Source organism: Thioclava sp. NG1, assembly GCF_003122275.1.
GTDB lineage: Bacteria > Pseudomonadota > Alphaproteobacteria > Rhodobacterales > Rhodobacteraceae > Thioclava > Thioclava nitratireducens.
Genome location: NZ_QFBB01000002.1, coordinates 278840 through 389411, shown reverse-complemented (window position 1 = coordinate 389411; position 110572 = coordinate 278840). Strand labels below are relative to the sequence as shown.

At 65.0% G+C, this 110572-nt stretch carries 113 protein-coding genes, 2 tRNA genes and 1 riboswitch (2 of these 116 cut by a window edge); of the genes, 64 read left to right on the top strand and 51 right to left on the bottom strand.

Annotated elements, in window-relative coordinates:
- Together DEM26_RS04980 and DEM26_RS04975 are read right to left on the bottom strand one after the other, a co-directional pair.
- Nucleotides 1-338, bottom strand: the 5' portion of a protein-coding gene (locus DEM26_RS04980) for a DEAD/DEAH box helicase (protein WP_109171846.1). 1036 nt of this gene lie to the left of the window's left edge; only the first 338 of its 1374 coding nucleotides appear in the window; its start codon is at nt 336-338; the stop codon falls past the left edge of the window.
- A 460-nt stretch (nt 339-798) separates the two neighbouring features.
- On the bottom strand, nt 799-2178 hold the full coding sequence (locus DEM26_RS04975; RefSeq protein ID WP_088719032.1) for an L-serine ammonia-lyase: 1380 nt from the start codon (nt 2176-2178) through the stop codon (nt 799-801).
- A gap of 149 nt (nt 2179-2327) precedes the next feature.
- Here DEM26_RS04975 and DEM26_RS20795 point away from each other — a divergent pair, with 149 nt between their 5' ends.
- The 7 genes from DEM26_RS20795 to DEM26_RS04945 all read left to right on the top strand — a co-directional run bounded on the left by DEM26_RS20795 (nt 2328) and on the right by DEM26_RS04945 (nt 8809).
- Complete coding sequence (locus tag DEM26_RS20795) at nt 2328-2450, top strand: hypothetical protein (RefSeq protein ID WP_255415015.1); 123 nt, start codon at nt 2328-2330, stop codon at nt 2448-2450.
- A gap of 58 nt (nt 2451-2508) precedes the next feature.
- Nucleotides 2509-3294, top strand: a complete 786-nt coding sequence (gene rpiA, locus DEM26_RS04970) for a ribose-5-phosphate isomerase RpiA (protein WP_075776105.1) — start codon at nt 2509-2511, stop codon at nt 3292-3294.
- A gap of 139 nt (nt 3295-3433) precedes the next feature.
- Nucleotides 3434-4786: a glutathione-disulfide reductase gene (gene gor / locus DEM26_RS04965; RefSeq protein ID WP_109171845.1), complete on the top strand. Its 1353-nt coding sequence runs from the start codon at nt 3434-3436 to the stop codon at nt 4784-4786.
- A gap of 55 nt (nt 4787-4841) precedes the next feature.
- The gene (gene hflK, locus DEM26_RS04960; RefSeq protein ID WP_075776107.1) at nt 4842-6038 is read left to right on the top strand and encodes an FtsH protease activity modulator HflK; all 1197 of its coding nucleotides are present in this window, start codon (nt 4842-4844) and stop codon (nt 6036-6038) included.
- Nucleotides 6035-6970: a protease modulator HflC gene (hflC, locus tag DEM26_RS04955; RefSeq protein ID WP_199224634.1), complete on the top strand. Its 936-nt coding sequence runs from the start codon at nt 6035-6037 to the stop codon at nt 6968-6970. The genes hflK and hflC overlap by 4 nt, the downstream gene beginning before the upstream one ends.
- Nucleotides 6970-7161 carry a DUF2065 family protein gene (locus DEM26_RS04950; protein WP_075776108.1) on the top strand — a complete coding sequence of 64 codons (192 nt, stop codon included), beginning with the start codon at nt 6970-6972 and terminating at the stop codon, nt 7159-7161. The genes hflC and DEM26_RS04950 overlap by 1 nt, the downstream gene beginning before the upstream one ends.
- 175 nt (nt 7162-7336) lie before the next feature.
- Nucleotides 7337-8809, top strand: a complete 1473-nt coding sequence (locus tag DEM26_RS04945) for a DegQ family serine endoprotease (protein WP_077701157.1) — start codon at nt 7337-7339, stop codon at nt 8807-8809.
- Between the two features lie 48 nt (nt 8810-8857).
- On the opposite strand, the gene DEM26_RS04940 is transcribed toward DEM26_RS04945, so the two are convergent.
- The gene (locus tag DEM26_RS04940; RefSeq protein WP_109171843.1) at nt 8858-10093 is read right to left on the bottom strand and encodes an MFS transporter; all 1236 of its coding nucleotides are present in this window, start codon (nt 10091-10093) and stop codon (nt 8858-8860) included.
- Between the two features lie 109 nt (nt 10094-10202).
- On the bottom strand, nt 10203-10766 hold the full coding sequence (locus DEM26_RS04935; RefSeq protein ID WP_158275079.1) for a peptidoglycan-binding domain-containing protein: 564 nt from the start codon (nt 10764-10766) through the stop codon (nt 10203-10205).
- 166 nt (nt 10767-10932) lie between these two features.
- Between DEM26_RS04935 and DEM26_RS04930 the strand changes: the two genes are divergently transcribed.
- From DEM26_RS04930 to purU, 4 genes are all read left to right on the top strand, one after another.
- The gene (locus DEM26_RS04930; protein ID WP_075776110.1) at nt 10933-11256 is read left to right on the top strand and encodes a 2Fe-2S iron-sulfur cluster-binding protein; all 324 of its coding nucleotides are present in this window, start codon (nt 10933-10935) and stop codon (nt 11254-11256) included.
- The gene (locus tag DEM26_RS04925) at nt 11256-12017 is read left to right on the top strand and encodes an FG-GAP repeat domain-containing protein (RefSeq protein ID WP_109171841.1); all 762 of its coding nucleotides are present in this window, start codon (nt 11256-11258) and stop codon (nt 12015-12017) included. The genes DEM26_RS04930 and DEM26_RS04925 overlap by 1 nt, the downstream gene beginning before the upstream one ends.
- A gap of 114 nt (nt 12018-12131) precedes the next feature.
- Nucleotides 12132-13082: a cation diffusion facilitator family transporter gene (locus DEM26_RS04920; RefSeq protein WP_075776112.1), complete on the top strand. Its 951-nt coding sequence runs from the start codon at nt 12132-12134 to the stop codon at nt 13080-13082.
- 144 nt (nt 13083-13226) lie between these two features.
- Nucleotides 13227-14123, top strand: a complete 897-nt coding sequence (gene purU, locus DEM26_RS04915; RefSeq protein WP_075776113.1) for a formyltetrahydrofolate deformylase — start codon at nt 13227-13229, stop codon at nt 14121-14123.
- Here the strand turns inward: purU and DEM26_RS04910 are convergent, their stop codons facing one another.
- Both DEM26_RS04910 and mgtE read right to left on the bottom strand, forming a co-directional pair.
- Nucleotides 14124-14660 (bottom strand): 5-formyltetrahydrofolate cyclo-ligase, encoded by a 537-nt coding sequence (locus DEM26_RS04910; RefSeq protein WP_109171840.1) that lies wholly within the window; start codon nt 14658-14660, stop codon nt 14124-14126.
- Nucleotides 14657-16042 carry a magnesium transporter gene (gene mgtE, locus DEM26_RS04905; protein ID WP_075776115.1) on the bottom strand — a complete coding sequence of 462 codons (1386 nt, stop codon included), beginning with the start codon at nt 16040-16042 and terminating at the stop codon, nt 14657-14659. Before mgtE ends, DEM26_RS04910 begins: the two co-directional genes overlap by 4 nt.
- 145 nt (nt 16043-16187) lie before the next feature.
- Between mgtE and guaD the strand changes: the two genes are divergently transcribed.
- The gene (guaD, locus tag DEM26_RS04900) at nt 16188-17471 is read left to right on the top strand and encodes a guanine deaminase (protein ID WP_109171839.1); all 1284 of its coding nucleotides are present in this window, start codon (nt 16188-16190) and stop codon (nt 17469-17471) included.
- Nucleotides 17468-18199, top strand: coding sequence for a hypothetical protein (locus DEM26_RS04895; protein WP_109171838.1), 732 nt, complete (start codon nt 17468-17470; stop codon nt 18197-18199). The genes guaD and DEM26_RS04895 overlap by 4 nt, the downstream gene beginning before the upstream one ends.
- On the opposite strand, the gene DEM26_RS04890 is transcribed toward DEM26_RS04895, so the two are convergent.
- From DEM26_RS04890 to DEM26_RS04860, 7 genes are all read right to left on the bottom strand, one after another.
- Complete coding sequence (locus DEM26_RS04890; RefSeq protein WP_109171837.1) at nt 18189-19526, bottom strand: 8-oxoguanine deaminase; 1338 nt, start codon at nt 19524-19526, stop codon at nt 18189-18191. The two genes, DEM26_RS04895 and DEM26_RS04890, sit on opposite strands and share 11 nt — an antisense overlap.
- Nucleotides 19527-19604: 78 nt before the next feature.
- Entirely contained in the window at nt 19605-20171 is a 567-nt protein-coding gene (locus DEM26_RS04885) for a peroxidase-related enzyme (protein WP_109171836.1), read from the bottom strand.
- A gap of 76 nt (nt 20172-20247) precedes the next feature.
- Nucleotides 20248-21057, bottom strand: a complete 810-nt coding sequence (xth, locus tag DEM26_RS04880; RefSeq protein ID WP_109171835.1) for an exodeoxyribonuclease III — start codon at nt 21055-21057, stop codon at nt 20248-20250.
- Nucleotides 21058-21123: 66 nt separating this feature from the next.
- Nucleotides 21124-21741: an inner membrane-spanning protein YciB gene (locus tag DEM26_RS04875; protein WP_075776121.1), complete on the bottom strand. Its 618-nt coding sequence runs from the start codon at nt 21739-21741 to the stop codon at nt 21124-21126.
- A 6-nt stretch (nt 21742-21747) separates the two neighbouring features.
- Entirely contained in the window at nt 21748-22650 is a 903-nt protein-coding gene (locus DEM26_RS04870) for an EamA family transporter (protein WP_075776122.1), read from the bottom strand.
- 179 nt (nt 22651-22829) lie between these two features.
- The gene (gene ftsY, locus DEM26_RS04865; RefSeq protein ID WP_109171834.1) at nt 22830-24098 is read right to left on the bottom strand and encodes a signal recognition particle-docking protein FtsY; all 1269 of its coding nucleotides are present in this window, start codon (nt 24096-24098) and stop codon (nt 22830-22832) included.
- A 55-nt stretch (nt 24099-24153) separates the two neighbouring features.
- Nucleotides 24154-24792: a lysoplasmalogenase gene (locus tag DEM26_RS04860; protein ID WP_088721908.1), complete on the bottom strand. Its 639-nt coding sequence runs from the start codon at nt 24790-24792 to the stop codon at nt 24154-24156.
- Between the two features lie 95 nt (nt 24793-24887).
- On the opposite strand from DEM26_RS04860, the gene DEM26_RS04855 reads away from it, so the two are divergent.
- Nucleotides 24888-26108, top strand: a complete 1221-nt coding sequence (locus DEM26_RS04855) for an alkane 1-monooxygenase (RefSeq protein WP_109171833.1) — start codon at nt 24888-24890, stop codon at nt 26106-26108.
- A gap of 56 nt (nt 26109-26164) precedes the next feature.
- Nucleotides 26165-26572, top strand: a complete 408-nt coding sequence (locus DEM26_RS04850) for a hypothetical protein (RefSeq protein WP_075776124.1) — start codon at nt 26165-26167, stop codon at nt 26570-26572.
- A 3-nt stretch (nt 26573-26575) separates the two neighbouring features.
- Here the strand turns inward: DEM26_RS04850 and xseA are convergent, their stop codons facing one another.
- Nucleotides 26576-28156 carry an exodeoxyribonuclease VII large subunit gene (xseA, locus tag DEM26_RS04845; RefSeq protein ID WP_109171832.1) on the bottom strand — a complete coding sequence of 527 codons (1581 nt, stop codon included), beginning with the start codon at nt 28154-28156 and terminating at the stop codon, nt 26576-26578.
- Between the two features lie 93 nt (nt 28157-28249).
- Between xseA and purD the strand changes: the two genes are divergently transcribed.
- The 5 genes from purD to DEM26_RS04820 all read left to right on the top strand — a co-directional run bounded on the left by purD (nt 28250) and on the right by DEM26_RS04820 (nt 32042).
- Nucleotides 28250-29515 carry a phosphoribosylamine--glycine ligase gene (gene purD, locus DEM26_RS04840; protein ID WP_109171831.1) on the top strand — a complete coding sequence of 422 codons (1266 nt, stop codon included), beginning with the start codon at nt 28250-28252 and terminating at the stop codon, nt 29513-29515.
- A gap of 433 nt (nt 29516-29948) precedes the next feature.
- A tRNA-Gly gene (locus DEM26_RS04835) sits at nt 29949-30023 on the top strand.
- Between the two features lie 128 nt (nt 30024-30151).
- A complete protein-coding gene (gene hisB / locus DEM26_RS04830; RefSeq protein ID WP_109171830.1) occupies nt 30152-30739 on the top strand; it encodes an imidazoleglycerol-phosphate dehydratase HisB in 588 nt (195 codons plus the stop codon).
- Entirely contained in the window at nt 30739-31377 is a 639-nt protein-coding gene (hisH, locus tag DEM26_RS04825; protein ID WP_109171829.1) for an imidazole glycerol phosphate synthase subunit HisH, read from the top strand. The genes hisB and hisH overlap by 1 nt, the downstream gene beginning before the upstream one ends.
- Nucleotides 31377-32042, top strand: a complete 666-nt coding sequence (locus DEM26_RS04820) for an adenine nucleotide alpha hydrolase (protein WP_233243025.1) — start codon at nt 31377-31379, stop codon at nt 32040-32042. The genes hisH and DEM26_RS04820 overlap by 1 nt, the downstream gene beginning before the upstream one ends.
- 52 nt (nt 32043-32094) lie before the next feature.
- Here the strand turns inward: DEM26_RS04820 and DEM26_RS04815 are convergent, their stop codons facing one another.
- Nucleotides 32095-32481: a DUF2147 domain-containing protein gene (locus tag DEM26_RS04815; protein WP_088727003.1), complete on the bottom strand. Its 387-nt coding sequence runs from the start codon at nt 32479-32481 to the stop codon at nt 32095-32097.
- Nucleotides 32482-32624: 143 nt separating this feature from the next.
- Between DEM26_RS04815 and hisA the strand changes: the two genes are divergently transcribed.
- Nucleotides 32625-33344 (top strand): 1-(5-phosphoribosyl)-5-[(5-phosphoribosylamino)methylideneamino]imidazole-4-carboxamide isomerase, encoded by a 720-nt coding sequence (hisA, locus tag DEM26_RS04810; RefSeq protein WP_109171827.1) that lies wholly within the window; start codon nt 32625-32627, stop codon nt 33342-33344.
- A 102-nt stretch (nt 33345-33446) separates the two neighbouring features.
- Nucleotides 33447-33914: a hypothetical protein gene (locus tag DEM26_RS04805; protein ID WP_109171826.1), complete on the top strand. Its 468-nt coding sequence runs from the start codon at nt 33447-33449 to the stop codon at nt 33912-33914.
- 60 nt (nt 33915-33974) lie between these two features.
- On the opposite strand, the gene DEM26_RS04800 is transcribed toward DEM26_RS04805, so the two are convergent.
- The gene (locus DEM26_RS04800; RefSeq protein WP_088727005.1) at nt 33975-34562 is read right to left on the bottom strand and encodes a TetR/AcrR family transcriptional regulator; all 588 of its coding nucleotides are present in this window, start codon (nt 34560-34562) and stop codon (nt 33975-33977) included.
- Nucleotides 34563-34676: 114 nt separating this feature from the next.
- Here DEM26_RS04800 and DEM26_RS04795 point away from each other — a divergent pair, with 114 nt between their 5' ends.
- From DEM26_RS04795 to glpX, 3 genes are all read left to right on the top strand, one after another.
- Nucleotides 34677-34880 carry a hypothetical protein gene (locus DEM26_RS04795; RefSeq protein ID WP_109171825.1) on the top strand — a complete coding sequence of 68 codons (204 nt, stop codon included), beginning with the start codon at nt 34677-34679 and terminating at the stop codon, nt 34878-34880.
- A gap of 100 nt (nt 34881-34980) precedes the next feature.
- Nucleotides 34981-36282, top strand: coding sequence for a homoserine dehydrogenase (locus tag DEM26_RS04790; RefSeq protein ID WP_109171824.1), 1302 nt, complete (start codon nt 34981-34983; stop codon nt 36280-36282).
- Nucleotides 36283-36551: 269 nt separating this feature from the next.
- The gene (glpX, locus tag DEM26_RS04785; protein WP_109171823.1) at nt 36552-37517 is read left to right on the top strand and encodes a class II fructose-bisphosphatase; all 966 of its coding nucleotides are present in this window, start codon (nt 36552-36554) and stop codon (nt 37515-37517) included.
- 82 nt (nt 37518-37599) lie between these two features.
- Here glpX and gcvP read toward each other — a convergent pair whose 3' ends face one another.
- The 4 genes from gcvP to gltX all read right to left on the bottom strand — a co-directional run bounded on the left by gcvP (nt 37600) and on the right by gltX (nt 43671).
- Nucleotides 37600-40440, bottom strand: coding sequence for an aminomethyl-transferring glycine dehydrogenase (gene gcvP, locus DEM26_RS04780; RefSeq protein ID WP_075776137.1), 2841 nt, complete (start codon nt 40438-40440; stop codon nt 37600-37602).
- Between the two features lie 5 nt (nt 40441-40445).
- A complete protein-coding gene (gene gcvH, locus DEM26_RS04775; RefSeq protein ID WP_088719058.1) occupies nt 40446-40805 on the bottom strand; it encodes a glycine cleavage system protein GcvH in 360 nt (119 codons plus the stop codon).
- A 22-nt stretch (nt 40806-40827) separates the two neighbouring features.
- The gene (gcvT, locus tag DEM26_RS04770) at nt 40828-41931 is read right to left on the bottom strand and encodes a glycine cleavage system aminomethyltransferase GcvT (protein ID WP_088735367.1); all 1104 of its coding nucleotides are present in this window, start codon (nt 41929-41931) and stop codon (nt 40828-40830) included.
- A gap of 156 nt (nt 41932-42087) precedes the next feature.
- Nucleotides 42088-42178, bottom strand: a riboswitch (glycine riboswitch).
- 164 nt (nt 42179-42342) lie between these two features.
- Nucleotides 42343-43671, bottom strand: a complete 1329-nt coding sequence (gltX, locus tag DEM26_RS04765; protein WP_109171822.1) for a glutamate--tRNA ligase — start codon at nt 43669-43671, stop codon at nt 42343-42345.
- Between the two features lie 64 nt (nt 43672-43735).
- On the opposite strand from gltX, the gene DEM26_RS04760 reads away from it, so the two are divergent.
- The 12 genes from DEM26_RS04760 (at nt 43736) to DEM26_RS04705 (ending at nt 53965) form a co-directional block, all read left to right on the top strand.
- Nucleotides 43736-44185: a metallopeptidase family protein gene (locus DEM26_RS04760; RefSeq protein WP_369907730.1), complete on the top strand. Its 450-nt coding sequence runs from the start codon at nt 43736-43738 to the stop codon at nt 44183-44185.
- Between the two features lie 97 nt (nt 44186-44282).
- Entirely contained in the window at nt 44283-45215 is a 933-nt protein-coding gene (locus tag DEM26_RS04755) for an MBL fold metallo-hydrolase (protein ID WP_075776140.1), read from the top strand.
- Between the two features lie 130 nt (nt 45216-45345).
- Nucleotides 45346-46293: a 1-phosphofructokinase family hexose kinase gene (locus DEM26_RS04750; protein WP_109171821.1), complete on the top strand. Its 948-nt coding sequence runs from the start codon at nt 45346-45348 to the stop codon at nt 46291-46293.
- A 62-nt stretch (nt 46294-46355) separates the two neighbouring features.
- The gene (gene hisF / locus DEM26_RS04745; protein WP_078603953.1) at nt 46356-47117 is read left to right on the top strand and encodes an imidazole glycerol phosphate synthase subunit HisF; all 762 of its coding nucleotides are present in this window, start codon (nt 46356-46358) and stop codon (nt 47115-47117) included.
- Nucleotides 47114-47425, top strand: coding sequence for a phosphoribosyl-ATP diphosphatase (locus DEM26_RS04740; RefSeq protein WP_088719062.1), 312 nt, complete (start codon nt 47114-47116; stop codon nt 47423-47425). Before hisF ends, DEM26_RS04740 begins: the two co-directional genes overlap by 4 nt.
- Before the next feature lie 190 nt (nt 47426-47615).
- Entirely contained in the window at nt 47616-48647 is a 1032-nt protein-coding gene (locus DEM26_RS04735) for an NADP-dependent oxidoreductase (RefSeq protein WP_109171820.1), read from the top strand.
- Between the two features lie 72 nt (nt 48648-48719).
- A complete protein-coding gene (locus tag DEM26_RS04730) occupies nt 48720-49163 on the top strand; it encodes a TerB family tellurite resistance protein (protein WP_109171819.1) in 444 nt (147 codons plus the stop codon).
- A gap of 164 nt (nt 49164-49327) precedes the next feature.
- Nucleotides 49328-50122 (top strand): ABC transporter ATP-binding protein, encoded by a 795-nt coding sequence (locus DEM26_RS04725; RefSeq protein WP_088719064.1) that lies wholly within the window; start codon nt 49328-49330, stop codon nt 50120-50122.
- 33 nt (nt 50123-50155) lie between these two features.
- Nucleotides 50156-50878, top strand: a complete 723-nt coding sequence (locus DEM26_RS04720; RefSeq protein WP_075776147.1) for a transporter substrate-binding domain-containing protein — start codon at nt 50156-50158, stop codon at nt 50876-50878.
- A gap of 49 nt (nt 50879-50927) precedes the next feature.
- Complete coding sequence (locus DEM26_RS04715) at nt 50928-51806, top strand: ABC transporter permease (RefSeq protein WP_075776148.1); 879 nt, start codon at nt 50928-50930, stop codon at nt 51804-51806.
- Nucleotides 51803-52630: an ABC transporter permease gene (locus DEM26_RS04710; protein WP_075776149.1), complete on the top strand. Its 828-nt coding sequence runs from the start codon at nt 51803-51805 to the stop codon at nt 52628-52630. The genes DEM26_RS04715 and DEM26_RS04710 overlap by 4 nt, the downstream gene beginning before the upstream one ends.
- A 3-nt stretch (nt 52631-52633) precedes the next feature.
- Nucleotides 52634-53965 carry a glutamine synthetase family protein gene (locus DEM26_RS04705; RefSeq protein ID WP_109171818.1) on the top strand — a complete coding sequence of 444 codons (1332 nt, stop codon included), beginning with the start codon at nt 52634-52636 and terminating at the stop codon, nt 53963-53965.
- A 94-nt stretch (nt 53966-54059) separates the two neighbouring features.
- On the opposite strand, the gene DEM26_RS04700 is transcribed toward DEM26_RS04705, so the two are convergent.
- The 5 genes from DEM26_RS04700 to DEM26_RS04680 form a co-directional block, all read right to left on the bottom strand.
- A complete protein-coding gene (locus DEM26_RS04700) occupies nt 54060-55367 on the bottom strand; it encodes an MATE family efflux transporter (RefSeq protein WP_109171817.1) in 1308 nt (435 codons plus the stop codon).
- Nucleotides 55360-55884, bottom strand: a complete 525-nt coding sequence (locus DEM26_RS04695) for a PaaI family thioesterase (RefSeq protein ID WP_075776152.1) — start codon at nt 55882-55884, stop codon at nt 55360-55362. Before DEM26_RS04695 ends, DEM26_RS04700 begins: the two co-directional genes overlap by 8 nt.
- Complete coding sequence (locus tag DEM26_RS04690) at nt 55881-56339, bottom strand: PaaI family thioesterase (RefSeq protein ID WP_109171816.1); 459 nt, start codon at nt 56337-56339, stop codon at nt 55881-55883. Before DEM26_RS04690 ends, DEM26_RS04695 begins: the two co-directional genes overlap by 4 nt.
- Before the next feature lie 65 nt (nt 56340-56404).
- Nucleotides 56405-56680, bottom strand: coding sequence for a peptidase (locus DEM26_RS04685; protein WP_075776154.1), 276 nt, complete (start codon nt 56678-56680; stop codon nt 56405-56407).
- A 104-nt stretch (nt 56681-56784) separates the two neighbouring features.
- A complete protein-coding gene (locus tag DEM26_RS04680) occupies nt 56785-57234 on the bottom strand; it encodes a nucleoside deaminase (protein ID WP_088727013.1) in 450 nt (149 codons plus the stop codon).
- Nucleotides 57235-57357: 123 nt separating this feature from the next.
- Between DEM26_RS04680 and DEM26_RS04675 the strand changes: the two genes are divergently transcribed.
- From DEM26_RS04675 to DEM26_RS04650, 6 genes are all read left to right on the top strand, one after another.
- The gene (locus DEM26_RS04675; RefSeq protein WP_109171815.1) at nt 57358-58962 is read left to right on the top strand and encodes a pseudouridine synthase; all 1605 of its coding nucleotides are present in this window, start codon (nt 57358-57360) and stop codon (nt 58960-58962) included.
- A 253-nt stretch (nt 58963-59215) separates the two neighbouring features.
- Nucleotides 59216-60127 carry a 5-bromo-4-chloroindolyl phosphate hydrolysis family protein gene (locus tag DEM26_RS04670; protein WP_109171814.1) on the top strand — a complete coding sequence of 304 codons (912 nt, stop codon included), beginning with the start codon at nt 59216-59218 and terminating at the stop codon, nt 60125-60127.
- A gap of 61 nt (nt 60128-60188) precedes the next feature.
- On the top strand, nt 60189-61367 hold the full coding sequence (locus DEM26_RS04665) for a toxic anion resistance protein (RefSeq protein ID WP_088719071.1): 1179 nt from the start codon (nt 60189-60191) through the stop codon (nt 61365-61367).
- On the top strand, nt 61367-62332 hold the full coding sequence (locus DEM26_RS04660; RefSeq protein ID WP_088719404.1) for a DUF2927 domain-containing protein: 966 nt from the start codon (nt 61367-61369) through the stop codon (nt 62330-62332). Before DEM26_RS04665 ends, DEM26_RS04660 begins: the two co-directional genes overlap by 1 nt.
- Nucleotides 62333-62354: 22 nt before the next feature.
- On the top strand, nt 62355-63482 hold the full coding sequence (locus tag DEM26_RS04655) for an SPFH domain-containing protein (RefSeq protein WP_075776160.1): 1128 nt from the start codon (nt 62355-62357) through the stop codon (nt 63480-63482).
- A 4-nt stretch (nt 63483-63486) separates the two neighbouring features.
- Complete coding sequence (locus tag DEM26_RS04650) at nt 63487-64620, top strand: zinc ribbon domain-containing protein (RefSeq protein ID WP_233243023.1); 1134 nt, start codon at nt 63487-63489, stop codon at nt 64618-64620.
- A 4-nt stretch (nt 64621-64624) separates the two neighbouring features.
- Here DEM26_RS04650 and DEM26_RS20315 read toward each other — a convergent pair whose 3' ends face one another.
- Nucleotides 64625-64801 carry a hypothetical protein gene (locus DEM26_RS20315; RefSeq protein ID WP_158275078.1) on the bottom strand — a complete coding sequence of 59 codons (177 nt, stop codon included), beginning with the start codon at nt 64799-64801 and terminating at the stop codon, nt 64625-64627.
- Nucleotides 64802-64869: 68 nt separating this feature from the next.
- Here DEM26_RS20315 and DEM26_RS04645 point away from each other — a divergent pair, with 68 nt between their 5' ends.
- The 7 genes from DEM26_RS04645 (at nt 64870) to DEM26_RS04615 (ending at nt 69551) form a co-directional block, all read left to right on the top strand.
- Complete coding sequence (locus DEM26_RS04645; RefSeq protein WP_109171813.1) at nt 64870-65322, top strand: thioredoxin domain-containing protein; 453 nt, start codon at nt 64870-64872, stop codon at nt 65320-65322.
- Between the two features lie 86 nt (nt 65323-65408).
- Nucleotides 65409-65484: transfer RNA gene (locus tag DEM26_RS04640), tRNA-Ala, on the top strand.
- A 284-nt stretch (nt 65485-65768) separates the two neighbouring features.
- On the top strand, nt 65769-66272 hold the full coding sequence (locus DEM26_RS04635) for a YbjN domain-containing protein (RefSeq protein WP_075776162.1): 504 nt from the start codon (nt 65769-65771) through the stop codon (nt 66270-66272).
- 26 nt (nt 66273-66298) lie between these two features.
- On the top strand, nt 66299-67111 hold the full coding sequence (proC, locus tag DEM26_RS04630) for a pyrroline-5-carboxylate reductase (RefSeq protein ID WP_109171812.1): 813 nt from the start codon (nt 66299-66301) through the stop codon (nt 67109-67111).
- Nucleotides 67108-67443, top strand: a complete 336-nt coding sequence (locus DEM26_RS04625; protein WP_075776164.1) for a tRNA-binding protein — start codon at nt 67108-67110, stop codon at nt 67441-67443. Before proC ends, DEM26_RS04625 begins: the two co-directional genes overlap by 4 nt.
- On the top strand, nt 67443-68390 hold the full coding sequence (locus DEM26_RS04620) for a 2-hydroxyacid dehydrogenase (RefSeq protein ID WP_109171811.1): 948 nt from the start codon (nt 67443-67445) through the stop codon (nt 68388-68390). The genes DEM26_RS04625 and DEM26_RS04620 overlap by 1 nt, the downstream gene beginning before the upstream one ends.
- Before the next feature lie 42 nt (nt 68391-68432).
- Nucleotides 68433-69551 (top strand): beta-ketoacyl-ACP synthase III, encoded by a 1119-nt coding sequence (locus tag DEM26_RS04615; protein WP_109171810.1) that lies wholly within the window; start codon nt 68433-68435, stop codon nt 69549-69551.
- 3 nt (nt 69552-69554) lie between these two features.
- On the opposite strand, the gene DEM26_RS04610 is transcribed toward DEM26_RS04615, so the two are convergent.
- The 7 genes from DEM26_RS04610 to DEM26_RS04580 all read right to left on the bottom strand — a co-directional run bounded on the left by DEM26_RS04610 (nt 69555) and on the right by DEM26_RS04580 (nt 78441).
- The gene (locus DEM26_RS04610; RefSeq protein ID WP_075776167.1) at nt 69555-70136 is read right to left on the bottom strand and encodes a thymidine kinase; all 582 of its coding nucleotides are present in this window, start codon (nt 70134-70136) and stop codon (nt 69555-69557) included.
- A 51-nt stretch (nt 70137-70187) separates the two neighbouring features.
- The gene (gene dtd / locus DEM26_RS04605; protein WP_109171809.1) at nt 70188-70637 is read right to left on the bottom strand and encodes a D-aminoacyl-tRNA deacylase; all 450 of its coding nucleotides are present in this window, start codon (nt 70635-70637) and stop codon (nt 70188-70190) included.
- The gene (locus tag DEM26_RS04600) at nt 70634-71557 is read right to left on the bottom strand and encodes a carbohydrate kinase family protein (RefSeq protein WP_088721930.1); all 924 of its coding nucleotides are present in this window, start codon (nt 71555-71557) and stop codon (nt 70634-70636) included. The genes dtd and DEM26_RS04600 overlap by 4 nt, the downstream gene beginning before the upstream one ends.
- Before the next feature lie 83 nt (nt 71558-71640).
- Nucleotides 71641-73770: a hypothetical protein gene (locus tag DEM26_RS04595; RefSeq protein WP_109171808.1), complete on the bottom strand. Its 2130-nt coding sequence runs from the start codon at nt 73768-73770 to the stop codon at nt 71641-71643.
- Nucleotides 73767-76508 carry a DUF4159 domain-containing protein gene (locus DEM26_RS04590; RefSeq protein ID WP_109171807.1) on the bottom strand — a complete coding sequence of 914 codons (2742 nt, stop codon included), beginning with the start codon at nt 76506-76508 and terminating at the stop codon, nt 73767-73769. Before DEM26_RS04590 ends, DEM26_RS04595 begins: the two co-directional genes overlap by 4 nt.
- Complete coding sequence (locus DEM26_RS04585) at nt 76508-77428, bottom strand: DUF58 domain-containing protein (RefSeq protein WP_233243022.1); 921 nt, start codon at nt 77426-77428, stop codon at nt 76508-76510. The genes DEM26_RS04590 and DEM26_RS04585 overlap by 1 nt, the downstream gene beginning before the upstream one ends.
- Complete coding sequence (locus DEM26_RS04580; RefSeq protein ID WP_078519704.1) at nt 77425-78441, bottom strand: AAA family ATPase; 1017 nt, start codon at nt 78439-78441, stop codon at nt 77425-77427. Before DEM26_RS04580 ends, DEM26_RS04585 begins: the two co-directional genes overlap by 4 nt.
- A gap of 72 nt (nt 78442-78513) precedes the next feature.
- Between DEM26_RS04580 and DEM26_RS04575 the strand changes: the two genes are divergently transcribed.
- Both DEM26_RS04575 and DEM26_RS04570 read left to right on the top strand, forming a co-directional pair.
- A complete protein-coding gene (locus DEM26_RS04575) occupies nt 78514-79107 on the top strand; it encodes a DUF1285 domain-containing protein (protein WP_088721933.1) in 594 nt (197 codons plus the stop codon).
- 1 nt (nt 79108) lies between these two features.
- Nucleotides 79109-79858: a hydroxypyruvate isomerase family protein gene (locus DEM26_RS04570; RefSeq protein WP_109171806.1), complete on the top strand. Its 750-nt coding sequence runs from the start codon at nt 79109-79111 to the stop codon at nt 79856-79858.
- A 9-nt stretch (nt 79859-79867) separates the two neighbouring features.
- On the opposite strand, the gene DEM26_RS04565 is transcribed toward DEM26_RS04570, so the two are convergent.
- A complete protein-coding gene (locus DEM26_RS04565) occupies nt 79868-80830 on the bottom strand; it encodes a cation diffusion facilitator family transporter (protein WP_088727020.1) in 963 nt (320 codons plus the stop codon).
- A gap of 266 nt (nt 80831-81096) precedes the next feature.
- On the opposite strand from DEM26_RS04565, the gene DEM26_RS04560 reads away from it, so the two are divergent.
- Complete coding sequence (locus DEM26_RS04560; protein WP_075776176.1) at nt 81097-81333, top strand: DUF2798 domain-containing protein; 237 nt, start codon at nt 81097-81099, stop codon at nt 81331-81333.
- On the opposite strand, the gene polA is transcribed toward DEM26_RS04560, so the two are convergent.
- A complete protein-coding gene (gene polA, locus DEM26_RS04555) occupies nt 81327-84152 on the bottom strand; it encodes a DNA polymerase I (RefSeq protein WP_075776177.1) in 2826 nt (941 codons plus the stop codon). The genes DEM26_RS04560 and polA overlap by 7 nt on opposite strands.
- Nucleotides 84153-84466: 314 nt before the next feature.
- Between polA and DEM26_RS20555 the strand changes: the two genes are divergently transcribed.
- Complete coding sequence (locus DEM26_RS20555; RefSeq protein ID WP_166504559.1) at nt 84467-84628, top strand: hypothetical protein; 162 nt, start codon at nt 84467-84469, stop codon at nt 84626-84628.
- A gap of 31 nt (nt 84629-84659) precedes the next feature.
- Here DEM26_RS20555 and DEM26_RS04550 read toward each other — a convergent pair whose 3' ends face one another.
- Nucleotides 84660-84866, bottom strand: coding sequence for a zinc-finger domain-containing protein (locus tag DEM26_RS04550; RefSeq protein ID WP_075776178.1), 207 nt, complete (start codon nt 84864-84866; stop codon nt 84660-84662).
- An 81-nt stretch (nt 84867-84947) separates the two neighbouring features.
- Between DEM26_RS04550 and DEM26_RS04545 the strand changes: the two genes are divergently transcribed.
- Nucleotides 84948-85880 carry an ABC transporter ATP-binding protein gene (locus tag DEM26_RS04545; protein ID WP_075776179.1) on the top strand — a complete coding sequence of 311 codons (933 nt, stop codon included), beginning with the start codon at nt 84948-84950 and terminating at the stop codon, nt 85878-85880.
- Here the strand turns inward: DEM26_RS04545 and DEM26_RS04540 are convergent.
- The 11 genes from DEM26_RS04540 to DEM26_RS04495 all read right to left on the bottom strand — a co-directional run bounded on the left by DEM26_RS04540 (nt 85877) and on the right by DEM26_RS04495 (nt 93834).
- Entirely contained in the window at nt 85877-86734 is an 858-nt protein-coding gene (locus DEM26_RS04540) for an urea carboxylase-associated family protein (protein ID WP_109171805.1), read from the bottom strand. The genes DEM26_RS04545 and DEM26_RS04540 overlap by 4 nt on opposite strands.
- Nucleotides 86735-86852: 118 nt before the next feature.
- Nucleotides 86853-87029, bottom strand: coding sequence for a hypothetical protein (locus DEM26_RS20310; RefSeq protein ID WP_157771564.1), 177 nt, complete (start codon nt 87027-87029; stop codon nt 86853-86855).
- Nucleotides 87030-87219: 190 nt separating this feature from the next.
- Nucleotides 87220-87996, bottom strand: coding sequence for a succinate dehydrogenase iron-sulfur subunit (locus DEM26_RS04535; protein ID WP_075776181.1), 777 nt, complete (start codon nt 87994-87996; stop codon nt 87220-87222).
- 17 nt (nt 87997-88013) lie between these two features.
- Nucleotides 88014-88301 (bottom strand): hypothetical protein, encoded by a 288-nt coding sequence (locus DEM26_RS04530; protein WP_075776182.1) that lies wholly within the window; start codon nt 88299-88301, stop codon nt 88014-88016.
- Complete coding sequence (gene sdhA / locus DEM26_RS04525; protein WP_088719084.1) at nt 88301-90106, bottom strand: succinate dehydrogenase flavoprotein subunit; 1806 nt, start codon at nt 90104-90106, stop codon at nt 88301-88303. The genes DEM26_RS04530 and sdhA overlap by 1 nt, the downstream gene beginning before the upstream one ends.
- 15 nt (nt 90107-90121) lie before the next feature.
- The gene (locus DEM26_RS04520) at nt 90122-90514 is read right to left on the bottom strand and encodes a succinate dehydrogenase, hydrophobic membrane anchor protein (protein WP_075776184.1); all 393 of its coding nucleotides are present in this window, start codon (nt 90512-90514) and stop codon (nt 90122-90124) included.
- Nucleotides 90515-90525: 11 nt separating this feature from the next.
- A complete protein-coding gene (gene sdhC, locus DEM26_RS04515) occupies nt 90526-90915 on the bottom strand; it encodes a succinate dehydrogenase, cytochrome b556 subunit (RefSeq protein ID WP_075776227.1) in 390 nt (129 codons plus the stop codon).
- Between the two features lie 255 nt (nt 90916-91170).
- Nucleotides 91171-92205 (bottom strand): MaoC family dehydratase, encoded by a 1035-nt coding sequence (locus tag DEM26_RS04510; RefSeq protein WP_075776185.1) that lies wholly within the window; start codon nt 92203-92205, stop codon nt 91171-91173.
- Nucleotides 92205-92408 (bottom strand): DUF1737 domain-containing protein, encoded by a 204-nt coding sequence (locus tag DEM26_RS04505; protein ID WP_075776186.1) that lies wholly within the window; start codon nt 92406-92408, stop codon nt 92205-92207. The genes DEM26_RS04510 and DEM26_RS04505 overlap by 1 nt, the downstream gene beginning before the upstream one ends.
- Before the next feature lies 1 nt (nt 92409).
- Entirely contained in the window at nt 92410-92961 is a 552-nt protein-coding gene (locus DEM26_RS04500) for an NnrU family protein (protein WP_109171804.1), read from the bottom strand.
- A gap of 12 nt (nt 92962-92973) precedes the next feature.
- Complete coding sequence (locus DEM26_RS04495) at nt 92974-93834, bottom strand: HpcH/HpaI aldolase/citrate lyase family protein (RefSeq protein ID WP_369907729.1); 861 nt, start codon at nt 93832-93834, stop codon at nt 92974-92976.
- A 176-nt stretch (nt 93835-94010) separates the two neighbouring features.
- Here DEM26_RS04495 and DEM26_RS04490 point away from each other — a divergent pair, with 176 nt between their 5' ends.
- Nucleotides 94011-94343, top strand: a complete 333-nt coding sequence (locus DEM26_RS04490) for a hypothetical protein (RefSeq protein ID WP_233243021.1) — start codon at nt 94011-94013, stop codon at nt 94341-94343.
- Nucleotides 94344-94354: 11 nt separating this feature from the next.
- Here DEM26_RS04490 and DEM26_RS04485 read toward each other — a convergent pair whose 3' ends face one another.
- Nucleotides 94355-95101, bottom strand: coding sequence for a sulfite exporter TauE/SafE family protein (locus DEM26_RS04485; protein ID WP_346393643.1), 747 nt, complete (start codon nt 95099-95101; stop codon nt 94355-94357).
- Nucleotides 95102-95338: 237 nt separating this feature from the next.
- On the opposite strand from DEM26_RS04485, the gene mdh reads away from it, so the two are divergent.
- Together mdh and DEM26_RS04475 are read left to right on the top strand one after the other, a co-directional pair.
- On the top strand, nt 95339-96301 hold the full coding sequence (mdh, locus tag DEM26_RS04480) for a malate dehydrogenase (protein WP_109171802.1): 963 nt from the start codon (nt 95339-95341) through the stop codon (nt 96299-96301).
- A 69-nt stretch (nt 96302-96370) separates the two neighbouring features.
- The gene (locus DEM26_RS04475) at nt 96371-97630 is read left to right on the top strand and encodes a hypothetical protein (protein ID WP_088727025.1); all 1260 of its coding nucleotides are present in this window, start codon (nt 96371-96373) and stop codon (nt 97628-97630) included.
- Here DEM26_RS04475 and DEM26_RS04470 read toward each other — a convergent pair.
- Nucleotides 97617-98681 (bottom strand): glycosyltransferase family 2 protein, encoded by a 1065-nt coding sequence (locus DEM26_RS04470; RefSeq protein ID WP_088727026.1) that lies wholly within the window; start codon nt 98679-98681, stop codon nt 97617-97619. The genes DEM26_RS04475 and DEM26_RS04470 overlap by 14 nt on opposite strands.
- A 235-nt stretch (nt 98682-98916) precedes the next feature.
- Here DEM26_RS04470 and sucC point away from each other — a divergent pair, with 235 nt between their 5' ends.
- The 6 genes from sucC to lpdA all read left to right on the top strand — a co-directional run bounded on the left by sucC (nt 98917) and on the right by lpdA (nt 108009).
- Nucleotides 98917-100110: an ADP-forming succinate--CoA ligase subunit beta gene (sucC, locus tag DEM26_RS04465; RefSeq protein WP_075776192.1), complete on the top strand. Its 1194-nt coding sequence runs from the start codon at nt 98917-98919 to the stop codon at nt 100108-100110.
- A gap of 5 nt (nt 100111-100115) precedes the next feature.
- On the top strand, nt 100116-101003 hold the full coding sequence (gene sucD, locus DEM26_RS04460) for a succinate--CoA ligase subunit alpha (RefSeq protein ID WP_075776193.1): 888 nt from the start codon (nt 100116-100118) through the stop codon (nt 101001-101003).
- 577 nt (nt 101004-101580) lie between these two features.
- Complete coding sequence (locus DEM26_RS04455) at nt 101581-104535, top strand: 2-oxoglutarate dehydrogenase E1 component (RefSeq protein ID WP_075776194.1); 2955 nt, start codon at nt 101581-101583, stop codon at nt 104533-104535.
- A gap of 4 nt (nt 104536-104539) precedes the next feature.
- Nucleotides 104540-106072, top strand: coding sequence for a 2-oxoglutarate dehydrogenase complex dihydrolipoyllysine-residue succinyltransferase (gene odhB / locus DEM26_RS04450; RefSeq protein WP_088719089.1), 1533 nt, complete (start codon nt 104540-104542; stop codon nt 106070-106072).
- A 107-nt stretch (nt 106073-106179) separates the two neighbouring features.
- Nucleotides 106180-106572 carry an MAPEG family protein gene (locus DEM26_RS04445; protein WP_075776196.1) on the top strand — a complete coding sequence of 131 codons (393 nt, stop codon included), beginning with the start codon at nt 106180-106182 and terminating at the stop codon, nt 106570-106572.
- A 48-nt stretch (nt 106573-106620) separates the two neighbouring features.
- Entirely contained in the window at nt 106621-108009 is a 1389-nt protein-coding gene (gene lpdA / locus DEM26_RS04440) for a dihydrolipoyl dehydrogenase (RefSeq protein WP_109171801.1), read from the top strand.
- Nucleotides 108010-108102: 93 nt separating this feature from the next.
- Here lpdA and DEM26_RS04435 read toward each other — a convergent pair whose 3' ends face one another.
- On the bottom strand, nt 108103-108606 hold the full coding sequence (locus DEM26_RS04435; protein ID WP_075776198.1) for an acyl-CoA thioesterase: 504 nt from the start codon (nt 108604-108606) through the stop codon (nt 108103-108105).
- Between the two features lie 72 nt (nt 108607-108678).
- On the bottom strand, nt 108679-110572 hold the 3' portion of the coding sequence (hrpB, locus tag DEM26_RS04430) for an ATP-dependent helicase HrpB (RefSeq protein ID WP_109171800.1). The gene runs 593 nt beyond the window's last position; 1894 of the gene's 2487 nt are visible here — the last part of the coding sequence; its start codon lies off the right edge, out of view; the stop codon is at nt 108679-108681.

The window sequence follows — 110572 nt, the reverse complement described above, 5'->3', positions numbered from 1 at the left end:
TGGCCGCCGACGACGGTGGCGACATTCATCTTGGTACCCTGAACGAGCCCCGAGAGGTTGTCGGCGATCTGGTTCACCAGTTCGCGGGTCGGCGCGAGGATCAGCGCCTTGCAGGTCTTGGGCGAAGGTTTGCCCGGCTGCGCCATCAGTTTGTCGATGAGCGGCAGGCCGAATGCCAGCGTCTTGCCGGTGCCGGTCTGGGCGAGGCCCAGCACGTCATGGCCCGCAAGAACCAGCGGAATCGCCTTTTCCTGAATCGGGGTCGGCTGGGTGAATTTTGCGCGTGCGAGCGACTTGAGAATGGCCGGGGAGAGCCCCAGCGAAGAGAAATCGGACAATGCCTATCCTTTATGGCCGAGGCTCCCACGCGGGGATGCGCACGGCGATCAGCCCGGACGGGAGTGTCCGGAGCGCAGGTTGACGCAGACCTCGGGACAGGCGGGCTAGTCCCGCGTGGTCCGGTCTCGCGTGTCAGAACCCTGCGTGAATGGGAACTCGGGAGGTATCGCCGGTGCGCCTCTCTCGGGCGCGGCTTGCTCACGCGGCAGCGCGGCGATGTGGGCTAAATGCGCGTGATGGCGCTAAAAGTCAAGGGGGAGCGTGTTTTGGTGGCTTCCCTCGAAGTGATGGCCCGCCCGGGCGACCACCCCGGGCCGCGCCCGACCGCCCCCCAGGGCGCTTTCGCGCAACCTGCGCGCGCTCGGTCTTGGGGAGAAATGGCACGATTAAGTACCCGCCACCTATCGCGTGAGCGCCCACCCGCGATCGGGCGAGGCCCTCAGCACGGATAATGCATCCTCAGCAGTTCGGCACGTTCACCGCTAGCCCACCCAGGCTCGTTTCCTTGTAATGCTCGTGCATGTCGCGGCCCGTCTGGCGCATCGTTTCGATCGCCGCGTCCAGCGGCACGAAATGCGTGCCGTCCCCGCGCAGCGCCAGCGAAGCCGCCGACACCGCTTTGATCGCGCCCAGACCGTTGCGCTCGATACAGGGCACCTGCACCAGCCCCTTTACCGGATCGCAGGTCATCCCGAGGTGATGCTCCAGCGCGATTTCGGCCGCGTTCTCGATCTGCTCAGGCGTGCCTCCCAGCACGGCGGCCAGTCCCGCCGCCGCCATCGCCGCCGCCGATCCGACTTCGGCCTGACAGCCGCATTCGGCGCCCGAGATCGACGCGTTGGTCTTGATCAGCCCGCCGACCGCCGCCGCGGTCAGCAGGAAATCGGGGATTTTCGCGGAGGATGCGGAAGGCACATGATCGAGCCAGTAGCGGATCACCGAAGGCAGCACACCCGCCGCTCCGTTCGTAGGTGCAGTGACGACCTGCCCGCCGGCGGCATTTTCCTCGTTCACCGCCATCGCATAGGCCGAGATCCAGTCGTTGATCTGATGCGGCGGAGCGAGGTTCTGGCCCCAATCCGCCTTCAGGCTCTCATGGATCGCCTTGGCACGGCGCTTGACCCGCAACCCGCCTGGCAATTCGCCCTCGCTCGTCAATCCGCGCTCCATGCAATCGCGCATCGTGACCCAGATTTTCGAGAGACCCTCGTCGATCTCCTTCGGACCACGGAAGCGCGCCTCGTTGCGCCGCTTCATCTGCGCGATGCTCAGCCCGGAGGCATGGGCCATCGCCAGCATTTCCTCGGCGGTCTTGAAGGGAAACGGCACCGGGCTCGGCGCGTCGCGGGCCGCATCGTCGACCGCGGCCAGTTCGGCTTCTGTGCGCACGAAGCCACCGCCGATCGAGTAATAGACCTCGTGCATCAACACGTCGCCCTGCGCGTCGCGCGCCTCGATCACCATGCCGTTGGCGTGGCCGGGCAGCGACGTGTCGTAGTCGAAGATCAGATCGGCCTCGGGGTCGAAGGCCAAAGGCGGCAGCCCATCAGGCTTCAACAGGTGATCGCGCGCATTCGCGGCCAGCAATTTCTCGGCCAGATCGTTATCGTAGCTCTCGGGCACAACGCCCGCGAGCCCGAGGATCGCCGCGCGGTCCGTCGCATGGCCCTTGCCGGTAAAGGCGAGCGAGCCGTGCAGCCGTACCCGCACCCCATGCGCGGTGAAGGGCGAGGCCCGGAGCGCGTCGAGAAACCGCGCTCCCGCCACCATCGGCCCCATCGTATGCGACGAGGACGGCCCGACGCCGATCTTGAAGATGTCGAATACGCTCAGAAACATGCGACCTCCCTGCCCTGATTTGGGCCCAGACTGCCGGTTTCGCCCGCCGACCAACAGCCCCAAAACGACCCCGTCACGCGCAAAAGCAACATCGTTGACGCGACATTGAGGAGTTTCGCGCAACCTGACGGGCGAAAGGACGCTCGGCAATGACCACGCCTTCGCGGTTCAGGCACGGCACCGACTCCCGATCCGATGCCGCGCGGCTGATGGCGGGCGGGATGCGACAATTCCTCCTGCGCTTAGCACGGATCGACAAAGCCCTCGCCTGAACGCCCCGGATTGCCTATAAGCGTCGGCAACTCAGACTGCCCATGAATGGAGTGCCAAATGGCTGCCGACCTCTCTCCGATCGACAAGGCGAAATTCGCCGCCGCCCGCCGTGCCGTTGACTTCGTCGAAGACGGGATGCGCGTGGGCCTCGGCACCGGCTCGACCGCCGCTTGGATGGTGCGCTGCCTTGGCGAGCGTATTCGCGATGAAGGCCTGCAACTGATCGGGGTTCCGACCTCGACCCGCACCGCCGATCTCGCGCGTCAGGTCGGCATCAAGGTCGTGGCCCTCGACGAGGCGAAATGGCTCGACATCACGATCGACGGGGCAGACGAATTCGACCCCGACCTGAACCTCGTGAAGGGCGGCGGCGGCGCGCTGCTGCAGGAAAAGATCGTGGCCACCGCGTCGGACCAGATGATCGTCATCACCGACGCCTCCAAGGAAGTGAACCATCTGGGCGCCTTCCCCCTGCCCGTCGAGGTCGTCCCCTTCGGCTGGCAGGTCACCCGCGCGCTGATCGAGGAACTGCTGGACTCGATGGATGTAATGGGCCGCCAGACTTCACTGCGCCTGAACGGTCAGCAGCCCTTCGTGACCGACGAGGGCAATTATATCGTCGATCTGCATCTCAACCGCATCGGCAACCCGCGTCAGCTGGCGCTGGTGCTGAACCAGATTCCCGGCGTCGTCGAGAACGGCCTCTTCATCGACATCTGCGACAAGGTCATCATCGGCGGCACCGACGGCAAGGTCGAGATCCGCGACATCAATGAGGGCACGGTCGCCAACGAGACCATCGAGTTCGCCGAGGACGAGAATATCTTCCGCGACATGGATTGATCCGCGCGGCGCGCGCCCGGGGATGCAAAGCTGCGCCGCATCCCCGTTCCGCGCGCCTCACCCTCCCTCCCCCGCCTTGCTCCTGAGCGCATGGACCGCTAAGCCAATGCGCAAGGACCACAAGGAAGGAAGGCCTCCCATGAGCTTCGACTATGATCTCTTCGTCATCGGCGGCGGCTCGGGCGGGGTGCGAGCGGCCCGGATTTCCGCCGGTCACGGTGCGCGCGTCGCGCTGGCCGAGGAATACCGGATGGGCGGCACCTGCGTCATTCGCGGCTGCGTCCCGAAGAAACTGATGGTCTTCGCCTCCACCGCGCCGGCGGCCATCGAGGAGGCGCGCGCCTATGGCTGGAGCGCCGATGCAGGTCAATTCGACTGGCCCGGGTTCCGCGGCAAGCTGGATGCGGAGCTCGACCGGCTCGAAGCGATCTACCGCCGGGGACAGGAAAACGCGGGCGTGAAGGTCTTTGACCAGCGCGCGACGGTTTCGGGCCCGCATGAGGTCACGCTGGCCGATGGCACGAAGATCACCACCAAGCACATCCTCGTCGCGGTCGGCGGACGGCCCTTCGTACCCGAGTTCCCGGGCTGCGACCTGGTGATGACTTCGAACGACATCTTCAAGCTCGACACCTTGCCTGAGCGCATCCTGATCGTCGGCGGCGGTTATATCGCCTGCGAATTCGCCTGCATCCTCAATGGATTGGGCGTGCACGTCACGCAATACAACCGCTCGCCGTTGCTGCGCGGCTTCGACGGCGAGGCACGCGACCTGATCGTCGACCAGATGCAGGCGAGCGGCATCGAAATTCACACCCATGTCGTCATAACCGAGATCGAGAAGACCGAGAACTGCCTGAAAGTGACCTGCGGCGACGGGCGCGAGGACGAGTTCGACGCGGTGCTCTACGCGACGGGTCGCACGCCGAACACCGAGGGGCTCGGCCTCGAAGCAGCAGGCGTGGAACTGGGCGAGCGCGGCGAGGTCATGGTCGACCAATGGTCGCAGACCAACGTGCCCTCGATCTTCGCCGTGGGCGATGTGACCGACCGCATCAACCTGACCCCGGTCGCGATCCGCGAGGGCCACGCTTTCGCCGACACCGTCTTCGGCGCGAACGCCCGGCCCTCGGACCACGAACTGGTCGCCTCCGCCGTCTTCACCCAGCCCGAATTCGGCACCGTCGGCATCACCGAGGAAGAGGCCGAGGAGCGCGGCAATGCCGAGGTCTACGTCTCCAGCTTCAGGCCGATGCGCTCGAGCTTTGCGGGCTCCGACGCGCGTGTGTTGATGAAACTGATCGTGTGTCGCGAAACGCGCCGCGTGCTGGGTTGCCATATCGTCGCGCCCGAAGCGGGCGAATTGATCCAGATGGTCGGCATCGCCGTCAAGATGGGGGCGACCAAGGAACAGTTCGACGCGACCTGCGCGGTCCACCCGACGATGGGCGAAGAGCTCGTGACCATGCGGAACCCGGTAAGACATTATTGAAATCACGGAAAAGATACCCAACTGTCCGAGAAGATAACGGAAAGGTGAGGAGCATATGAGCAACGGAGGCCCCTGGGGCGGCGGAGGCGGTGGCGGCGACGACCGCGATGACGACCGCGAAGACAAACGCCCCGGTCAGCGACGTCCCGGTGAGGGCGGCCAGATCCCCGAAATCGAGGAATTCATGCGCAAGGGCTCCGAGCAGCTCCGCGTGCTGATGGGCGGCAAGGGCGGCGGCAATCGCCCCAACCGTCCCAATGGCGGTGGAGGCGGCAAGCCCCCCTTCCCGACCAAGATCGCCGTGATCATAGGCCTCGTGGCCGTGGTGGCGATTTGGCTCGGCTCCTCGCTCTACAAGGTAAACCCTGAAGAACGCTCGGTAGAGCTCATGTTCGGGCGCTACCACGCGACCAAGGGCCCCGGCCTGAATCTCGCGCCGTGGCCCTTCCTCACCTACACCAAGGTTCCGGTGACCCGCGAACAGACCGTTGATATCGGCTCCGGCCGCGCTGGCACGAACGATACCGGCCTCATGCTGACCGGCGACCAGAACATCGTCGATCTGGAGTTCCAGGTGGTCTGGAACATCAGCGATCCGGCGAAATACCTGTTCAACCTCGGCGATCCGCAGGACACGATCCGCGCGGTCTCCGAATCCGCGATGCGCGACATCATCGCGCGCTCGAACCTCGCGCCGATCCTGTCGACCGCGCGTGGCGAGATCGCGGCCGATCTGCGCACGGCGGTGCAAAAGACGCTCGACAGCTACGATGCGGGCATCAACATCGTCCGCGTGAACTTCAACCGCGCCGATCCGCCGCGCGAGGTGATCGACAGCTTCCGCGAAGTGCAGGCCGCGCAGCAGGAGCGGGACCGTCTCGAGAAAGAGGCCGACGCCTATGCCAACAAGGTGACGGCAGGTGCTCGTGGTGAGGCCGCTCAAGTCAAGGAAGAGGCCGAAGGCTACCGCGCGCAGATCGTGAACGCAGCCGAAGGTGACGCCGCGCGCTTCAATTCGATCCTGACGGAATACGAGAAAGCGCCCGAAGTTACCAAGCGCCGGATGTTCTACGAGACCATGGGCAAGCTGTTGCAAAATGTGGACAAGGTTGTCGTGGACACCAAGGACGGTGCCGGTGGGGTCGTGCCCTACCTGCCGCTCGACCAGTTGCGCAAGAACTCCAGCTCGACGTCGAACAGCTCGGCGCCCAGCACCACCAAATCGACCGCCAACAATGGAGGAAGCAACTGATGCGCGGACCTATCGCAATTGCCGTTCTCGTTGTTCTGATCTTCCTCGGGCTGAACTCGGTCTTCGTGGTGGACGAGCGTGAAAAAGCACTCGTGCTGCGCTTCGGTGAGGTGCAGCAGGTGAAGACGGAGCCGGGTCTCGGTTACAAGATCCCGATCGTGGATACGATCGTCAAATATGACGACCGCATCCTGAGCCTCACCACGCAGCCGCTCGAAGTCACACCCGAGGACGACCGCCGTCTCGTTGTCGACGCCTTCGCGCGCTGGCGCATTGTCGATGCGGTGAAATTCCGCGAAGCCGTGGGCGGGGGCGGCGAGCAGATCGCCAAGAGCCGCATCGATGGCATCCTGAACAACGCGATCCGCGAAGTTCTGGGCTCGGTCCCCTCGACGGCGGTGCTGTCGGACGACCGGACGCCGCTGATGAACCGGATCCGCGATCTGGCACGGCGCGAGGCGCTCTCGCTGGGCGTCGACGTGATCGACGTGCGTCTGACCCGCACCGACCTGCCCGAGCAGAACCTGGCCTCCACCTATGGCCGGATGCGGGCAGAGCGTGAGCGCGAGGCCGCCGACGAGCGCGCCCGCGGCGCCGAGGCCGCACAGCGCATCCGCGCAACCGCCGACCGTACCGCGGTGGAGGTCACGTCCGAGGCCAAGAAGCAGGCCGAGATCGTGCGCGGCGAAGCCGATGCGCAGGCCAACAAGGTCTATGCGGATGCGTATGGCAAGGATCGCCAGTTCTTCGCATTCGTCCGCGCGCTGCAATTCTACGCGCAGTCGATGAAGACGCAGAGTTCGTCGCTGGTGACGCAGCCCGACAGCCTCTACTTCGATTACGGGCGCTTCCTGCGCTCGATCGGGGAGAACCCGGGGCCCGAAACCGGTGCAAGCCGGGGCAACGAATCTGCGAGCCAGGTCGGCCAGTGATGGCGATGCTTTTGACCGGTCTGGGACTGGTCCTTGTGATCGAGGGGCTGGCGCTTGCGCTGGCCCCTTCACGTATCGAGCAGGCGCTGGACGCGCTGCGCGCCATGTCGGCGGGGCAGCGGCGCACGCTTGGCCTTGCGACTCTGGCAGCGGGCGTGGCGATCCTCTGGGCGCTGCGCGTCTTCGGATAACCGCTCAGTTCCCCGCATCTTAGGCGCAAGAGAGCGCCCGCTTCGCCCCCCTGCGACGCAATTTCCTGTCGTGAATTTTGGCGAATAACTTCCCTTCGTCCCTCGCTGCTCCTACATTTCAACTCAAAGAGAGCATCGCGCCGGCCTCCGGACCGGCGAAGCAAGGGAGAGCTACATGAATTTCCTCACCGGACCCGGATCGACTCTGCGCGCCGGATTCAGCGCCGCGACGCTTGCCGTCGCGCTCGCCTTCGCACCGCTGGCCGCGCCGGCCTATGCCCGCGCCGCCCCCGAAAGCTTTGCAGAACTTGTCGATCAGGTGTCCAATTCGGTGGTAAACATCACCACCTCGACCACGGTGGCCGCACCGACCGGCAACATGCCGAATTTTCCGCCCGGCTCGCCTTTCGAGGATCTGTTCCGCGATTTCGGCCTGCCGAACCCGAACGGGCCAAATGGCCCGAACGGGCGGGGCGCACCGCGCCGCTCGAACGCGCTCGGCTCGGGCTTCGTGATCTCGGAAGACGGCTACATCGTCACCAACAACCACGTCATCGAAGATGCAGACGAGATCGAGATCGAGTTCTTTTCGGGCAAGCGGCTCGATGCGAAACTCGTAGGCACCGACCCGAAAACCGACATCGCTCTGCTGAAGGTCGAGAGCGACTCCCCCCTGCCCTTCGTGGCCTTCGGCGACAGCGACGCCGTGCGGGTGGGCGACTGGGTGATGGCGATGGGCAACCCGCTGGGCCAGGGCTTCTCCGCTTCGGCCGGGATCATCTCCGCACGCAACCGCGAGCTCTCGGGCAGCTATGACGACTACCTGCAGACCGATGCGGCGATCAACCGCGGCAACTCCGGCGGCCCGCTCTTCGACATGGAAGGTGAGGTCGTCGGCGTGAACACCGCGATCCTGTCGCCCAATGGCGGCTCGATCGGGATCGGCTTTTCGATGGCGTCGAACGTGGTCCAGAAGGTTGTCGAACAGCTCAAGGAATACGGCGAGACTCGGCGCGGCTGGCTAGGCGTGAAGATCCAGGACGTCACCGCCGACATGGCCGAGGCGATGGGCCTGCCCAAGCCGGAAGGCGCGATGGTCTCGGAAGTGCCGGACGGCCCCGCCAAGGAAGCCGGTATCCAGTCGGGCGACGTGATCACCTCGTTTGATGGCGGCGAGGTCAAGAACACCCGCGATCTGGTGCGCCGCGTGGCCGATGCTCCGGTGGGCGAGAAAGTCCGCGTGACCGTGCTTCGCGATGGAGAGACCAAGACGCTTCTGGTGACGCTGGGCCGCCGTGAGGCCGCCGAGGGCGAGCAGCCCCCGAAAGCCGTTCAGGCCCCGCAGGAGGTCGAGAAAGACATGCTCGGCCTGACCGTGACGCCGCTCACCGATGACCTGCGCACCGAGATGGGCCTGACCAAAGAAGCGAACGGCCTCGTCATCAAGCAGATCGACGAGACTTCCTCGGCCTTCGAGAAGGGCCTGCGTGTCGGTGACCTGATCACCGAGGTCGGACAGAAACCTGTCTCCGCGGTCGGCGATTTCGAAGAGCGCGTGCAGGCAGCGAAAGAGGCCGGTCGCAAGTCGATCCTGCTCTTGATCCGCCGCGCCGGCGAGCCGCGTTTCGTGGCACTCCCCGTGGAGTGATCCGCACCGTTCAAGACGAATGAGAAGGCGCCCCGCAGGGCGCCTTTTTCATTGCGCTTCGCGCGCCTGCACCCGGCGGGCGGCAATGGTCAGGCTTCCGGCGGCGATCACGCACCACAGGGCCATGCCCAGCATCTGGGTCGGAAGCTCCACCCCCATATCGATCAGCACGCCGGTGATCCCGGGCCCCACTGCGGTCGAGAGCACCATCGAAGCCACGATGATCGCGCGGATGCCGCCCAGGTTTTTCACGCCGTAGACCTCGGGCCAGAGCGCGCCCATCAGCGTCCCTGTGAACCCGTTCGACATGCCCAGAAGGCCCATGAAGACATAGACGCCCCAGACCGGCGTCACGAGCGCGACCGTCAGCGAGGCCAGCGCCAGCGGCGCCAGTACAAATGGAAGCAGGCGCAGCGCGCCGAACCGGTCAATCAGCCCGCCGCAGACAAAGCCGAAGCCCACAGTGGCCGCCGACATCACCGGAAAGGCCGCGGCGAAGGCGAGCGGGGAGTAGCCGCGCAACTCCGTCAGGTAGCCCTGATGGAAGAAAATCACCGTACCGATGAAGGGCGGTGCGAGCAGCCCTGCCAACAGCATGTAGAGGACCGGATCGCGGATCACCTCGGCGCGGGTCCAGTCGCGCGCTGTGCCCGATGCGCTCGATTGCACCTCGGTGGCGTTGGGCACCCGCTCGACCTGCATCAGGCGCATCAGGAGCGGCCATGCGATCATCACCAGCAGCGCCGCCGAGAGCCACCATGCGAGGTGCCAGTTGCCGCTCGCCTGCGCGACCAACACCACGAGAACCGGCAACACCGCGGAGCCGAAGGGTTGCCCCGGAACGACCAGCGACATCGCCTTGCCGCGGCTCGCGACGAACCAGCGACCGATCTCGGTGAAAGCGATCTCGGTCATCATGCCCTGCCCGAAGAGCCGCAGCATGTAGATCGCGAGCGTCAGGAAGATCAGGTTCGGCGCGAGCGTGATCCCGACACAAGCCAGCGCGAGAAGCGGGATGGTGAAGCGCACCACCTTCCAGCCGGGCATCAGATCGAGCGTGCGCCCGAGGAAGGGCAACGTTGAGGCCGAGGCCAGCGTCGCCACCATGTAGAGCGCGCCGAAGGTGCCGCCCGACAGGCCGAATGTCGCCCGGATATCATTGCCCGACAGGCCGATGAAGAAGGTCTGCCCGAAAGACGAGAACAGCGTCAGCAGGAAACCCGCGCCGAGCCAGCGGGCGTTGTCGCGCATGAAGCGCAGGTTACTGCCGAATAACTTTCGCATGGTGCCTCCTGATCCCTTGGTCCCCGGTTAGAGACGGTTCCGCCGACCGGCACAACCCCGCCGCCTGCGCAGAGGGCTGTGCGGCGCCGCGATGGCGGCGTGAGAGGGCTCAGTCCGACCAGATATAGAGGCCGAGTTCCTGTGCTGCGCGCACCGAGAGCGTCGGGCTGTCGAGGCCGCGCGGCGCCTGATAGGCCGCGATCGCGCGGCCCGTCGCCGGGTCCAGCTTGCCGTCGGCGGGGCCGGAATAGAGCCCGCGCAGCGCCAGCGCACGCTGGGTCATCGCAACGAAAGCGGGCGTCAGATCCTCCGAGCAAACGGATTCGAAATAGCGCGGCTTGCCGCTATCGACGAGCTTCTGGCCGCTCAATTCGCGGTAGATCGCGGGCTGCGTGACCTTGCCGGTCTTCGGATCGCGCTGTTCGGGGATCACCTCTACCTGTCCAGTCATCGTCTCGACCTTGGCAGGGCCTTTGAGTTCGGTGAAGCAGCCCCGCGCATCATCAGCGGACGGACGGCTTTGCAGCACATGGGCGAGCGTCTTGGCGGGCGGGTCCTTCGGAGTAGCGTACGCCCCCTGCGTGCCGGTCTGACAGCCCGCCAGCCCCATCGCAACACCCAGCGCGACCAGCATCGCACGCGCCGTGCCGAAGTTTTCAGCGATCTGCCGCATTCTCGTCTCCGCCTGCCTCGGCGCGCAGAGTAGCCAATATCCACGCCGCGGCAATCCCTTGCCCGTGACCGCCCACCTCTGGCCAAATCGCCGAAAGCAGCTTAGATCACTTGCGACCGGCCCCGCCGGCATTCGCGTTTTGATCACGAACAAGAGGCTCCGAGCTATGGCGAAAATCACCTATGTCGAATTCAACGGCACCCGTCACGAGATCGACGTGAAGCCCGGCATGACCGTGATGGAAGGCGCGCGCGACAATGGCGTGCCCGGCATCGACGCCGATTGCGGTGGCGCCTGCGCCTGTTCCACCTGCCACGTCTATGTCGACAAGGACTGGATCGAGAAACTGCCTCCGCGCGATCCGATGGAAGAAGACATGCTTGATTTCGCGTACGAACCCGATCCCGTCACCTCGCGCCTGACCTGCCAGATCAAGGTCACAGACGAACTCGACGGCTTGATCGTCAACCTTCCCGAAAAGCAGATCTGATGCGCCGCGCGGTGACCCTCGCCTTTGCGCTGGTCACCGCTGCCGCCCTGCCCGCGCGGGCCGAAATGTCGGTCGCCGCGCGGTTCACCGAGCCCACGGATCGCTACGGTCACCGCGCACTCGGCCCCGAGCATGAATTCGCGAATCTCCAGATCGACGTGACCCGCAAGGCAGGCGACGCCAAGGGGCTGTTCTCAGGCCACAGCACGCTGACCTACGACCTGCGCCTCGATCCCGATCTCGTCTATGAGGACACGGCACCACGCCTGAGCGATCTCGACGGCGACGGGATCGACGAGGTGATCGTGGTGCAATCGCATCTCCGGCTGGGTTCGCGGCTCCTCGTGCTCACGGTAAAATCCGGCAAACCGAAGTTCCTCGCCGCGACCGATTTCGTGGGAGAGCCGAACCATTGGCTCGCGCCCATCGGCGTCGCGGATTTCGATGGCAACGGGCATCGCGACATCGCGCTGATCGACGCGCCGCATCGGCTGGGCGTCTTGCGGATTTTCGAATATCGCGACGGCGCGCTGCACCCGAGCTTCGCGGGCGAGAGATTCACCAATCACCACTTCGGCTCGGACACGATCATGGGCGGCCTGCGCGATTGCGGCGCCGGGCCGGAGATTATCGTCGCCAGTTTCGACTGGTCGGGTCTGCTGTCTCTCTCGGTCACGCCCAAGCAAACCGTGGCATGGAGACGCCTCGCTGACGACACCTCGCCTGCGAGTTTCGCGAAGGCGATCGGCTGCGGCATCTGACCTCGCACGCGGGCGGTTCGGGAACCGGCCTGCCCGCACCGTGTTGATCCAGCACGACGACACCGGCGCGAGGTCGTTCCTCCCCGTCTCGCGCCCCGATCCAGGATTCCGTTCATGGCCGAAGCCCAAGCCTCCGAAGAAAAGCCGATTGCCGTCTATGGCGCGCTCGCAGCGAACCTTCTGATCGCCATCGCGAAATTCGTGGCCGCGGCGTTCACGGGCAGTTCGTCGATGCTGGCGGAGGCGTTCCACTCGGTGGTCGATACCGGCAATGAGGGGTTGCTGCTTCTGGGCCACAAGCGCAGCCGCAAGGAGCCGGACGAGAAACATCCGTTCGGCTATGGCAAAGAGTTGTATTTCTGGTCGCTCGTTGTCGCGATGCTGCTCTTCGCGATCGGCGGCGGGCTGTCTGTCTACGAGGGCATGGTCCATATCCAGCATCCAGAGCCGATCGAGAAGCCGATCTGGAACTACGGCGTCCTGCTCGTGGCGTTCTTTGCCGAGGGCACCTCCTGGGTGATCGCGATCCGCCAGCTCCTGAAGCAACGCAAACCGGGGGAAGGCTATTTCAAGGCGTTCCGCCGCTCCAAGGATCCGTCGATCTTCGTCGTCGTCGCCGAAGACAGTGCGGCGCTTCTGGGTATCCTCGCTGCAGCGCTTGGCGTCTATCTCTCGGTGACCTTCGAGAACCCGTTCTTCGACGGCGCAGCCTCGATCGTGATCGGGCTCATCCTAATCGTGGTCGCCATCATTCTGGTTTACGAGACTCGCGCGCTGATCATGGGCGAAGCCGCCGACCGCGACGTGCGCAAATCGATCCGAGAGATCGCGACCGGTTTCGACGAAGTCGCGGAGGTCAAACGGCTTCTGACAATGCATTTCGCCCCCGAGCAGGTGTTGGTGAATATCGAACTGAAAATGCAAAAAGGCCTGTCGCCCGAGGCGATCTTCCACGCGGTCGAGGAGGTTCAGAAGAAAATCCACGAGGCCCATCCCGAGGTCTCCAGCGTTTTCCTTGAGATCGAATCCCTGCGCGGCACACAGCGCGAAAACGCTGCAGCCTGACTCCGCGCGCCTCGCCCCCGACGCGATGCCGCTTTTCACCGCAACGCCGTCGCTTTCTCCCGCGCTCCTCCCCTGACACGGGGTGATTGTGTCCCCACCCCCGGCACGCTAGGAAACCGGGCGAAAGATCAAAAGGGATGCGACATGACCCAGACTGCCGACGCCTACGTTCTCACCGTTGCCTGCCCCTCCACGCGGGGGATCGTCGCGGGGATCGCGAATGTGTTGGCCGATCAGGGCTGCAACATCACCGACTCGCATCAATATGACGACCAGAAGACCGGTCAGTTCTTCATGCGCGTGAGCTTCGTCTCGGAGCAAGGCAAGGATGCCGACGCGATCCGCGCTGCATTCGAGCCGGTCGCCAAGGAGTTCGAGATGGACTGGGCCGTGCGCGACTCGCGCGAGAAGATGAAGGTTCTGGTGATGGTGTCGAATTTCGGCCATTGCCTGAACGATCTTCTCTATCGCTGGCGCATCGGCGCGCTGCCGATCGAGATCGTGGGCGTGGTGTCCAACCACATGACCTACCAGAAGGTCGTCGTGAACCATGACCTGCCTTTCCACCACATCAAGGTGACGAAGGAGAACAAGCCCGAGGCAGAGAAGCGCCTGCTCGACGTGGTCGATGAGTCGGGTGCGGAACTTATCGTTCTGGCGCGCTACATGCAGATTCTGTCGGATGCGCTGTGCCAGAAAATGTCCGGCCGGATCATCAACATCCACCACTCCTTCCTGCCGAGCTTCAAGGGCGCGAACCCCTACAAGCAGGCCTATGAGCGTGGCGTGAAGCTGATCGGTGCGACGTCGCATTACGTGACCGCCGATCTCGACGAAGGCCCGATCATCGAGCAGGACACCGTGCGCATTACCCATGCGCAGAGCCCGTCGGATTACGTCTCGCTGGGCCGCGACGTCGAGGCGCAGGTGCTGTCGCGCGCGATCCACGCCCATGTGCAGCACCGGGTGTTCCTGAACGACAACAAGACGGTCGTCTTCCCCGCCTCGCCCGGCGCCTACGCCTCCGAGCGGATGGGCTAATCAGAAATGTAGGACGCCTGCCTCGGTCACGATCATGTCGAGAGGCTGATCCGTCGGCTCGGTGGGCACTTCCGGCACTTCCTGCGCCGCAAAAGCGAAACCGATCGCAGTGACGGGGCCGCGGGCGCGCAGCCCCTCCAGCGTGCGGTCGTAAAAGCCGCCACCATAGCCCAGCCGAAAGCCATGCGCGTCGAAAGCCAGCAGCGGGACGATCAGCACCTCGGGCGTGATCTCCTCGCCCTCCGCCGGAACATGCGCCCCGAAAGCGCCCGCGATCATCTCGGTCTCGGGTGTCCAGCGGTGAAAGACCAGGGGCTGCGCCTGCTCCACCACAACCGGCAGACAGAGCGGCCCGCCATGGGCGATCATCGCAGGGCGCGGATCGGGCTCGGTCCGGATCGGCCAATAGCCCGCCAGCACCTTGCCCGCGAAGGGCTCCAGCGCCGCCGTCAGCGCTCGCGTCGCAGCTCCTTCATCGGCCGCATGGGCGGCTTTGCGCGCCGCGAAAGCGTCCTTGCGCGCGAGATCCTTGCTCATAGCAACACGACGGAGGCGAGGCCGAGGAAGGCGAAGAAGCCCACCACATCGGTCATCGTCGTGACGAAGGTGCCCGAGGCCAGCGCCGGGTCCGCGCCGAGCTTCTCCAGCGCCAGCGGGATCAGGATGCCCGACAGCGCGGCGACAACGAGATTGATGACCATCGCCAAGCCGATCACAATGCCGAGCTGCGCGCCCGAGAACCAGAAGGCGGCAACTGCTCCCATCACCACCGCGAAGGCGAGACCGTTCAGCAGCCCGACGATGGTTTCGCGTCGCACGACGCGCCAGACGTTGCTGTCGGTCAGGTCGCGGGTCGCCAGCGCGCGCACCGCGACCGTCAGGGTCTGCGTGCCCGCATTGCCACCCATCGAAGCCACGATCGGCATCAAGACGGCCAGCGCCACAAGTTGCTGGATCGTGCCCTCGAAGATCGAGATCACCGCCGAGGCGAGGATCGCCGTCAGCAGGTTCACGAAAAGCCACGGCAGGCGCTGACGTACGGTTTCCAGAACGGTATCCGAGATCGCGGATTCGTCGCCCACACCGGCGAGGCGGAGGATGTCTTCCTCGTGTTCCTCGTCGAGAACGGACATCGCGTCGTCGATGGTAATCACGCCGACCAGCCTGTCATCCTCGTCCACGACCGGGGCCGAGATCAGGTGATACTGGTTGAACGCGTAGGCCACGTCGCCCTCGTCCTGATAGGCCGAGATCTTGCGGAATTCCTCCTCGCAGATATCGGTCAGCTTCGAGGCACGCGGGGCCGACAGGATTCGTCCCAAGGTGACATTTCCGATCGGATGGTGCCCCGGATCGACAAGGGTCACGTGATAGAACTGGTCGGGCAGCCATTTCGCTTTCCGCAGGAAGTCGATCGTCTCGCCCACTGTCCAATGCTCGGGCGCGGTCACGACCTCGCGCTGCATCAAACGACCGGCGGAATATTCGGGATAGCCCAGCGATTTCTCGACCGCGGCCCGGTCGGTCTCGTCGAGAGCGCCGAGGATCGCTTCCTGCTGCGGCTCTTCAAGGTCCTCGATCAGGTCGACGACGTCATCGGAGTCGAGCTCGCGCACCGCGTCGGCCAGGACTTCCGGCGGCAGGCTTGCGAGAACTTCCTCGCGAATGCCCTCGTCGATCTCGGTCAGGATCTCGCCGTCGATCTGGCGGCCCCAGAGCCGCAGGATTTCGCGCCGCTCGTGGCCGGAGACCTGTTCGATAAGGTCGGCGATGTCGGCGGCGTGCAGCGGCTCGAGCAGCTCGCTCAACCGCTCCGCATCTTCCTGCTCGACGGCATCGAGAATTTCCTCGACCAGCTCCCCGCTCAGCCGATAATCCTCTTCCTCGCGCTCTGTCTCTTCGGCAAGTGCTTCGGCCATATCGCCCCCGTTCGGATCGCGCGTGAAACATAGCTGTTTTCTCGCAGATGGACAGGGGGCGGAGCCGAAAAAGAAGCGCCGCCACGGCAGAGATTTACCTTCGCCCCGCCCCGCCCTAGCATGACGCGTCGGACAGGAGAGAATGATGGCTGAACTGCATCTTGGGCAGGTTCTGGAATATCGCGGCGACGCGCTCGTCGAAGGGCCTGAAGTGGTTGCACATCGCCGGCGCGGTGGCGTGCTGGTCGAGGGCGGCCTTATCGCCGCAGTAGGCGAGGCCGACGACCTGCGCGAGGATCATCCGCAGGCCGAGATCACCGATCACGGCGATCATCTGCTGTCGCCCGGCTTCGTCGACGCCCATGTGCATTATCCGCAGACTGCGATCGTCGCGAGCTGGGGCAAGCGCCTGATCGACTGGCTCAACACCTACACCTTCCCCGAGGAGATTTCCTTCGCCGATCCCGCCCATGCCGAAGAGATCGCGACACGCTATCTCGATCTGGCGCTGATGAACGGCACCACCTCGATGTGCAGCTATTGCACGATCCATCCCGCCAGCGTCGAAGCCTTCTTCGCAGCCGCGAAGGCGCGCGGGATGCGGGCGGCGGCGGGCAAGACCTGCATGGACCGCAACGCGCCGGAGGCTTTGCGCGACACGCCGCAATCGGCCTATGACGACAGCCGAGTCCTCTTGCAGAAATGGCATGGCGTGGACCGGCTGAGCTATGTCATCACGCCGCGCTTCTCGCCCACCTCGTCGGCCGATCAGCTGGCCGCGCTGGGGGCGCTCTGGGCGGAACATCCCGATTGCCTGATGCAAACCCATCTGAGCGAGCAGGTGGACGAGATCGCATGGGTCCGCGAGCTATATCCCACCGCGCGCGATTACCTCGACACCTACGAGACCTATGATCTACTGGGCGAGAACGCGCTTTATGGTCACGCGATCCATCTGGAGCCGCGCGAAGCCGACCGGATCAAGGAGGTCGGCGCGGCGCTGATCCATTGCCCGACCTCTAACACCTTCATCGGCTCGGGGCTGTTCGACTGGCCGACACGTCTTGCCGAGGGGCAGCGGATCGGGCTGGCCACCGATACCGGCGGCGGGTCGAGCTTCTCGATGCTGCGCACCATGGCCGCAGCTTACGAGATCGGCCAGCTGACGCATCAGCCGCTGCACCCCGCGCAGCTTTGGTGGCTGGCGACGCAAGGCTCCGCCAAGTCGATGCGGATGAGCGACAAGATCGGCGCGCTGGCGCCGGGAATGGAGGCGGATTTCATCGCGGTCGACCTCGCCTCGAGGCCTGCCATCTCGCAGCGTGCCGACCGTGCGAACGACGTCTGGGAGGCGATCTTCCCGACGATCATGATGGGCGACGACCGCGCCATCGCGGGAACTTGGGTCGCAGGCAAGCGGCTGCATTGACCGATCCTGCCTTCGAGAGGATCTACGCCCGCGCGCCTTTCACGGTCGATTTTCTTGACGGTGGCGGCGACGATCTGGTCATCTCTTTCGCCTCGATCGGACACGATCCCAGCCGCCCGCCCGCACCGGAATTCGTCGCCACCGCCACGGGGCGCGGCACGCCGGGCTTCCCACGCCGGGCGCTGTTCATCAGCGACGACAGCCGAAGCTGGACGAACGATCCTGGCTTCGCCCCTGCCCTGCGTGCAGCCTTGGCAGAGGTGCGGCGCCGCCGCCCCGTGACCCGGATCGCTGCCATTGGGCTGTCGATGGGTGCGGTCTCGGCGCTGGTCGCAGCGGAGGTGCTCCCGGTTGACGTGGTGCTGGCCTTGTCTCCGCAATTCTCGGTAAAACCGGGCGTCGTGCCGGGGGAGGCTCGATGGAGCGAGTGGACGAGACAGATCGCGACCTTCGCGCGCGAGACGACTCCGCTTCCGCCCGCGACCTGCTGGGCGATCCTGTGTCACGGCGCGCAGGACGATCTGGCGCAGGCGATGCCCTTCCCGCACCCATCAAATGTCGATCACCTGATCTTCCCCGATCTCGGCCATTCCGACCTCGCACCGCATCTGAAGGCGCGCGGAGGCCTCTCGGGGTTGATGGAGTCTGCCCTTGCAGGCGACCGTCGCCGCTTGCTGCGGATCGCCAGCGCCGCCGGGGCCGTGCGGCGCGAGAAATTCAGCCCATAAGTGCTGATGCGAGGCGGTTCTGCGTCTCGATCACGCGCGGCAGGTCGATCGTCACAACCTGCCCGTCGCGCACCACCTGGCGGCCCTCGACGAAAAGGTGTTTCACCTTGGGCGGCCCGCAGAGTACCAGCGCCGCGACCGGATCCCACGCGCCTGCCGCCGCCAGCCCCGAGACATCCCAGATTGCCACATCTGCCCGCTTGCCCGGCGCGAGTACCCCGCAATCGGGACGGCCCAGAACCTGCGCGCCACCTAGCGTCGCGATCTCCAGCGCCTCGCGCGCGGCCATCGCGTCGGCGCCGTTTTGCACCCGCTGCAGCAGCATCGCCATGCGCGCCTCGCCGATGAGGCTCCCTGCATCGTTCGAGGCCGAGCCATCGACGCCAAGCGCCACCTTAACCCCCGCGTCGCGCATCTGGCGCACCGGCGCGATGCCCGAGCCCAGACGGCAATTCGAGCACGGACAATGCGCAACGCCGGTCTGTGTGCGCGCGAACAGGTCGATCTCGCCCGCATCCAGCTTCACGCAATGCGCGTGCCAGACATCCTCGCCGGTCCAACCGAGATCTTCGGCATATTGCCCCGGCCGGCAGCCAAACTGCTCCAAGCTGTAGGAAATATCCTCGTCATTCTCGGCAAGATGGGTGTGCAGCATCACGCCCTTGTCGCGCGCGAGCAGCGCCGCGTCGCGCATCAGCTCGCGCGAGACGGAAAACGGCGAACAGGGCGCGATCCCCACCCGGCACATCGAACCTTCGTTGGGATCGTGGAACGCGTCGACGACCCGGATGCAGTCGTTCAGGATCGCTTCTTCGCGCTCGACCAGGCTATCGGGTGGCAGGCCGCCCTCGCTCTCGCCGATGCTCATCGCGCCGCGCGTGGGATGGAAGCGCAACCCCAGTTCCGCCGCCGCGTGGATCGTGTCCTCCAGCCGCGCGCCATTCGGATACATGTAGAGGTGATCGGAACTGGTGGTGCAGCCGGTCAGCGCCAGTTCCGCCAGTCCGACCTGCGCCGAGACTCGGATCTCCTCGGGGCCCATCTTCGCCCAGATCGGGTAGAGCGTCTGCAGCCAGCCAAAGAGCAGCGCATCCTGCCCGCCCGGCACCGCACGGGTCAGCGTCTGATAGAGGTGATGATGGGTGTTCACGAGCCCCGGCGTGACGACGCAGCCCTTGGCCTCGACCACCTCGCCCATGCTTTCCAGCCCCGGCCCGACAGCTGCAATCTGGCCGTCGCGCAGCAGCAGATCCGAGCCCTTCAACTCGCGCCGGGCGCCGTCCATCGTGACGACCACCTCGGCGCTCCGGATCAAGATCTCGCCCATCGCGCGTTCCTCCTAGCTGGCCCTCTGTCTGATCTTGCCAGACCCTAGACCGCGCGGATGGGCGAAGACCAGAGGCGCTCAGCGCCCCATCGCATAGAACTCGGGGTTCGGCGGGATCGAAGCCATGTTCACCAGCCGGTTCGACAGGCCGAAGAACGCCGTTATCCCGCCGATATCCCAGATATCGTCATCGGTGAAACCATGGGCGCGCAGCGCTTCGTAGTCAGCCTCCTCGACCTCCTGCGCCCGCAGACTAACCTTCATCGCGAAATCGAGCATCGCCCGCTGGCGCGGCGTGATGTCGGACTTGCGGTAATTCACCGCGACCTGATCGGCGATCAGCGGGTTCTTGGCGCGGATGCGCAGGATCGCCCCATGTGCAATCACGCAATACTGGCACTCATTTGCCGCCGAAGTCGCCACGACGATCATCTCGCGCTCGGCGATCGTCAGGTTGCCAGGCCGCTCCATCAGCGCGTCGTGATAGGCGAAGAAGGCGCGGAACTCGTCGGGGCGATGCGCCAGGGCGAGGAAGATGTTCGGGATGAACCCGGCCTTCTCGTAAACCGCCTCGATCCGCGCGCGGATATCCTCTGGCATGTCGGCGAGTTGCGGCACCGGGTGCCGGCTGATCTGGTCTTGCATCTGGGGTCTCCTCTCTTTCGCCGCCACTATGCACAGTCGCGGCGAGGCCGAGGAAATGACGTTGCGGCAATCGCGATCAGACGTCGAGCGTGATCCAGACCGGAACGTGATCAGAGGGCTTGTCGCGGCCGCGGATTTCCTTGTCGATGCCGACATCGCGCAACAGGTCCGCCGCCTGCGGGGACAGCAGCAGATGGTCGATCCGGATGCCATTGTTCTTCTGCCAGGCGCCTGCCTGATAGTCCCAGAACGAGTAGTGCCCCGGCCCCTGCACCCGGGCACGGAAGGCTTCGGTGAAGCCAAGATTGAGGATACGGCGGAACGCCTCGCGGCTTTGCGGAAGCGCCAGCGCATCGCCGCGCCACGCTTCGGGCTTCGCGGCATCCTCGTCCTGCGGGATGATGTTGTAATCGCCCGCCATCACGAAGGGTTCTTCCAGCGCCAGCAGCGCCTCGGCCTGCGCCTGCATCCGCTCCATCCACGCGAGCTTGTAGGCGTATTTGCCGCCCGCGACAGGTCGCCCCGCATCGTCGAGTTCCACCGGGTTGCCGTTGGGCAGATAGAGGCCACAGAGCCGCACCGCGCCCTTCTCGCCGACGACGGTCGCCTCGATCCAGCGCGCCTGCTCATCACCCTCATCGCCGGGCAGCCCCCGCGTCACATCCTCCAGCGGCAGTTTCGAGAGGATCGCAACGCCGTTGAAACCTTTCTGCCCATGTGTCTCGACGGAATAGCCCAGATCCTCGAACAGCTCGCACGGGAAACCCTCGTCGACCGACTTGATCTCCTGCAGCAGGACCACGTCCGGCTCGGCCTCCTTCAGCCAATCGACCAGCGCCTGATGGCGCGCCTTGATGCCGTTGATGTTGAAGGTGGCGATTTTCATGAGAGGCTCCGGCTTTGGCAGTCGCGACAGGTGTAACGGATCGCGGCGGGCGCGGACAGGGCGGAGTTACTTCTCCGCCTCGTCCCCCTCTTCCTTTTCGATGCCGTGGCGCTCGAAAAGCTTGGTCTGCGACATGATGAAGACGATCAGGATGATCGGCAGGCCGAAAGTCTTGAAATCGACCCAGATCTCGTCCGACATCGTGCGCCAGACGATCTCGTTGGCCACCGCGAGCGCGAGGAACAGCCCCACGAAGCGCTTGGTCAGGATCATCCAGCCCTCATGCGCCATCGGGATCGCCTCGTTCATCACCAGCTGCAACCACGCCTTGCCGCGGATCAGCCCCGCCCCGAGAATACCCGCGAAGAGCAGATAGATGATGGTCGGCTTCATCTTGAAGAAGGTCGGATCGTTCAGCCAGACCGATAGCCCGCCGAAAATCAGCACCAGAACCAGCGTCGCGATCTGCATCGCCGAGATCTTGCGCGTCAAGGCCCACAGGATCAGCGTCGAGGCGGCGATCAACGGGATGAACAGCGCGGTGGCCACGACGAAGCCCGAATAGTCGGTGCCGAGGATCGCGTAGGTGCCGTCCTTGAGCCGGTTGAAGGCGACGAAGAAGACGATGAGCGGCCCCCAGTCGAGCGCCGCTTTCACCCACGGGGAAATCTTTTTCTCTGCCATCTGCCTTTACCTGCCTGCTATCTCAACGATCACGGCCCCCGCCGCGATCAGCGCCATCAGGGCCGTACGCCGCGGCCCAACTTTCTCGCCCAGCACGAGCCAGCCGATGAGGGCTGCGAATACCGTCGAGGTCTCGCGCAGCACCGCCGCCTCGCCCACCTTGTCGAGCCGTGTCGCCAACATGATCGAGCCAAAGGAGAAATAAGCAACAATCGCGCCGATAACACCCCTCTTGATGAGCGGCACCATTTCCGAACTCGGCAGCTTCGTCCAGCGCCGCGCGGTGAAGATCGGCATGAACCAGCCGTCGATGAAGAAGAACCACGCCAGGAAGGTGAAGGGATCGGCGGTCGCCCGGATGCCATAGGCGTCATAGGTGGTGTAGAGCGCGACGAAGGCACCGGTCGCCACGGCGAGCATCAGCGCCGGCACCATCGTCTCTCGATCGACCGTCACATTGCGCAGGTTGTAGATCGCAAGACCGTAGATCCCGGCAAGAAGCGTGGCCACCCCGGCCCATTGGCCGATCGTGAAATGCTCTCCGAAGATAATCCCCGCCCCGATCACCGCGAAAAGCGGCCCGGTACCACGCACGACCGGGTAGACCACCGTATAGGCCCCACGCTGGTAGCAGGCCGCCTGCAGCAGCTTGTAGCCGACATGGATGAAGAACACGCCCACGAAGATCGGCCACATGTAGGGCTCGGGCCACGGCACCACGAAGAGCGCGAAAGGGGCCGCGATGATCCCGTAGCTCGCATCGATCGCGGCGCGGCTGAGCCACGGGTCGTGCCGCCCCTTCTGCAACGCACCGAACAGCGCGTGCAGAAAGGCCGCGAGCAGCGCGAGGCCCAGCGCGAGGTGCTTGCCGGTCTCGGTGCCCGAGACAGAGATGATCCAGTCGCTCAAGGGGAAGTCCTTCGTGATCTCGGGCGCTAGGGGGCGCTGCCCCCTCTGGCCTCAGGGCCATTCACCCCCGGGATATTTCGACCAAGGGGAAGAGGAAAGGCGCAGGGCTCTCTTCGGGCTTGCACAAATATCCCGGGGGGCGCGCGCAAGCGCGGGGGGCGGCGCCCCCAATCGCGGGTTCAGTCTTCGAGGCCCACGAGGGCCTGCGCGAACTCTTCCGGATCGAAGGGCGCCAGATCGTCGAGCTGCTCTCCCACCCCGATCGCGTGGATCGGCAGGCCGAACTTGTCGGCCAGCGCGACCAGCACGCCGCCTTTCGCAGTGCCGTCGAGCTTGGTCATCACCAGCCCCGACACGTTCGAGATCTTGCGGAAGACATCGACCTGCTGCAGCGCGTTCTGCCCCGTCGTCGCATCGAGCACGAGAAGCGTGTTATGCGGCGCGGTTTCGTCGACCTTGCGGATCACGCGGACGATTTTCGCCAGCTCCTCCATCAGATCGGCGCGGTTCTGCAACCGGCCAGCCGTGTCGATCATCAGAAGGTCCGCCCCCTCGGCCTCGGCCTTCTTCATCGCGTCATAGGCAAGCGAAGCCGGGTCGGAACCTTCGGGCGCGGTCAGGACCGGCACGCCGGCGCGATCGCCCCAGACCTGCAGCTGTTCGACGGCGGCTGCGCGGAACGTGTCGCCCGCCGCGATCACGACCTGCTTGCCGGCTGCGCGGAATTGTGAGGCGAGCTTGCCGATCGTCGTGGTCTTGCCCGACCCGTTGACGCCCACCACCAGCACGACCTGCGGCTTCTTGGGGTAAAGCGGCAGAGGTTTCGCGACCGGCTCCATGATCCGGGCGACCTCTTGGGCCAGAAGCCCCTTGATCTCGGAAACCGAGAGCTTGCGACCCATCCGCCCCTCGGCAAGGTTTGCCGACACGCGCAGCGCGGTGTCGACGCCCATGTCTGAGGCGATGAGCAGCTCTTCGAGGCTTTCCAGCATCTCGTCATCGAGGACACGGCGCGGCTCGGCGGGTTTCGCCTCTCCGCCGCCGAAGATGCGGCCCAGAAGGCTCGGCTTCTTCGACTCGGGGTTTGGACGCTCGGGCGCGGGCTCGACGTCGAGCGGGTCCTTTGCGATCTGCGCGTGTTCCTCTTCGACCGGTTCGGTGACCGGGGCGGGCACGTAGCCGGGTGCGGGCGGCGTCGGATCGGGGAGGTTGATCGTCTCATCATGCCGGGGCTCGGGTTCGGGTTCGGGCTCCGGCCCCGGTTCGGCACGGCTACGCGGCGCGGCCTCGGGGGAGGTCTCTGCGGGCGTCGCGGGCGCCGAAGGTTCCGGCGTCTCGGCGACCTCGTCTTCACTGGAGGCATTCTCGGCGACGATATCCTCGAGCCCCTGCTCGAGCTTTGAGGAAGAACGCGTCAGACGCGATTTGAGCTTTTTGAAAAACGACATGGATCAGGCCTTTCCTTACGCTCCACCTAGTTCATCGCAGTCCCGGATGGAAGGCTTATCCCCCGGCGAAACCCGATCCCGCGCCCCAGCCGATCAGCGCCTGACCGCCCCAGTAGAGCACCCAGAGCGCGCGCGCCGCGATCCGCTTACGTCCGGCGTCGTGCAGCACGAACATCTCCAGCGCGAGGATCAGGTCGGAAAGCACGAAGGCGAGGCTACCCAGGATCACCAGCAGATAGCCCGCGGGCAGGCCCATCGCCACCGCCGCCATCGCGACGATGATCCAGATGTAGGCCCGCACCGGCCAGCACAGCCCGCCCGTCCGCGGCAGCAGCCAGAACTCCGCCGAGAGCCCCAGGGCGATGAGAGGGATGGTCCATGCCGAGGGCTGCGCGCCCATCTCGAGAAAGCCGATCAGATAGGCCAGATGCCCCGCCGCAAAGGCTGCCATGCCGATCAGGAAGGCGCGCTGGCCAGAGCGCGACAGGGCGAAGTCGCCCGCTGCACCAAGGGCGAGCCCCGCGAGGATCGCAAGCGGCGCGCCCAGGGCGGCCGCCATCGGGATCAGCGCTACGACGGAGGCGGTCTTCACGAGGGTTTTCGCGCTGCTTTCCCCCGCCCCCGCATGGCGTACGAGGTAGATTGCCGCGAAGACGGCGGCGATAACGAGGCTGATCGGAGCTGCGGACATCATCGCCACATCTGGCGCAGAAAAGCCCCGCCCCCGCAAGCTGAGTCACAAAATGGTCGAAATCGCCGAAAGAATGGCGCAAAACGATGGAACTTTCCATGTCGAGCGAACCGGACCCGCAGCACGTGACCCAAGGCAATGACCCGACGCGCAAGCGCCGCCTTCGCGGTGCGTTTGCAAATTTGCTGCGGCTCTCTCGCGAGATCCCGGGCGTCGACAGCTTCGCGGTCGTGACGCTTCTGCCGGTGCCGCTTTTGCTGGTGGCGGGCGTCTTCGGCGGGCTCGCGGCCTGGGCGGCGCTGGTCTGGATCGCGCTGTGCATGTTCCTCCTCGACGAGGCACTGAAGCATCCCTCTCCAGATGCGCCGGAGGGCTCGGAATTCCCGGCGGCCGATGCGCTGTCGACGACGCTGGCGGTGGTGCATTTCGTGCTGCTCGTGCTCGGCGTGGCGGCGATGTCAGGGCATACGATGCTGGAGGGCCCGAGCTGGATCGCGGTCTGGCTGGCCTTCGGGCTGTTCTTCGGACAGGTGTCGAATTCCAACGCGCACGAGCTGATCCACCGGCCGGACAAACGGCTGTTTCTGCTGGGCAAATGGGTCTATATCTCGCTGCTCTTCGGCCATCACACCTCGGCGCATCGGCTGGTCCATCACCGTTTCGTCGCGACGCCGGACGATCCGAACTCGGCACAGCTTGGCGAGGGCTTCTGGTCCTTTGCGCCCCGCGCCTGGATCGGCAGCTTCGTCGGCGGCTACGAGATGGAGCGCAACCGCTTCGCCCGCCTGCCCGCGATCGACCCGAAAGCGCCGCTGAGCGCGCGGATCAAGGCGAGGATCGCGCGGCTCGGTCCCTACCCGTCCTATCTGCTGGGCGGGCTGTGGTTCGCGGTGCTGTTCGGGATGCTCTTCGGGGCCGAGGGCGTGGTGGCTTACCTGATGCTCTGCGCCTATGCGCAGGTGCAGATCCTGCTCGCCGATTACGTCCAGCATTACGGCCTATCTCGGAGGCGGCGTGGCGATGGCAGCTTCGATCCGGTCGATGCGCATCACAGCTGGGATGCGCCCGCGCCGATCACCTCGCTGTGGATGCTCAACGCGCCGCGCCATTCGGATCACCACGCGCATCCGGCGCGGGAATATCCCGCCCTTCGGCTTGGCGATCTGACCGAGCCGCAACGGCCCGTCCTGCCGCGCAGCCTACCCGCGATGGCGGCGCTGGCGCTGTTCCCGCCGCTCTGGCGCCGCGTCATGGACAAGCGCGTGAAGGCGCTGCAGCAGGACAAGCCACGCGGCGCCGAAGGGGCGAGCGCGCGCTAGGCAAGCGGGCCGCGATCTGGCAGGTTGGGTCAATGCAACAGCCGGAGCCTCCCTCGATGCGGCCGATACTGATCCTGATGCTGGCCCTCGCGCCGAACCTGTCAGCTGCGGCCGACCCGCTCGGTCCGCCTCTCAATGCAGAGCAGTTCGATCAGCGCACCGTCGGGCGCACCATCACCTATTCGGTCTTCGGCCAGCCCTACGGGTCCGAGCAATACAAGCCCGGCCACAAGGTGATCTGGGCCTTCACCGAAAGCGAATGCAAGGAAGGTGACTGGTATCAGGACGGGCAGTATATCTGCTTCGATTACGGCGAATACGCGCCGCTGCAATGCTGGACCTTCTATGACACGGCGAAGGGGCTGGTCGCGCAGTTCAAGGGAGATCCCTCGCAGGAACCACTGGTGAGCCTGTCGGAAAGCCACGACCCGCTGATCTGTCAGGGGCCGGACGTCGGCGTATAGGTTTCAGAACAGGCTACCCTGAGACGGTCCCGGATCGGGCTTTTTCTTCTTCGGCTTCGGCGGCGTCGCACTGCCGCCACCGCCCGGAATGACCGCGAGCTTGCCATCGGCGAACTCGATCTCGAGACCGGACTGTTTCTCCGCCACCACCTGCGACGTCACCACGCCGTCGGGCCCGCGCACCACCGCATAACCACGCTTGAGCGTCTCTCGATAGCCCAGCGTCTGGCGCATCCGGTCGAGCCGCTCGAGCCGTTCGCGCTGCGCTTCGATCCGTGCGGGCAGGCAGCGCTCCAGCCGGGTTTCCAGTCCCGTCAGCCGCTCCGCCCCTTCGCGGTTGCGCCGTTGCGCATCGCCGATCATCCGCACCCGCGCCGCATCCAACCGCCGCGCAAGCTGCGTGTGATCTTGCTTGGCGCGCCGCATCCGCGCCGCAGGTGCCGGAGCGAGCCGCGCCGACAGTCCGTCGATCTCCCGCGACCGATCCCGGATGAAGCGCCGAAGCAGGTTCGGCGAGATTTGCGCAGCCAGCGGCGCGAAACGGGTATTCTTGCGCAGAACCAGCGTGCGCAGCGCAGGCCCAAGCCGCTCGGCCCAGAGATCGAAGCTTTGCCTCGCCGGTTGCGTCAGCGCCTCGGGACGGCCCAGACCACGGGCCAGATCGCGCAGTCGCTGGCCCCGCTGATCGAGCCGCCCACGCGCCCCCCGCATCATCCGCGTCTGCGCCTCCGACAGCCACGCGGCCAGTTCGGCGCGCACCGGCACCGCCATCTCAGCTGCGGCGGTGGGCGTGGGCGCGCGCCGGTCGGCGGCGTGATCCACAAGCGTCGTATCGGTCTCGTGGCCCACCGCCGAAATCACCGGGATGTCGCTTTCGGCCACGGCGCGGACCACGGCCTCTTCGTTGAAGCCCCAGAGGTCTTCGATCGAGCCGCCGCCGCGCGCGACGATGATCAGATCGGGGCGCGGGATTTTCCCGCCCGGCGCCAGCGCGTTGAAGCCCCGCACCGCGCGCGCCACTTCCGGAGCGCAAGCCTGCCCCTGAACCGCCACCGGCCAGATCAGCACATGGCGCGGGAAGCGGTCAGCGAGGCGGTGCAGGATGTCGCGGATCACCGCCCCCGAGGGCGAGGTCACCACCCCGATCACCCGCGGCAGCCACGGGATCGGCTTCTTGCGGCCCGCATCGAACAGCCCCTCGGCGGCCAGCGCCTTGCGCCGCGCCTCCAGCATCGCCATCAGCGCGCCTGCGCCCGCCGGCTCGACATTGTCGACGATCAGCTGGTATTTGGATTGGCCCGCGAAGGTCGTCATCCGGCCCGTGGCGATGACCTCCATCCCCTCCTCTGGGCGGACCTGCATTTTCGCCACCTGCCCCTTCCAACTGACGGCAGCGATCACCGAGCGGTCGTCCTTTAGGTCGAAATACATATGGCCCGAGCGCGGCGTCGAGACACGGCCTACTTCGCCGCGCACCCGGACGCGGCCGAATTCCCCCTCGATCACCCGCTTCACCGCCCCCGAGATCTCGGAGACCGTGTAGTCATGCGCGTTCGAGCCGTTTTCGTCGTCGAGAAGGTCCATCTGCCCGCCTTGTTTCGCGTTGGTCCGGGGCGCCTTGCCTCGGGGTTTCGCGCAGCTTAGAAGGCAGCAAAGCGAAGGCCAAGGGGGCGAGCGATGAACATTCTGGTTCTGGGCGGCGGCGGGCGCGAACATGCACTTGCTTGGGCGATCAAGCAAAATCCGAAATGCGACCGGCTGATTGTGGCCCCGGGCAATGCCGGGATCGCGCAGATCGCCGATTGCGCGGCGATCGACCCGAGCGATGTGGCGGCGGTGCTCGAACTTTGCGAAGCGAATGCGATCGATTTCGTGGTGATCGGGCCGGAAGCGCCGCTCGCCGCGGGTGTGGCCGATGCGCTGCGCGATCAGGGCATCCTGACCTTCGGCCCCTCGGCGGAGGCCGCGAAGCTGGAAGCCTCGAAAGCGTTCACCAAAGAGATTTGCGACGCCTGCAACGCGCCCACCGCAGCCTATGCCCGCTTCACCAGCGCGGAAGGCGCGAAGGGCTATGTCCGGGAACAGGGTGCGCCTATCGTGGTCAAGGCAGACGGCCTTGCCGCTGGCAAGGGCGTGATCGTCGCGATGACGCTCGATGAGGCCTTCAACGGCATCGACGAGATTTTCGGCGGCGCCTTCGGAAGCGCTGGCGCGGAAGTCGTGATCGAGGAATTCATGGAGGGTGAGGAAGCCTCTCTCTTCGTGCTTTGTGACGGCGAGAACGTGCTGGCCGTCGGCGGCGCGCAGGATCACAAACGTGTCGGCGAAGGCGATACCGGCCCGAATACCGGCGGTATGGGCGCCTATTCCCCCGCCCCGATCCTGAGCCCCGAGATCGAGGCGAAGGCGATGGACGAGATCGTCCGCCCCACCGTCGCCGAGATGGCCAAGCGCGGCACCCCTTTTCAGGGCGTCCTTTATGCCGGTCTGATGATCGAGAACGGCCAGCCGCGTCTCGTGGAATACAACGTACGCTTCGGCGATCCCGAATGTCAGGTGCTGATGCTGCGGCTCGGCGCACAGGCGCTCGACCTGCTGCTGGCCTGCGCGGAAGGGCGGCTGAACGAAGTGCAGGCGCAATGGGCGCCCGATCATGCGATGACGGTGGTTATGGCGGCACAGGGCTATCCCGGCGCCTATGAGAAAGGCTCGGTGATCGGCGGCCTCGACGCGCTGCCCGAGGACGGCTCGCACATGGTCTTCCACGCTGGCACCTCCGAGAAAGACGGCAAGATCGTCGCGAGCGGCGGCCGGGTTCTCAACGTGACAGCCCGCGGCGCGAACCTGCAGGAAGCGCGCGACCGCGCCTACGCGATGGTCGATGCGATCGACTGGCCCCAAGGCTTCTGCCGCCGCGATATCGGCTGGCGGGCGCTGAACTGACCTGATGCATGGAGGGGGCTCTGCCCCCGCTCGCGTTCCGCGCGCCCCCCGGGATATTTCCACCAAGCCGAAGGCGCGCAACGAAGTCTTAACGACAGCTGCGTTAACAAAGAATCGCGGAACAGGCGGGGACGCCGATGACCGCCCAAGACGAAAGTGCCCGGCTCGCCCGCCCTTCTGCGGATCGAGTCGGGCATTTTTCGTTTTCGGCTTGGTCAAATATCCCGGGGGGCTGGCGCAGCCAGCGCGGGCAGAGCCCCCTCGCTTGGCGCATCCTGAGCCCGCCGGCTTGCGGTCCTCTTACCTCGCGAGGCGCTTCCAACGCACCTCACTGCCGCCTGCCGAAACGTCAGGCAGAAATTTTCCCCTTCGCGCAAAATTTCCTCTTGCAGCCTACGCCGCTATCCCCTAAATCCGCCTCCACCGAACCGGCGCGGGCGTAGCTCAGGGGTAGAGCATAACCTTGCCAAGGTTAGGGTCGGGCGTTCGAATCGCCTCGCCCGCTCCAATACAAAAAAGCCTCCCTTCGGGGAGGCTTTTGTTTTTCCGCCGCACCGATCCTGCAATCGACAGCAGCCTGCTTGAGCGCGCCCCCTGCCCCGGCCTATAAGGCAATGAGTTTCAAGGAGGCGCCCAATGCGCAAGGCCACGATCAGCCGCAACACCGCCGAGACCGAGATCAGCGTCGAGATCGATCTCGATGGCACCGGTCAGTATGACAACAAAACGGGCGTGGGCTTTTTCGACCACATGCTCGATCAGCTCGCACGGCATTCGCTGATCGACATGACCGTGCGGGCGAAGGGCGACCTGCATATCGACGATCACCACACGGTCGAGGATACCGGGATCGCGCTGGGTCAGGCCCTGGTGCAGGCGCTTGGCGACAAGCGCGGCATCCGGCGCTACGGCCATTTCGCTCTGGCGATGGACGACACGCAGGTCTCCTGCGCGCTCGATCTGTCCGCGCGGCCTTTCTTCGTGTGGAATTGCGACATGCCCTCCCCGAAGATCGGCACCTTCGACACCGAGCTGGTACGCGAGTTCTTCCAGGCGCTCGCAACCCATGGCGGGATTACGCTGCATATCGACCGCGTGCATGGCTTCAACAGCCACCACATCGCCGAAGCCGCGTTCAAATCGGTCGCCCGCGCCCTGCGCATGGCGGTCGAGCCCGATCCGCGCATGGGCGGCGTGCTGCCTTCGACCAAAGGGGCGCTTTGATGCTCACGGCACTGGTCGATTACGATTCGGGCAACCTTCACTCGGCAGAGAAGGCGTTTCAGCGCATGGCGAACGAGACGGGTCACGGCACGATCGTCGTGACCTCGGAGCCCGACGTCGTCGCGCGCGCCGACCGGATCGTGCTGCCGGGCGACGGGGCGTTTCCGTCCTGCAGCGCGGCGCTCTATCGCTTCGAGGGGCTGGCGCAGGCGATCGAGGAGGCGGTGACCGTGAAGGGCCGCCCCTTCCTCGGGATCTGCATCGGCATGCAGATGCTCGCGACGCGCGGGTTGGAATTCCGCGAGACCGAGGGCTTCGGCTGGATCCCCGGCGAAGTGGTGAAGATCGAACCCTCCGATCCGTCGATGAAAGTCCCGCATATGGGCTGGAACGATCTGGTGGTCGGCTACAATCACCCGGTTCTGAGCGGCATCAACACCGGCGATCACGCCTATTTCGTGCATAGCTACCACTTCCAGGTGGCTGAGCCTGAGCACCGTCTGGCCTATGCCGAATATGGTGCGGAGATCACCGCGATCGTGGGCCGTGACAATATCGTGGGCACCCAATTCCACCCCGAGAAGTCGCAGGCGACCGGGTTGCGGCTGATCGCGAATTTCCTCGGCTGGAAGCCCTGATGGCCCCCAAAGCGGTTCTGTCGTGGTCGTCGGGCAAGGATTGCGCGATGGCGCTGCATGCTTGCCGGACCGAAGGCCACGCGGATGTCGTGGCGCTGCTGTCCACGACCAACGAGGCTTTCGACCGGGTCGCGATGCACGGCACCCGCAATGAGCTGCTGCGCCGTCAGGCGAAGGCCACGGATCTGCCGCTGATCGAGGTGCCGCTGCCCTGGCCCTGCTCGAACGAGGATTACGAGGCGCGGATGGCCTCTGCCATGGATCAGGTGAAGGCGCTAGGCGTCGAGACGATGGTCTTCGGCGATCTTTTCCTCGAAGACGTGCGCGATTACCGGATCGCGAAGCTGAAGCCGCTCGGCGTCGAGGCGCTGTTTCCGCTCTGGCAGCGCCCTACGGATCAGCTGGCGCGTGAGATGATCGCGGCGGGGTTCGTCACGCATCTGGTGACGGTGGACCCGAGCAAGCTCGACCGAGGCTTCGCGGGGCGGCGTTTCGATGAAAGCCTGCTGGCCGATCTACCTGAAGGCGTCGATCCCTGCGGCGAGAATGGCGAGTTTCACACTGCCGTCAGTGCGGGCCCGATCTTCGACGCGGCGATCCCGGTGCGGGTGGGCGAAACCGTTATGCGCGACGGCTTCGCCTATGCCGATCTGATCCCGGAGTAACTCCGGCGAGAAATCCCGGCCCGCCGCATCCGCGCAAGGCCGGGGAGAAAAGTCACTTCACGCGCTGCCAGTCCTGCGATTTGCAGAAGAGGCCGCCGGCCACGCAACCCGCCAGCGCCATCGCGTTGCCCTGAACGGTAATCTTGCCGAGGTAGATCTTGTTGTTCGACGGACGCCAGACCTTGCCCTTGTACTTGTTGTCGCCCTGGGGCTCCATTCCGATCACGAGTTGCTTGCCGAGATTCTCCGACTTGTACTCGCTGCCGCCCTTGAAGGTGCGCACGATGGTACCGCAGAATTTCGCACCGCAGGGCGCGATGTCCACATAGGCATAGGCGCCGTCATCGGGCTGCGTCTTCCAGGTGCCCTCGATCGGGTCGGCCAGCGCCGCGCCTGCGCCCAGTGCCAGAGTCGCTGCTGCGATCATCAATGTCTTCATGGCAAATCTCCTCCCTTTTGCCTGCTGGCCGCATCAGGCCATGCAAGACCGATTCCCGGCAAGACTGACGTGACGTCCGCGTCAGGCTTGGAAAATCCGCGAACCCGTGGCAAGAGGCGACGCGACAAATCAGGAGAGCCCCGATGATCCTCTACCCCGCGATCGACCTCAAGGATGGCCAATGCGTGCGCTTGCTGCATGGTGAGATGGACAAGGCCACGGTCTTCGGCGACGACCCCGCGGCGCAGGCGGCCAAATTCGAGGCGGCGGGCTGCGAATGGGTGCATCTGGTGGACCTCAACGGCGCCTTCGCGGGCGAGCCGGTGAACGCCGCCGCCGTCGAGGCGATCCTGTCGCGCATCAAGGTGCCCGCACAGCTGGGCGGCGGTATCCGCGACATGGCGACGATCGAGCGCTGGCTGGATAAAGGGCTTGCGCGGGTGATCCTCGGCACCGTCGCAGTCGAGAACCCCGATCTGGTGCGCGACGCGGCGAAAGCCTTCCCCGGCCAGGTGGCCGTCGGAATCGACGCGCGCAACGGCAAAGTGGCGACCAAGGGCTGGGCGGAAGAGACCGATGTGATGGTCACCGATCTGGCGAAATCGTTTGAGGACGCGGGCGTCGCCGCGATCATCTACACCGACATCATGCGCGATGGCGCTATGGGTGGACCGAACATCGCCGCGACCGAGGCGCTGGCGCGCGCGGTCGAGATCCCGGTGATCGCGAGCGGTGGGGTCTCCTCCCTGCCCGACCTGATCGCACTGCGCGACACCGGCGTGATCGCGGGCGCGATCTCGGGGCGCGCGATCTATGACGGAGCACTCGATCTGACCGAGGCACTGGCTGCGTTGCGCGCCTGACGCAGCGCAGAGGAAATCCCGCAAAAGTGACACAAATCATTGCGTGGTGTGATTTTCCGCGTGAGGCTGGAGCCAGCGTTAACACCAAGTGTGGAGTGTGCCATGAAACGCATGATGACGATTGCCGCGGTGACTGCTTGCCTCGCAAGCGCCGCAGTGGCGAATGATACAAAGGGGTTTGTGGGTCTGAACTGGACCTTCGGCCCGGGCGCGAGCGGCCTCGAAGGGGTGTTCGGCGCGATGAATTACGACCTCGATCCGGATGGCGACATCAACGGGGCAAAGCTGTCACTGCATCTCGGCATGGGGCCGGGACCGGTGCAGGGCAAGATCAAGCTGACGGGAGTCGCCGGTCAGGACAACGCCATGGCGGAGCTGGGCATGGGCTATGGCAGCCGTGGCTGGTTCGGCACGGGCGGGCTGATGGGCAAACATTGGACCGTTGGCGGCGATCTGTTCTTCAACGGCGGTTGGGAAGGCTTCGGCGGTATTCACAGCCTGAAATTCGATCCTCCGAAGGCTCCGGCACCGTCGCAGACCGGAGAGCAGCTGCCGCAGACGCCCGGCTAAGTTCCATCACGCGACAGACCACATAAAGACAGGGCGGCTTCGGCCGCCCTTTCACATGGCTCAGGCGCCCACGGACTTGCGCACCATATCCCAGTAGATATCGGCGACCATGGCGCGGCTCAGGCGTCCGCCTTCGCGGAACCATGTATTCACGCCGGTCAGCATCGCGATGATCGCCATCGTCGCGAGTTTCGTGTCGGGGATCAGGAAAACGCCTTCGTCCTGTCCCGCCTTCAGGATCTCTTCCAGCTCGGTCTCGTAGGTCTTGCGCAGCCCCTCGATCACCGCGAAATTCTCCGGGCTCAGGTTGCGCAGTTCCATGTAGCTGAGGAACACAGCCTCGGCCCGCTCGAGGTTGAAGCGGATGTGAAAGCGCACAAAACGCTCCAGCCGCGCATGGGCGTCGCCCCCGGCAGGCTCGGCGCGCCATGCGGCGATCAACTCGTCCATATGGGTCTTGAGCAGATCGAAAAGCAGCGCTTCCTTGTCGGGCGTATAGAGGTAGAGAGCCCCCGCCTGCACCCCCACCGCGCCCGCGATCTGGCGCATCGAAACGGCGGCAAAACCGTACCGCGCAAAGAGCCTTTGCGCCTCGGCGCGGATCTTCGGGCCGGTAATCTCGGAATGGGAGCCTGTCTTGCGTGCCATGATACCGACGCTAACTGAACAAGCGTTCAATATCAAACCCGATTTGCGGCCCAATCGGCACTGGCAATGGGGCCGCGCGCGCAATAGTTTGGCAGCGTCCCGAGAGGAGAGACCATGCGCGCCCTTGCCCTGATCGCCCTGTTTGCCCTGCTGGCCTCGCTGACCGCCTGTTCGAAGCGGTCGACGGAGGGCTATCCGGCGCTGCTGCCGATGGACGAGATCCTGACCGATCAACCTCTCACCCCCGATCCGGCCCCCGAGCTGGAGGCGCGCGCCGATGCGTTGCGCGCCCGCGCAGACACGATGCGCAACCAATAAAATCTCGCCACGGCGCGGTTGAAGCCGCACGCCGCGTTGCCCTGCCTGCGCTTTCCCGCTAACAGGGCGCAAACCACCAAGTTTCGCTCATGAGGTCCCTATGTCCGCCGTCTCCGATACCGCACCCTTGCGTCTTGGCATCGCGGGTCTCGGCACCGTGGGCATCGGTGTGGTGAAGATCGTGCAGCGCCATGCCGATCTGCTGGAAGCCCGCGCGGGCCGCCCGATCGAAATCACCGCCGTCTCGGCGCGCGACCGCACCAAGAACCGCGATGCGGACCTGTCGAGCTATGCATGGGAAGACGATGCGGTGACGCTCGCGCAGCGCGACGATATTGACGTCTTTGTCGAACTGATGGGCGGCCATGAAGGCCCCGCGAAGAACGCCACCGAAGCCGCGCTGAAAGCGGGCAAGGACGTGGTCACCGCGAACAAGGCGCTGCTCGCGCATCACGGTCAGGCGCTGGCGGAACTCGCCGAAAGCCTCGGCCGCACGATCCGCTACGAGGCCGCCGTCGCAGGCGGCATCCCGGTCATCAAGACGCTGACCGAAGGGCTTGCGGGCAACGGCATCCGACGCGTGATGGGCGTGATGAACGGCACCTGCAACTACATCCTGACACGGATGGAAGATGCTGGCCTGCCTTATGACACAGTGTTCGAGGAGGCGCGCGCGCTTGGCTATCTCGAGGCCGATCCGAACCTCGATGTGGGCGGCATCGACGCGGGCCACAAGCTTGCCATCCTCGCCGCCATCGCCTTTGGCACGCAGGTCGCCTTCGACGACGTGACGCTGGAAGGGATCGGGCGCATCTCGATCGACGATATCCGCCGCGCGGGCGATATGGGCTACAAGATCAAGCTGCTGGGCGTCGCGCAGATGACCGGCCGCGGGCTGGAGCAGCGCATGACGCCCTGCCTCGTGCCCGCCACCTCGCCACTAGGACAGCTGACCGGCGGCACCAACATGACCGTGCTGGAAGGCGACTCGGTCGGTCAGATCGTGCTGCGTGGCGCAGGCGCGGGCGAAGGCCCCACCGCGAGCGCCGTTATGGCCGACGTGATGGACCTCGCGCGCGGGTTGCGGCTGCCGGTCTTCGGCCAGCCCGCCGACAAGCTCGAGGCCCCCACCCCCGCCGTGACCGCGATTGCGGCACCCTATTACCTGCGCCTGCAGCTGTCGGACAAACCCGGCGCGCTGGCGAAAGTCGCGACCGTTCTGGGCGAGGCGGGCGTCTCGATCAGCCGGATGCGCCAATACGGCCATGCCGACACCTCGGCTCCGGTGCTGATTGTCACCCACAAGACGACGCGCGACGCGATCGACGCGGCGATCAACGCGCTGCCCGCGACCCGCGTCGTCGAGGGTGAGCCGGTCGCAATCCGCATCGAAGAAGTCTGAGCATCGCGCGGCGAGAGCCATTTCGCCGCGCACCGCATTCCTGCTGATCTGACGCCGGGCGGCACCATAAGGCGCGCCCTATCCTCTCACGCCGGTTACATCGCCGTATCTTTTCACACCGCAAACGGCATAAGACCCCGGCTTGCGCGCCATTTTTCGCCGCGACAGGGGCTCGCCCCGCATGTTAGCGCTCCCGGGGTTGCCCTTCGGTCTCCCACAGGCTTTACCTGTCCGCAGCCCGTAACGCCCAGGCAGACAGGAAGACCTAAATGACCCCTCCGATTGATTTCAACGACCGCATGCTTTCGCTGGGCCTCGCCCGCGTGTCGGAAGCGGCGGCTCATGCATCAGCCGACCTGATCGGTCGCGGCGACGAGAAGGCCGCCGATCAGGCGGCGGTGAACGCGATGCGCGATCAGCTCAACAAGCTGGAAATCCGGGGCACCGTGGTCATCGGGGAAGGCGAGCGCGACGAGGCGCCGATGCTCTATATCGGCGAGGAAGTCGGCCAGGGCGTCGGCCCCGAGGTGGATATCGCGCTCGACCCGCTGGAAGGCACGACGCTTACTGCGAAGGACATGCCCAACGCGCTCACCGTGATCGCGATGGCGCCGCGCGGCACGATGCTGCACGCGCCCGACGTCTACATGGACAAGCTCGCGATCGGCCCGGGCTACGAGAAGGACGTGGTCTCGCTCGAGATGACCCCGACCGAGCGCGTTCAGGCGCTCGCCAAGGCGCAAGGTGTCGAAACCAAGGACATCGCCGTCTGCATCCTCGACCGTCCGCGCCATGAGGACATGATCGCCGAGGTCCGCGAGACCGGCGCAAAGATCCGCCTCATCACCGATGGCGACGTGGCGGGTGTCATTCACTGCGCCGAGCCCGATTTCACTGGCATCGACATGTATATGGGTTCGGGCGGCGCGCCCGAGGGCGTGTTGGCAGCCTCGGCGCTGAAATGCATGGGCGGCCAGATGTGGGGCAAGCTGTTGTTCCGCAACGACGACGAGCGGGGCCGCGCGAAGAAGGCGGGCATCACCGACCTCGACAAGGTCTATGCGCGCGACGACATGGTGCGCTCGGACGTGATCTTCGCCGCGACCGGCGTGACCGACGGGTCCATCGTGAAGGGCGTGAAGCGCGAGCCGACCTATATCGAATCCGAGACGATGCTGATGCGGTCGAAGACCGGCTCGCTGCGCCGCGTGATCTACCGCAACCCTGTGAAGTAACCGGCGCGCCTAGATATTTTTATCGAGAAGAAGAGAAAGGCCGGAGCGCGATGCTCCGGCCTTTCGTCATTTTGGCTGGCGGTTACTCTGCCGCGTCGGCGTAGCTCTCGACCGGCGGGCAGGTGCAGATCAGGTTGCGGTCGCCGAAGACGTTGTCGACCCGGCCCACGGGCGGCCAGTATTTGTCGACGCGGAAGGCGCCTGCCGGGAAGCACCCCTGCTCGCGGGTGTATTTCCGGTCCCAATCGGCCACGAGGTCTTCGACCGTGTGCGGCGCATGGCGCAGCGGGCTGTCCTCGGGGGTGATCTCGCCCGCCTCGATGTCGCGGATCTCGTCACGGATCGAGAGCATCGCGGTGATGAAGCGGTCGATCTCGGCCTTGGTCTCGGATTCGGTAGGCTCCACCATCAGCGTGCCAGCGACCGGCCAGCTCATCGTGGGGGCGTGGAAGCCGTTATCCATCAGGCGCTTGGCGATGTCGTCCACCGTCACGCCCACTTCCGCGAAGGGCCGCGTGTCGATGATGCATTCATGCGCGACACGTCCGCGATTGCCCATGAAGAGGATCGGGTAACCCTCTTTCAGCTTCGCAGCGATGTAATTGGCAGCGAGGATCGCCACGCGGGTCGCCTGCGTCAGGCCCGGCCCGCCCATCATCAGGATATAGGCCCAGGAGATCAGCAGGATCGAGGCGGAGCCATAGGGCGCGGCACTCACCGGTCCCTCTTCGCCGCCGGTCTCGGGGTGGCCGGGCAGGTAGGGTGCGAGGTGCGATTTCACCCCGATCGGCCCCATGCCCGGGCCACCACCGCCATGCGGGATCGCGAAGGTCTTGTGCAGGTTGAGGTGGCTCACATCCGAGCCGATCTCGCCCGGTTTCACCAGCCCCACCAGCGCGTTGAGGTTCGCGCCATCGAGATAGACCTGACCGCCATATTCGTGCGTGATGTCGCAGATGCGCTTTACCGTCTCCTCGAACACGCCATGGGTCGAGGGATAGGTGATCATGCAGGCCGCGAGCTTGTCGCCCGCCTCTGCAGCCTTCGCTTCGAAGTCTTCGAGATCGACGTCGCCGTTGGGCGCCGATTTCACGACGACGACCTTCATCCCCGCCATATGCGCCGAGGCCGGGTTCGTGCCATGCGCCGACATCGGGATCAGGCAGACATCGCGCTGATCGTCGCCATTGGCGCGGTGATAGGCGGCGATGGTGAGAAGCCCTGCATATTCGCCCTGTGCGCCCGAATTGGGCTGCATCGAGAAGGCATCGTAACCGGTGATCTCGCACAGTTTCGCGGTCAGATCGTCGATCATCTCCGCATAACCCTGCGCCTGATCGAGCGGCACGAACGGATGCAACGTGCCGAATTCCGGCCATGTGAGCGGCATCATCTCTGCCGCTGCATTCAGCTTCATCGTGCACGAGCCCAGCGGGATCATTGCGCGGTCGAGCGCGAGGTCGCGATCCGAGAGCCTGCGCATGTAGCGCATCATCTCGGATTCGGCGCGGTTCATGTGGAAGACCGGATGGGTGAGGTAGTCGCTCTCGCGCAGCAGCGCATCGGGTACCGCCGGCTGCGTCGCCTTCGGCGCGGGATCGGTGATCCCGAAGGCGTCGAGCACCTTGGCGACGACGCCCGGATCGCTGGTCTCGTCGAGCGAGATACCGACCCGATCGCGGCCCACCTTGCGCAGGTTGATCCCGCGATGGCGGGCGGCCGCGAGGATGCCCTGCTGGCCCACGCCCACCTCGACGGTGATCGTGTCGAAGAAATTCGAGGGCTCTACCACAGCGCCTGCGGCTTTCAGCGCCTCGGCCAGTTGCACCGTCAGCAGGTGCACACGTTCGGAGATCGCGCGCAGACCGACGGGACCGTGGAACACGGCGTAGAAGCTCGCCATCACGGCGAGGAGCGCCTGCGCGGTGCAGACATTCGAGGTCGCCTTCTCGCGGCGGATATGCTGCTCGCGAGTCTGAAGGCTCAGGCGGTAGGCGCGGTTGCCTCGGCTGTCGATGGAAACGCCGACGATCCGCCCGGGCATCGCGCGTTTCATCGCGTCGGTGGAGGACATGAAGGCTGCATGGGGGCCGCCATAGCCCATCGGCACACCGAAGCGCTGCGCGGAGCCTACGGCGATATCGGCGCCCATCGCGCCCGGCTCTTTCAGCAGGCACAGCGCGAGCAGATCGGTCGCGACCACGGCGACGGCCTTCGCGGCATGAAGCGCCTCGCATTCGGCGGTGAAGTCGCGGACATGGCCATAGGTGCCCGGATATTGGAAGATCGCGCCGAAGACCTTCTCGGCTTCGAGCGTTTCGGGCGCGCCCACGATCACCTCGATCCCCAGCGGCTCCGCGCGGGTCCGGATCACGCCGATGGTCTGCGGGTGGCAATTCTCATCGACGAAGAAGGCAGTGGCCTTCGATTTCGACACGCGCTGCGCCATCGCCATGGCTTCCGCCGCCGCCGTCGCCTCATCGAGCAACGAAGCATTGGCGACCGGCAGCCCGGTCAGATCCGACACCATCGTCTGGAAGTTCAGAAGCGCCTCGAGACGCCCCTGCGCGATCTCGGGCTGATAGGGCGTATAGGCCGTGTACCAAGCCGGGTTTTCCAGAATGTTGCGCTGGATCGCGGGCGGCGTGACGGTGCCATAATAGCCCTGCCCGATCAGGCTGGTCATCACGCGGTTCTTCTTCGCGACGCCTTCCATCTTCTGCAGCAGCCCGTATTCGGTCAGCGGCGCCCAGCCCAGCGGCTCGGCCTGACGGATGCTTTTCGGCACCGTCTCGGCGATCAGCGCGTCGAGGTCCGGCGCCCCCACGGCCTTGAGCATCTCCTCCATCTCGGCCGGTGACGGGCCGATATGGCGGCGATTGGCGAAATCGTAACTGTCGTAAGTCGTGGGGGTGAAGGTCATGGATATTACCCGATGAAGTCTTTGTAAGCGGCCTCGTCCATAAAGCCGTCGAGCGCGGAAGCGTCGGTGAGTTTCATCTTGAAGAACCACGCCTTGCCCAGCGGGTCTTCGTTCACGAGCGCCGGGTTGTCGGCCAGATCCTCGTTGATCGCGACGATCTCGCCGTCGAGCGGCGCGAGGATGTCGGAGGCGGCCTTGACCGACTCGATCACGCAGATCTCGTCGCCCTTCTCGACCGTGTCACCCACATCGGGCAGGTCGACGAATACGACATCGCCCAGCTGCTCGGAGGCGTGCTCGGTGATGCCCACGATCACGACGTCGCCTTCGGTCTTGAGCCACTCGTGGTCTTCGGTGAATTTCATGGAATGTCTCCCGGTTGGTTGTTCAGCGTTTGTAGGTTGCAGGGCGGAAAGGCATCGCCACGACCCTGGCGGGCAGACGCTTGCCGCGCACCTCGCCATAGACGGTGGCGCCTTCCTTCGTGTCTGCGGGCAGATAGGCCATCGCCATCGGTGCCTCGATCGAGGGGCCGAAACCGCCCGAGGTCACACGCCCGATAGGCTGACCGCCCTCGGGTCCGGCGAAGATTTCCACGCCTTCGCGCATCGGCGCGCGACCCTCAGGGCGAAGCCCCATACGGAGGCGGCTCGGGCCGTTTTCCAGTTCGCTCAGGATGCGATCCGCCCCAGGGAAGCCGCCTTCGCGCTCCCCACCCTTGCGGCGCACCTTCTGGATCGCCCAGGCGATGTTGCCCTCGACCGGAGTCGTCGTGGTGTCGATGTCATGGCCGTAGAGGCAAAGCCCAGCTTCCAGTCGCAGGCTGTCGCGCGCGCCGAGCCCGATCGGCTCGACCGCCTCATCGGCGAGCAGTTTGCGGGCAAATTCCACCGCGCGGTCCGCGGGCACGGAAATCTCGTAGCCGTCTTCACCGGTATAGCCCGAGCGCGAGATCCAAAGCTCCGTCCCGTTCCAGTGATAGACGCCCACATCCATGAAGCGCATCTTGGCGGTGCCGGGCACCAGAGCCTCAAGAACGCCTTCGGCGGCAGGCCCTTGCAGCGCCAGAAGCGCGCGGTCGGTGAGTTCCTCGACCGATTCCAGATGCGCCCGCATATGCGCGATGTCGTCTTCCTTGCAGGCCGCGTTCACCACGACGAAGAGATGATCGCCTCGGTTCGCCACCATCAGGTCATCGAGAATGCCGCCATTCTCATCGGTGAACATCGCATAGCGCTGGCGACCCTCTTTCAGGCCCATCAGGCTGACCGGCACCAGCGCCTCGAACGCCTCGGCAGCGCCTTCGCCCGGCACGATCACCTGCCCCATGTGGCTGACATCGAACAGCCCTGCCTTGGCGCGGGTGTGCAGGTGCTCCTTCATCACGCCCAGCGGATATTGCACGGGCATCTCGTAGCCCGCGAACGGCACCATCTTGGCGCCCAGTTCCAGATGCAGATCGTATAGCGGTGTGCGTTTCAACTCGCTCATCGCGGCCTCCCCTTCAGCCGGATGATCCGGCATCGATTCATGAGCCCTCCGGCTCGCCCGATGCCCCCTCTGTCCGTGCCTGCGATGCAGACGCCTGAGATCGTTATCCCTTCGGCGGATGCCGCGATTGCACGCAGCATCACTCTCCAGAGTCCTTCGTCGGGCACGGTCCTTTTGCCTGAGAGTTTACCGGGGCGGTTGCTCCTTCGGCACCGAGGTTACCCCCGGATTCTCCCGTATCCGACTTCTTCCGATTACCTGAGGCCCCGCGCGACTGACAAGCCCCAATCGCCAAAACCGCCGCTTTGCCGCCGAAAACGACCTCACGAGGTCGCGAATTGCCCAAACAAAAAGCGCGAGGAAAATCCCTCGCGCCTTTCGAATTGATCTCACGAGCCGGCGGCGAAGCCGTCAGCCGCGCGCAGGAACCTTGTGCAGAAGCGGCATCAGCTCGCCCATATCGGGCCCGTGCGCCACGCCGGTCACGGCCTTGCGCAGCGGCATGAACAGGCCCTTGCCCTTGCGCCCGGTCGCCTCCTTCACCTCCGAGGTCCAGTCCTTCCACGTGGTGTCGGAATAGGGCGGCGCGGGCAGCATCGTCATGGCCTGCGCGATGAAGTCGCGATCTTCCTCGTCGATCTCCGGCTCCGCGCCGTTCAGACACAGATCGGCCCAGCCCTTCAGATCGTCGAGCTTGTCGATATTCTGCGAGGCGACCTTCCAGAAGCGCTCGCGCTGCTCCTCGGGGATGCCGAGATCAGCGATACGATCCGCCACGGCCGAGAACGGCAGGTGCTGGTTGCGCGCGCGGGTCAGCGGGATCAGGTCCGCCGGGTCGAATTTCGTGGGCGCCGAGCCGAAATGGTTCAGATCGAACCCGTCGGCCAGCTCGTCGATCGACATCTTCAGCTCGATCGGCTGGCTCGAGCCCAGACGCGCCATCATCGACAGCAGCGCCTCGGGGGCGATCCCTTCGGCGCGCAGATCGCGGATCGAGAGCGCACCGAGACGCTTCGACAGTTCCTCGCCCTGCGGGCCGGTCAGTAGCGAATGGTGTGCAAAGTTCGGAACCTTGCCGCCGATCGCCACGATGATCTGGATCTGCGTCGCGGTATTGGTGACGTGATCGCCGCCGCGCACGATATGGGTGATGCCCATATCCGCGTCGTCGACCGGTGAGGCGAAGGTATAGAGCACCTGCCCCGAGGCCTTGATCAGCACCGGATCGGACACGCTTGCCGCATCAATCGACAGATCGCCAAGGATGCCGTCTTTCCACTCGATCCGCTCGAGTTCCAGTTTGAAGCGCCAATATCCTTCCTTGCCCTCGGCGCGAAGCGCGTCTCTTTCGGCATCCGACAGATGCATCGAGGCGCGGTCATAGACCGGCGGGCGACCCATGTTCAGCTGTTTCTTGCGCTTGAGATCCAGCTCGGTCGGGCTCTCGAAGCATTCATAAAGCTTACCGTCGGCCTTCAGCTGTTCTGCCACCTCGGCATAGCGGTCGAGCCGCAGCGACTGGCGCTCTTCCCGGTCCCACTCGATGCCGAGCCATTCGAGATCCTGCTTCAGTGCGTCGATGTATTCCTGCTTCGAGCGCTCCTGATCGGTGTCGTCAAGGCGCAGGATGAATTGACCGCCGGTCTTGCGGGCGATCAGGTAGTTCATCAGCGCGGTGCGCAGGTTGCCGACATGGATATAGCCGGTGGGCGACGGGGCGAAACGGGTAACGGTGGTCATCTGGGCAAACTCCTGTTGGCGCCTGCTCTTTCACAAGGCGGTGCGTTTGTCCATATGAGGGGCCATGCGAGAGGTGCAGAGCGGCTTGGAGGTGGCGATGGGCGAGGGTTACGATTGGGCGGATGTCACGGCGCCGGGCATCGAGGAGATCGAGGCGCTGGCCGAGGCCGCGCGCGCCGCCCTGCCCCCGGCTTTCGCGAAAGCTGCGGCAGAGGTCGCGATCCGGGTGGAAGAGTTCGCCTCCGAAGCGATGCTCAGCGATCTCGGCATCGAAGACCCTTTTGAGCTGACCGGGCTTTATGACGGCATCCCGTTGACCGAGAAATCCGTGATGGACCCCGGTGGCCACGCGGATGTGATCTGGCTCTTCCGACGTCCGATCCTCGACGAGTGGGTCTCGCGCGGCAACGAGCCCCTCGGTGCCCTCGTCACCCATGTTTTCGTGCACGAATTGGCGCATCACCTCGGGTGGTCCGACGGCGATATTTCTTCGATCGATCGCTGGTGGGAGTGAACCGAAGCGGCTCACGCTACGTTCACGAGTCTGTGGGAGCGGCGCGAAGCGCTCGACTTCGACATGCGAAGATCAACCATCGAGAGGGAGAGACCCGATGACCAGGACCTTCATGACCCGCCGTACAGCATTGAAAACCGCCGCTTTCCTGCCCGCCGCCCCCGCGCTTCTGACCGGGACCGGCGCCGCCGCGCAAAGCGCGAACGAAGCCCCGCCCGCGATCCCTCGCTATCGTCGGATGCAGATGGGAGATCTGACGATCACCACGCTGCTCGCCGGATCGCGCGAGCTGGAAGAGCCGCAGACGATCTTCGGCATGAACGCCAGCCCCGAGGACTTCGCCAAGCTCTCTGAGGCCAATTACATCCCTGCGGACAAGTCGCTTAACTTCTTCACCCCGACCCTGATCGAGACCGGCTCGGAGAAAATCCTCTTCGACACCGGCCTGTCGCCCGAGGGGATCACTTCGGCGCTCGCCGCCGCTGGGCATTCGCCCGAGGACATCACCCATGTCGTGATCACCCATATGCATGGCGACCATATCGGCGGGCTGATGGGCGATGGCGGCGAGACCTTCGCCAATGCTGCCTACATCACCGGCCAAAAGGAATTCGACCATTGGTCGAACGCGGGCAACGACACGTTCGAGGCCAAGGTCCGTCCGCTGGCCGAGAAGATGAGCTACCTCAAGGGTGGCGATTCGGTCGTCTCCGGCATCTCGGCGGTCGAAGCCTTCGGCCACACGCCGGGCCATATGGCTTTCATGGTGGAGTCGGGCGGCAAAGGTCTGATGCTCGCTGCCGACACGTCGAACCACTATGTCTGGTCGCTTCAGCGCCCGGAATGGGAAGTGAAATACGACATGGACAAGGAGATGGCCGCGAAGACCCGCAAGGAGCTTCTGGGCCGTGTCGCCGCCGACAAACTGGCTTTCATCGGCTACCACATGCCCTTCCCGGGTGTGGGTCATCTCGAGGCACTCGACACCGGCTTCCACTTCCACCCGATCACCTATCAGCTCAACGTCTGATCCATCGTTTCGATTGTCCGGACGGTCCTTTCGCCGTCCGGGCGCCCACTACCTCAATCCCGCACGCCCCCTTGATCGCAGATCGTTAGCTGCGATGATCCCGATACCCACCACGGCTTCGGAGCCTGCGATGACCTCGATCCTCACGATCACGCTCAACCCGACGGTCGATCTGTCGATCGAAACCCCCGAAATCGCGCCCGATCGCAAGCTGCGCTGCACGCGGCCGCTGACCGATCCGGGGGGCGGCGGGTTGAATGTCAGCCGCGCGATCGCTGCCTTGGGCGGCAATTCCACGGCCTTCGTCGCCCTTGGCGGCACCACCGGGGACCGGGTGATGCGGCTCCTCGCCGAGGCCGGGATCGCTCTCTTCCCCTACCCCGCGCCGGGCGAGACGCGGATGAGCCTGACTGCCACCGACCAGAGCACGGGCGCGCAATACCGCTTCGTGATGCCGGGGCCGGACTGGGGCGCGCGCGATGTCGCCAAGGCGCTCAGCCGGATCGCGCGCGCCGCCCCTGAAGACGGGATCGTCGTGCTGTCCGGCTCGCAACCGCCCGGCGTGCCCGAGGATTTCCCCGCGCGGCTGGCGACGAAGATGGCCCGGACCAAGGCGCGGTTTTTCCTCGACACCTCCGGCAAGGCTCTGCACCAGTTGATGGAAAGCAAGGCGCAACCCGCCGACGTGCTGCGGATGGACGAACTGGAGGCCGAGGAGTTGGCAGGCCGGAAACTGCCCGAGCGCAGCGACAGCGCCGACTTCGCGCAAAGCCTCGTGCAGCGCGGACTGGCCCATGCGGTGATCGTCGCGCGCGGCTCGGATGGCAACGTGCTCGCCACCAAGGACGCGCGCTGGTTTGCCGTGGCGCCTAAGGTCGATGTCGTCTCGAAAGTGGGCGCGGGCGACAGTTTCGTCGGGGCTTTCACACTCGCGCTCTCCCGCGGCAAACCTTTTCACGAGGCGTTGCAGCACGGCGCGGCAGGCGCGGCGGCCACCGTGACCACCCCCGCCACTGACCTGTGTTCCGCCGCGATGGTGCGCCGCCTTCTGCCGCATTGCCCCGTCGAGCCGATCTGAGCACTCTGCCCCTTTGCCTCGCGGCACCTGCGCGTTATGAAAGCGCCAAAGGAGCGCCGCCCATGCTGAAGACCCGCATTATTCCCTGTCTCGACGTCGCCGATGGCCGCGTCGTGAAAGGCGTCAATTTCGTGAACCTGATCGACGCGGGCGACCCGGTCGAGGCCGCGAAGGCCTATGACGCGGCAGGCGCAGACGAGCTGTGTTTCCTAGACATCCACGCGACCCATGAAAACCGCGGCACCATGTTCGATCTGGTGACCCGCACCGCCGAGCAATGTTTCATGCCGCTCACCGTGGGCGGCGGCGTGCGCACCCATGAAGACGTGCGCGCACTCCTGCTGGCGGGCGCCGACAAGGTCTCGTTCAACTCCGCCGCCGTGGCGGATCCGAACGTAATCACCGAGGCCGCCGACCGCTTTGGCAGTCAGTGCATCGTCTGCGCGATCGACGCAAAGACCGTGGAGCCGGGCCGCTGGGAAATCTTCACCCATGGCGGCCGCAAGCCGACCGGCATCGATGCGGTGGAATTCGCCCGCACCGTGACCGCGAAGGGCGCGGGGGAAATCCTGCTGACCTCGATGGATCGCGACGGTACCCGCGCAGGCTTCAATCTGGAGCTGACGAAGGCGATTTCGGACGCGGTGGACGTGCCGGTGATCGCTTCCGGCGGTGTCGGCAATCTCGATCACCTGGTGGAAGGCGTAACGAAAGGCGGCGCCTCGGCCGTACTCGCCGCCTCAATCTTCCACTTCGGAGAATACACGATCCGCGAAGCCAAGGAATATATGGCCGCCGCGGGCATTCCGATGAGGCTGCAATGAGCATTCTGGACCAACTCGCCGCGACCATCGAGAGCCGCAAGGGCGCCGATCCCGACACCTCCTGGACCGCGAAGCTGCTGGCCAAGGGCCCGGAGAAATGCGCCGAGAAATTCGGTGAGGAAGCGGTGGAGGCTATCATCGCCGCAGCGAAGGACGACCGCGAAAACCTGACCTACGAGGCGGCGGATGTCCTTTATCACCTCTTGGTGATGCTGGCGGCACGCGACGTGAAGCTGGCCGATGTGCTGGCGGAACTGGAGCGCCGCGAGGGCACCTCCGGCATTGCCGAGAAAGCCGCGCGCAGCTAAGGGGCGCTGCCCCTTCTTTCCTTCGGAAATTCATCCCAGGTATATTTCTGCAAGCCCGAGGACGCCCCGGAAACCTCTGGCATTCGGGCTTGTCGAAATATCCCGGGGGTGAGGGCGAAGCCCGAGGGGGCAGCGCCCCCTTTCCCCGTGCGAACCGCGTGCTAGCTGGCCTCTCAAACAGGAGGCTTTCATGGCTCAGACCCAAGACACCAACCGCAAGATCATCCTCGCCGAGCGCCCGAAAGGCACGCCGAACGAGAACACGCTGAAACTGGAAACCGAGGCCGTGCCGCAGGCGGGCGAGGGCGAGATGCTGCTGCGCACCGTCTATCTGTCGCTCGACCCCTATATGCGCGGGCGGATGTCGGATGCGAAATCCTACGCCACCCCGGTCGAGATCGGCGGCGTGATGACCGGTCAGGTCGTGGCCGAGGTCATGGAGAGCGATGTCGCGGGCTTCTCGAAGGGCGATTACGTGCTCTCGCCCTCAGGCTGGCAGGATTTCTTCGTCTCGGATGGCACGCAGGTACTCAATCTCGGGCCGGAGCCGGAGAACCCGAGCTGGGCCTTGGGGATTCTCGGGATGCCGGGCTACACGGCCTATGCGGGCCTGCTGAAGATCGGCGAGCCGAAACCCGGCGAGACTGTTGTGGTTGCCGCCGCCTCCGGGCCCGTGGGCGCAACGGTCGGCCAGATCGCCAAGATCAAGGGCTGCCGCGTCGTCGGCGTCGCGGGCGGAGCCGAGAAATGCGCCCATGTCACCGAGACGCTGGGGTTTGACGCCTGCATCGATCACCGCGCCGAGGATTTCGCCGAACAACTGGCCGCGGCCTGCCCAAACGGCATCGACGTCTATTTCGAAAATGTCGGCGGCAAGGTGCTTTACGGCGTGCTGCCGCTTCTCAACCCCTTCGCGCGAATGCCGGTCTGCGGCATGGTCGCGTGGTATAACCTGCAAGGCCTGCCCGAGGGACCCGATCACGGGCCGCAGATCCTGTCGACGATCCTGCGCATGAAGGTGAAGGTGCAGGGCTTCATCATCTTCGACAGCTTCCCGATCGAGCTTTATCAGGAATTCTCGGAGGCGATGACCGGCTGGCTGAAAGAGGGCAAAGTTCAGTACAAGGAGCAGGTGGTGGAGGGACTAGAGGCCGCGCCGCAGGCGCTTTACGATCTGCTGGAGGGCCGCAATTTCGGCAAGATGGTCGTGAAAGTCGGCTGAAGGCGAGAGATGTGCGCAGGGCTTTCGCATCCGTGACTTGCCCTGCGCCGCGCATCGCTTATCTCTACGCTTATGTTTGGACGCCTTCTCGATATGCTCAACGATCCCGCCCCCGATCCGATGGAGGGGGAAGATCGCGAATTGGCGCTAGGCGCACTTCTGGTGCGGCTCGCGCGGTCGGATGAAAACTATACCGAAGACGAGAAGATCCGGATCGACCGGGTTCTCGCGCAGCGCAACGGGCTTTCGAGCTTCGAGGCGACCGAGATGCGCAAGCGCGCCGAAGAGGTCGAGGCGGGTGCGCCCGATACCGTCCGCTTCACCCGCGCGCTGAAGGACAAGGTCGCCTACGAGGACCGCACCGGCGTGATCGAGGCGCTGTGGGACGTGGCGCTGGCCGACGGGGTGCGCGACGCCCATGAGGACGCGCTGATCCGTCTCGCGGCGAAGCTTCTCGGCGTCAACGATGTCGATTCGGCGGTGGCGCGGCAGCGCGTCGAGGCCCGCCGAAGCTGAGTTAGAGGGACAGGCCGGCGTGGAGGCGCGACCGGTTCACGCATATTTTTTCCTCAGATGCTCGTGATTTCGGCCCCTTCCCCATCGTCAACCGGGCAGACGCAGTTGCAATCATCGGCCAAATCGCGCCAGATTGCGCGGATGGACAAAGAGAAGCTGCCTGCGTGACCCGAAACGAGCCTGCGCCCCAAGACGCGCCCGTCATCGAAATCCGTGACCTTCACAAGAGCTACGGCTCGCTCGAGGTGCTCAAGGGCGTCTCGATCACCGCCCCACGCGGCCATGTGGTGTCGCTGATCGGCTCTTCGGGCTCGGGCAAGTCGACCCTCTTGCGGTGCTGCAACCTGCTCGAAGACAGCCAGAAGGGCGACGTGATCTTCGAGGGCGAGCACGTCGCCTGGCGTGGCGAGGGACTCAATCGTCGTCCCGCCGACCGCGCGCAGGTCACCCGCTTCCGCACGAACCTGTCGATGGTGTTCCAGCAGTTCAACCTCTGGGCCCACATGACGATCCTGCAGAACGTGATGGAAGCGCCGGTGACGGTGCTGGGCCGCGACAAGGCAAAGGTCGAGAAGCTGGCGCGCGAATTGCTGGCGAAGGTCGGCATCGGCGACAAATGCGACGCCTGGCCCGCGCAGCTCTCGGGCGGTCAGCAGCAGCGGGCGGCGATCGCGCGGGCGCTGTGCATGGAGCCCAAGGCGCTTCTTTTCGACGAGCCCACCTCGGCGCTCGATCCCGAATTGCAGCAGGAGGTGGTGAAGGTCATCAAGGACCTCGCCGCCGAACACCGCACCATGATCCTCGTCACCCACGACATGCGGCTGGCGCGTGACGTCTCGGACCACGTCGTCTTCCTGCACCAGGGCAAGATCGAGGAAGAGGGCCCGCCAGAGGCTCTGTTCGGCGCGCCGAAATCGACGCGCCTGCAACAATTCCTGTCGGCCACCGCGCCGGCGTGAACCAACCCAAGAACAAACAACGGGGAACCCAAGATGAAAAAACTGATCCTGACCGCCGCCATTCTCGGCCTGTCGGCCGGCATTGCCGCGGCTGAAACGGTTCGCATGGGCACCGAGGGCGCCTACCCTCCCTACAACTACATCGACGACAACGGCGAAGTTGCAGGTTTCGAGCGCGAACTGGGCGACAAGCTCTGCGAGATGGAGAGCCTCGATTGCACCTGGGTCACCAATGACTGGGATTCGATCATCCCGAACCTGCTGAGCGGCAACTACGACACCATCATCGCTGGCATGTCGATCACCGCCGAGCGCGAGAAATCGATCGACTTCACCCAGCCCTACTACCCGCCGGCGCCCTCCGCTTATCTCGCGATGGATCCGAACGTCGATCTCAAGGGCGCCGTGGTCGCGGCGCAGACCGGCACGATCCAGGCGGCCCATGTCGCCGAAAGCGGTGCGACGCTCGCCGAATACGCCACGCTCGACGACACGATCGCGGCGGTGAAGAACGGCGAGGCCGACGCGGTCTTCGCCGACAAGGACGCGCTCAAGCCCTTCGACGGTCAGGACAACCTGCAATTCGTCGGCGACGACGTGCCGCTGGGCAAGGGCATCGGCATCGGCCTGCGCAAGTCCGACACCGAGCTCAAGAACAAGCTCGATGACGGGATCTCGAAAATGAAGGCCGACGGCTCGCTCAACGAGATGATCAAGAAGTATTTCGGCGACAAAGCGCTGACCTTCAAAAACTGATCCAGAAAGCGGGGGGCGGGTCACGCGGCGCGCCCCCCGACCGATCCAGATGCTCAACAGCTGTTCCGATCCTTCCGCCCTTCACGGGCTTTCCTGGCTTCTGTGCTACCTGACAACGGGCAAGCACATGATGTTCTATGGCTCCTTTGGGATCGTGCTGATCCTGCTGGCCGTGACGGCGCCGGTGGCGCTGATCTTCGGTTTCGGGGGCGCGCTCGCCGCGCGGTCGACCCTCGCACCGCTGAAGCTTCTGGGACGCGGCTATATCGCGATGGTGCGCGGTGTGCCGGATATCATCTTCTTCCTCTTCGTGCCGATCGCGATGGACCAGGGGCTCGAATACCTGAAATCGCGCGCGATCTGCCCCGACCCCGGCCCCGCCTGGACGGGCAACGAGTTCCACGTCTGTGCCGCGGCGAAAATCCCGCTCGGTACCTCCCCACAATTCTACCACGAGGCCTATGGCTTCGCGCTGGCCGTGGTGGCCTTCTCCATCGTCTACGGGGCGTTCGCCGCGAACGTGCTGTTCGGTGCGATGCAGGCCGTGCCGCGCGCGCAGCTGGAGACCGCCGAGGCTTACGGCATGACCCGCGCGCAGGTGAACCGCCGCGTACTGATCCCGCAGATGTGGGCCTATGCGATCCCCGGACTGTCGAACCTCTGGATGATCCTCATCAAGGCGACGCCTCTGCTGTTCCTTCTGGGCATCGAGGATATCGTCTACTGGGCGCGCGAACTCGGCGCGACCAAGTCGCAGATTTACTCTTATCCACACCCCGACTGGCGGCTCTACTACTTCCTCGCGCTGCTGGTCTTCTATCTGGTGATGACCAAGCTCTCCGAGATCGTGCTGGCGCGCATCAACCGCCGCCTCTCCTTCGGGCAGGCCACGGCTGCCGGTGAAGCGCTGAGAAAGGCGGGCGCATGAGCTGCATTCAGACCATCGCGGATTACGGTCTGCGGTCCGTGGGCATCGGCGAGCGGCTGCTGCCGCGCTCCGATTTCACCATGTGCCAGCAATTCACCCTGATCGGCTCGGGGATGATCTGGAACCTCTATTTCGGCATCCTCGCGCTACTGGCGGGCTTCTTCCTCGCGACCACGCTGGCAGTGGCGAAGAACTCCGAACGTGCAATTTTCCGCAAACCCGCGGACTGGTTCATCTTCCTGTTCCGCGGCTCACCGCTCTTCATCCAGTTTTTCCTCGCCTACGAGGCCTTCGCGATGCTGCCCCGGGCTGGCTTCCCGATCCTCGGCATCACGGTCGCGACGGACTGGATCACGCGGGCCTGGGCAGGCGCCCTGATCGTGCTGTTCTTCAACACCTCCGCCTATGCCGCCGAGATCTTCTACGGCGCGCTGCGCTCGGTTCCGAAAGGCGACATGGAAGCCGCGGACGCCTATGGCATGACCGGCTGGACCAAATTCCGCCGCGTGACATGGCCGACGATGCTCCGGCTCGGTTGGCCGTCCTACACCAACGAGGCGATCTTCCTGTTCCACGCCACCACGCTCGTGTTCTTCTCGGGTTTCCCGGCGTTCCGGCAGGAGGGCGACGCGCTCTATTACGCGAAATATTTCGCGGACAAGACCTTCAATCCCTTCATCCCCTACCCGATCGCGGCGTTCTATTTCATCCTGCTCACGCTCTGCGTCATCGCGGTCTTCGGGGTGATCAACCGCCGCCTGAACCGCCATCTGCCGCAGGAAAGCCGCAAGCGCTTCCGGTTCAGGCCGCAGATTATCAGGTGACACATGAACTGGCTGCACGACCATCCCGACGTTCGCACGATCCGCGTGGCGGCGGCCGATCTCAACGGGGTGGCGCGCGGCAAGCGCCTGCCGGCCCGCTTCGCCGATAAGGTTTTCACCGAAGGGACGCGCTTTCCCTATTCGGTGATGAACCTCGACATCTGGGGCGAGGATGTCGAAGACAGCCCGCTCGTCTTCGAATCCGGCGATGCCGACGGCCTTCTGATGCCGACAGAGCGGGGCTTCCTGCCGATGCCGTGGCTCTCGGCGCCGACGGCGCTGCTGCCGATCTGGATGTTCCACATGGACGGCACGCCCTATGCGGGCGATCCCCGGCAGGCGCTGGCCCGCGTCGTGGAACGCTACAAGGCTCTGGGGCTGACCCCCGTGGTCGCGACCGAGCTGGAATTCTTTCTGATCGACGATAGCGGCAAGACCCTGCGGGTGCCGCCCTCGCCGCGCTCGGGCAAACGCCGCACCGGCGGCGAGGTGCTATCGTTGCGCGCGCTCGACGCGTTCGACATTTTCTTCAGCCAGCTCTACGACGCCTGCGAGGCGATGGATATTCCCGCCGATACCGCGATCTCCGAAGCGGGTCCCGGCCAGTTCGAGATCAACCTTAGCCACCAACCCGACCCGCTGAAGGCCGCCGATGACAGCTGGCTGTTCAAGATGCTGGTGAAAGGGCTGGCACGCGCGCATGGTTTCGCCGCGTCCTTCATGGCGAAACCGTACGACGAATGGCCCGGCAACGGCATGCATATGCATTTCTCCGTGCTCGACGCCGAGGGCAGCAACATCTTCAACGACGGCACGCCGCAGGGCTCGGATCAGATGCGCCACGCGGTCGCCGGCTGTCTGGCTGCGATGTCGGGCTCGGCGCTGATCTTCGCGCCGCATGAGAACAGCTATGACCGGCTGGTGCCCGACGCCCATGCGCCAACTGGGATCGCCTGGGCCTACGAGAACCGCACCTCAGCGCTGCGTATCCCGGCCTCTGGCCCGCAGGCGCGCCGGATCGAGCATCGCGTGGCGGGCGGCGACGTGAACCCCTACCTGATGATCGCCGCTATCCTGGGCGCGGCGCTGATCGGGATCGAAGACAAGATGGAAGCGCCCGAGCCGATCAAGGGCAACGCCTATGCGCTCGACCTGCCGCAGATGCCCACCGACTGGGAAGAGGCGATCGACGCCTTCCAGAATTGCGAGATCATGCCGCGCATCTTCGACCGCGAACTGATCACCAATTTCGCCATGACCAAGCGGCAGGAGCTGCATTACATGGCGGAGCTCTCGGATCAGGAACAGACCGAGCTTTACCTGGATACCGTCTGAAGGGGGCGCTGCCCCCTCGGGCTTCGCCCTCACCCCCGGGATATTTCTCCCAAGGGGAAGGGAGAGGCGGGGCGCAGTCAGAGGGGCCGCGCCTCTACCCGGATGAAGCTTTCGACTCGGCCCGGGGATAGAGCCGCGCCATCGTCAGGCCGCGCGTGGCGTTGAGGATCATCAGCCCGGCCCAGAGCCCGTGATTGCCGAAAAGCGGGATAAGCACGAAAAGCGCCACCGTGTAGATCGCGACCGAGACGACCATCGCGTTGCGCATCTCGCGCGTCAGGGTCGCCCCGATGAAAATGCCGTCGAGCATCCAGGCCGGTCCCCCGATCAGCGGCGCGGCAGCGATCCAGAACAGGTAATCGCGCGCCTCGACGCGGACATTCGGCGCAGTGGTCATCAGGTCGATGATCGCAGGGCCTGCGAGCAGGAAGACCGCGCCCAGCACGAGCGCGCCACCGATCCCCCATTGCGAGGACACGATACTCGCCCGGCGCAGCCGTGCCGCGGAATGCGCGCCCACGGCCTGGCCCACGAGGCTCTCGGCGGAGAAGGCGAACCCGTCCAGCGCGAAGGCCGTGATCTGCAGGAATTGCAGCAGCACCTGATTGGCCGCGAGGGTCACATCGCCCTGCCCCGCGCCGAGGAACAGGAAGGAGGTGAAGCTCGCCTGCAGCAGGATCGAGCGGAGCATGATGTCGGTATTCACCCGCGCCATAGTCGCCAGTTTCACGCGGTCGAAGATCGCGCGCGCGCGCCACAGCCCTCCCGCAAAGGCAGCGCGACACAGCCAAAGCGCCAGCAGCACACCGCCGATTTCGGAGATGAGCGTGGCGCCGGCTACGCCTTGCACGCCCCAACCGAAGCCGAGAACGAACAGAAGATCCAGCCCGACGTTCAACGCGTTCATCGCCACCTGTAGCAAGAGGACCCCGCGCGTGCGCTCCAGCGCAATCAACCAGCCGGTGAAGGCGTAAAGCGAGATCGTCAGCGGGGCGCCCCAGATGCGGATCTGCAGGTAGTCGCGGGCAAGACCCTCGACCTCGTCGCTCGCCGGGGCCAGTTGGAACGCTGCCCAGAACAGCGGCAATTGCAGCACGATCAGGCTCAGCCCGGCGATCCCCGCAATGATCAGCGCGCGCATCAGCCCGGCGGACACCTCGCTCGTGTCGCCCGTCCCATGCGCTTGGCTCACCAGCCCCGTTGTGCCCATCCGGAGGAAGCCGAAGATCCAGTAGAGCGAGGACAGGATCACCGCTCCGATCCCCACCGCCCCGATCGGCGCGGGCAGGCCGATCTGGCCGACGACGGCCGTGTCGACCGCGCCGAGGATAGGGATCGTGGCGTTCGAGAGGACGATGGGCAGCGCGATCTTCAGGACCCGCGCATGGGTAATCTCAGCCATTGGCGGAGGTATCGTCCCGCGCGGGCATCAGGAAGTGTCCGGTCGCCTGCGCGAAGATCCGGGTCCGGTTGTCTTGCCACGCCTCGACATGGACGCTGGCGTAACGCCGCCCCGAGCGGTTGACCCGCGCCCGCGCATAGGCGTCGCGCGGCAGGCCGGAGCGCAGGTAATCCACCGTGAAGTCGATCGTCTTGGGCAGCCGCGGCAGGCTCTCGGGCGTCAGCGCGTCGAAATCGATCCGCCCCGCCTCGATATCGTCCCAGAGGTAGGACCAGCTGAGCTCGATGATCGCGGTGACCTCCAGAAAGGCCGCCGTCACCCCGCCATGGATCGCGGGCAGCATCGGGTTACCGATCAGCTTGTCATCATAGGACAGAACACCAGTCAGCTCGTCGCCGCGCCGGTCGAAACCGATGCCGAGGAATTGCGCGTAAGGAATGCCCTCGACGAGCATCTTGAGCGCGCCGTCACGGCGCTGCTTGACCTGCTGGACGGGTTCGGGCTTGGGACGGCTCATGCCTGGCCCTCCGATTTGGGTTTGTCGGGCCGCGAGACGGTGAAGGCACCGGTGGCAGTCGCCACGGGGCGCTCCGCGTCCTCGTCATGGGTGGTCGCACGCACGAAGGCCACCGAGCGGGTGACGTGATAGCATTCGGCCCGCGCGGTGATCCGCTGGCCGGGCGTCGCGGGGCGCATGTAATCGATGCGCAGGTCGAGCGTCGCGGTAGAGGCGCCCGCCTGCGGGTGGCTCATTACGGCGGCGCCCGCGCAGGTATCCATCAGCGCCGAGACCGCGCCGCCATGGATCACGCCGGTGCGCGGATCGCCCACGAAGCGCGTGTCATAGGGCATCGATAGGGTCGCGCAGCCGGGGCGGATCTCGTCCATCTCCATTCCCAGCGCGCGGGAATGCGGGATCGCCTCAATGAACTGGCGCGCCTGTTCGAGTATCTTGTTGTTCTCGTCGCTCATGAAATCATCCCCGAATGTCTTGCGCGACTATCCCCGCTGGCCGACGGGGTTACAAGACCCGCGCCTCAGCCCTGCCCCTGCGACATCAGGAAATAGCGCGCGATCCCGTAGAGGTAGAAACCGGTGAACATGATGTTGAGATATTTCAGCTGGCGCTCTGTATGCAGCCAGGCGTGATAGGCCCAGATCAGGCAGAATGGCAGGCTGAGAAACAGGTTGAGCGGGTACCAGTTCTGCACGATGGCAATGGTGGAGGCGATGCCGAGGGCGAGCGCGACCCATTTCATCTCTTGCTGATAGGCCGCAAGGCCACCTTCGCGCAGACGCAATGCCGAACGCATTCCCGCTCCTTCTGGTCGTCTTCGATATAGGGGATCGCGGCCCCTCGGGCCTGCGATACGCTTGATATGCCACATGAAAGTAGACGCGTCCAGACGGGCGAGGCTCAGCGGCGCGCTGCGAAGAAATCCTTCAGGAGCGCCTCGGCCTCCGCCGCCCCGATGCCGTCGTAGATTTCCGGCACGTGGTGGCTCTGCGGATGCGCGAAGATGCGCGGCCCCTGCGCGACGCCGCCCGATTTCGGATCGGCCGCGCCATAATAGAGCCGCGCGATCCGGGCCTGAGAGATCGCCGAGGCGCACATCGGACAGGGCTCGAGCGTGACATAGAGGTCGTAACCGGGCAGCCGCTCCGAGCCGATCTGCGCACAGGCGTCGCGCATCGCGAGAATCTCGGCATGGGCCGTCGGATCGCCCAGCTCGCGCGTGCGGTTGCCCGCAGAGGCCACCACCCTACCGTCAGGGGAGACGACGACCGCGCCGACGGGCACTTCGCCGCGCTTGGCCGCCTCGCGCGCCTCTGCCAGCGCCTGTTGCATGAAAGAGCGGAATTCCATGGCTCTTCATCGCCTGCAAACCCGCGCTTATCAAGACGCTTCCCACGCGCCTCGGAAAGGTGTAGATCGCGGTCTTTCGCGCCCGAGCGCCTCGCGCGCCCCCTCCCCTAGAAGGAACCGGACATGACCGACACTCCCGAAAATTCCGCCCCGAAATCCGCCGATAAGTCCGGTGCGAAAGAACGCGTCGCCAAGGTGATCGCGCGCTCCGGCGTGGCCTCGCGCCGCGACGCCGAGAAGATGATCCTCGCCGGCAAGGTCGCGGTGAACGGCAAGCAGATCGACTCGCCCGCACTCGACGTGGCGGCCTCGGACAAGATCACCATCGACGGCAAGGCGATCGACGCACCGCAGGAGACGCGGCTGTGGCTCTATTACAAGCCGCTGGGTCTGGTCACGACCGAGAAGGACGAACAGGGCCGCCGTACGATTTTCGACGAAATGCCCGAAGGCATGCCGCGCGTGCTGAACGTGGGCCGTCTCGACCTCAACTCCGAAGGCCTGCTGCTCTTGACCAATGACGGCGGCCTCAAGCGCCGTCTGGAACTGCCCGAGACCGGCTGGCTGCGCAAATACCGCGTTCGCGTGAATGGCCGCCCGACCGAGCAGAGCTTCGAGCCGCTGCGCCAAGGCATCACCATCGACGGCGAAGAATTCCTGCCGATGGAGGTCTCGCTCGACCGTCAGCAGGGCGCGAATGCGTGGCTGACCGTGGGCATCCGTGAAGGCCGCAACCGCGAAATCCGTCGCGCCATGACCGAGATCGGCTTCCAGGTGAACCGCCTGATCCGGATCAGCTATGGTCCGTTCCGTCTGATGGACATGAAGGCAGGCGACGTCATGGAAGTGAAGCGCAAGATGCTGCGCGACCAGCTGGGCGGCCTGCTCGACGACAAGCCGGTGGGCGGCGAAGCGAAGCCCGAGCGCAAGGAGCGTGGGGATCGCCCGGAGCGCGGCGAGCGCAAGGACCGGGGCGACAAGCCGCGCTTCAAGCGGGATCGCGATGACGGCGGCCGCGATGACAAGCCGCGCTTCCGCAAGGATCGTGACGAAGGCGGCCGTGAGGATCGTCCGCGCAAGCCGCGCACGGGCGGCTTCAAATCGCATCGTGACGAGGGCGACCGCGGTGATCGGAGCGAGCGCGGCGATCGTGGGCCGCGCTTCTCGAAGGACCGGGGCGACCGCCCGGATCGCGGGCCGCGTGGCGACAAGCCGCGCTTCAACCGGGACCGCGACGAGGGCGGGCGCGAGGATCGCCCGTTCCGCGACGGGCCACGCAAGCCGCGGGCCGGTGGCTTCAAGTCGCATCGCGATGAAGGCGAGCGCGGCGATCGGGGGCCGCGTTTCTCGAAGGATCGTGGAGACCGTCCGGATCGTGGGCCGCGTGGCGACAAGCCCAGCTTCAACCGCGACCGCGATGACCGCTCCGGCGGGAAGTTCGGCGGCAAGCCCAGTGGGAAGTTCGGCGACAAGGCGCGCTTCAGCCGGGACCGCGACGAAGCGGGCCGCGACGACCGTGGCGGCGACAAGCCCCGCTCGGGCGGGTTCAAATCGCATGGTGGCAAACCGGGCGGGAAACCGCGTTCGGGCGGCTTCAAATCCCACGGCGACGCGCGCGGCGACCGGCCCGCACGTTCCGGCGGCTTCAAATCGCATGGCGGCAAGCCGGGCGGAAAACCCGGCGGCAAGCCCTTCGGCGGCAAGCCGCGTGGTGGCAACCGCGACTGACCGGCGAAAACACGCTTTGAGTGAGGGGAAAACCGCCGTGGTTTTCCCCTCACTTTTTTCCTCGGCGGGTTTACGCGAATTTCACACCGTCTCTCTGGCATAGACCCGCCAGCCTGCTTATAAAATATTATCAGGACGCCGGAATTCGCGTCCGATGGCAGGGGCTGGCGATGTCGCGCGAAGCGCAAAAAAGAATCGCTTTCTGGCTGATGATCGCGCTGACGCTGTCGGTCGCGTTCACCGGGAGCGTGTGATGGCTCAACGCTATGGCGGAAAATACTCGCCCCAAGGTCCGGCCAGCGGGCCCGACCTGCACGATCCCCGCAGCATACCTCCCCATCGCCGTCCCGATGCTCGCCACCCCCAGGAAGGCCGTCCGTTCTGGATCGTGGCCGCCGCCCTGCCCTTTCTGCTGAGCGCTTTCGGCGGCGGGCCCCTCACCTTGGCCCGCGCGCTCGCGGCTTTCGCGCTGATCGCGGGCGCCGCCTGGACGATCCGCGAGGGGCTGCGGGCGGAATTCGCCTATGTCGCCCGCGCCTCAGCCAAGCGGCCCGCCTTTCCTCGGAAGATTCTGGGCTCGGTCGCCTATGGGCTGGGCCTCGCCATCGGCGCACAAGCGCCCGGCCTCGGTGTGATCGGAGCCGCCGGGATCGGCGCGATCGGCACCGTTGTCTCGCTCGTGGCCTTCGGTCTCGATCCGCTGAAGGACAAGGGGATGGACGGCGTCGACGAATTTCAGCAAGAGCGCGTCGCCCGCGTGGTCAAGGAGGGCGAGGCCTATCTGGAAGAGATGCGCAAGGCGATCACCCCCTCGGGCGAGCGTGTCCTGATCGGCCGGGTCGAGCAATTCGCCACCACTGCCCGCGATCTGTTCCGCGCGGTCGAGGAAGACCCCGGCGATCTGGCGCAGGCGCGGCGCTACATGACGGTCTATCTGCAGGGCGCGCGCGACGCGACGATCAAGTTCGCCGACCTGTGGCGCAACACCCGCGATCAGACCGCACGCGACGATTACGCGGCGCTGCTGGATGATCTGGAGGCGAATTTCACCGCGCGCACCAGGAAGATGCTGGAGGACGGCCGCGAAGGGCTGGAAATCGAGATCGACGTTCTGCGCGACCGGCTGGCGCGCGAAGGGGTCGTGCCGACGACCCGAAAGACATGACGAGGCGTGACGTGACACGTGACCCCGGGACCTGTCCCGACAGGCGCAAGGAGGCCCTGAGATGACCGAGACGACCCGCCAGAAGGCGACCGAGCTGATGACCGAAGTGGAAGGTGTCAGCGGCTCCCTGCTGCCCGAGCCGGGCCCGGCAGAGGCGGTGACCCCGCTCGATCAGGCTCCGCCGGAAACCGCCGAGGAAATCCGCAAGCGCATGGCCGAGCTGGACATGAGCGACACGAATTCGATCGTCCGCTTCGGTTCGCGCGCGCAGACCGATCTGCAATCGATCAGCCAGGAAATGCTCTCGGGCGTCAAGAACAAGGATGTCGGCCCCGCCGGGGACAGCCTGCGCCAGATCGTCACCACGATCCGCGGCTTCTCGGTGTCGGAACTCGATGTACGCCGCAAGCGCAGCTGGTGGGAGAAACTGCTGGGCCGCGCCGCTCCGTTTGGCAATTTTGTCGCCCGCTTCGAGGAGGTGCAGGGCCAGATCGACCGCGTCACCGACGAGTTGCTGAGCCACGAGCATAACCTGCTCAAGGACATCAAATCGCTCGATATGCTCTACGACAAGACGCTGCATTTCTACGACGAGCTCGCCCTCTACATTGCAGCGGGCGTTGAAAAGCTGGCCCAGCTCGACACGCAGGAAATCCCTGCAAAAGAAACAGAGATGGAAGCCGCTTCCGAAGATCAGAAAGTACTCAAGGCACAGGAAGTCCGCGATCTGCGCGCCGCGCGCGACGATCTGGAACGCCGGGTGCATGATCTGAAACTGACGCGTCAGGTGACGATGCAGTCGCTGCCTTCGATCCGGCTGGTCCAGGAAAACGACAAGAGCCTTGTGACCAAGATCAACTCGACGCTGGTGAACACGGTGCCTCTCTGGGAGACTCAGCTGGCGCAGGCGGTCACGATCCAGCGCTCGCGCGAGGCGGCGGGCGCCGTGCGCGAAGCGAATGACCTCACCAACGACCTGCTGACCGCCAACGCCAAGAACCTGCGCGAAGCCAATGCCGAGATCCGCACCGAAATGGAACGCGGCGTTTTCGACATCGAGGCGGTGAAAGCGGCCAATGCCGATCTGGTCGCCACGATCGAAGACAGCCTGCGCATCGCCGACGAAGGCAAGCGCAAGCGGGCCGATGCCGAGAAGGAACTGATCGAGATGGAAGACAAGCTGCGCAACACCCTGTCCGCGGCGAAATCCTCCGCACAGGCCGGCGGAGCTGCGGGATGATGCGGATGCGTGCGGCTTTCCCGGTTCTTGCAGGGCTGGCGGCGCTGGCCCTTTCGGCCTGCACGCCGGGCTTGGGCGGCTCGCCGCTCGCACCGGACAAGACCGCGCGCCCGCCCAGCGCGCCAGCCGATCTCGACCGCTCCAAGGTCACGGAGCAGAGCGCGCTGTCGCGAGAGATGTCTGCCTATTTCGCCAAGACCGCCGCCGAGATGGAAAGCCGCGGCCAGCTGCGCACCGATGTCGCGCCGCGCGATGCACCGTTCAACCAGCGCCAACTGGTGCAGAACTTTATCCATATCGCGCTCTACGACGAATACGCGGCGCAGGGCGGCGGGTTCGTCGCCCGCCAGACCCCCTCTCGGCTGCGGCGCTGGGAGAAACCGGTGCGGATGGACGTCGATTTCGGCGCCTCGATTCCCAAGACCGACCGCGCCTCGGATGTCGCCGAAGTGCGCGCCTATGCGGGCAAGCTCGCGAGCGCCTCGCGCCATCCGGTCAGCGTTGTAAAGCATGGCGGCAATTTCCACGTGCTGTTCCTCAACGAAGACGAGCGTCGCGCGATCGGCCCGCGCCTGCGACAACTCGTGCCGGGGATCGATGAAAGTTCCGTCGAGGCGATCACGAACCTGCCGCTGTCCACCTACTGTGTCGTCTTCGCCTTCTCGCAGGGCGACAGCCCGATCTATACCGACGCGGTCGCGGTGATCCGCGGCGAGCACCCGCCGGAACTGCGCACCAGCTGTATCCACGAGGAGCTGGCTCAGGGGCTCGGCCTCGCGAATGACTATCCGCGCGCGCGGCCCTCGATCTTCAACGATGACGAGGAATTCTCGCTGCTGACCAAGCATGACGAGCTGCTGCTGCAGATGCTTTACGATCCGCGCCTGAAGCCCGGCATGACCGAGCGCGAGGCCCGCCCGATCGTCACCACCATCGCCGCCGAATTGCTGGGCGGCGCAAGCTGAGAACCAAGAAGGAACCGCATCCATGGGCATTCTCGATTTCCTCTCGGGCGAATTCATCGACGTCATCGGCTGGACCGACGACACCCGCGACACGATGGTCTGGCGGTTCGAACGTGAGGGCCATGCGATCAAATATGGCGCCAAGCTGACCGTCCGCGAAGGGCAGGCCGCCGTCTTCGTCCATGAGGGGCAGCTGGCCGATATCTTCGGTCCGGGCCTCTACATGCTGGAGACGAACAACCTGCCGATTCTGACGACGCTTCAGCATTGGGATCACGGGTTCAAATCGCCCTTCCAGTCCGAAATCTATTTCGTCAACACAACGCGGTTCAATGACCTCAAATGGGGCACGAAGAACCCGGTCATGGCGCGCGATCCCGAATTCGGCCCGGTGCGCATCCGCGCCTTCGGCACCTATTCGATGCGCGTCACCGATCCGGGCAAGTTCCTGACCGAGATCGTCGGCACCGATGGCGAGTTCACCTCGGACGAGATCAGCTACCAGCTGCGCAACGTGATCGTGCAGGAGTTTTCGCGCGCCATCGCCAGCTCGGGCATCCCGGTCCTCGACATGGCGGCGAACACCGCGGACATGGGTAAGGTGATCACCAAGGCGATCGCACCCACCATTGCGAATTACGGGCTGGAGCTGCCGGAATTCTACATCGAGAACGTCTCACTTCCCGAAGCGGTGGAGGCGGTTCTCGACAAGCGCACCTCGATGGGCATCGTGGGCGATCTGAACCGCTACATGCAATATAATGCCGCGGAGGCCATGGGGCAGCCGGGCTCGGGCGCCTCCGCCGGGATGGGCGCGGCGATGGGGGCCGGAATGGGCGCGGGCATGGGCATGGCGATGGGTCAGCAGATGGGGCCGTGGGGGCAGATGGGCCAACAACCCGCCGCCGCCGCACCCCCGCCCCCTCCCCCGCCGCCGGTCGAGAAGGTCTGGCATCTCGCGGTCAACGGCCAGACGCAGGGGCCCTTCGGGCGCGGCCATCTGGGACGCATGGTCTCGGAAGGCTCGCTCACCCGTGACAGTCTCGTCTGGACGCCGGGTCAGAACGGCTGGATGCGCGCCGAGGACGTGACCGAACTGGCGCAGCTCTTCACCATCGCACCGCCCCCGCCCCCGCCTGCTGCGAGCTGATCCGATGCTGGGTTTCCCGAAAGTGGGGCGGAGCGCAGCTGCCGCCCCTGCCGACCCACGCGGCGAGAGCCACTATCACTGCGAAAGCTGCGGCGCCGATCTGCGGTTTGCGCCGGGCCAGACGCGGCTCGTCTGCGATCACTGCGGCCATGTGCAGGACATTCCCTCCGCCACCGGGCGCGGTGAGGCCCGTTTGCGCGAATTGCCGCTCGACGATGCGCTGACCCGCGAATTGCCCGCGCAGGAGATGGAGGAGCACCGCACCGTCTCCTGCCCCAATTGCGGCGCCTCGATCGAGCTGCAGAATGGCGAGCACGCGACCGAATGCCCGTTCTGCGCGACGCCGGTGGTGGTCGATACCGGCACGACGCGGCTGATCAAGCCGCAAGGCGTGCTCCCCTTCCAACTGACCGAGGAACAGGCGCGCGCGGCGCTCTCGAAATGGCTCGGCTCGCTGTGGTTCGCGCCCAACGGGCTGTCGCAATATGCCCGCAAAGGCCGGCGCATGACCGGCATCTACGCGCCCTTCTGGACCTTCGATGCCGCCACCCGCACGCGCTATTCCGGGCAGCGCGGCGATGCTTACTACGTCACGCGCACGGTGCAGACCGACAAGGGCCCCCGCACCGAGCAGGTCCGCCGCATCCGCTGGACCCCGGTCTCGGGTCAGGTCGCGCGCGATTTCGACGATGTGGTGATCTACGCCGCGCGCTCGCTGCCGCCCGAGTACGTGCAGGCGCTGCGCCCTTGGGATTTGACGGCACTCGAACCCTACCGGCGCGATTACCTCGCGGGCTTCACCGCCGAGGGCTACACCGTGCAACTGCAAGAGGGCCATCATGCCGCGCAGGCAGAGATGATCCGCGTCATCCAGACCGACATCCGTCGCGATATCGGCGGCGACGAGCAGCGGATCGGCGCGATGGACCCGCAGTTCTCGGCCGAAACCTTCAAGCATATCCTGCTACCGATCTGGACCGCCGCGTACAAGTTCCGCGGCCGCTCCTACCGCTTCGTCGTCAACGCCCAGACGGGCCGCGTGCGCGGGGATCGCCCGTGGTCGGCATGGAAGATCGCACTGGCAGTGATTGCTGCACTAATCGTGGCGGGCGTGTTCTTCTACCTGAAGGGCCGCTGAGAGATCAGCCTTTTGCCAAGTCTTCCATCCCGAAGGCGACGCCCTGCGGCGCGAGCCATTCGGCGAAGCGCGCAATCTTCTCGTCAATCGAGCAGGTATTGGTCTGCCGCGCCATTTCGATGTCATAGGCGGCGCGAAGATCCATCTGGCGTTCGGGGCTCAGCTCTTTCCAGCGCGTCATGTCGTCTCCTTGCAAAGCCGAAGTGGGTTCCCGATATATCTTTCAACCCAATGTAAAGGAGGGGTGACATGACCCAATCCTCTCAAAGCTATCGTGTGACCTGCCTCGATTGCGGACAGGCCAACCGCGTTCCCGCCGGCAAGCTGGGCGCGAACCCGAAATGCGGCACCTGCGGCGGATGGCTCGTTTCGCACAAGGTGACGGAAGTAGATTTCAAGACGCTCGCCAAGGCCGAGAAGGACGACCTGCCGCTGCTGGTCGATTTCTGGGCGCCGTGGTGCGGCCCGTGCAAGGCAATGGCGCCGCAGTTCAACATGGCCGCAGAGAAGCTGACACCCCATGTGCGGCTCGCGAAGATCAACACGCAGGTGAACCCTACCGCGACTCAACGCTACCGGATTCAGGGCATTCCCGCCTTCATCCTGTTCGCGAAAGGCCGCGAGGTCGCCCGTGCCGCAGGGGCGCGCCCGGCAGGCGATCTGGTCAATTTCGTGAAGTCGAAAATCTCGGTGCCCGCATAAAGCGGATCGGCAGAAATTTTAGCGTGCGGCGCGGGCGGGCCGCTTGACAACGCCCGCGCCTTGCGCGAAATACCACGCCACGGTACGGGGCCTTAGCTCAGCTGGGAGAGCGCGTCGTTCGCAATGACGAGGTCAGGGGTTCGATCCCCCTAGGCTCCACCAAACCGCCTCTAAAAGCGCCCGACCTTCGGGCGCTTTTTGTGTTTTAAAGCGATCTCAAACACTTAGCGGAAGAGAGCCAGCCAATGGCCCCGCTTTGTGGATGAACTATCCCCAGATTTCGTGGCACCCGCCCGGCTTATCCACCACAAATTGCTTTACAGAACGCAAACCTGCCTACACGATATGTTGTAGGGAAAGGCGGCTGCTACCGCCGTTCCTTGTAAAGCCGACAAGCCCTAGGGGAGCTGCACTCCGGGCATCTAAAAAGGCAGGGGGATACGAGCATGGCACTGAGCGAAGACTATCTGTACGCCGAGGAACTCCACCCGATCGACATCGTCGAGACGCTGGCCGAAGCCCATGAATGGGAATTCGACCGGGTTACCGATGACCAGATCGCAATGGCGGTCGAGGGTCAGTGGCGGACTTACTCGATCACCCTCGCCTGGTCGCCGATGGATGAAACCCTGCGGCTGATCTCCACTTTCGAGATGGATCCGCCCGCGACCCGTGAGGGCGCGCTCTACGAGCTTCTCAACCGCATCAACGACCGGGTCTGGACCGGCGCCTTCACCTTCTGGCCCGATCAGCGGCTGATGGTCTGGCGGCACGGGCTGGTGCTATCGGGCGGGCAGATGCCCGGGCCGGAGCAGATCGACCGGCTGATCGGCGCGGCTGTCGTGTCCTCCGAGCGGTTCTACCCCGCTTTCCAGCTGGCGACCTGGGGCGAGCGCACTCCCGAAGACGCGATGCAGGTGGCCATTGCGGAGGCCTACGGGCGCGCCTAATCTCCCCCCGAACCAAAGGGGGAAGCATGAGCTTTGATAACATTTCCGACCGCGGCCTCGTCATTCTGGGCTGCGGACGCATGGGCGGCGCGATCCTTCAGGGGCTGTTGAAGGGCGGTCTGCCCGCAGCTTCGGTCTGGGTGGTCGATCCGAATCCATCCGACTGGCTGAAAGAGTCCGGCGTGAATCTCAACGCCGAACTGCCCGACAACCCGGCTGTCGTCCTCGTCGCGGTGAAGCCGCAGATGATGGCCGACACGCTGCCGCAGCTGTCCGCCATGGCCGAAGGCGATACTCTGTTCGTCACCGTCGCCGCGGGGATCACCATCGAGGGCTACGAGAAGATGCTGGGCAAGCAGGCGCGTCTGGTGCGCGCCATGCCCAACACGCCCGCCGCGATCGGCCGTGGCGTGACCGCGATCGTCGGCAATCCGAACGCGACGAGCGACGATCTCGACACGGCGGATGCGCTGATGACCGGCGTGGGTCAGGTGGTGCGGCTCGACAACGAGGGCCAGATGGATGCGGTAATCGGCGTCTCCGGCTCGGGCCCGGCCTATGTCTTCCACCTGATCGAGGTGATGGCGGCAGCGGGCGAGGCCGAGGGGCTCGATCCCGACCTGGCGCTGCGGCTCGCCAAGGCGACCGTGGGCGGCGCGGGGCAACTGGCCGAGGATAGCGACGAGAGCCCGTCGAAGCTGCGCGAGAACGTCACCTCGCCCGGCGGCACCACGGCAGCGGCGCTCGAGGTTCTGATGGACCCCGAGACCGGCATGCCGCCCCTGATGCGCAAAGCGGTCGCCGCGAATATCGCGCGCAACCGGGAGCTGGGGGAATGACCATCTCCTTCGACGACTTCATGAAGGTCGACATCCGGTGCGGCCGGATCACGCAGGCCGAGCCCTTCCCCGAGGCGCGCAAGCCCGCGATCAAGCTCTGGGTCGATTACGGCCCGGAGATCGGCGTGAAGAAAAGCTCCGCCCAGATCACGGTGCATTACGCGCCTGAGGAGCTGGTCGGCAAGCTGGTCTTCGGCGTGGTCAACTTTCCGCCGCGCCAGATCGGGCCGTTCATGTCCGAGGCACTGGTGCTCGGCGTGCCGGACGAGGCGGGCGAGGTCGTGCTGCTGACGCCCGACAAGGACGTCCCGATCGGCGGGAGGATGTATTGATGAAGCTCCTCGTGACCCGCAAGCTGACCGACGAAGTCGAGGCCCGCGTGGCGCGCGAATTCGACGTGACCTTCCGCAACGGGGCCGCGCCGATGACCGAGGAGGAAACCCGCGCGGCTCTGGCCGAGTATGACGCGCTTCTCGTCACGCTTGGCGACAAGGTGACGGCGGCGGCCTTCGAGGGCAGCCCGCGCGCGAAGATCGTGGCCAACTTCGGGGTCGGCTATAACCATATCGACGTGGCCGCCGCCGAGGCGAAGGGCATCACGGTGACCAACACGCCGGGCGCGGTGACGGACGCCACCGCCGATATCGCGATGATGCTGATCCTGATGAGCGCACGGCGCGCCTCGGCGGGCGAGCGGTTCGTGCGGCGCGGCGAGTGGACCGGCTGGACGCCGACGCAATTCCTAGGCCAGCACGTCTCGGGCAAGAAAGTCGGAATCATCGGTCTGGGCCGCATCGGCACGGCAATTGCGAAGCGCTGCCATTTCGGCTTCGGCATGGAGGTGGCTTACACCAAGCGCACCCCCGTCGATCCGGGCTTCCCCGCGACGCATGTGAGCCAGGACGAGTTGCTCACCAGTTCCGATTTCGTGGTAATCGCGGTGCCGGCGAGCCCCGCCACGCATCACCTGATCGGCGCCGCCGAGATCGCGAAGATGCAGCCACATGCGCATCTCATCAATATCGCTCGCGGCGATATCGTCGACGAGGCGGCACTGGTGGCGGCGATGCAGGGCAATGTGATCGCGGGCGCGGGCCTTGACGTCTATGAGCGCGAGCCCGACGTCCCCGAGACCCTGCGCGAGATGGATAACGTCACGTTGCTTCCGCATCTGGGCACCGCCGCTCTTGAGGTGCGCGACGACATGGGCCACATGGCGGTCGACAATCTCATCGCCTTTCGTGACGGCAACACGCCGCCCAATCGCGTGTCGTCTTGACCTTTCACCTCCTTGGCGGGAGGCTCTGCCAAGGAGGATCCGATGCATCAAGCCGTCATTACCGGGACCGGGGTCTATACGCCGGAACACGTCATCACGAATGCCGAACTGGTCGAAGCATTCAACGCCTATGCCGATCTGTTCAACGCCGAGAACGCAGAGGCCATCGCCGCAGGCGAGATCGAGGCCAAGCCGCATAGCTCGGTCGAGTTCATCCTGAAAGCCTCCGGGATCGAGCAGCGCTACGTGATGGACAAGGAAGGCGTGCTGGACCCCACGCGCATGTATCCGCGCCTGCGCCAGCGCTCGGATGACGAACCCGGCATCATGGCCGAGATCGCGCTCGATGCCTGCCACAAGGCGCTGAAGATGGCGGGTCGCACGGGCGAAGACGTCGATCTGGTGATCTGCGCGGCCTCGAACATGGAACGCGCCTACCCCGCCATCGCGATCGAGATCCAGAAGCTTCTCGGCGCGGGCGGTTTCGCTTTCGATATGAACGTCGCCTGTTCCTCGGCCACTTTCGGCATTCAGGCCGCCGCCGACATGATCCGCACCGGCTCCGTGCGGCGCGCGCTGGTCGTGAACCCCGAAATCACCTCGGGCCATCTCGAATGGCGCGACCGGGATTGCCATTTCATCTTCGGCGATGTGGCGACCGCGACACTAATCGAACGGCGCGAGGATGCGCCACATGGCTTCCTGATCCGTTCCACCCGTTGCGCGACGGAGTTCTCGAACAACATCCGCAACAATAACGGCTTCCTGCGCCGCACCCGGCCCGATGGCGTGGCCGACCGCCGCGACATGCAGTTCATGCAGGAGGGCCGTAAGGTCTTCAAGGAAGTGCTGCCGATGGTGGCGGGCCATATCCACGACCACCTCACCGAGACTGGCGTGGCGACCGAGGACCTGCACCGCCTCTGGCTCCATCAGGCGAACAAATCGATGAACGACTTCATCGGCAAGAAGGTTCTTGGCCGCGATCCCGAGCCGGGCGAGCAGCCCAATATCCTGCAGGATTACGCCAACACGTCCTCCGCCGGCTCGATCATCGCGTTTTCGAAATATTCCGACGATTTCAAACCGGGCGAGATCGGACTGATCTGTTCTTTCGGGGCGGGCTATTCGGTGGGCTCGGTCGTGGTCGAGAAGATCTGAGGCTTAGGCCTCTCCCATCGCCTCGCGCCAATGACGGCGGCAGAGGCTGACATAGGTCTCGTTGCCACCGATCTGCACCTGATCGCCATCGCGCAGCGCCTGTCCGTCCGGGCCCATCCGCACCACCATCGTGGCCTTCTTGCCGCAATGGCAGATCGTGCGGACTTCGCGCATCTCGTCGGCGAGCGCCAGCAGCGCCGCCGAGCCGGGGAACAGCTTGCCCTGAAAATCCACGCGCAACCCGTAGCACATCACCGGCACGCGCAGGTCATCGACCGCGCGGGCGATCTGCCAGACCTGCGTCTCGGTCAGGAACTGCGCCTCGTCCACGAAGATGCAGGCGCAGGGGCCGTCCGCCAAGCGCTTCTCGATCAGCGCGAACATATCGGTCTCTTCGGTGAAACAGGCCGCCTCCGCACCGATGCCGATCCGGCTCGCGATGCGCCCGTCGCCCGCGCGATTGTCGAGCCGCGCGGTCACGAGGAACGTCTCCATCCCGCGTTCGATATAGTTGTGGGAGGCTTGCAAGAGGATCGTGCTCTTGCCCGCGTTCATCGTGGAATAATGGAAGTAGAGCTTGGCCATGGCCTGCAATAGCCCGCGATTTTCAGGGGAGCAAGACTGCCCCAGCGACGTTCACGGACGGTCGGCGCTGTCCATCCAGATCGTGACCGGCCCGTCGTTCAGAAGCGCCACTTTCATATCCGCGCCGAACGCCCCGGTCTTGACCGGCAGGCCCAGAGATTCGAGGTGCCGGGCGAAATGCCGATACAGCCGATCGCCCTCTTCGGGCGGTGCGGCGGCAGAGAAACCGGGACGGTTGCCGCGCGAGGTGTCAGCGGCCAGCGTGAACTGGCTGACCACCAGACAGGCGCCGCCAATATCTCCCACCGCGCGGTTCATCTTGCCCGCCTCGTCCTTGAAGATGCGCAGTTTCGAGACCCGCTCTGCAAGTTTCTCGGCCACTTTCTCGTCATCACCCTGCATCGCACAGCACAGGATCAGAAGGCCGGGCCCGATTTCGGAGATGCGATTGCCGTCGACGGTGACCGAGGCTTCGGAGACCCGCTGGATCAGCGCCCTCATGCCAGTTCGTCCGACCAGGGCGGGTTGGCCCCTGCCCGGCTGACGACGACCGCAGCGGCGGCCACGCCCAGCTTGAGGCAGTCGGAGATCAATTCTTCCTCGGCTCCTGCAAGCTTGCGCTTGTCGAGAGCATCGGCGCGATCCAGCGCCGCCAGAACGCCAGCGTTGAATGTGTCGCCTGCACCGACCGTATCGATTACCTCGACCTTTCGCGCGGGCACGAACACCTCGCAGTGCTTCGAGAAGCCATGCGCGCCGGTCGCGCCTTCGGTGACGAAGACCAGCTTCGGCCCCTTGGCGAGCAGCCCGCGCGCGAGATCGGCGATGGTGCCCGGCCCTTCGATCCAGCGCAGATCCTCGTCCGAGACCTTCACGATATCGGCCACGGCGAACATCCGTTCAAGCCGCGCGCGATAGGCCGTCTCGTCGCGGATGAAACCGGGACGGATATTCGGGTCGATCATCGTCACGCGGCTCTCCGCCTCGCGCAGCATCAGCGCCTCATAGGCCGCGCCGCAGGGCTCGACCGGCAGGGAGATGCCACCGAAGAACATCGCCTTCACCTCTGCCGGGATCGCAGGCATATCCTCGATCTTCAGCATGCGACCCGCGGTATTCTCGTCGTAGAAGGCGTAGCTCGCATGGCCGTCGGTGAGCGTCACGAAGGCCAGCGTCGTGGGCCGGTCCGAGCGGACCGAGAGCCCCGCATCGACGCCGCTATCAGAGAGTGAGTGGACCAGCATCTGCCCGAACAGATCCTCCGACAGCCCCGACAGGAAACCCGAGCGCGCACCCAACCGCCCCAGCGCGATCGCGGTATTGAACACCGCTCCTCCGGGATAGGGCGCAAAGGCCGGCTCGCCTTGCGCGCTCTCGCGCGGGAGCATGTCGATCAGTGCCTCACCACAGCTCAGGATCATCGGGGCCTCTCCTCCGTCTTCGCGTTCCGATACCGCTAACACCTGCTACACGTGAAGCGGTCTCCGGGCAATCCCCGCTTGGATCACGCTGCGCTCGGCCCGCCGCCACCGCCGCGCCGATTCCGCCCTTCGATCAGCCATGCCCCCACAGTCAGCAGCGCTGCGAGGAGCAGCCAGACCCAGGCGGGCATCAGCGGCTGCACGCGGATATCGGTGGTGGCCGTCGCGCCGCGCGGCGTGATGCCGATCCAGCCGCGCCCTGCCGAGGGTCGCCCCGCACGCACCTCGCGGATATCGGGCACCCCGTCTTCGAGCCGCGTCACGCCGCCATTCGACGCCTCGACCACGGCAGCGAGGGGATCGCCGCTGGCAATCGTCTGTTCGAACTCGCGCGGGCTGGCGGGGCCCATCGCCACGACCCGCTCCAGATCGCCGTCCTTGAGCCGGTAGAGCCCTGCCTCGGGCGCGGTCCAGCGCGCGGTGAAGCGACCCGGCGCGGTCTCGGTCAGCGGCACTTCCTGCGTCGAGCCATCGGGCAGCGTCACGGTCACCGGCGGCGCGGTATCTTCCATCGTGCGACGGATGATCCGCATCGAAAGCGCGCCGGGATCGATCTCGGCATAGAGTGCCTCCTCTTCCAGCTCAGGCTCTTTCATCTCCCAATGCGCGATGCGGCGCAGCAATTCGAGCTGTGGCCCACCGCCGTCATAGCCGCGATCCCAGAGCCACGCCTGATCGGACGCCAAAAGCGCCACCCGCCCCTCGCCTTCGCGCGATAGCACCAGCAGCGGCTTGCCCTCGGCCCCGGACATGACGACCTCGCCGGTGGGGTTCGTCAGTTCGATCTGGCGCAGCCAGTGCCCCCAATGCGGGCCGTCTTTCTCGGCGGCCGTATCCTCGCCCTCGGGCGCAGGTGCCCCTTCCAGCCCGGCGGTCACCGGATGACGCAGGCCCAGATCGGTCGGGCGCGGCAGAAAGCTTTCCGACATGACGCGGCCGGTGGGGCGCGCGGGCATGATGTCGCCAAGGCTCGTCTGATAGAGGCTTTCGACGGTCGCGAATTCCGGACCGGCGGCCACGAGGATCGCGCCGCCGCGCTCGACGTAATCCTTGATGTTGTCGAAATAGGCCGACGGCAGGATACCCCGTGCGCCGTAGCGGTCGAAGATGATCAGATCGAACTGGTCGATCTTGTCGACGAACAGCTCCTGCGTCGGGAAGGCGATCAGTGACAGCTCCGTCACCGGCACGCCGTCCTGTTTCTCCGGCGGACGCAGGATGGTGAAATGCACGAGATCGACGCCCGCATCCGACTTAAGAAGGTTGCGCCACGTCCGCTCGCCCGCATGGGGCTGACCCGAGACCAGAAGCACCCGCAGCCGGTCGCGCACGCCGTTGATCTGCACGGTCGCGACATTGTTGCGGTCGGTCAGCTCTCCATCCAGCGGCGTCAGCGTGAACTGCACCACGTTCTGCCCGCCATGGGTCAGCGTCAGCGGCAGTTCCAGATCGCGATCGGTGCGCACCTTGTAGCTTTTCGGGTCCTTGCCATCGATCGAGATCGTCAGATCGGCCACGCCGCCCGCGCTTTCGGGAACGGCGCCCATATCCTCGACCTTGAGACGGATATCGGTTTCCTCACCGATAATGCCAAAGGAAGGCGCGGTCTCGATCAGGATACGACGATCCCAGTCGCTGCGCTTGCCGGTCAGCAGCACCTGCAGCGGCGCGGGCAGATCGGGGGCAAGCTGCGCGTCATGGGCCTGCCCGTCGGTGACCATCAGCGCCCCCGCGACCCGGGCGCGCGGCTCGGCGGCCAGCGCCTCGGCGAGGCTCGCGCCCAGCTCGGTGCCGGCATTGTCGGCCCCGTCCGGAACGGTGATCCGGCGCGTCTCCACATTAGGCATCGCATCGAGCTGCGCTTGCAGACGTGCCACGGCGCGGTCGGTCTGTTGCCCGCGATCCGAGAGCTTCTGCGAGGAGGACCGGTCGTCGACCAGCAAAACGATATTCGACAGTGGCGTGGTCTGTTCGCGCTGCAAGGAGGGCTGCGCGATCGCGGCCAGCAGCACCAGCGCGGCCAAGGCCCGCAGCGCCCAGCCCTTAAGCCCGCGCCAGAGCGCCAGCGCCAGCAGAACGGCCGCCACAGCGGCCGCGCCCGCGATCACAGGCCATGGCAGAAGCGGCGCGAAGATTACCGACAGCCCGTTCATTGCCCCAGCCTTTCGAGAAGCGCAGGCACATGGACCTGATCGGATTTATAGTTGCCGGTCAGCACATGCATGATCAGGTTCACCCCGAAGCGATCCGCGATTTCGCGCTGACGCTCGCCGGTGCGGCCGCGCCCCACCGGGAACATCGGCATCCCGCGATCGTCGACGGCCCAGGCCGAGGCCCAGTCGTTGCCGCCGATCACCACCGGCGTCACCCCGTCATTGAGGTTGCGAAACGGCATCCCCTCGGCGCGTTCGGCATCGGCTGGCGGAGCCTCCACCCAGATCGTGCCATCATAGCGACCGGGGAAATCCTGCAGAAGGTAGAAGGTGCGGGTCAGTACGTGATCATCCGGTATCGGCGCGAGCGGCGGAATGTCCAAGGGCGCGGCCAGCGCCTGCAAACGCTTGCCTGCAGGCGTCGCCTCGCCGAAGCCCGCGATATCGGCGTCGCGCGTGTCGAACAGGATCATCCCGCCGCCGCGCAGGTAGCGGTTCAGCTTGGCATATTCCATCGGGCTCGGTGCAGGCTGATCTGCCGAGATCGGCCAGTAGATGAAAGTAAAGACGGCCAGATCGTCGTTCTTCAGATCGACCATCATCGGCGCGGAAGGCTCGACCGTGGTACGCCGGTTGAGAACCTGCGACAGGCCCTTGAGCCCGGCCATCGAAACCCGGTCGACTTCGGCATCGCCGGTGGGCATCGCGGCCAGAACCACGTTGGACGCAGCCTCGATCGCGCGCGCCGGATCCATATCCTCGGCATGGGCTTGCGGCGGCGCGAAGCTTGCGAGGATCACGGCGGCCCCGAAAGCGGCGGCCTTCATCGCACGCGGCCCCCAGAGCTTGCCCGAGAGCGCCAGCGTCGCGAGGATGTCCAGCAGAAGCGCCGCAAGCGCAGCCCCCAGAAGCCAGCCTTTCAAGGGCATTTCGCGTTGTTCGAAAGCCCCTTCGACGGGGACATTCGCAGGCCAGCTCGCGGGAGAAAGCGTCGCGCCGCGCGGCAGGGCGTTCAGCGCGACCGAGCGATCCTCGGCGGTGTAGATGCCCGGGCGCAGCTTCGGCCCGGGCTCGGCCTTGGCCAGCTCCTCGCCCGGCACACCTGCGGCAGCGCCTGCATCCTGCAGCCGCCCGAACCCGTCGAGCAGCTTCTGCGGCACCCAGGTCTGGCCCGCGAGATCAGCCTCTTCCGGCGCGGCGGGCCGGGCAGAGACCGCGAGCCGTTCCAGCATCTGCGGGAACAGCAGCGACAGCGGCAGGGTCGACCATTCGGCATTCGCGGTGACGTGAAACAGCACCACCGCCCCCTGCCCCATCTTGGCGCGGGTGACGAGCGGCGTGCCGTCGGTCAGCGCGGCGATCGTGTGTTCGCTCAGGTCCGGCGCGGGCTCGGCCATGACCTGTGCCTTCACCGTCACGTCGTCGGGCACCGTCAGCCCCGTGAAGGGCGAGTTTTCCGGGAAGGGCGCCAGCGCGCGCGGATCGCCCCAGCTCATCGTGCCGCCCAGCGAGCGGCCTCCGGCACGCAGCTGCACCGGCAGCAGCGTGTCGGCGTCGAGATTGGCATTGGCCATGCGCGGCCCTGCGAAGCGGATCAGCAGCCCGCCCTTCTCGACCCATTCCTGCAGTTTAGCCTGTTCGGGCAGATCGGCCATATCGGCGAGGATGATCACGTCCGGATCGGCGGTCAGCACATCGGCAAGCGTGCCCTCGATCAGGTCCGCCGTCGGGGCGAGCGCCTGATGCAGGTAATGCGTGGGCGAGAGCAGCTCCAGCCCCTCGCGGTCGCGCGCACCCGAGAGGATCGCGACCTTGCGGCGTTTGACCGCGTCATCGGTCAGGCTCACCGCACCGGCCGAGCGCATGCCCGTGACCTCGATCCGGGTAATACGGTTGCGTAGCTCGGGCGGCAGATCGAAACGCAGCTCTGTTTCGCGGCTGTCGGTGAACTGAAGCGGCTGGCTCGCCAGCTCGCGCTCGACACCCGCCGGATCGCGCCCTACAGCGGCGACATCGCGCGGGCTGGGCGGAATACTGGAGGCAAGCGCGGGCACGACGAGTGCGCCATCCTCGATCCGGGCCGCGCCCAGCGCCAGAACCGGCAGTTGCGGCTGCCAGACCTTGACCGGACCGCGCGCCTCCAGCGCGCTCAGAACACCGGCCCGGCTGTCGCGGGCCAACCCGTCAGACAGCCAGAGCGTCTCGAAATTCCCGTCCGGCAGGTTTGCGGCGTCGAAGTTCTGCGGCGCCCAAGGCTGCGGCTGGATGCCGGGGAGCGACTGGATCAGCGCGCCCGCATCCGTGAAACTCACCTGCGCGGGCGGTGGATCGGCCAGCGAAATTACAGCTGCCGGACGGCCCGCCTGCTGCGCATCCTTCAGCGCCGCCGTCATCCGCTCCACCCGGCGCGACCAATCGCGGGCAGAGGCCCAGCTACCGTCGACCACGATCAGGAGCGGCCCGGTTCCGGGCACGACCCGCTGTGGGTTCAGGACCGGCCCGGCAAAACCGATGATCGCGGCGGCCAGCGCCAGAAGACGGAGCGCCAGCAGCCACCACGGCGTGCGCGCGGCCTGCACTTCCTCGTCCTTGAGGCCCAAAAGCAGTGCGACGCCCGGGAAGCGCCTGCGGATCGGCGCGGGCGGTACCGCGCGCAGGATCAGCCAGATGATCGGCAACGCAGCCAGCCCCAGCAGAAGCCAGGGCGCGGTGAAGCCGATGGGGCCGAGCATCCACATCAGCGCCCCCTTTCGAGCGCGGAATAGAGCCAGAGCAGCGCCACCTGCGCCGGATCGCCCGTGTGATGGGTCGAGAACTGCCAGCCCGCGCTGCGCGCAAGCGTGGCGAGCTGATCGCGCCGTGCGGCCAGCCGGTCGAGATAACGCGCACGCAAATCGCCAGCCTTGCGCGTCTCATGGACCAGCGCGCCGGTCATCGACTGGAAGATCGTGCGCCCATCATAGGGAAAGGCTTCCTCGTCCGGATCGAGCACCTGCATCATCACGCCCGACACGCCTCGATCCGCCAGACGCCCCAGCGCCGCCTCGATCGGGCCGAGGTCACCGAAGAAATCCGACAGCAGCACCACGCGCGATTGCGGCGTGACGCCCGCGATTTCGGGCGCGCCGTAATCCTGCACGCCCGCCTCGCGCGACAGAAGGCCCGCAAGCTCCATTAGCTGCGCGCGTCCGGGCCGTGGTGGTGCGAGAGGGCCGGTCAGCCCCACGCGCTCACCGCCGCGCACCATCAGCACCGCGAGCGCGAGGCCCAACACCCGCGCGCGCTCGGATTTGGTGACGCGGGCGTTGCGACCGCTCTCGGCCCCGGTGAAGCGCATCGAGGCCGCATCATCGACCCACAGATGCACCGATTGCGCCAGTTGCCATTCGCGCTGGCGCACATATTGGCTATCAGAGCGCGCCGAGCGCCGCCAATCGACGAAGCGCAGCTCGTCGCCCGCATGGGCGGGGCGGTATTGCCAGAATTCCTCGCCCGATCCCGCGCGCCTGCGCCCATGTGACCCCATCTGAACGGTCGCCGCCAACTGCTCCGCCGCGACCAGCAGCGGAGGCAGCGCAGAGGCTGCCCCTTCCGCCTCGCGGCGCAGGCTCAGCGCGGGGGCGGGCCCCGACGCTGCGGTATCGGAGGTCACGCTCAAGCGGCGGCCCCGGCGGCGCGCGGCCCGGTGACCTCTGCCACGGCGCGGTCGATCAGGTCGCCCAACGTCTCGCCCCGGGCGCGGGCCGCGAAGCTCAGCGCCATGCGGTGGATCAGCACCGGGCGGGCCATTGCCTGTACGTCGTCCAGCGTCGGCGCCAGTCGGCCATTGATCAGCGCACGCGCCCGAACGGTCAGCATCAGCGCCTGCGCGGCCCGCGGCCCCGGTCCCCAGGCCAGCGCATCGCGGATGAAGTCGGGCGCCTCAGCCTCGCGCGGACGGCAGAGCCGCACCAGATCGAGGATCGCATCGACAACCTTCTCGCCCACGGGCATCTGCCGCACGATCCCCTGCGCCTCGATTAGTTCGGCCGGGGTGAAGACGGTATGCGCGCCCTCCGCCGCGACACCGGTGGTCGCCAGCAGGATCGAGCGCTCTGTCTCGCGATCCGGGTAATCGACGTCGATCTGAACGAGGAAACGGTCGAGCTGGGCCTCGGGCAGTGGATAGGTGCCCTCCTGCTCGATCGGGTTCTGCGTGGCGAGAACGTGGAAGGGCGGGCCAAGCGGGCGATGCTCGCCGGCGATGGTGACCTCGCGTTCCTGCATCGCCTGAAGAAGCGCAGACTGGGTCCGGGGCGAGGCGCGGTTGATCTCGTCCGCCATCAGCAGCTGGCAGAAGACCGGGCCTTCGAGGAAGCGGAACGCGCGGCTGCCGTCGGGCGCCGTTTCCAGAACTTCGGAGCCCAGAATATCGGCGGGCATCAGGTCCGGCGTGAACTGGATGCGGTTCGATCCCAGCCCCATCACGGTCGACAGCGTCTCGACCAGAAGCGTCTTGCCCAAGCCCGGCAAGCCGACCAGAAGCGCGTGCCCCCCGGACAGCATCGCCGCCAGAACCAGCTCCACCACCTGATCCTGCCCGATGAATCGCCGGTCGATCGAGGCGCGCGCCTGTGCGAGCTTGCCGCCAAGTCGTTCGATATCTTCCATCAGCTTTTCGGGCTCGGCCATGACATTCTCCCCGTTGATGCCTATCTTGCCAGCAAAGCAGATAACCACGCTCCGACCAACGGCCAAATTTGCATGACGGATCACAAACAGACAGTTTCGACCTCTTCCCCCACGGCAGATGGGCTTGCGGATGCAGCCAAGAAAGCCAGCAAAAAGGGCCCGCCGCCCGTGCATTTGTGGGATCCGCCCTTCTGCGGCGACCTCGATATGGAGATCCGCCGCGACGGGACGTGGTTCTATCTTGGCACGCCGATCGGCCGCGAGGCGCTGGTGCGACTGTTTTCATCGATTCTGAAACTGGAGGACGGGAAATACTATCTCGTTACCCCGGTCGAGAAGGTGGGTATCCGGGTCGAGGACGCGCCGTTCATCGCCGTCGATTTCACCGCTGAGGGCGAGGGCGACGACCAGTCGATTCGCTTCACGACCAATGTGGGCGACGTGGTTCTTGCCGATGCAGACCACGCGATCCGGGTGGAACATAGCGAGGATGGCGAGCCCCGCCCCTATCTGCATGTGCGCCGCGGACTGGAGGCGTTGATCGACCGCAAGAGCTTTTACCGGCTCGTCGATCTCGCCGTGACCCGCGAATTTGAGGGCGAAGATTGGACCGGTGTGATCTCGGCTGGCAGCTTCTTCCCGATCATGCGTGCCGCGGAGTTGTAATGTGCCGAAGTTCGCCGCGAACCTGACGTTCCTCTTCACCGAACTGCCTTTCATGGATCGTTTCAAAGCGGCAAGAAAAGCCGGCTTCGACGCGGTCGAGGTGCTGTTTCCCTACGACGCTTCCGCGCAAGAGATGCGCCACGAACTGATCCGTCACGACCTGAGCTTCGTGCTGATGAACGTGCCGCCGCCGAACTATACGGGCGGCGATCGTGGCTTCGCCGCGGTACCGGGCAGCGAAGCGCGCTTCCGCCGCGATTTCGACCGCGCGATGCGCTTCGCCGATATCCTGAAGCCACGCGCCATCCATATCATGGCGGGCAAGGCCGAAGGGGCGGAGGCCCGCGCGACCTATATCGAGAACCTGAAATGGGCGACGGCGCGCGCGCCGAAACGGGTCCTGACGATCGAGCCGGTCAACCCGACCGACATGCCCGGTTATTTCCTCGACAGCTTCGATCTCGCGGCGGAAGTGCTCGACGCGGTCGCTGCCCCGAACCTACATCTGCAATTCGACGCCTATCACGCGCAGATGCTGACCGGCGATCTGGCGGGCTGTTGGGCCGCGCACGGGCATCGCGCGGCGCATGTGCAATTCGCGGATGCGCCGGGCCGGGGCGCGCCCGGTTCGGGCAAAAGCGATCTCGCGGGCTTCTTCGCGACGCTCGATGCGGCAGGCTATGATGGCTACGTCTCGGCGGAGTACACGCCGAAGGGCAGCACACCGGAAAGTCTGGACTGGCTACGCTAGGCCCCGCGCTCAATGCGCGGGGTGCGCCCCGTGCTCATGAGCATGGTCGTGATCGCGAGCCGCGTGGTCGTCATGTGCCTTGTGGTCGGCGCAGCCCAGATCCGCGCTTTCCGGCTCCAGCGTCGCATGATGGATGCCGAACTGGTGTGCCAGCATATCCTTGGCCCGCGCAATGACGGTTGCGTAATTCCGCCCCTCCGCCAGCACGAGATGCGCCTCGACGGAGACGCGCCGCTCGTCGATCTGCCACAGGTGGACGTGGTGGACACCCTCGACGCCTTCGACATCCCCCAACGCACGGCGTACCTCGGTGCTGTCCTTCTCGGGCGGCGCACCGAGCATCAGGATGCGCAGCACCGGTTTCAGATCGGTGGCGACATGCCACAGGATGAAGAGCGAGATGCCGATGGTCAGGATCGGATCGACCATCTTCCAGTCGTAGAGCAGGATCACGACACCGCCCACGATCACCGCGACCGACGCCCCGGCATCGGCCAGATTATGCAGGAAAGCCGCGCGGATGTTCAGGCTGTGCTTGGAGAGCGCATAGGTCAGCGCCGCCGTCGCCAGATCGACGATCAGCGCCAGCGTCGCGAGCCAGACCACGATCCAGCCATCGACCTGAGGCGGATCGATCATCCGCCCGACAGCCTCCACGATCAGCCAGAGCGAGATCAGGATCAGCGCGATGTAATTGACGAAGGCCGCGATGACCTCGGCGCGCGACCAGCCGAAGCTCATCGCGGCATCCGCGCCGCGCTTGGCCAGCTTGCGCGCCCCGAAGGCCAGCACCAGCGCCGCCGCGTCGGAGAAATTATGAACCCCGTCCGCGATCAGCGCCATCGAGCCAGCGATCGCCCCGCCCAGCACCTGCGCGACCGTCAGGATGACATTGACGACCACCGCCCAGAGCACACGGTTATCGCTCGTATCGGCGTCGAGATGGTGGTGGTGGTGATGATCGTGGGGCATGGGCGCTTTTCTCGAATCTCGGCGCCTGAGGCGCGGTTGGGACGCTCCGCAGGGGATGTTGGGGCCAAGTCGAACGCGATGCCCGCATTTTCGGCTTGGTCCAAATATCCCCGCCGGAGGCATGCGCAGTCTCAACATTGCGCGGCGGCGGGGTCAATGCGAGACAACTCGTTCGCGCGGATCAGCACACAGGTTTGTGCGTTGCCTCCTCACGTTCAATCACCAAAATGCGAGCGGAGAATTTTCCGACCCGAGAAGGAGACCCGATGATCCCCGCGCGCTATGCCCATTTCGTCTTCAGCCTGATCCTGTCGGGGATCATGTCATTTCTGGTCTCGGGCGTGGCGACCTACCGGGCGACGGGGCTTGTGGAGGACTTTCCGGCGCTCTGGGCGGCAAGCTGGCTCTCGAGCTGGATGTTCGCCTATCCTTCGGTGCTGCTGGTCGCGCCGTTGGCGCGGCGCGTGACCAATATCCTCGTGCGTCAACCCGCGGCTCAGTGAGCGGCGGCCCAGCTCTCCCCCTGCCCCGCGTCGACGACGAGCGGCACCGAGAGCTTCATCACCGGCTCCGCCGCGCCTTCCATCGTGGCCCGGGCGGTCTTGATCAGGTCGTCGATCGCGGCGTCCTCGACCTCGAAGATCAGTTCGTCATGCACCTGTAGCAGCATCCGGGCCGGGAGACCGTCGATCGCCTCGGGCATCCGCACCATCGCGCGGCGAATGATATCGGCCGCAGCCCCCTGGATCGGCGCGTTGATCGCGGCGCGTTTGGCGAAGCCCGCCGACGGGCCTTTCGCGCCAATATCGGGCGTATGGATTTTACGTCCGAACAGGGTCTGGACGTATTTGTGCTCCTTAGCGAAGGCCACCGTGTCGTCCATGTATTTGCGGATACCGGGGAAGCGTTCGAAATAGCGGTCGATGAAGCCCTGCGCCTCGGCCCGCGGGATGCGCAGGTTGCGGGCAAGGCCGAAGCCGGAAATCCCGTAGATCACGCCGAAATTGATTGCCTTCGCCTGACGGCGGATCTCCGGCGTCATCTGGTCGAGCGGCACGTCGAACATCTCCGAGGCAGTCGCGGCGTGAATGTCCAGTCCTTCCTTGAAGGCCTCGCGCATCTCGGGAAGATCCGCCACATGGGCGAGGATGCGCAATTCAATCTGGCTGTAGTCGAGCGAGACGATCTTGCAGCCCTCGCGCGCCACGAACGCCTCGCGGATGCGGCGGCCTTCCTCGGAGCGCACGGGAATGTTCTGCAGGTTCGGATCGGTCGAGGCCAGACGTCCGGTATTCGCGCCCGCGATCGAGTAGCAGGTATGGACGCGGCCCGTTTCGGGATGGACATGGGTCTGCAGCGCATCCGTGTAGGTCGATTTCAGCTTCGAGATCTGCCGCCAGTCGAGCACACGTGCCGCCAGCCGCGCGGCCTGCGGGTTGGTGTCTTCCATCGTGGTCACGTCTTCGAGCACATCCGCGCCCGTGCCGTAGGCCCCGGTCTTGCCCTTCTTGCCGCCCTCGACGCCCATCGTGTCGAACAGGATCTCACCCAGCTGTTTCGGCGACCCGACATTGAAGGGCTGGCCCGCGATCTCGGCGATCTCGTCTTCGAGTTGCGCCATCTTCTGCGCGAAGGCGTTGGACATGCGCGACAGCACCGAGGCGTCGACCTTCACGCCCGCGATTTCCATATCGGCCAGCACCGGCACCATCGGACGCTCCAGCGTCTCGTAGACGGTGGTGACGCGTTCGCGATGCAGCCGCGGCTTGAACTGCTGCCAGAGGCGCAGCGTGATATCGGCGTCCTCAGCGGCGTAGCGCGTGGCCTTCTCGATCTCGACCTTGTCGAAGGTGATCTGGCTCTTGCCGGTGCCGATCAGTTCCTTGATCGGGATCGGCTGGTGGTTGAGGTAGCGATCCGACAGCGTATCCATCCCATGGCCGTGCAGCCCCGAGAACATTGCGTAGGACATCAGCATCGTGTCGTCGATCGGCGCCACGCGGATCCCGAGCCGGGCGAAGATCTTGAAGTCATACTTCATGTTCTGGCCGATCTTCAGGATCGCCGGGTCTTCGAGCACGGGTTTGAGGAGCGCCAGCGCCTCCTTGAAGTCCATCTGGCCGGCGACACGTTCGGAGCCGCCGAAAAGATCATCGCCGCCGGAGATATGTGCGAGCGGCAGATAAGCCGCCTTGCCCGCTTCGGTGCACAGCGACACGCCCACCAGTTCGGCCTTCATGTCATTGAGGGACGTGGTTTCGGTGTCGACCGCGACCCAGCCCTTGGCGCGGGCCTCATCCAGCCACTGCGTCAGTGTCTCGGCATCGCGGATGCAGACATAGCTGTCGGGATCGAAGGGCGGCTGGTCCACCTCCGGCGCGGGGTCGACATGGCTTGCCGGTACGTCGGTGACGACGGGCGCGGGCGGCGGCTCGGCGCCGAATTTCTCGGCCACGCGGCGGGTCAGCGTGCGGAACTCCATCTCATTGAGAAAGCCCATCAGCGTATCGACATCGGGCTCGCGGATTTCCAGATCGTCGAGCGTGAACTCGATGGGGGTCTGATCGTCTAGAGTTACCAGCTGCTTCGAGAGGCGAATCTGCTCGGCCTTCTCGATCAGCGTCTCGCGGCGCTTGGGCTGCTTGATCTCGGAGGCACGTGCGAGCAGCGTCTCCAGGTCGCCAAATTCGTTGATCAGAAGCGCCGCGGTCTTGACGCCGATGCCGGGGGCGCCGGGGATATTGTCGACCGAGTCGCCTGCGAGCGCCTGCACGTCGATCACGCGCTCGGGGGCGACGCCGAACTTCGCCTCGACCTCCTCGACACCGATCGCGCGGTTCTTCATCGCGTCGAACATCTCGACGCCGCCGCCGACGAGCTGCATCAGATCCTTGTCCGACGAGATGATCGTGACGCGGCCGCCGGCCTCGCGGGCCTGCCGGGCGAGCGTCGCGATGATGTCGTCGGCCTCGTAGCCCGCCAGTTCCTCGCAGGCGATATTGAACGCCTTTGTTGCCTCGCGTGTCAGCGGGATCTGCGGGCGCAGTTCCTCGGGCATCTCGTCGCGATTTGCCTTATAGAGATCGTAGAGGTCGTTGCGGAAGGTGTGGCTGCCCTTGTCGAAGATCACGGCTGCATGGGTCGGCGCGTCGGAGCCCTTGGCGTCCTCGATGTATTTCCACAGCATGTTGCAGAATCCGGAGACCGCCCCGATCGGCAGCCCGTCGGATTTGCGAGTCAGCGGCGGAAGCGCATGATAGGCGCGGAAAATGAAGGCCGAACCGTCGATCAGATGCAGGTGACAGCCTTTGCCGAATGCCATTGCGGAACCCTCCTTCGCGCGTTGGCCCCGGTTGTGCCACAGGGGGGTGCAGAGGGAAAGAGGATCGGCGACCGCTCAGCGTGAAGGGCCGCGCCCGAGCCTTGGGTGCGCGCTTCGCTGTCGTCTGGCTTGAGCAGTTCACTTCGCAAGCCCGTAGGGCAGAGAGGCTGTGGGCTCCATCACCAATGCGCCCTCCCGGGGGAAGGTCGGGCGCGGCCCGGGCTGGTCGGCCGCGCCGAGCGATACGCGTGGCGCCCCTTGTCAGAGCCCCCGAAATCCCCCATCTCAAGCGGCAACCGTAAAGGATTTGAGCTATGGACTATTCCAAGATGGGCGGCGCGAAGCCGCCGAAGAACACGCCCAAACATGCCGAGCATAACGCCTACGGCACCGACAAGACGCCTTTCAGCAAGAAGGACCCGAAGGCTGCGCTGCTTGAACGCATGAAACGCGCGGCACAGAAAAAGGACGGCTGAACGCCGTCCTTCCCTGTCGACTCAGACAGGTTCAGTGATCGTCATGCGCGTGATCGCGGTCGATCACGTATTTCTTGTCGCAATAGCCGCATTCGACGAAACCGGTGTCCCGCGGGATCGACAGCCAAACGCGCGGATGGCCGAGTGCCCCCTCGCCGCCGTCGCAGGCAACCTTCCAGGTGGTGACGACCTCGGTCTCGGGTGCGTCGGGGGCATTGGGCGAATGGGTGGCAGTCATGGATGCTCCGTATATATAAGGCACGAAAACCGCGCCCTGAAATCTGGGCTTCATTCTAGCAATCGCGAAAGGCGGGGCAAGTTGGAACAGCAGGCAATCGAAGTCACCGGGCTGCGCAAAACCTATGCAGGCGGCAAGAAGCAGGCACCGAAAGAAGCACTGAAGGGGCTCGACCTGTCGATCCCTGCGGGGTCGATCTTCGGGCTTCTCGGCCCGAACGGGGCGGGCAAGTCGACGCTGATCAACATTCTTGCGGGGCTGGTGAAGAAAACCGACGGGCGCGTCGTGATCTGGGGTTTCGATCAGGACGTGAACCCGCGCCAGTCGCGCGCCGCGATCGGGGTGATGCCGCAGGAGCTGAACATGGACCCGTTCTTCACGCCCCGCGCGGCGCTGGAGATGCAGGCGGGCCTCTATGGCGTGCCGAAATCCGAGCGCTGGACGGACGAGATTCTCGAACTGGTGGGCCTGTCGGACAAGGCCGAGGCTTATGCGCGAAACCTCTCGGGCGGGATGAAGCGGCGTCTGCTGCTTGCGAAAGCGCTGGTACATCGCCCGCAGATCCTCGTGCTGGACGAGCCGACCGCAGGCGTCGATATCGAGCTGCGCGCGATGCTCTGGCGCAATGTCCGCAAGCTCAATGAGCAGGGCATGACGATCATCCTGACCACGCACTACCTCGAAGAAGCCGAGGAAATGTGCGACGAGATCGCGATCATCAACAACGGCGAACTGATCGTGCGCGACACCACGCCGAACCTTCTCAAGCGAATGGACCGCAAGGCGCTGGTGGTGGAGCCGCGCAACGAAGTCACGAAAGAGATTCGGCTTCCCGAAGGCGTCACGCTCGAGACCCGCGCGGGCGGACAGATGGCGTTTTCCTACTCGCGCAACGAGACCTCGGCAGAGGATATCCTTGACGCGCTGCGCGTCGCCGGGGTCGAGATTCGCGACATCGCGAGCGAACAGCCGGGCCTCGAGGAAGTCTTCGTCTCGCTGACCTCGAACCGTTAGAGCCCGTGGCTGCGGTCGTAGGCGTTGGGCGCGGGCGGCGCCCAGCCTTCGGGCGCTGATTTCGGGCGGTAGATTTCCACGCCCAGCGGGTAACATGCAGCCGTGTCCGAGCTGTGCTCGGCTGAACAATCCCCGCCCGGGCACGCCGACAGAACGCCCAGCAAATCGGTCTCTGCGAAGAATTCGAGATAATCACCGGGCCGGACCGGGCTCGCCTTCATGAAATACTGCCCGGTGTCGCGGGTGAAGCCGGTGCACATGAAGACGTTGAGCACGTCATGCACCAGCGCCTCCGCCTCGTGCAGAGGCAGATCACGGGCCGCGGCCAGCGCACGGGTCAGGTTCGAATGGCAGCAATGGTGATACTGCCCGCCATCGGACAGCAGGCAATGCGTATAAGGATCGCAGCGCGTGCCGATCACGTCATGGACCGAGCCACCGAATGCGTCGATGCCATACCAGTCGAGCGTATCCTCGGTAATCGTCGCCAGCGGGCGCATCGTCGGAAAGCCGGACCACAGCCGGTCGCCGCGGCTCAGATGCGTGCCATGCAGCGCGCGTGTCTTTCCGGAATAGAACCGCTCGGACAGGTCCGCCGAGAACAAATTCAGATCGCCCACCTGCGGCCCCTCGACCGAAGCGATGCGGAAGAAATGTCCGGCGGGCACGTCGAAGGCCAGCGCCTCGCGCGGGGGCACTCGCAGGTCGGCGATCTTGTCCCAGTTCCCGCGCACGGCGCGATAGGCGGACAGGTCCGGCGCGGGCAGCGCGTCCGTCGGGTAACAGATCACCGGCGCGATATCGCGGCGGGTTTGGGCGTCTTCGGGCGCGGCGTGCTCGGGCGTCGGATGCATGGGGCTCCCTCCTTGTCGCGCCCACTCTGCCCTGCCCCGCCCAGGAGCGAAAGGCGCAAAGAAAAACCCCGGCGAAGAGCCGGGGCAGTCACGACGGAACTATTCGGGAGGTCACCGCTCAAGCCGCGGTGTAATACTCGTACATCAGCTCGACCGCTTCGAGACCGGTGGTCTCTTCTGCTTTCGCGGCCGGGGTGAACACAGGGGCGGATTTCTCCGGGGTGTAGTAGGCCAGATGCTCTTCGGCCACTTGAACCGGTTGCGCCCCTTTGGGGAATTTGACGATGTCGACCATGGAACTCTCTCCAGTCACGTTTCGAGTTCCTCCCTGCCACCCGATTTAGGGATTTTCGCGGGGATTCAAACCCAAAATGCTGCAACCGCGATATGCATTTGCCGCAACGCAGCAAAAAGGGCGGCTCGCGCCGCCCTTTCTACTATCTGCTGGGGGTGAGCCAGAGGCCGGCCCCAATATATCCGTCGGATCAGACGACCCGGTTGACCTGCATCCGCTTGATCTCGGCGATCGCTTTCGCCGGGTTCAGACCTTTCGGGCAGGTCTTGGTGCAGTTCATGATCGTGTGGCAACGATAGAGCTTGAAGGGGTCTTCGAGCTGATCGAGGCGCTCTGCCGTGGCTTCGTCGCGCGAGTCGATGATCCAGCGATAGGCGTGCAGCAGCGCTGCCGGGCCGAGATACTTGTCGCCGTTCCACCAGTAGCTCGGGCACGAGGTCGAGCACGAGGCGCACATGACGCACTCATACAGACCGTCGAGCTTCTTGCGGTCTTCGATCGACTGGCGCCATTCCTTCTCGGGACGGTTCGTCTTGGTCTCGAGCCAGGGCATGATCGACGCGTGCTGGGCGTAGAACATGGTCAGGTCGGGGATCAGGTCTTTCACCACCGGCATATGCGGCAGCGGGTAGATCTTCACGTCGCCCTTGATCTCGTCGAGACCGTAGATACAGGCCAGCGTATTGATCCCGTCGATGTTCATCGCACAGGAACCGCAGATGCCTTCGCGGCAGGAGCGGCGGAAGGTCAGCGTCGGGTCGATCTCGTTCTTGATCTTCAAGAGCGCGTCGAGAACCATCGGCCCGCACTTGTCCATGTCGATGAAATACGTGTCGAGACGCGGGTTCTCCCCGGTATCCGGGTCCCAGCGATAGATCTGGAACTTGCGGATATTCTTGCCATCCGGCTTCGGCCAGGTCTTGCCGACGCGGATCTTGGAATTCTTCGGAAGCGTGAACTGAACCATGGTTGGTCCCCTTTCCGTCAGTACGAATAGAGCGGCCGCGTGGGCATTCGGCCGGATTTTCTGTAAACGCAGGAGTCGTAGGCCGCGGACGGGTCGCCCTGCACCGAGGCGCCGATATTCATCTCGACCTTCATCTTCGAGCTGAAGCCGCTATTGGTGACGCCCATGCCCGCCTCGCCCGTGATGGGCGGCTTGGGCGCGAACTGGGCATAGCACTGGCGCTCGGCCTGCTCGACCGGGATAGGGGCGCAGGCGGCAAGGCCAAGCCCTGCCGCAAGAAGCCCATATGCCGGCGCGTGACGCATCAATAGACCCGCTTCTTCGGCGCGATCTTCTTGATCTCGATCCCGCCCTGATCCTCGGGGGTCAGCGGGTCCATGTGGACCGGGCGGAAGGTCAGATCGACGTTCGCGCCGTCGACATGCATGATCGAGTGCTTGCGCCAGTTGGTGTCGTCGCGATCGGGATAATCCTCGTGAGCATGTGCACCACGGGATTCCTTGCGTGCCTCGGCGCCCACGATGGTCGCCAGCGCGTTCGGCATCAGGTTCTCGAGTTCCAGCGTTTCCATCAGGTCCGAGTTCCAGATCAGCGACCGGTCCGTGACCTTGAGATCGTCGAGCTTGGCGGCGACCGCCTTCATCTTCTCGACCCCCTCGGCCAGCGTCTTGTCGGTCCGGAACACCGCCGCATCCGCCTGCATCGTGCGCTGCATCTCGTCGCGCAGCGCCGCGGTGGGCGTGCCGCCATCGGCGTAGCGCACCTTGTCGAAGCGCTCGAAGATGGCGTCGATCTTGGCTTTCGGGATGTCCGGGTTCGACGCGTTGGGATCGACGACCTCGCCGGCGCGGATCGCGGCGGCACGACCGAAGACCACGAGGTCGATCAGCGAGTTGGAGCCCAGACGGTTCGCACCGTGCACAGAGGCCGAACCCGCCTCGCCCACGGCCATCAGGCCGGGCACGATCGCATCGGGATCGCCCTCTTTCGGGTTGATGACCTCGCCGTGGTAGTTCGTCGGAATACCGCCCATGTTGTAGTGCACGGTCGGCAGAACCGGGATCGGCTCTTTCGTGACGTCGACGCCGGCGAAGATTTTCGCCGATTCCGAGATACCCGGCAGGCGCTCGGCCAGAGCTTCCGGCGGAAGGTGGCTGAGGTTGAGGAAGATGTGGTCCTTGTGCTCACCCACGCCGCGGCCTTCGCGGATCTCCATGGTCATGCAGCGCGACACCACGTCGCGCGACGCCAGATCCTTGTAGGTCGGCGCGTAACGCTCCATGAAGCGCTCGCCTTCGGAGTTGGTCAGGTAACCACCCTCGCCGCGGGCGCCTTCGGTGATCAGGCAGCCCGAACCATAGATGCCGGTCGGGTGGAACTGCACGAATTCCATGTCCTGCAGCGCGAGACCGGCCCGCGCGACCATGCCGCCACCGTCGCCGGTGCAGGTATGGGCCGAGGTCGCCGAGAAATAGGCGCGACCGTAACCGCCGGTCGCCAGCACAACCATCTTCGCGTTGAAGACGTGCATTGTGCCGTCGTCGAGCTTCCAGCAGACGACGCCCTGACACTGCCCGTCATCGGACATGATCAGGTCGATCGCGAAATACTCGATGTAGAACTCTGCGTTGTTCTTCAGCGACTGACCGTAGAGCGTGTGCAGGATCGCGTGACCGGTGCGGTCCGCGGCGGCACAGGTGCGCTGCACGGGCGGGCCTTCACCGTATTCGGTGGTGTGGCCGCCGAAGGGACGCTGGTAGATCTTGCCCTCTTCGGTGCGCGAGAACGGCACGCCATAGTGCTCGAGCTCGTAGACGGCCTTGGGGGCGTGGCGCGCGAGATATTCCATCGCGTCGTTGTCGCCGAGCCAGTCAGAGCCCTTGATCGTGTCGTACATATGCCACTGCCAGCTGTCCGGGCCCATGTTGCCCAAGCTGGCGGCGATGCCGCCCTGTGCGGCGACCGTGTGCGAGCGGGTCGGGAAGACCTTGGTCACGCAGGCGGTGCGCAGGCCCTGTTCGGCCATGCCGAGCGTGGCGCGCAGACCCGAGCCACCGGCGCCGACCACGACCACGTCGTAATTATGCGTTTCGTATTCGTAAGCAGCCATTATCTCGTCCCGTTATCAGTTGCCCAGCAGAAGGCCGATGAAGACCATCTTGCCGAGTGCATAGAGTGCGGTCGCCATGATCACGTAAGCCAGCGAATGCATCGCGATCTTGGTGGCCTTCGCGGCGGTGCCGTGGATGTAGTCCTCGATCCAGATCTCGGTGCCCTTCGCGAAGTGGCGCATCCCGACGATCACGACCAGCGCGGTCAGGATGGCCGGAAAGGGCTTCGAGAACGTGGTGATCACGGTCTGCTGGTCCGCACCCAGAGTGGTACCTACGATGTAGAGCCAGGTCGGGATCATGAAGGCGAGAGCAACGGCCGAGGCTGACATCCACCAGTGATGCTCGGGGCCAGTGCCCGAGGCGCCCTTGCCCACGGCGCGCTTGCGGTCGGTGAGGTAACGCATGAGGGCCTCCGTCAGAATTGGATGATGATGAGGGTCAGCACGGTCAGCACGACCGAACCGATGGTGCAGATCCAGCCGAGCATCTCGGCGGATTTGATATCCATGTATTTGCCCGCATCGAAGATTAGGTGCCGGATGCCGGCGAGGTAGTGATACCAGACGCCCAGCAGCGACAGGGTGAAGACGAGATCGCCAAACCACGAGGTCGCGATCGCGTTCACGAAATTGAAGTAATCGGGGCTGGTCGCGGCGGCGAGGAGCCACCAGACGAGCAGCAGAACGCCCACGATGATGCCGTTACCCGTGATCCGCGTCATGATCGACGAGAAGGAGGTCATCTGCGGACGGTAGATTTGAAGGTGCGGGGAAAGCGGACGCTCAACCTGTTTCGCTTCAGCCATGATCGGTCCCTTTTCGCTGGGCTCGGCGCTCTCGTCGGCCTCGATCGGAGGCACGCGCTGGCGCGGAGCTGGCCGGAATTGGCTCTTTTACTAGCGTAATTTTCTCCCAAGTCACGGGGGGCAAGGTTGAAAACATGTCATTTGCGCGTAAAGAGCGGCGAAAAATTCGCTTTGTGATCACATAAATTCTGTGCGTGATCACATGTTAACGCTCCCGGGCGCCCTGCCCCCGGGAGTGAGTCTCTCGGGCGGCGATCAGATCGGCATCAGAGCCCAGTAGTCGAGGTCGAGCAGCACCTCGGGGAGATATTTGCCGTCTTCTCCCTTATAGCCGAACTCCGGCGCGCCCTGTTTCACGGCGACCAGACGCAGACGGATCGCGCCGACGCCAGGCGCGCCTGTCTCGGCCTTGTCGAGCACTTCCGACCACGCTTTCACCGTATCGCCCGAGAAGCACGGGTTGGCATGCGCCCCGGCATTGAGCGCCACGATCAACTGGGCGTTCGCCAGTCCGTTGAAGGACAGCGCGCGCGCCATGGAGATGACATGCCCGCCATAGATCAGGCGCCGGCCATCGGCACGGAAGGTCGCGTCGAAATGCACCTTGGCGGTGTTCTGCCACAGGCGCGTGGCGATCATGTGCTCGGCTTCCTCGATGGTCACCCCGTCCACATGGTCGATTTTTTCGCCGATCTCGTAATCGCCCCAACGATGCGGCTCGCCCGCCAGATCGAAATCATAATCCTCGAAGCTCAGCCCCTCGGGGATCACCAGATCCTCCGGCGCCACGACCGATGCCAGATCGGGCAGCACGGTCTCGGGCGCGGGCGCGTCCAGATCGCCTTTGCGCACCATCACCCAACGGACATATTCCAGCACAACCTCACCCGCCTGGTTCAGACCGCGGGTGCGGACATAGACCACGCCCGACTTGCCGTTGGAGTTCTGCTTGACCCCGATCACCTCGGATTCCGAGCGCAGCGTGTCGCCCGGATAGACCGGCTTCAGCCAGCGCCCTTCCGCATAGCCGAGATTGGCCACCGCGTTGAGCGACACGTCCGGCACCGTCTTGCCGAAGACGACGTGGAAGGCGATCAGATCGTCGAGAGGCGAGCCATCCAATCCGCAGGCCGCCGCGAATTCGTCCGAGGAATAGAGCGCATGCCGCGCCGGGTAGAGCGCGTGATACAGTGCACGCTCCCCTTCCGCGACGGTGCGCGGGACGGCGTGACGGATCACGTCGCCCAGCTTGTAGTCCTCGAAGAAACGGCCCGGATTGGTTTTGCCCATTATTGCTCTCCCAGCTTCATGTCGGGGTGATACTCACCCTCGATCTCCTTGGTCACGGCCTGGGCACAGCGCATCACGCCATTCGCATGATCGTAGGCATATTGCGGATCGCCATGCAGCACCCAGCCCTTGGACAGCGCAAGGCTGACCTTGTGACAGAAGGCTGAGGTGTCTTCCTCGGTCAGAAGGCGGTAGATTTTCATGTCAGGCTCCGAACGGGTTGTGACCGAACCAGATGTGGATCATCGCGATCAGGCCGAAGACGACGATCGTGCCGACGATGCCGCCGATCTCCTTGCCGACTTTCACCTCGGGCGTGACTTTCGCGGGCTTCGACTTCTTGTTGATCAGGATGACCTCCACCACGGCCCAGGCGAGCAGACCGCCGAACAGGATGATCCCCGGCAGGGTCGGGTTGACCAGCAGGTGCGCCACGGCCCAGGTCTTCACCGCAGTCAGCTGCGGGTGGCGAATCTTGCCGCTGAGCCAGAGCTTCATGCCCGAGACCGCGAACAGGTAGACCGCGAAGAGCATCAGCAGGTTGTTGATCCCCTTGAGCGCCGCGTTCGGCGTCCAGAGGTAGAAGACCGGATCGCTTGCGCGCCAGCCGACGAACATCAGAACGAGGCTGATCAGGACGAGAGCGGCGACCATCGGACGCTCGGCCCCTTTGAGCGCGCGCCGGAAGCCCGGAAAGATCCGTTTTGCCAGATGTGCGAGCGACCAGATCAGGACGCCGAGGATGAGTAATGTCATTGCGATTGCCTCTTAGCTGCCAAGCGCGGCAATCGCCTCCGCTTTGGCGAGGACTTGCCGCGCCGTGACGATATGCAGATTTTCGACGATCTTTCCATCCACGACCGCGACACCCTGCCCCGCTTCCTCGGCTTTCTCAAAGGCAGCGATCTGGCGTCGGGCGAGGTCGATCTCGGCATCGGAAGGGGCGAAGGCCGCATTGCAGACCTCGAGTTGCGCGGGGTGTATCAGCGTCTTGCCGTCGAAGCCCATGTCGCGCCCCTGTTCGCATTCGGCCTTGAGGCCCTCGTCATCCCTGAAGGCGTTATAGACGCCGTCGACGATGATCTTGCCATGCGCTTTCGCGGCGAGAAGGCACAGGCCCAGCCCCGTCTGCATCGGCAGGCGATCGGCGCGGAAGCGGCTCCCGAGTTCCTTCGCTAGATCGTTGGTGCCCATCACCATGCCTTCGAGCCGCGGATGCGCCGCGATATCGCCCGCGTTGAGCATCCCCAGCGCGGTCTCCATCATCGCCCAGAGCGGCACGCTCTGAATGAGATCGGCCACCGCGATAAGATCGGCGGGCGTGGAGACCTTCGGGATCAGGATCGCATCGACCTTGGCGCCTGCGCGGATCGCGTCGGCAAAGGCCAGCACATCCTCGCGCCCCCATTCGGTGTCGAGCCCGTTGACCCGCACGATCTTCATGCGCGGGCCGTAATCGACCTCGGTCAGCGTCTTCGCAAGGAGCGCGCGCGCATTGACCTTCTCGTCGATCGCCACGGCGTCTTCGAGGTCGAAGATGATCGCGTCACAGGCAAGCCCGGTGGCCTTTTCCAGCGCACGCTGTTTCGAGCCGGGAATGTAGAGCACGGAACGGGTCGGGCGGGCCATTTGATTCTCCATCTCGCAATTTTCTTTCGCCAGATCGCACGAATGGGACAGAATCGGCAAGGCCAGATTTGCCGCATCGCAGAAAAATCACAACCGCCGACATCGCGCAGCGCCATCGTAAAGCTTTCTTGACAGCTGGACCGTCACTCTCGGATGATGCTTTCAGAGGGATCAAAATGCTGAACAAAACTTATGTGCTCACGCTCGGCCTGGCCGCAGCGATCGGCTTCGCTCAGGCTTCTTTCGGTGAGACGCGGGACCCGTCTGATCCGTCGCGCGCCTGTGGCAAGCGAGACGAGATCGTGGCCAATCTCGAAGCGAAATATCACGAGAGCCGCCGCATGGTGGCGCTCTCCGCAAATAACTCCGTGCTGGAAATTTTCGCGGCGGAGGCGGGCAACTGGACGATCATCGTCACCCCGGCGGATGGCGTGAGCTGCCTGATCGCCTCGGGCGAGGCATTCGAGGAACTCGACGGGAAACTTCCGCAGAAAGACGCGGCGCTTTAAACGCCGCCCCCTCAGTTCATGAGCGCTTGCTGGATCAGCTTCAGCGAGATTAGCAGGAGTGCCCAGATCACGACCTTGAAGAAGATTTCAGTGGGCATCCGCTTGACCAACCAGACGCCGAGGAACACCGAAGCCGAGGCCGGTATCGCCAGGATCAACGCGGTGCCGATGCTGCCCCAGCTTACTTCGCCAAGCGCGATATAAGGCCCGAGCTTCGCGAGATTGACATAGGAGAACAGGATCGTCGCCGTCCCCGCGAATACCTGCTTTGGCAGGTTCAGCGGGATCGTGTAGGCTTGGTAGGGCGGCGCGCCGGAATGGCTGACGAAACTGGTGATGCCCGCGATCGTGCCCCAGAACAGGCCCGGCGCGACCCGCGCTTCCTGCCGCGCACCATGCCGATGCCGGAACAGCGCGTTCACCGCGAAAACAGCGCCGATCACGCCGACCATCAAGGTCACCCAGCGTTCGGGCACGATCTCTGCGGTGGCCCAGCCGATACCGATACCGAAGGTCGCCGAGGGGATCAGGATCGCCAGCACACGCCGGTCGTAATGCTTGCGATATGCCCAGAGGCCGAACATGTCCGCGATGATATAAACAGGCAGCAACAGGCCCGCGGCCGCGATCGGGTCCATCACGATCGCCAGCACCGGGACCGAGATCGAGGTTGCCATAGGAACGCCGCCCTTCGACAGGCCCACCATGACGGCGGCGAAGACCGCCAAGGCCCAGCCGAGCGTTCCCAAATCCATCATCGCTTGTCCCTCTTCCCGCGGGCGCAGAGAATCGCCCTGCCCCGGTCGGTCCTCTTGCTGGCATGGCGCGCCGGGAAACGGAACCTCGCGCGGGCGGATGCGCGCCGCGGGTGGGGCAGTTTCTGCATACGAGTGCATACAAGCAGCCTCGCCGCAGCGCAGCACCCTTGCCCTTTGCGAGCCAAAGAGCTACTCCACCCGCGATCTATTTTCCAATCCATCCACCCGGAGGACCAAATGGCCAGACCCAAGATCGCCCTTATCGGCGCCGGCCAGATCGGCGGCACGCTCGCCCATCTCGCCGCCATCAAGGAACTCGGTGACGTCGTTCTGTTCGATATCGCCGAAGGTACGCCGCAGGGCAAAGCGCTCGACATCGCGGAGTCGGGCCCGGCGGAAGGCTTCGACGGCTCCTTCAAGGGCACCAACGATTACGCCGATATCGCGGGCGCGGATGTCTGCATCGTGACCGCTGGCGTTCCGCGCAAGCCGGGCATGAGCCGCGACGATCTGCTCGGCATCAACCTCAAGGTGATGAAATCGGTCGGCGAGGGCATTGCAGCCCACGCGCCCGACGCCTTCGTCATCTGCATCACCAACCCGCTCGACGCGATGGTCTGGGCGCTGCAGCAATTCTCCGGCCTGCCGGCACAGAAGGTCGTCGGCATGGCGGGCGTTCTGGACTCGGCACGTTTCCGTCACTTCCTGTCGCTGGAATTCGGCGTCTCGATGCGCGACGTGAACGCGTTCGTGCTCGGCGGCCACGGCGACACCATGGTGCCCCTCGCGCGCTACTCGACCGTCGGTGGCATCCCGCTCCCCGACCTCGTGCAGATGGGCTGGACCACGCAGGAGAAGCTCGACGCGATCGTCCAGCGCACCCGTGACGGCGGCGCCGAAATCGTGGGCCTCCTGAAGACCGGTTCGGCCTTCTACGCCCCGGCCACCTCGGCGATCGAGATGGCGGAAGCCTACCTGAAAGACCAGAAGCGCGTCCTGCCCTGCGCCGCTTACGTCAAAGGCGCGCTCGGCCTCGACGGTCTCTATGTCGGCGTTCCGACCGTGATCGGCGCCAAGGGCATCGAGAAGGTCATCGACATCAAGCTCAACAAGGACGAGCAGGCGATGTTCGACAAATCGGTCGATGCGGTGAAAGGTCTCGTGGAAGCCTGCAAGGGTATCGACAGCACGCTCGCTTGATCGAAATACAGGACTGATCCAATCTTGGGGCGCGCCTTTGTCGGCGCGCCCTTTGTTTTGGAGAGTGTCATGTGTTCCGCCCGTCTCGTCACGTGTTTCGCCGCCTTGCTCGCCGCTTCACCGATTGCCGCCCATGCGCAGGACGGGCCGGTCACCGCCAAGATCACGCGCAGCGATGCGCCTGCCGTCGATCCGATCTCGGCAAGGATCGGGGCGGAGGGGATCAAGGCTGTGCTGGACGATCTGAAATCGCGGGACGCGCTCGCGCCGAAGGATCGCTTCGCGCTGGCGGGGCTGGAGTTCCTCGCAAGTCTCGAAGCCGCAACGCGATGGCAGATGGAGGCCGGCGCCGCCCGTGTGCTGATGCCCTTAATCGGCAACGTCCCCGGCGACAGCGCCGCGCCGCGCGAAACCTTTACCGCCGATGCGGTCACGCGCGAAAGCGAGGCCCTGATCGCCGAGATGGATCGGGCGAGATCCGCGCTCGACGGTGTGGCCGATGGGCCGGAGTTCGGTCTTGCGATCGACCTGAACGACCTCTGGTTCGATCTGGATGGCAATGGCGCGCGCGATGACGGCGAGTCGGCGGTGACAATTCTGCGCGGCGTCTTCATGCCGCGCGCACCGGAGACCGAAGCCGCGGAGGCTCGGATCGTGCGCTTCGACAATGCGGATGCGGCTTGGCTTTCCGCCTATACCCATCTGATCTCGGGCGCCGGCGAGTTGACCCTCGCCTTCGATCCTGAGCCGGCGATCGCGCGGGTGTTGGAAACCTACGCGAAACTCGTTGAAGCGCAGGAGAAAGCCGCCAGCGCGGGTCAATACAGTTCGATGGACGGGCTGAGGATTTTCAGCTTCGTCGACCCGGCGGCTGCGCTTCTCGACATGCTCCACCAGCAACCCGACCCGCAACACACCCGCGCCGCGCGGGATCATTGGCTGGCAATGATTGCGGATAACCGGCAGTTCTGGGACCTTGCCGAAGCCGAGACCGACAATCAGGCGGAGTGGATTCCGAGCGACGCGCAGGATCAGGCGCTTGACGTCGAGTTTCCCGACCGTCTTGGCGAGACATGGCGGGGCGTGCTGAGCGATGGCGAGGCGCTCCTGACGAGCGAAAAGTCCTTCCCCTTCTGGCGCGTGCCGATCGGGGTCGATCTGGGCGCGTGGCTCGAAGACCCCGCGCCGTTGCCGTTGACCGGGGTCGTTCAGGGCTGGGCGCTCGATCCCTATTTCACCGACGCTCCGATGCTGACGCCCGAGAACTGGACGCGCTTTTCGCGGTTGGTCGGCAGTCGGACAGGCTTGATGATGTTCATGCTGAACTGACGAGCGGCTCCGGATCGAAGCCGAATTCGTCCTTTAGGCGAGCGATCAGCTCGGCCTCATGGAGAAGCAGCGCATGGTCGAACGACGCGGGCGAAAGGTCCACCCTGTCGCCAAAAAGCGCGCGCGTTTCGGCCGCGATCTTCACGTCCGGGCGGATCAGCAGCTCGTGGGCCTCCAACTCGGCTGCCTCGTAGTCGCGCATCCCCTGCACCTCCCACCAGAGCGCCTTCAGCTCGGCGGGATCGGCGGCGCGCTCAGCGGCTTCGGCGAACTGCGCCTTGCGGGACCCGACATAGGGCACGGGTTGCCCCTTCACCTTGGTCGTGGCGCGGCGCAGCATCTTGAGGATGAAGTGCAATGGCGTCAGCCCATCGAAATGCATCAACCGCCCATTATAGCTGGGCCTGTAAGGCAAATCGTTTTCCTTACTGTCCCAGTCTTTCAGCGGGTAGTGCACCCCGATCGCATAGCCCCGCCCGGCGCGCACGACGGGCTTCCCTGCGACATGACCCGCGAGACCTTTCTTCAGAAAGCGCGCGCGGAAGCCGTAGAACATCAGCCCGTCATCCTGAAACCCGTCCCAGCGCCGCCGGAACACGCCGCTGAAAATATCCGGGCCGGGTTTGCGGTCGAGATAGCAGCGCTCGTCGACTTCGAGACGCAGCCACGCTTTCTGTTCGCCTGTTTTCGCCAGTTCCCATTCGAGCGGGCGCACGAGGCTCACGAACTCATCCGCGTCGCAATGGATCATCCAATCGAGCTCGGTCTCGGTCAGCGCGCGGGTCGCGTTGTATTTCTGGCGGCCCTGATGGCGTGCGGGACGTTTCCGGCGCCAGCTACGCTCCCAATCGTCATCGCCGGAATGGTGGATGAAGGCGCCCTCGACCGGCGCGAGCAGCGCCTCGGCCTCCGGGTTCGGGCGGTCGAAGAAGACGTGGACCTCGCTGGCGCCGATGCTCAGATGATGCGCGACATAGGCGGCCACCAGCGCAGCCGGTTCGTCCACCGTCGCCACCACGCCCCAGCGCGGCATATCTTGCCCTTGCGTCATCTGAATTCGATCCCTGCCAATGCGCTCAGCGCAGATAGGTTCAATTAACCGAGTCGTGCCAGTGCACCCATGCCACAGCGCAGCATTTTCCGATTTGTGATCACACCTTTCCGCCCTGTGATCACGTATGTCGCTTTTTCCGGGCGAGTGGGGCAGATTGTCGCGATTTCGGTTTGTCCCCCCGGCTTAAGCGCCTAGAACCCCCTCAAATCGCACCAGCATGGGGTATCCAAGGATGAATATCCACGAATATCAGGCCAAACAGCTTCTCAAGAGCTATGGCGCACCGGTCTCGGACGGCCGTGTCGTCCTCAAGGCCGAAGAAGCGAAGACCGCAGCCAGCGAACTCGATGGTCCGCTCTGGGTCGTCAAGGCGCAGATCCACGCCGGTGGCCGCGGCAAGGGCCACTTCAAGGAAGCCGAAGCCGGCGAAAAGGGCGGTGTCCGCCTGGCCAAATCGGTCGAAGAGGCTGAAACGCTCGCCAAGCAGATGCTCGGCAAGACGCTCGTGACGCACCAGACCGGCCCGGCGGGCAAGCAGGTCAACCGCATCTACATCGAAGACGGCTCCGACATCGAGCGCGAACTGTATCTCGCGCTGCTCGTCGACCGCGTGACCTCGCGCGTCTCGATCGTGGCCTCCACCGAAGGCGGCATGGACATCGAGGAAGTCGCGGCGAACACCCCCGACAAGATCCTCAGCTTCTCGATCGACCCGGCGACCGGCTACCAGCCGTTCCACGGCCGCCGCGTCGCCTTCTCGCTCGGCCTCGAAGGCCCGCAGGTGAAGCAGATGGTCGGCCTTCTCGGCAAGCTCTACCAAGCCTTCATCGAGAAGGACATGGAGATGCTCGAGATCAACCCGCTGATCGTCATGACCGACGGCAACCTCAAGGTGCTCGACGCCAAGCTCGGCTTCGACGGCAACGCCGTCTACCGCCACTCGGACATCGCCGCCCTGCGCGACGAGACCGAAGAAGACAGCAAAGAGCTCGAAGCGTCGAAATACGACCTCAACTACATCGCGCTCGACGGTGAGATCGGCTGCATGGTGAACGGCGCTGGCCTCGCAATGGCCACGATGGACATCATCAAGCTCTACGGTGCGGAACCGGCGAACTTCCTCGACGTCGGCGGTGGCGCCACGAAAGAGAAAGTGACCGAAGCGTTCAAGATCATCACCTCGGACAAGAACGTCAAAGGTATCCTCGTGAACATCTTCGGCGGCATCATGCGCTGCGACATCATCGCCGAAGGCGTGATCGCTGCGGTGAAGGAAGTCGGCCTCGAAGTGCCGCTGGTCGTCCGCCTCGAGGGCACCAACGTCGAAAAAGGCAAGGAAATCATCGCGAATTCCGGCCTGAACGTCATCGCCGCCGACAACCTGTCGGATGGCGCAGAGAAAATCGTCAAAGCGGTGAAAGGCTAAAAATCATGGCAGTTCTCGTCAACGAAAACACCAAGGTCATCTGCCAGGGCTTCACCGGCTCGCAGGGCACCTTCCACTCCGAGCAGGCAATCGCGTACGGCACCAAGATGGTCGGCGGCGTGACCCCCGGCAAAGGCGGCCAGGAGCATCTCGGCCTGCCGGTTTTCAACTCGGTCCACGAGGCGAAAGCCAAGACCGAAGCGAACGCCTCGGTGATCTACGTTCCGCCGCCCTTCGCGGCTGACTCGATCCTCGAAGCGATCGACGCGGAAATGGAACTGATCGTCTGCATCACCGAGGGGATCCCGGTCCTCGACATGATGAAGGTCAAGCGCGCGCTGATCGACTCCAAGTCGCGTCTGATCGGCCCGAACTGCCCCGGTGTCATCACCCCCGACGCCTGCAAGATCGGCATCATGCCCGGCCACATCCACAAGCGTGGTTCGGTCGGCGTCGTGTCGCGCTCGGGCACGCTGACCTACGAGGCGGTCAAGCAGACCACCGATATGGGTCTGGGCCAGTCCTCGGCCGTCGGCATCGGCGGTGACCCGATCAAGGGCACCGAGCATATCGACGTGCTCGACATGTTCCTCGACGATCCGGAAACGGAATCGATCATCATGATCGGTGAGATCGGTGGTTCGGCGGAAGAAGAAGCCGCGGAATTCCTCGCCGAGCAGAAGAAAAAAGGCCGTTGGAAGCCGACCGCTGGCTTCATCGCCGGCCGCACGGCCCCTCCCGGCCGCCGCATGGGCCACGCCGGCGCGATCGTCGCGGGCGGCAAAGGCGATGCGGAATCGAAGATCGAGGCCATGAAGTCGGCCGGTATCGTCGTCGCTGACAGCCCTGCCACGCTGGGCGAAGCGGTGATGAAAGCGATCAAGGGCGAATAAGCCCTCTCGAAACTGGCAGGGTCGCGGCGCACGCGGCCCTGCATCCAGACCAAGGAAAGGACCGGACCCATGTCGCTGCGGATCGCACGGCGCGCCTCCCTCCCCGTTTCGGGGACGGTCGCATGCGCCCTGCTCGAAAGCAGCGACGGGGGCCGGTCTTCTTCTGCGGCAGAGCGCGTCGCGAGCGGCGCATGGCTCGCCACGGAATTCGCCGGAACCTCCGCTCATGGCGGGCCCGTTCCGGTCCCGGCTCCCCGCTCGTCGGGCACCTCCGACCCCGCGCGCATCCCTGCCCTGCATGGAAGTCCCGAAATCAGCACCTACATCACTGAGCCAGAAGGCAATATGCCCGGGCAAGCAGGTGCCGGTTTCGACGTATCTGTGAGGGCCCCGCGCGCGAAGGAAAGGACCCAGCATCATGTGCCGTTCCACCCCCGTATCCGTCGCGAGGGCCTCTGCGCTCCGCGCGGCCCCGCCACCGCCTCGCGTGCCCCGCGCTTAGCGCGCTCTTCAACGGGCCGGCGATAAACGTTCGAGTTCCCGCAGATCCCTGTTTCACCGACCGAAGGTGAGGAAAATGACCGACCAATCCCCCAACGACCAGTTCAATGCCTCGCAGTTCCTGCAAGGCGCGAATGCCGAATATGTCGAGCAGCTTTATGCGAAGTTTGCCGAAGATCCGTCTTCGGTCGATACCGCCTGGGCTGCCTTCTTCGCCTCGCTCGGTGATCCCGATCAGGACGTGAGAAAATCCGCCGAAGGCGCAAGCTGGGAGCGTCGCGACTGGCCGCCGATGGCCGCCGACGATCTGACTGCGGCGCTGACCGGTGAATGGCCCGCCCCCGCCGAGGGCAAGGCCGCTGGCGACAAGATCAAGAAGAAGGCTGCCGAGGCCGGCGTCGCGGTCGACGAGGCGGCGGTCAAACGCGCCGTGCTGGACTCGATCCGCGCGCTGATGATCATCCGTGCCTACCGTATCCGCGGTCACCTCGCCGCCGATCTCGACCCGCTGGGGATGCGCGACACCGGCCAGCATCCGGAGCTCGATCCGAAGAGCTACGGCTTCACCGATGCCGACATGGATCGTCCGATCTTCATCGACAACGTGCTCGGCCTCGAGATCGCCTCGATGCGCCAGATCATGGATATCGTGAAGCGCACCTATTGCGGCACTTTCGCGCTGCAATACATGCACATCTCCGATCCCGAGCAATCGGCCTGGCTGAAAGAGCGTATCGAAGGCTACGGCAAGGAAATCACCTTCACCAAGACCGGCCGCCGCGCGATCCTCAACAAGCTCGTCGAGGCCGAAGGCTTCGAGAAGTTCCTGCACGTCAAGTACATGGGCACCAAGCGGTTCGGCCTCGACGGTGGCGAAGCGCTGATCCCGGCGATGGAGCAGATCATCAAGCGGGGCGGCCAGCTCGGCCTGCAAGAGGTCGTGGTCGGCATGCCCCACCGCGGTCGCCTCTCGGTCCTCGCGAACGTGCTGCAAAAGCCCTACCGCGCGATCTTCCACGAATTCCAGGGCGGCTCGTTCAAGCCCGAGGACGTGGACGGCTCCGGCGACGTGAAATACCACCTCGGCGCCTCCGCCGACCGTGAGTTCGACGGCAACAAGGTCCACCTGTCGCTGACCGCGAACCCCTCACACCTCGAGGCGGTGAACCCGGTCGCGCTCGGCAAGGTCCGTGCCAAGCAAGATCAGCTGGCCGACCGTTCGGACCGCTCCAAGGTCGTCTCGGTGCTGCTACACGGTGATGCAGCCTTCGCCGGTCAAGGCGTCGTGGCCGAGTGCTTCCAGCTCTCGGGCATCCGCGGTCACCGCACCGGTGGCACGATCCACCTCGTCGTCAACAACCAGATCGGCTTCACGACCGCGCCGCACTTCTCGCGCACCTCGCCCTACCCGACCGATCTCGCGCTGATGGTGGAAGCCCCGATCTTCCACGTGAACGGCGACGATCCCGAGGCCGTCGTGCACGCCGCCCGCGTCGCGACCGAGTTCCGTCAGAAGTTCCACAAGGACGTCGTGATCGACATCTTCTGCTACCGCCGCTTCGGTCACAACGAAGGCGACGAGCCGATGTTCACCAACCCGGTGATGTACAAGTCGATCAAGACCCACAAGACCACGCTGCAACTCTACACCGAGCGTCTGGTGGCCGATGGCCTGATCCCCGAGGGCGAGATCGAGGATATGAAAGCCTCGTTCCAGTCGCATCTCAACGAGGAGTTCGAGGCCGGCAAGGTCTTCAAACCGAACAAGGCCGACTGGCTCGACGGTCGCTGGTCCGGCATGGAGCGGGAAAAGAGCGAATACGAGCGCGGCACCACCGCGATTTCGCCCGACACTCTCGAGGAGGTCGGCAAGGCGCTCGTGACCGCGCCCGAGGGCTTTGCCCTGCACAAGACGGTGCAGCGTCTGCTCGACAACAAGAAGCAGATGTTCGAGACCGGCAAGGGCTTCGACTGGGCGACCGCCGAAGCGCTGGCCTTCGGCTCGCTCGTGACCGAGGGCTACCCTGTCCGCCTGTCGGGTCAGGACGCCACCCGTGGTACCTTCTCGCAGCGCCACTCGGCCTTCGTGAACCAGGAGAACGAGGACCGCTATTACCCGCTCAACCACATCCGTGAGGGTCAGGCCCGCTACGAGGTGATCGACTCGATGCTCAGCGAATACGCGGTGCTCGGGTTCGAATACGGCTACTCTCTGGCGGAACCGAAGGCGCTGACGCTCTGGGAAGCCCAGTTCGGCGATTTCGCCAACGGCGCGCAGATCATGTTCGACCAGTTCATCAACTCGGGCGAGCGGAAATGGCTGCGCATGTCGGGCCTCGTCTGCCTGCTGCCGCACGGCTTCGAAGGTCAGGGCCCAGAGCACAGCTCGGCCCGTCTGGAGCGCTTCCTGCAACTGTCGGCGGAAGATAACTGGATCGTCGCGAACTGCACGACGCCGGCGAACTACTTCCACATCCTGCGCCGCCAGATCCACCGCGACTTCCGCAAGCCGCTGATCCTGATGACGCCGAAATCGCTGCTGCGTCACCCGAAGGCCGTCTCCACGGCGGAGGAGTTCACCACCGGATCGAGCTTCCACCGCGTCCTGTGGGACGATGCAGAGCGCGGCAATTCGGATCTGGAGTTGAAGGCCGACGACAAGATCAAGCGCGTCGTGATGTGCTCGGGCAAGGTCTATTACGACCTGCTCGCGCAGCGCGACGAGCGTGGGCTCGACGATGTCTACCTGCTGCGTCTGGAACAGTTCTACCCGTTCCCCGCGCAGGCGGTCACCAAAGAGCTGACCCGCTTCAAAAATGCCGAGATCGTCTGGTGCCAAGAGGAGCCGAAAAACCAGGGCGCCTGGTTCTTCGTCGAACCCTATATCGAATGGGTCCTCGCCAAGATCGACGCGAAACATGCCCGTGCGCGCTATGCCGGCCGCGCGGCGTCCGCCTCGCCCGCGACGGGTCTGGCAAGCCGCCACAAGGCCGAGCAAGACGCGCTCGTCAACGATGCACTGGAGGGTTGAATAGATGTCCACTGAAGTCCGCGTTCCCACGCTCGGCGAGAGCGTCACGGAAGCCACCGTCGCCACCTGGTTCAAGAAGCCCGGCGACACCGTGGCCGCCGACGAGATGCTCTGCGAGCTCGAAACCGACAAGGTGACCGTCGAAGTGCCGAGCCCCGCAGCCGGCACGCTCGGCGAGATCGTCGCCGCCGAAGGCGAGACCGTCGGCGTCGATGCGCTTCTCGCGACGATCGAAGAGGCTGGCGCCAGCCCCGCGCCGAAGAAAGAAGACAAACCGGCGGAAAAACCCGCCCAACAGCCCCAATCGAACGAGGGAAAGATGACCGACGTGATGGTGCCCAGCCTTGGTGAATCGGTCACCGAGGCAACTGTGTCGACGTGGTTCAAGAAGGTCGGAGACACGGTCGCGGCCGACGAGATGCTCTGCGAGCTGGAAACCGACAAGGTCTCGGTCGAAGTGCCGTCGCCCGCTGCTGGCGTTCTCAAAGAGATCGTCGCCGAGGAAGGCACGACCGTCGACGCCTCGGCCAAGCTGGCCGTGATCGCCGAGGGCGAAAGCGGTGGAACCGCCGCCAGCGCGCCCGCCAAGGAAGAGACCAAATCCGAAGCCCCCGCCGCCGGCGGCAAGGGCGGCAAGGATGTCGAGGATGCGCCGTCCGCCAAGAAGCTGATGGCGGAGAAGGGCATCGACCCGGCTTCCGTTCAGGGTTCGGGCAAGGATGGCCGGATCATGAAGGAAGACGTGGCCAAGGCCGAAAGCGCGCCGAAGCAGGCCTCGGTTTCCGTCGCCTCGACGCCCTCGCAGGCGCCGCGCGGTCCGGTCAATGCCGATGACGCGTCGCGCGAAGAGCGCGTGAAGATGACCCGCCTGCGTGCGACCATCGCCAAGCGCCTCAAGGACTCGCAGAACACGGCCGCGATGCTGACCACCTATAACGAGGTGGACATGTCGGGCGTCATGAACCTGCGCAACGAGTACAAGGACCTGTTCCTCAAGAAGCACGGCGTGAAGCTCGGCTTCATGTCCTTCTTCGTGAAGGCCTGCTGCCACGCGCTGAAAGAGGTCCCGGAAGTCAACGCCGAGATCGACGGTAACGAGATCGTCTACAAGAACTACGTCCACATGGGCGTGGCCGTGGGCACCCCGAACGGCCTCGTCGTGCCGGTCGTGCGCGACGCCGACCAGATGGGCTTCGCCTCGATCGAGAAGACGATCGCCGAGATGGGCACCCGCGCCCGTGACGGCAAGCTCTCGATGGCCGAGATGCAGGGCGGTTCCTTCACCATCTCGAACGGCGGCGTCTATGGCTCGCTGATGTCCTCGCCGATCCTCAACCCGCCGCAATCGGGCATCCTCGGCATGCACAAGATCCAGGAACGTCCGATGGTCGAGAACGGCCAGATCGTCATCAAGCCGATGATGTATCTCGCACTCAGCTACGACCACCGCATCGTCGACGGCAAAGGCGCCGTGACCTTCCTCGTGCGCGTCAAGGAAGCGCTGGAAGACCCGCGCCGCCTGCTGATGGATCTGTAAGACCGGAACGAAGGCGGCATCCCCTGCCCCTTCGCTCTTGCTAAATATCCTCGGGGGGTCCGGGGGGCAGACAGCCCCCGGTCCTCCCTCACCTCCGGGAGCGACCGATGACCCCCGAACTGACCGTGCTCATACTCGCGATCCTGCTCCATCTGGGGCTGATGGTGGCGTATTCGGTGAAGGCCAATACCGAGCTCGGCACAAAATACCCCGTTTCCCCGCGCGACAAGACGCCGCCGCCGATCTCGACCCTGCTCGGACGGCTGCAGCGCGCGATGAACAACTCCTTCGAGGGTCTCATCCTCTTCGCCCCCGTCGCACTGGTCATCGGACTGACCGGACAATCGAGCGCCGCCACCGTGGCCTTCGCCTGGATCTTCCTGATCGCGCGACTCCTCTACATTCCGTCCTATCTGCTGGGCTGGGTGCCGTGGCGCTCGCTCATCTGGGGCTTTTCCTTCTTCGCAATTCTGGCGCTGGCGATTGCCGCGCTGATCTGACCTCCCGGCGCGAGGCCTCCTCGCGCCCCAACCCAAGGAGCAAGAACAATGGCTGACTATGATGTGATCGTGATCGGCGGCGGCCCGGGCGGCTATGTCTGCGCCATCCGCTGCGCCCAGCTGGGCCTGAAGACCGCCTGTGTCGAAGGCCGCGAAAGCCTCGGCGGCACCTGCCTCAACGTGGGCTGCATCCCGTCCAAGGCGCTGCTGCACGCCACCCACGAGCTGCACGAAGCCGAGCATAACTTCGCCAAGATGGGCCTGAAGGGCAAATCGCCTTCGGTCGATTGGAAGCAGATGCTCACCTACAAGCAGGAAGTCATCGACGGCAACACCAAGGGCATCGAGTTCCTGTTCAAGAAGAACAAGATCGACTGGATCAAGGGCTGGGGTTCGATCCCCGAGGCCGGCAAGGTGAAAGTGGGCGACGACGTCCATAACGCCAAGTCGATCGTGATCGCCACCGGCTCCGAGCCGTCGTCGCTGCCGGGCATCGAGATCGACGAGAAAACCGTCGTGACCTCGACCGGCGCGCTGTCGTTGAACAAGATCCCGAAGTCGATGGTCGTGATCGGCGCGGGCGTCATCGGTCTGGAAATGGGCTCGGTCTATGCTCGTCTCGGCGCGGATGTCACCGTCGTGGAATATCTCGACGCAATCACCCCCGGCATGGACGGCGAGGTCTCGAAGAACTTCCAGAAGATCCTGACCAAGCAGGGACTGAAATTCGTCATGGGCGCCGCCGTCCAGAGCGTCGACGTGAAGAACGGCAAGGCCACGGTGAACTACCAGCTGCGCAAGGATGAGAGCAACGCGTCGATCGAGACCGAGACCGTCCTCGTCGCGACCGGACGCAAGCCCTATACCGACGGTCTGGGGCTTGAGGGCGTGGGTGTGGAGATGCTGCCGCGCGGTCAGGTGAAGACTGACGCGCACTGGCAGACCACCGCCAAGGGCATCTACGCGATCGGTGACGCGGTTACCGGCCCGATGCTCGCCCACAAGGCCGAGGACGAAGGCATGGCTGTTGCCGAAGTCATCGCGGGCAAGCATGGTCACGTGAACTACGAAGTGATCCCGAGCGTGATCTACACCAGCCCGGAAGTCGCCTCGGTCGGTCAGACCGAAGAGGCGCTCAAGCAGGACGGTCGCGCCTACAAGGTCGGCAAGTTCTCCTTCATGGGCAATGGCCGCGCCAAGGCCGTGTTCCAGTCGGACGGCTTCGTGAAGCTGATCGCGGACAAGGAAACCGACCGCATCCTCGGCTGCCACATCATCGGCCCCGGCGCGGGCGACCTGATCCACGAAATCTGCGTGGCGATGGAATTCGGCGCCTCGGCACAGGACGTGGCGCTGACCTGCCACGCTCACCCGACCTTCTCCGAGGCCGTTCGCGAAGCCGCCCTGGCCTGCGGCGACGGCGCGATCCACGCCTGATCGGCCAAGGGTCGAGAGAAACGCGAAAGGGCGCCCCGCGGGGCGCCCTTTTCGTTTGGCGCGGTGGCCCGAACTCCGGTCACGCGCTCAGGCTTAGCCCTCGCCGTGATCCGCAGCCGCATCCATCTTCGCGGCGAATTCACGGCGCAGTTCCCGGCGGAGTTCGGCGGCGCGCCAGCGGTGGCGTTCCTCGTCCGTGTCGGGCTTCAGCGTCGGCACCTCTGCGGGTTTTCCGTTTTCATCCACCGCGACCATCGTGAAATAGCAGCTGTTCGTGTGTCGCCGCGTGCCCGCGGTGATGTTCTCGGCTTCGACGCGGATGCCGATCTCCATCGAGGTGCGGCCCGTATGGTTCACGCTGGCGCGAAACGTTACCAGCTCGCCCACGTTGATCGGTTGCTGGAAGGTCACCTGGTCGACCGACAGCGTCACCGCGTAGCGCTGCGAGTAGCGTGAGGCGAGCGAGAACGCGACCCGGTCGAGCCAGTTCAGCAGCGCGCCGCCATGCACCTTGCCCGAAAAATTCGCCTGATCGGGCGTCATCAGCACGGTCATCTCGAGGCGCTTGCGGTCCTCGAAGGTCAGTGTTTCGGTCATGGTTTTCCCTCATTGCCTCGCGCCATATGCGCGAAAGCCTCTCGTAGGGTCAATCCGCGCGATGCGCATGGCTCACTTGCGCGGCTTCGCCCGCAGCGTCGGATCGGCCTCGCGCGGGTCCTCGGGCCACGGGTGTTTGGGGTAGCGCCCGCGCATATCCTTGCGCACATCGGCGTAAGAGCCCTCCCAGAACCCGGGCAGGTCCATCGTGACCTGAATGGGTTTGTGGCCGGGTGACAGCAGCGTGATCCTGAGCGGCAGGCGTTTCGGGCCGACCGTCGGATGGGTGGTGACGCCGAACATCTCCTGCAGACGGATCTCGATGCCCGGCGCCTCGCCAGCGTAGTCAATGGGCACACGACGGCCGAGCGGAGTTTCGAAATGCGCAGGGGCAAGACGGTCCACCAGCTGCATCTGCTCCCAGTCGAGCGCTGCGCGCAGCGGATCGGTGAGGTCGAGCTTGCGCAGGTCGGCCTCGGTCCTCGCCTTGCCGAGATAGGGCAGAAGCCAGTTCTCGGCGGAGGCCAAAAGCCCCTCATCGGAGAAATCGGGCAGATCGGCCCCCTGCCCGCGCAGCAGCTCCACCCGCGCCTGCAGCCGGCGCGCCGCCGCGCTCATCGGCAGGCCGATCTGGCGCAATCCTGCCAGCGCGCCTTGCGCTACCGCCTCGCGCGGGGCGTCTTTCCACACGCGATCGTCGAGGACCAGCGCGCCGAACCGCTCCTGCTTGCGCGCGATCACGCGGCCCTCTCGCTTGGACCAGTCGCAGACATCCTGCCATGCGATCTGATCCGCGTAGAGGCGACGAAGCTCGGCCTCGGAGATCGCGATGCCTTGGCGCACTTTCGCCTCGCGCGGATCGCCGTCGAGATCGCTCACCACGATAAGGCGTTGCGCGCCCAGCGGATCGCCTTCGGCCACCACCGCCCCTTTGCCGCCCGAGAGCACGTAGCGCGGCGCATCCCCCTTGCGGCGAAGCCCCACACGGTCAGGGTAAGCGAGCGCGAGTTGCTCGGCGGAGGAATAGGTCTCGGGCGCTGCAGTGGAGAGGCGGGCCAGCCGCTTCGCCTCGGATCGGATACGCTCGATTGTGCCGCGATGGGGCGTATAGGGGTGGTGCGCCTCGAAGCGCTTCGGGTCGCGAATCGCGCTGAGGCGCAGCGTCAGGTCAGCGGGCGCGCCACGCAGCGGATCGCGTTCGGCCAGAAGAGCAGCAAGCGGTGCCGCCTCGGGGCCCGCGGTCAGCAGCATGTGCCCGAGGCGCGGGTGCAGCGGCAGTTTGGCGAGCTTGCGCCCGTGTTCCGTGATCAGCCCCGATTTCAGCGCGCCGAGTTCTTCCAGCAAAGCGCGCGCCTCGGTCATCGCAGGTGCAGGCGGCGGCGTCAGGAAAGCCAGATCGCCACCATCTGTACCCCAGACCGCGAGTTCCAGCGCGAGTCCGGTCAGGTCGGCGACCTCGATCTCGGGCGGGGCGAAGGCGGGCAGCGCGCCCTCCGCACCCTTGGTCCAGAGCCGGTAGCAGATGCCCTCGGCCACGCGGCCCGCGCGGCCCCGGCGCTGCTCGGCCTCGGCGCGGGAGACGGGCTCGGTCACCAATCGCGCCATGCCGGAGCTTGGATCGAAGCGCGCCCGGCGTGCGCGGCCGCCGTCGATCACGACGCGGATGTCTTCGATCGTCAGAGAGGTTTCCGCTATGGCTGTGGCGAGCACCAGTTTGCGGCCCGAAGGCGCGGGCGCGATGGCGGCGCGTTGGACGGCGAATTCCATCGCGCCGAACAGCGGACGGATCGCGATATCAGGGGAAAGACGGCCCTTCAGCTGAGCTTCGACGCGGCGTATTTCACCCTCGCCCGGCAGGAAGGCCAGAAGGCTCCCGTCGGTGGCCTCCGCGGCCTCGGTGATCAGCCCGGCCATCGCGGCCTCAAACCGCATCGAACTGTCCACCGGACGGTCGAGCCAGCGCGTC

Bases quoted from the DNA above. Each gene is read 5' to 3' on its own strand.
- DEM26_RS04760 (WP_369907730.1), top strand. From the start codon at position 43,736: ATGCGAGAGGTGCAGAGCGGCTTGGAGGTGGCGATGGGCGAGGGTTAC.
- DEM26_RS20795 (WP_255415015.1), top strand. From the start codon at position 2,328: ATGACCACGCCTTCGCGGTTCAGGCACGGCACCGACTCCCGATCCGAT.
- DEM26_RS04945 (WP_077701157.1), top strand. From the start codon at position 7,337: ATGAATTTCCTCACCGGACCCGGATCGACTCTGCGCGCCGGATTCAGC.
- polA (WP_075776177.1), bottom strand. From the start codon at position 84,152: ATGGCATTCGGCAAAGGCTGTCACCTGCATCTGATCGACGGTTCGGCC.
- hisH (WP_109171829.1), top strand. From the start codon at position 30,739: ATGCTCACGGCACTGGTCGATTACGATTCGGGCAACCTTCACTCGGCA.
- DEM26_RS04455 (WP_075776194.1), top strand. From the start codon at position 101,581: ATGACCGACCAATCCCCCAACGACCAGTTCAATGCCTCGCAGTTCCTG.
- DEM26_RS20315 (WP_158275078.1), bottom strand. From the start codon at position 64,801: ATGACGCGCTGGAAAGAGCTGAGCCCCGAACGCCAGATGGATCTTCGC.
- hisA (WP_109171827.1), top strand. From the start codon at position 32,625: ATGATCCTCTACCCCGCGATCGACCTCAAGGATGGCCAATGCGTGCGC.
- DEM26_RS04695 (WP_075776152.1), bottom strand. From the start codon at position 55,884: ATGAGCCGTCCCAAGCCCGAACCCGTCCAGCAGGTCAAGCAGCGCCGT.
- gcvT (WP_088735367.1), bottom strand. From the start codon at position 41,931: ATGAGCGAGTTGAAACGCACACCGCTATACGATCTGCATCTGGAACTG.
- hisB (WP_109171830.1), top strand. From the start codon at position 30,152: ATGCGCAAGGCCACGATCAGCCGCAACACCGCCGAGACCGAGATCAGC.
- DEM26_RS04530 (WP_075776182.1), bottom strand. From the start codon at position 88,301: ATGCGTCACGCGCCGGCATATGGGCTTCTTGCGGCAGGGCTTGGCCTT.
- DEM26_RS04520 (WP_075776184.1), bottom strand. From the start codon at position 90,514: ATGCGTTACCTCACCGACCGCAAGCGCGCCGTGGGCAAGGGCGCCTCG.
- DEM26_RS04475 (WP_088727025.1), top strand. From the start codon at position 96,371: ATGTGTTCCGCCCGTCTCGTCACGTGTTTCGCCGCCTTGCTCGCCGCT.
- DEM26_RS04665 (WP_088719071.1), top strand. From the start codon at position 60,189: ATGACCGAGACGACCCGCCAGAAGGCGACCGAGCTGATGACCGAAGTG.
- DEM26_RS04720 (WP_075776147.1), top strand. From the start codon at position 50,156: ATGAAAAAACTGATCCTGACCGCCGCCATTCTCGGCCTGTCGGCCGGC.
- ftsY (WP_109171834.1), bottom strand. From the start codon at position 24,098: ATGTCGTTTTTCAAAAAGCTCAAATCGCGTCTGACGCGTTCTTCCTCA.
- DEM26_RS04635 (WP_075776162.1), top strand. From the start codon at position 65,769: ATGGCACTGAGCGAAGACTATCTGTACGCCGAGGAACTCCACCCGATC.
- rpiA (WP_075776105.1), top strand. From the start codon at position 2,509: ATGGCTGCCGACCTCTCTCCGATCGACAAGGCGAAATTCGCCGCCGCC.
- sdhA (WP_088719084.1), bottom strand. From the start codon at position 90,106: ATGGCTGCTTACGAATACGAAACGCATAATTACGACGTGGTCGTGGTC.
- DEM26_RS04535 (WP_075776181.1), bottom strand. From the start codon at position 87,996: ATGGTTCAGTTCACGCTTCCGAAGAATTCCAAGATCCGCGTCGGCAAG.
- DEM26_RS04975 (WP_088719032.1), bottom strand. From the start codon at position 2,178: ATGTTTCTGAGCGTATTCGACATCTTCAAGATCGGCGTCGGGCCGTCC.
- DEM26_RS04950 (WP_075776108.1), top strand. From the start codon at position 6,970: ATGGCGATGCTTTTGACCGGTCTGGGACTGGTCCTTGTGATCGAGGGG.
- gcvH (WP_088719058.1), bottom strand. From the start codon at position 40,805: ATGAAATTCACCGAAGACCACGAGTGGCTCAAGACCGAAGGCGACGTC.
- DEM26_RS04575 (WP_088721933.1), top strand. From the start codon at position 78,514: ATGACGGATCACAAACAGACAGTTTCGACCTCTTCCCCCACGGCAGAT.
- DEM26_RS04850 (WP_075776124.1), top strand. From the start codon at position 26,165: ATGCGGCCGATACTGATCCTGATGCTGGCCCTCGCGCCGAACCTGTCA.
- DEM26_RS04625 (WP_075776164.1), top strand. From the start codon at position 67,108: ATGACCATCTCCTTCGACGACTTCATGAAGGTCGACATCCGGTGCGGC.
- DEM26_RS04610 (WP_075776167.1), bottom strand. From the start codon at position 70,136: ATGGCCAAGCTCTACTTCCATTATTCCACGATGAACGCGGGCAAGAGC.
- glpX (WP_109171823.1), top strand. From the start codon at position 36,552: ATGACCCCTCCGATTGATTTCAACGACCGCATGCTTTCGCTGGGCCTC.
- DEM26_RS04595 (WP_109171808.1), bottom strand. From the start codon at position 73,770: ATGAACGGGCTGTCGGTAATCTTCGCGCCGCTTCTGCCATGGCCTGTG.
- proC (WP_109171812.1), top strand. From the start codon at position 66,299: ATGAGCTTTGATAACATTTCCGACCGCGGCCTCGTCATTCTGGGCTGC.
- DEM26_RS04855 (WP_109171833.1), top strand. From the start codon at position 24,888: ATGTCGAGCGAACCGGACCCGCAGCACGTGACCCAAGGCAATGACCCG.
- DEM26_RS04735 (WP_109171820.1), top strand. From the start codon at position 47,616: ATGGCTCAGACCCAAGACACCAACCGCAAGATCATCCTCGCCGAGCGC.
- sucC (WP_075776192.1), top strand. From the start codon at position 98,917: ATGAATATCCACGAATATCAGGCCAAACAGCTTCTCAAGAGCTATGGC.
- DEM26_RS04510 (WP_075776185.1), bottom strand. From the start codon at position 92,205: ATGGGCAAAACCAATCCGGGCCGTTTCTTCGAGGACTACAAGCTGGGC.
- DEM26_RS04660 (WP_088719404.1), top strand. From the start codon at position 61,367: ATGCGGATGCGTGCGGCTTTCCCGGTTCTTGCAGGGCTGGCGGCGCTG.
- DEM26_RS04910 (WP_109171840.1), bottom strand. From the start codon at position 14,660: ATGAGCAAGGATCTCGCGCGCAAGGACGCTTTCGCGGCGCGCAAAGCC.
- DEM26_RS04890 (WP_109171837.1), bottom strand. From the start codon at position 19,526: ATGGGCGAGATCTTGATCCGGAGCGCCGAGGTGGTCGTCACGATGGAC.
- DEM26_RS04615 (WP_109171810.1), top strand. From the start codon at position 68,433: ATGCATCAAGCCGTCATTACCGGGACCGGGGTCTATACGCCGGAACAC.
- DEM26_RS04485 (WP_346393643.1), bottom strand. From the start codon at position 95,101: ATGATGGATTTGGGAACGCTCGGCTGGGCCTTGGCGGTCTTCGCCGCC.
- DEM26_RS04680 (WP_088727013.1), bottom strand. From the start codon at position 57,234: ATGGAATTCCGCTCTTTCATGCAACAGGCGCTGGCAGAGGCGCGCGAG.
- DEM26_RS04790 (WP_109171824.1), top strand. From the start codon at position 34,981: ATGTCCGCCGTCTCCGATACCGCACCCTTGCGTCTTGGCATCGCGGGT.
- DEM26_RS04930 (WP_075776110.1), top strand. From the start codon at position 10,933: ATGGCGAAAATCACCTATGTCGAATTCAACGGCACCCGTCACGAGATC.
- DEM26_RS04730 (WP_109171819.1), top strand. From the start codon at position 48,720: ATGTTTGGACGCCTTCTCGATATGCTCAACGATCCCGCCCCCGATCCG.
- DEM26_RS04505 (WP_075776186.1), bottom strand. From the start codon at position 92,408: ATGAAAATCTACCGCCTTCTGACCGAGGAAGACACCTCAGCCTTCTGT.
- DEM26_RS20310 (WP_157771564.1), bottom strand. From the start codon at position 87,029: ATGGTCGACATCGTCAAATTCCCCAAAGGGGCGCAACCGGTTCAAGTG.
- DEM26_RS04800 (WP_088727005.1), bottom strand. From the start codon at position 34,562: ATGGCACGCAAGACAGGCTCCCATTCCGAGATTACCGGCCCGAAGATC.
- DEM26_RS04620 (WP_109171811.1), top strand. From the start codon at position 67,443: ATGAAGCTCCTCGTGACCCGCAAGCTGACCGACGAAGTCGAGGCCCGC.
- gcvP (WP_075776137.1), bottom strand. From the start codon at position 40,440: ATGACCTTCACCCCCACGACTTACGACAGTTACGATTTCGCCAATCGC.
- DEM26_RS04565 (WP_088727020.1), bottom strand. From the start codon at position 80,830: ATGCCCCACGATCATCACCACCACCACCATCTCGACGCCGATACGAGC.
- sdhC (WP_075776227.1), bottom strand. From the start codon at position 90,915: ATGGCTGAAGCGAAACAGGTTGAGCGTCCGCTTTCCCCGCACCTTCAA.
- DEM26_RS04590 (WP_109171807.1), bottom strand. From the start codon at position 76,508: ATGTGGATGCTCGGCCCCATCGGCTTCACCGCGCCCTGGCTTCTGCTG.
- hflK (WP_075776107.1), top strand. From the start codon at position 4,842: ATGAGCAACGGAGGCCCCTGGGGCGGCGGAGGCGGTGGCGGCGACGAC.
- DEM26_RS04875 (WP_075776121.1), bottom strand. From the start codon at position 21,741: ATGGCAGAGAAAAAGATTTCCCCGTGGGTGAAAGCGGCGCTCGACTGG.
- DEM26_RS04540 (WP_109171805.1), bottom strand. From the start codon at position 86,734: ATGCATCCGACGCCCGAGCACGCCGCGCCCGAAGACGCCCAAACCCGC.
- DEM26_RS04885 (WP_109171836.1), bottom strand. From the start codon at position 20,171: ATGCAAGACCAGATCAGCCGGCACCCGGTGCCGCAACTCGCCGACATG.
- DEM26_RS04495 (WP_369907729.1), bottom strand. From the start codon at position 93,834: ATGGCCCGCCCGACCCGTTCCGTGCTCTACATTCCCGGCTCGAAACAG.
- DEM26_RS04690 (WP_109171816.1), bottom strand. From the start codon at position 56,339: ATGAGCGACGAGAACAACAAGATACTCGAACAGGCGCGCCAGTTCATT.
- gltX (WP_109171822.1), bottom strand. From the start codon at position 43,671: ATGACCACCGTTACCCGTTTCGCCCCGTCGCCCACCGGCTATATCCAT.
- lpdA (WP_109171801.1), top strand. From the start codon at position 106,621: ATGGCTGACTATGATGTGATCGTGATCGGCGGCGGCCCGGGCGGCTAT.
- purD (WP_109171831.1), top strand. From the start codon at position 28,250: ATGAACATTCTGGTTCTGGGCGGCGGCGGGCGCGAACATGCACTTGCT.
- DEM26_RS04550 (WP_075776178.1), bottom strand. From the start codon at position 84,866: ATGACTGCCACCCATTCGCCCAATGCCCCCGACGCACCCGAGACCGAG.
- DEM26_RS04920 (WP_075776112.1), top strand. From the start codon at position 12,132: ATGGCCGAAGCCCAAGCCTCCGAAGAAAAGCCGATTGCCGTCTATGGC.
- DEM26_RS04580 (WP_078519704.1), bottom strand. From the start codon at position 78,441: ATGGCCGAGCCCGAAAAGCTGATGGAAGATATCGAACGACTTGGCGGC.
- DEM26_RS04795 (WP_109171825.1), top strand. From the start codon at position 34,677: ATGCGCGCCCTTGCCCTGATCGCCCTGTTTGCCCTGCTGGCCTCGCTG.
- DEM26_RS04600 (WP_088721930.1), bottom strand. From the start codon at position 71,557: ATGATCCTGAGCTGTGGTGAGGCACTGATCGACATGCTCCCGCGCGAG.
- DEM26_RS04675 (WP_109171815.1), top strand. From the start codon at position 57,358: ATGACCGACACTCCCGAAAATTCCGCCCCGAAATCCGCCGATAAGTCC.
- xseA (WP_109171832.1), bottom strand. From the start codon at position 28,156: ATGGACCTTCTCGACGACGAAAACGGCTCGAACGCGCATGACTACACG.
- DEM26_RS04645 (WP_109171813.1), top strand. From the start codon at position 64,870: ATGACCCAATCCTCTCAAAGCTATCGTGTGACCTGCCTCGATTGCGGA.
- DEM26_RS04685 (WP_075776154.1), bottom strand. From the start codon at position 56,680: ATGCGTTCGGCATTGCGTCTGCGCGAAGGTGGCCTTGCGGCCTATCAG.
- DEM26_RS04435 (WP_075776198.1), bottom strand. From the start codon at position 108,606: ATGACCGAAACACTGACCTTCGAGGACCGCAAGCGCCTCGAGATGACC.
- DEM26_RS04500 (WP_109171804.1), bottom strand. From the start codon at position 92,961: ATGACATTACTCATCCTCGGCGTCCTGATCTGGTCGCTCGCACATCTG.
- DEM26_RS04740 (WP_088719062.1), top strand. From the start codon at position 47,114: ATGAGCATTCTGGACCAACTCGCCGCGACCATCGAGAGCCGCAAGGGC.
- odhB (WP_088719089.1), top strand. From the start codon at position 104,540: ATGTCCACTGAAGTCCGCGTTCCCACGCTCGGCGAGAGCGTCACGGAA.
- purU (WP_075776113.1), top strand. From the start codon at position 13,227: ATGACCCAGACTGCCGACGCCTACGTTCTCACCGTTGCCTGCCCCTCC.
- DEM26_RS04560 (WP_075776176.1), top strand. From the start codon at position 81,097: ATGATCCCCGCGCGCTATGCCCATTTCGTCTTCAGCCTGATCCTGTCG.
- DEM26_RS04710 (WP_075776149.1), top strand. From the start codon at position 51,803: ATGAGCTGCATTCAGACCATCGCGGATTACGGTCTGCGGTCCGTGGGC.
- DEM26_RS04815 (WP_088727003.1), bottom strand. From the start codon at position 32,481: ATGAAGACATTGATGATCGCAGCAGCGACTCTGGCACTGGGCGCAGGC.
- hisF (WP_078603953.1), top strand. From the start codon at position 46,356: ATGCTGAAGACCCGCATTATTCCCTGTCTCGACGTCGCCGATGGCCGC.
- DEM26_RS04700 (WP_109171817.1), bottom strand. From the start codon at position 55,367: ATGGCTGAGATTACCCATGCGCGGGTCCTGAAGATCGCGCTGCCCATC.
- DEM26_RS04650 (WP_233243023.1), top strand. From the start codon at position 63,487: ATGCTGGGTTTCCCGAAAGTGGGGCGGAGCGCAGCTGCCGCCCCTGCC.
- DEM26_RS04755 (WP_075776140.1), top strand. From the start codon at position 44,283: ATGACCAGGACCTTCATGACCCGCCGTACAGCATTGAAAACCGCCGCT.
- DEM26_RS04860 (WP_088721908.1), bottom strand. From the start codon at position 24,792: ATGATGTCCGCAGCTCCGATCAGCCTCGTTATCGCCGCCGTCTTCGCG.
- DEM26_RS04445 (WP_075776196.1), top strand. From the start codon at position 106,180: ATGACCCCCGAACTGACCGTGCTCATACTCGCGATCCTGCTCCATCTG.
- DEM26_RS04940 (WP_109171843.1), bottom strand. From the start codon at position 10,093: ATGCGAAAGTTATTCGGCAGTAACCTGCGCTTCATGCGCGACAACGCC.
- DEM26_RS04805 (WP_109171826.1), top strand. From the start codon at position 33,447: ATGAAACGCATGATGACGATTGCCGCGGTGACTGCTTGCCTCGCAAGC.
- dtd (WP_109171809.1), bottom strand. From the start codon at position 70,637: ATGAGGGCGCTGATCCAGCGGGTCTCCGAAGCCTCGGTCACCGTCGAC.
- sucD (WP_075776193.1), top strand. From the start codon at position 100,116: ATGGCAGTTCTCGTCAACGAAAACACCAAGGTCATCTGCCAGGGCTTC.
- xth (WP_109171835.1), bottom strand. From the start codon at position 21,057: ATGAAAATCGCCACCTTCAACATCAACGGCATCAAGGCGCGCCATCAG.
- mdh (WP_109171802.1), top strand. From the start codon at position 95,339: ATGGCCAGACCCAAGATCGCCCTTATCGGCGCCGGCCAGATCGGCGGC.
- DEM26_RS20555 (WP_166504559.1), top strand. From the start codon at position 84,467: ATGGACTATTCCAAGATGGGCGGCGCGAAGCCGCCGAAGAACACGCCC.
- DEM26_RS04715 (WP_075776148.1), top strand. From the start codon at position 50,928: ATGCTCAACAGCTGTTCCGATCCTTCCGCCCTTCACGGGCTTTCCTGG.
- DEM26_RS04490 (WP_233243021.1), top strand. From the start codon at position 94,011: ATGCTGAACAAAACTTATGTGCTCACGCTCGGCCTGGCCGCAGCGATC.
- mgtE (WP_075776115.1), bottom strand. From the start codon at position 16,042: ATGGCCGAAGCACTTGCCGAAGAGACAGAGCGCGAGGAAGAGGATTAT.
- gor (WP_109171845.1), top strand. From the start codon at position 3,434: ATGAGCTTCGACTATGATCTCTTCGTCATCGGCGGCGGCTCGGGCGGG.
- DEM26_RS04750 (WP_109171821.1), top strand. From the start codon at position 45,346: ATGACCTCGATCCTCACGATCACGCTCAACCCGACGGTCGATCTGTCG.
- DEM26_RS04470 (WP_088727026.1), bottom strand. From the start codon at position 98,681: ATGACGCAAGGGCAAGATATGCCGCGCTGGGGCGTGGTGGCGACGGTG.
- DEM26_RS04820 (WP_233243025.1), top strand. From the start codon at position 31,377: ATGGCCCCCAAAGCGGTTCTGTCGTGGTCGTCGGGCAAGGATTGCGCG.
- DEM26_RS04935 (WP_158275079.1), bottom strand. From the start codon at position 10,766: ATGCGGCAGATCGCTGAAAACTTCGGCACGGCGCGTGCGATGCTGGTC.
- DEM26_RS04705 (WP_109171818.1), top strand. From the start codon at position 52,634: ATGAACTGGCTGCACGACCATCCCGACGTTCGCACGATCCGCGTGGCG.
- DEM26_RS04670 (WP_109171814.1), top strand. From the start codon at position 59,216: ATGGCTCAACGCTATGGCGGAAAATACTCGCCCCAAGGTCCGGCCAGC.
- guaD (WP_109171839.1), top strand. From the start codon at position 16,188: ATGGCTGAACTGCATCTTGGGCAGGTTCTGGAATATCGCGGCGACGCG.
- DEM26_RS04655 (WP_075776160.1), top strand. From the start codon at position 62,355: ATGGGCATTCTCGATTTCCTCTCGGGCGAATTCATCGACGTCATCGGC.
- DEM26_RS04925 (WP_109171841.1), top strand. From the start codon at position 11,256: ATGCGCCGCGCGGTGACCCTCGCCTTTGCGCTGGTCACCGCTGCCGCC.